At 61.3% G+C, this 100,888-nt stretch carries 93 protein-coding genes and 1 pseudogene; 37 read left to right on the forward strand and 57 right to left on the reverse strand.

Translation table 11 applies throughout. From position 1 onward, the window contains the following. Positions 1 to 446: 446 nt before the first annotated feature. From ACM5SV_RS20995 to ACM5SV_RS21005, 3 genes are all read left to right on the forward strand, one after another. Positions 447 to 1,340 carry a LysR family transcriptional regulator gene (locus ACM5SV_RS20995; RefSeq protein ID WP_222014792.1) on the forward strand — a complete coding sequence of 298 codons (894 nt, stop codon included), beginning with the start codon at positions 447 to 449 and terminating at the stop codon, positions 1,338 to 1,340. Positions 1,341 to 1,478: 138 nt separating this feature from the next. Continuing rightward, entirely contained in the window at positions 1,479 to 2,120 is a 642-nt protein-coding gene (locus ACM5SV_RS21000; protein ID WP_012759016.1) for a DUF1007 family protein, read from the forward strand. After that, entirely contained in the window at positions 2,114 to 3,190 is a 1,077-nt protein-coding gene (locus ACM5SV_RS21005) for a nickel/cobalt transporter (RefSeq protein WP_017995206.1), read from the forward strand. The genes ACM5SV_RS21000 and ACM5SV_RS21005 overlap by 7 nt, the downstream gene beginning before the upstream one ends. A 2-nt stretch (positions 3,191 to 3,192) precedes the next feature. Here ACM5SV_RS21005 and ACM5SV_RS21010 read toward each other — a convergent pair whose 3' ends face one another. The 4 genes from ACM5SV_RS21010 to ACM5SV_RS21025 form a co-directional block, all read right to left on the reverse strand. After that, positions 3,193 to 3,399: a hypothetical protein gene (locus tag ACM5SV_RS21010; RefSeq protein WP_012759018.1), complete on the reverse strand. Its 207-nt coding sequence runs from the start codon at positions 3,397 to 3,399 to the stop codon at positions 3,193 to 3,195. Continuing rightward, positions 3,396 to 4,091 carry a GNAT family N-acetyltransferase gene (locus ACM5SV_RS21015; protein WP_012759019.1) on the reverse strand — a complete coding sequence of 232 codons (696 nt, stop codon included), beginning with the start codon at positions 4,089 to 4,091 and terminating at the stop codon, positions 3,396 to 3,398. Before ACM5SV_RS21015 ends, ACM5SV_RS21010 begins: the two co-directional genes overlap by 4 nt. Before the next feature lie 145 nt (positions 4,092 to 4,236). Further along, positions 4,237 to 4,956: a tellurite resistance TerB family protein gene (locus ACM5SV_RS21020; RefSeq protein WP_113546983.1), complete on the reverse strand. Its 720-nt coding sequence runs from the start codon at positions 4,954 to 4,956 to the stop codon at positions 4,237 to 4,239. Positions 4,957 to 5,065: 109 nt separating this feature from the next. After that, positions 5,066 to 5,704, reverse strand: a complete 639-nt coding sequence (locus tag ACM5SV_RS21025; protein WP_012759021.1) for a 2-dehydro-3-deoxy-phosphogluconate aldolase — start codon at positions 5,702 to 5,704, stop codon at positions 5,066 to 5,068. Between the two features lie 154 nt (positions 5,705 to 5,858). Here ACM5SV_RS21025 and ACM5SV_RS21030 point away from each other — a divergent pair, with 154 nt between their 5' ends. The 3 genes from ACM5SV_RS21030 to ACM5SV_RS21040 all read left to right on the forward strand — a co-directional run bounded on the left by ACM5SV_RS21030 (position 5,859) and on the right by ACM5SV_RS21040 (position 8,224). Beyond that, positions 5,859 to 6,347: a CYTH domain-containing protein gene (locus ACM5SV_RS21030; protein WP_012759022.1), complete on the forward strand. Its 489-nt coding sequence runs from the start codon at positions 5,859 to 5,861 to the stop codon at positions 6,345 to 6,347. Further along, a complete protein-coding gene (locus ACM5SV_RS21035; protein ID WP_012759023.1) occupies positions 6,325 to 7,233 on the forward strand; it encodes a CHAD domain-containing protein in 909 nt (302 codons plus the stop codon). The genes ACM5SV_RS21030 and ACM5SV_RS21035 overlap by 23 nt, the downstream gene beginning before the upstream one ends. A 61-nt stretch (positions 7,234 to 7,294) precedes the next feature. Beyond that, on the forward strand, positions 7,295 to 8,224 hold the full coding sequence (locus ACM5SV_RS21040; RefSeq protein WP_222014794.1) for a rhodanese-related sulfurtransferase: 930 nt from the start codon (positions 7,295 to 7,297) through the stop codon (positions 8,222 to 8,224). 38 nt (positions 8,225 to 8,262) lie between these two features. Here ACM5SV_RS21040 and ACM5SV_RS21045 read toward each other — a convergent pair whose 3' ends face one another. Beyond that, positions 8,263 to 10,473, reverse strand: a complete 2,211-nt coding sequence (locus ACM5SV_RS21045; protein ID WP_113546980.1) for a putative bifunctional diguanylate cyclase/phosphodiesterase — start codon at positions 10,471 to 10,473, stop codon at positions 8,263 to 8,265. 208 nt (positions 10,474 to 10,681) lie between these two features. Further along, positions 10,682 to 12,055, reverse strand: coding sequence for a GH1 family beta-glucosidase (locus ACM5SV_RS21050; RefSeq protein ID WP_221974408.1), 1,374 nt, complete (start codon positions 12,053 to 12,055; stop codon positions 10,682 to 10,684). 238 nt (positions 12,056 to 12,293) lie between these two features. Between ACM5SV_RS21050 and ACM5SV_RS21055 the strand changes: the two genes are divergently transcribed. Beyond that, the gene (locus ACM5SV_RS21055) at positions 12,294 to 12,698 is read left to right on the forward strand and encodes a DoxX family protein (RefSeq protein WP_012759027.1); all 405 of its coding nucleotides are present in this window, start codon (positions 12,294 to 12,296) and stop codon (positions 12,696 to 12,698) included. Positions 12,699 to 12,875: 177 nt separating this feature from the next. Here ACM5SV_RS21055 and ACM5SV_RS21060 read toward each other — a convergent pair whose 3' ends face one another. The 5 genes from ACM5SV_RS21060 to ACM5SV_RS21080 all read right to left on the reverse strand — a co-directional run bounded on the left by ACM5SV_RS21060 (position 12,876) and on the right by ACM5SV_RS21080 (position 19,217). Beyond that, on the reverse strand, positions 12,876 to 14,063 hold the full coding sequence (locus tag ACM5SV_RS21060; protein ID WP_222014795.1) for a Gfo/Idh/MocA family protein: 1,188 nt from the start codon (positions 14,061 to 14,063) through the stop codon (positions 12,876 to 12,878). A gap of 224 nt (positions 14,064 to 14,287) precedes the next feature. Then, positions 14,288 to 15,340: a sugar phosphate isomerase/epimerase family protein gene (locus ACM5SV_RS21065; RefSeq protein ID WP_222014796.1), complete on the reverse strand. Its 1,053-nt coding sequence runs from the start codon at positions 15,338 to 15,340 to the stop codon at positions 14,288 to 14,290. Between the two features lie 251 nt (positions 15,341 to 15,591). Then, positions 15,592 to 16,539, reverse strand: coding sequence for a substrate-binding domain-containing protein (locus ACM5SV_RS21070; protein WP_018072728.1), 948 nt, complete (start codon positions 16,537 to 16,539; stop codon positions 15,592 to 15,594). Between the two features lie 68 nt (positions 16,540 to 16,607). Next, a complete protein-coding gene (locus tag ACM5SV_RS21075) occupies positions 16,608 to 17,612 on the reverse strand; it encodes an ABC transporter permease (protein WP_003552935.1) in 1,005 nt (334 codons plus the stop codon). Positions 17,613 to 17,690: 78 nt separating this feature from the next. Next, complete coding sequence (locus ACM5SV_RS21080; protein WP_222014797.1) at positions 17,691 to 19,217, reverse strand: sugar ABC transporter ATP-binding protein; 1,527 nt, start codon at positions 19,215 to 19,217, stop codon at positions 17,691 to 17,693. A 170-nt stretch (positions 19,218 to 19,387) separates the two neighbouring features. Between ACM5SV_RS21080 and ACM5SV_RS21085 the strand changes: the two genes are divergently transcribed. Continuing rightward, a complete protein-coding gene (locus ACM5SV_RS21085; protein ID WP_003543025.1) occupies positions 19,388 to 20,419 on the forward strand; it encodes a LacI family DNA-binding transcriptional regulator in 1,032 nt (343 codons plus the stop codon). Positions 20,420 to 20,607: 188 nt separating this feature from the next. Here ACM5SV_RS21085 and xylA read toward each other — a convergent pair whose 3' ends face one another. From xylA to ACM5SV_RS21110, 5 genes are all read right to left on the reverse strand, one after another. After that, the gene (xylA, locus tag ACM5SV_RS21090; protein WP_017995212.1) at positions 20,608 to 21,918 is read right to left on the reverse strand and encodes a xylose isomerase; all 1,311 of its coding nucleotides are present in this window, start codon (positions 21,916 to 21,918) and stop codon (positions 20,608 to 20,610) included. Between the two features lie 48 nt (positions 21,919 to 21,966). Next, the gene (gene xylB / locus ACM5SV_RS21095; protein ID WP_017995213.1) at positions 21,967 to 23,418 is read right to left on the reverse strand and encodes a xylulokinase; all 1,452 of its coding nucleotides are present in this window, start codon (positions 23,416 to 23,418) and stop codon (positions 21,967 to 21,969) included. A gap of 21 nt (positions 23,419 to 23,439) precedes the next feature. After that, positions 23,440 to 24,462: a LacI family DNA-binding transcriptional regulator gene (locus ACM5SV_RS21100; protein ID WP_032996465.1), complete on the reverse strand. Its 1,023-nt coding sequence runs from the start codon at positions 24,460 to 24,462 to the stop codon at positions 23,440 to 23,442. Between the two features lie 185 nt (positions 24,463 to 24,647). After that, on the reverse strand, positions 24,648 to 26,246 hold the full coding sequence (locus ACM5SV_RS21105) for a DHA2 family efflux MFS transporter permease subunit (RefSeq protein WP_012759035.1): 1,599 nt from the start codon (positions 26,244 to 26,246) through the stop codon (positions 24,648 to 24,650). A 27-nt stretch (positions 26,247 to 26,273) separates the two neighbouring features. Then, positions 26,274 to 27,488, reverse strand: a complete 1,215-nt coding sequence (locus tag ACM5SV_RS21110) for an HlyD family secretion protein (RefSeq protein ID WP_017995215.1) — start codon at positions 27,486 to 27,488, stop codon at positions 26,274 to 26,276. 151 nt (positions 27,489 to 27,639) lie between these two features. On the opposite strand from ACM5SV_RS21110, the gene ACM5SV_RS21115 reads away from it, so the two are divergent. The 5 genes from ACM5SV_RS21115 to lysS all read left to right on the forward strand — a co-directional run bounded on the left by ACM5SV_RS21115 (position 27,640) and on the right by lysS (position 33,562). Continuing rightward, the gene (locus ACM5SV_RS21115) at positions 27,640 to 28,320 is read left to right on the forward strand and encodes a TetR/AcrR family transcriptional regulator (protein WP_012759037.1); all 681 of its coding nucleotides are present in this window, start codon (positions 27,640 to 27,642) and stop codon (positions 28,318 to 28,320) included. A 207-nt stretch (positions 28,321 to 28,527) separates the two neighbouring features. Then, positions 28,528 to 29,367: an AraC family transcriptional regulator gene (locus ACM5SV_RS21120; RefSeq protein ID WP_017995216.1), complete on the forward strand. Its 840-nt coding sequence runs from the start codon at positions 28,528 to 28,530 to the stop codon at positions 29,365 to 29,367. Between the two features lie 215 nt (positions 29,368 to 29,582). Next, the gene (locus tag ACM5SV_RS21125; protein ID WP_018072717.1) at positions 29,583 to 30,332 is read left to right on the forward strand and encodes a TerC family protein; all 750 of its coding nucleotides are present in this window, start codon (positions 29,583 to 29,585) and stop codon (positions 30,330 to 30,332) included. A gap of 244 nt (positions 30,333 to 30,576) precedes the next feature. Beyond that, positions 30,577 to 32,043 carry a glutamate--tRNA ligase gene (gene gltX / locus ACM5SV_RS21130; protein ID WP_017995217.1) on the forward strand — a complete coding sequence of 489 codons (1,467 nt, stop codon included), beginning with the start codon at positions 30,577 to 30,579 and terminating at the stop codon, positions 32,041 to 32,043. 22 nt (positions 32,044 to 32,065) lie between these two features. Then, positions 32,066 to 33,562, forward strand: coding sequence for a lysine--tRNA ligase (gene lysS / locus ACM5SV_RS21135; RefSeq protein ID WP_017995218.1), 1,497 nt, complete (start codon positions 32,066 to 32,068; stop codon positions 33,560 to 33,562). A gap of 167 nt (positions 33,563 to 33,729) precedes the next feature. Here lysS and ACM5SV_RS21140 read toward each other — a convergent pair whose 3' ends face one another. Next, positions 33,730 to 34,482, reverse strand: coding sequence for an SDR family NAD(P)-dependent oxidoreductase (locus ACM5SV_RS21140; RefSeq protein ID WP_222014798.1), 753 nt, complete (start codon positions 34,480 to 34,482; stop codon positions 33,730 to 33,732). 132 nt (positions 34,483 to 34,614) lie between these two features. On the opposite strand from ACM5SV_RS21140, the gene ACM5SV_RS21145 reads away from it, so the two are divergent. Further along, a complete protein-coding gene (locus ACM5SV_RS21145; RefSeq protein WP_222014799.1) occupies positions 34,615 to 35,505 on the forward strand; it encodes an AraC family transcriptional regulator in 891 nt (296 codons plus the stop codon). Positions 35,506 to 35,517: 12 nt separating this feature from the next. Here the strand turns inward: ACM5SV_RS21145 and ACM5SV_RS21150 are convergent, their stop codons facing one another. Beyond that, positions 35,518 to 36,246, reverse strand: a complete 729-nt coding sequence (locus tag ACM5SV_RS21150; protein ID WP_017995221.1) for a hypothetical protein — start codon at positions 36,244 to 36,246, stop codon at positions 35,518 to 35,520. Positions 36,247 to 36,424: 178 nt separating this feature from the next. On the opposite strand from ACM5SV_RS21150, the gene ACM5SV_RS21155 reads away from it, so the two are divergent. The 7 genes from ACM5SV_RS21155 (at position 36,425) to ACM5SV_RS21185 (ending at position 43,334) form a co-directional block, all read left to right on the forward strand. Beyond that, positions 36,425 to 37,333 (forward strand): LysR substrate-binding domain-containing protein, encoded by a 909-nt coding sequence (locus ACM5SV_RS21155; RefSeq protein WP_222014800.1) that lies wholly within the window; start codon positions 36,425 to 36,427, stop codon positions 37,331 to 37,333. Between the two features lie 116 nt (positions 37,334 to 37,449). Further along, entirely contained in the window at positions 37,450 to 38,610 is a 1,161-nt protein-coding gene (locus ACM5SV_RS21160; protein ID WP_419425394.1) for an ABC transporter substrate-binding protein, read from the forward strand. A gap of 211 nt (positions 38,611 to 38,821) precedes the next feature. Beyond that, positions 38,822 to 39,808, forward strand: a complete 987-nt coding sequence (locus ACM5SV_RS21165; protein ID WP_222014803.1) for an ABC transporter ATP-binding protein — start codon at positions 38,822 to 38,824, stop codon at positions 39,806 to 39,808. Then, positions 39,805 to 40,767 carry an ABC transporter permease gene (locus ACM5SV_RS21170; protein ID WP_222014804.1) on the forward strand — a complete coding sequence of 321 codons (963 nt, stop codon included), beginning with the start codon at positions 39,805 to 39,807 and terminating at the stop codon, positions 40,765 to 40,767. Before ACM5SV_RS21165 ends, ACM5SV_RS21170 begins: the two co-directional genes overlap by 4 nt. Beyond that, positions 40,757 to 41,569 (forward strand): ABC transporter permease, encoded by an 813-nt coding sequence (locus tag ACM5SV_RS21175; RefSeq protein ID WP_221968794.1) that lies wholly within the window; start codon positions 40,757 to 40,759, stop codon positions 41,567 to 41,569. Before ACM5SV_RS21170 ends, ACM5SV_RS21175 begins: the two co-directional genes overlap by 11 nt. A 13-nt stretch (positions 41,570 to 41,582) precedes the next feature. Further along, complete coding sequence (locus ACM5SV_RS21180; protein WP_221968796.1) at positions 41,583 to 43,010, forward strand: gamma-aminobutyraldehyde dehydrogenase; 1,428 nt, start codon at positions 41,583 to 41,585, stop codon at positions 43,008 to 43,010. A 150-nt stretch (positions 43,011 to 43,160) separates the two neighbouring features. Beyond that, positions 43,161 to 43,334 carry a DUF1328 domain-containing protein gene (locus tag ACM5SV_RS21185; RefSeq protein ID WP_003552965.1) on the forward strand — a complete coding sequence of 58 codons (174 nt, stop codon included), beginning with the start codon at positions 43,161 to 43,163 and terminating at the stop codon, positions 43,332 to 43,334. A 76-nt stretch (positions 43,335 to 43,410) separates the two neighbouring features. On the opposite strand, the gene ACM5SV_RS21190 is transcribed toward ACM5SV_RS21185, so the two are convergent. The 8 genes from ACM5SV_RS21190 to tal all read right to left on the reverse strand — a co-directional run bounded on the left by ACM5SV_RS21190 (position 43,411) and on the right by tal (position 49,963). Beyond that, positions 43,411 to 44,070 (reverse strand): DUF3313 domain-containing protein, encoded by a 660-nt coding sequence (locus ACM5SV_RS21190; protein WP_032996720.1) that lies wholly within the window; start codon positions 44,068 to 44,070, stop codon positions 43,411 to 43,413. A 159-nt stretch (positions 44,071 to 44,229) separates the two neighbouring features. Continuing rightward, positions 44,230 to 45,606 carry a sensor histidine kinase gene (locus ACM5SV_RS21195; protein WP_222014805.1) on the reverse strand — a complete coding sequence of 459 codons (1,377 nt, stop codon included), beginning with the start codon at positions 45,604 to 45,606 and terminating at the stop codon, positions 44,230 to 44,232. Then, entirely contained in the window at positions 45,603 to 46,325 is a 723-nt protein-coding gene (locus tag ACM5SV_RS21200) for a response regulator (protein WP_222014806.1), read from the reverse strand. The genes ACM5SV_RS21195 and ACM5SV_RS21200 overlap by 4 nt, the downstream gene beginning before the upstream one ends. A 251-nt stretch (positions 46,326 to 46,576) precedes the next feature. Further along, on the reverse strand, positions 46,577 to 46,855 hold the full coding sequence (locus ACM5SV_RS21205) for a hypothetical protein (RefSeq protein ID WP_222014807.1): 279 nt from the start codon (positions 46,853 to 46,855) through the stop codon (positions 46,577 to 46,579). Positions 46,856 to 47,049: 194 nt separating this feature from the next. Beyond that, complete coding sequence (locus tag ACM5SV_RS21210; protein ID WP_222014808.1) at positions 47,050 to 47,541, reverse strand: hypothetical protein; 492 nt, start codon at positions 47,539 to 47,541, stop codon at positions 47,050 to 47,052. Positions 47,542 to 47,666: 125 nt separating this feature from the next. Next, positions 47,667 to 48,113 (reverse strand): DoxX family protein, encoded by a 447-nt coding sequence (locus tag ACM5SV_RS21215; RefSeq protein WP_017995234.1) that lies wholly within the window; start codon positions 48,111 to 48,113, stop codon positions 47,667 to 47,669. A 123-nt stretch (positions 48,114 to 48,236) separates the two neighbouring features. Then, complete coding sequence (locus ACM5SV_RS21220) at positions 48,237 to 48,905, reverse strand: DUF1345 domain-containing protein (RefSeq protein ID WP_221991258.1); 669 nt, start codon at positions 48,903 to 48,905, stop codon at positions 48,237 to 48,239. 92 nt (positions 48,906 to 48,997) lie between these two features. Continuing rightward, positions 48,998 to 49,963 (reverse strand): transaldolase, encoded by a 966-nt coding sequence (gene tal, locus ACM5SV_RS21225; RefSeq protein WP_003543075.1) that lies wholly within the window; start codon positions 49,961 to 49,963, stop codon positions 48,998 to 49,000. Positions 49,964 to 50,388: 425 nt separating this feature from the next. On the opposite strand from tal, the gene ACM5SV_RS21230 reads away from it, so the two are divergent. Together ACM5SV_RS21230 and ACM5SV_RS21235 are read left to right on the forward strand one after the other, a co-directional pair. Next, positions 50,389 to 51,366, forward strand: coding sequence for a sugar-binding transcriptional regulator (locus ACM5SV_RS21230; RefSeq protein WP_113548127.1), 978 nt, complete (start codon positions 50,389 to 50,391; stop codon positions 51,364 to 51,366). Between the two features lie 6 nt (positions 51,367 to 51,372). Next, entirely contained in the window at positions 51,373 to 51,888 is a 516-nt protein-coding gene (locus ACM5SV_RS21235) for a hypothetical protein (protein WP_012759060.1), read from the forward strand. Positions 51,889 to 51,902: 14 nt separating this feature from the next. On the opposite strand, the gene ACM5SV_RS21240 is transcribed toward ACM5SV_RS21235, so the two are convergent. Next, positions 51,903 to 52,775 carry a methylated-DNA--[protein]-cysteine S-methyltransferase gene (locus tag ACM5SV_RS21240; RefSeq protein ID WP_113548126.1) on the reverse strand — a complete coding sequence of 291 codons (873 nt, stop codon included), beginning with the start codon at positions 52,773 to 52,775 and terminating at the stop codon, positions 51,903 to 51,905. Between the two features lie 79 nt (positions 52,776 to 52,854). Then, entirely contained in the window at positions 52,855 to 53,352 is a 498-nt protein-coding gene (locus tag ACM5SV_RS21245; protein WP_113548125.1) for a DUF2244 domain-containing protein, read from the reverse strand. On the opposite strand from ACM5SV_RS21245, the gene nth reads away from it, so the two are divergent. Beyond that, the gene (gene nth / locus ACM5SV_RS21250; protein WP_020487035.1) at positions 53,351 to 54,157 is read left to right on the forward strand and encodes an endonuclease III; all 807 of its coding nucleotides are present in this window, start codon (positions 53,351 to 53,353) and stop codon (positions 54,155 to 54,157) included. The genes ACM5SV_RS21245 and nth overlap by 2 nt on opposite strands. On the opposite strand, the gene ACM5SV_RS21255 is transcribed toward nth, so the two are convergent. Then, positions 54,122 to 54,700 (reverse strand): TetR/AcrR family transcriptional regulator, encoded by a 579-nt coding sequence (locus ACM5SV_RS21255; protein ID WP_222014809.1) that lies wholly within the window; start codon positions 54,698 to 54,700, stop codon positions 54,122 to 54,124. The genes nth and ACM5SV_RS21255 overlap by 36 nt on opposite strands. Before the next feature lie 81 nt (positions 54,701 to 54,781). Here ACM5SV_RS21255 and ACM5SV_RS21260 point away from each other — a divergent pair, with 81 nt between their 5' ends. Continuing rightward, positions 54,782 to 55,207, forward strand: coding sequence for a VOC family protein (locus ACM5SV_RS21260; protein WP_011653606.1), 426 nt, complete (start codon positions 54,782 to 54,784; stop codon positions 55,205 to 55,207). Between the two features lie 3 nt (positions 55,208 to 55,210). On the opposite strand, the gene ACM5SV_RS21265 is transcribed toward ACM5SV_RS21260, so the two are convergent. Continuing rightward, the gene (locus ACM5SV_RS21265; protein ID WP_012759065.1) at positions 55,211 to 55,924 is read right to left on the reverse strand and encodes a sulfate transporter family protein; all 714 of its coding nucleotides are present in this window, start codon (positions 55,922 to 55,924) and stop codon (positions 55,211 to 55,213) included. A 234-nt stretch (positions 55,925 to 56,158) separates the two neighbouring features. On the opposite strand from ACM5SV_RS21265, the gene ACM5SV_RS21270 reads away from it, so the two are divergent. Then, entirely contained in the window at positions 56,159 to 57,013 is an 855-nt protein-coding gene (locus ACM5SV_RS21270) for a MurR/RpiR family transcriptional regulator (RefSeq protein ID WP_003543085.1), read from the forward strand. A gap of 51 nt (positions 57,014 to 57,064) precedes the next feature. Here ACM5SV_RS21270 and ACM5SV_RS21275 read toward each other — a convergent pair whose 3' ends face one another. The 9 genes from ACM5SV_RS21275 to ACM5SV_RS21315 form a co-directional block, all read right to left on the reverse strand. Beyond that, positions 57,065 to 58,648, reverse strand: a complete 1,584-nt coding sequence (locus tag ACM5SV_RS21275) for an FGGY-family carbohydrate kinase (protein ID WP_026157482.1) — start codon at positions 58,646 to 58,648, stop codon at positions 57,065 to 57,067. Next, a complete protein-coding gene (locus ACM5SV_RS21280; RefSeq protein WP_012759067.1) occupies positions 58,648 to 59,337 on the reverse strand; it encodes an HAD family hydrolase in 690 nt (229 codons plus the stop codon). The genes ACM5SV_RS21275 and ACM5SV_RS21280 overlap by 1 nt, the downstream gene beginning before the upstream one ends. Positions 59,338 to 59,433: 96 nt before the next feature. After that, the gene (locus tag ACM5SV_RS21285) at positions 59,434 to 60,915 is read right to left on the reverse strand and encodes a mannitol dehydrogenase family protein (protein WP_017995243.1); all 1,482 of its coding nucleotides are present in this window, start codon (positions 60,913 to 60,915) and stop codon (positions 59,434 to 59,436) included. Between the two features lie 85 nt (positions 60,916 to 61,000). Further along, positions 61,001 to 61,999, reverse strand: coding sequence for an ABC transporter ATP-binding protein (locus tag ACM5SV_RS21290; protein WP_012759069.1), 999 nt, complete (start codon positions 61,997 to 61,999; stop codon positions 61,001 to 61,003). Positions 62,000 to 62,017: 18 nt separating this feature from the next. Further along, on the reverse strand, positions 62,018 to 62,848 hold the full coding sequence (locus ACM5SV_RS21295; protein WP_012759070.1) for a carbohydrate ABC transporter permease: 831 nt from the start codon (positions 62,846 to 62,848) through the stop codon (positions 62,018 to 62,020). A 1-nt stretch (position 62,849) separates the two neighbouring features. Further along, positions 62,850 to 63,722 carry a carbohydrate ABC transporter permease gene (locus ACM5SV_RS21300; protein WP_020487036.1) on the reverse strand — a complete coding sequence of 291 codons (873 nt, stop codon included), beginning with the start codon at positions 63,720 to 63,722 and terminating at the stop codon, positions 62,850 to 62,852. Between the two features lie 139 nt (positions 63,723 to 63,861). After that, complete coding sequence (locus tag ACM5SV_RS21305; RefSeq protein WP_012759072.1) at positions 63,862 to 65,172, reverse strand: ABC transporter substrate-binding protein; 1,311 nt, start codon at positions 65,170 to 65,172, stop codon at positions 63,862 to 63,864. 146 nt (positions 65,173 to 65,318) lie between these two features. Beyond that, positions 65,319 to 66,272 carry a sugar-binding transcriptional regulator gene (locus tag ACM5SV_RS21310; protein WP_012759073.1) on the reverse strand — a complete coding sequence of 318 codons (954 nt, stop codon included), beginning with the start codon at positions 66,270 to 66,272 and terminating at the stop codon, positions 65,319 to 65,321. A gap of 147 nt (positions 66,273 to 66,419) precedes the next feature. After that, complete coding sequence (locus ACM5SV_RS21315) at positions 66,420 to 66,998, reverse strand: exopolysaccharide biosynthesis protein (RefSeq protein ID WP_017995245.1); 579 nt, start codon at positions 66,996 to 66,998, stop codon at positions 66,420 to 66,422. Positions 66,999 to 67,402: 404 nt separating this feature from the next. Here ACM5SV_RS21315 and ACM5SV_RS21320 point away from each other — a divergent pair, with 404 nt between their 5' ends. Further along, complete coding sequence (locus ACM5SV_RS21320) at positions 67,403 to 68,317, forward strand: ROK family protein (RefSeq protein ID WP_012759075.1); 915 nt, start codon at positions 67,403 to 67,405, stop codon at positions 68,315 to 68,317. Here the strand turns inward: ACM5SV_RS21320 and ACM5SV_RS21325 are convergent. From ACM5SV_RS21325 to ACM5SV_RS21370, 10 genes are all read right to left on the reverse strand, one after another. Then, entirely contained in the window at positions 68,314 to 70,224 is a 1,911-nt protein-coding gene (locus ACM5SV_RS21325; RefSeq protein ID WP_222014810.1) for a beta-N-acetylhexosaminidase, read from the reverse strand. The genes ACM5SV_RS21320 and ACM5SV_RS21325 overlap by 4 nt on opposite strands. 148 nt (positions 70,225 to 70,372) lie before the next feature. Next, a complete protein-coding gene (locus ACM5SV_RS21330; protein ID WP_222014811.1) occupies positions 70,373 to 73,519 on the reverse strand; it encodes an efflux RND transporter permease subunit in 3,147 nt (1,048 codons plus the stop codon). A gap of 27 nt (positions 73,520 to 73,546) precedes the next feature. Next, on the reverse strand, positions 73,547 to 74,686 hold the full coding sequence (locus ACM5SV_RS21335; RefSeq protein ID WP_222014814.1) for an efflux RND transporter periplasmic adaptor subunit: 1,140 nt from the start codon (positions 74,684 to 74,686) through the stop codon (positions 73,547 to 73,549). Between the two features lie 50 nt (positions 74,687 to 74,736). Further along, the gene (locus ACM5SV_RS21340) at positions 74,737 to 75,345 is read right to left on the reverse strand and encodes a TetR family transcriptional regulator (RefSeq protein WP_222014815.1); all 609 of its coding nucleotides are present in this window, start codon (positions 75,343 to 75,345) and stop codon (positions 74,737 to 74,739) included. 278 nt (positions 75,346 to 75,623) lie between these two features. After that, complete coding sequence (locus ACM5SV_RS21345; RefSeq protein ID WP_017967997.1) at positions 75,624 to 76,055, reverse strand: OsmC family protein; 432 nt, start codon at positions 76,053 to 76,055, stop codon at positions 75,624 to 75,626. Between the two features lie 207 nt (positions 76,056 to 76,262). Beyond that, the gene (locus ACM5SV_RS21350) at positions 76,263 to 77,042 is read right to left on the reverse strand and encodes an SDR family oxidoreductase (RefSeq protein ID WP_221968820.1); all 780 of its coding nucleotides are present in this window, start codon (positions 77,040 to 77,042) and stop codon (positions 76,263 to 76,265) included. Next, positions 77,043 to 77,933, reverse strand: coding sequence for an aldose 1-epimerase (locus ACM5SV_RS21355; protein ID WP_222014816.1), 891 nt, complete (start codon positions 77,931 to 77,933; stop codon positions 77,043 to 77,045). Beyond that, positions 77,930 to 78,880, reverse strand: coding sequence for an L-arabinose ABC transporter permease AraH (araH, locus tag ACM5SV_RS21360; protein ID WP_222014817.1), 951 nt, complete (start codon positions 78,878 to 78,880; stop codon positions 77,930 to 77,932). Before araH ends, ACM5SV_RS21355 begins: the two co-directional genes overlap by 4 nt. 17 nt (positions 78,881 to 78,897) lie before the next feature. After that, positions 78,898 to 80,403 carry an L-arabinose ABC transporter ATP-binding protein AraG gene (gene araG, locus ACM5SV_RS21365; protein WP_222014818.1) on the reverse strand — a complete coding sequence of 502 codons (1,506 nt, stop codon included), beginning with the start codon at positions 80,401 to 80,403 and terminating at the stop codon, positions 78,898 to 78,900. 70 nt (positions 80,404 to 80,473) lie between these two features. Then, positions 80,474 to 81,457, reverse strand: coding sequence for an arabinose ABC transporter substrate-binding protein (locus tag ACM5SV_RS21370; protein ID WP_222014819.1), 984 nt, complete (start codon positions 81,455 to 81,457; stop codon positions 80,474 to 80,476). A 213-nt stretch (positions 81,458 to 81,670) separates the two neighbouring features. On the opposite strand from ACM5SV_RS21370, the gene ACM5SV_RS21375 reads away from it, so the two are divergent. From ACM5SV_RS21375 to ACM5SV_RS21390, 4 genes are all read left to right on the forward strand, one after another. Further along, positions 81,671 to 82,426, forward strand: a complete 756-nt coding sequence (locus ACM5SV_RS21375; RefSeq protein WP_003543153.1) for a FadR/GntR family transcriptional regulator — start codon at positions 81,671 to 81,673, stop codon at positions 82,424 to 82,426. Between the two features lie 66 nt (positions 82,427 to 82,492). Further along, positions 82,493 to 83,641: a galactonate dehydratase gene (dgoD, locus tag ACM5SV_RS21380; protein WP_011653629.1), complete on the forward strand. Its 1,149-nt coding sequence runs from the start codon at positions 82,493 to 82,495 to the stop codon at positions 83,639 to 83,641. 153 nt (positions 83,642 to 83,794) lie between these two features. Beyond that, positions 83,795 to 84,196: a DoxX family protein gene (locus ACM5SV_RS21385; protein WP_222014820.1), complete on the forward strand. Its 402-nt coding sequence runs from the start codon at positions 83,795 to 83,797 to the stop codon at positions 84,194 to 84,196. A gap of 88 nt (positions 84,197 to 84,284) precedes the next feature. Next, on the forward strand, positions 84,285 to 85,064 hold the full coding sequence (locus tag ACM5SV_RS21390; RefSeq protein WP_222014824.1) for an SDR family oxidoreductase: 780 nt from the start codon (positions 84,285 to 84,287) through the stop codon (positions 85,062 to 85,064). A 17-nt stretch (positions 85,065 to 85,081) separates the two neighbouring features. Here the strand turns inward: ACM5SV_RS21390 and ACM5SV_RS21395 are convergent, their stop codons facing one another. Together ACM5SV_RS21395 and ACM5SV_RS21400 are read right to left on the reverse strand one after the other, a co-directional pair. Next, positions 85,082 to 86,299, reverse strand: a complete 1,218-nt coding sequence (locus ACM5SV_RS21395) for an adenylate/guanylate cyclase domain-containing protein (protein ID WP_012759087.1) — start codon at positions 86,297 to 86,299, stop codon at positions 85,082 to 85,084. Positions 86,300 to 86,365: 66 nt separating this feature from the next. Beyond that, positions 86,366 to 87,391 carry a LacI family DNA-binding transcriptional regulator gene (locus ACM5SV_RS21400; RefSeq protein WP_222014826.1) on the reverse strand — a complete coding sequence of 342 codons (1,026 nt, stop codon included), beginning with the start codon at positions 87,389 to 87,391 and terminating at the stop codon, positions 86,366 to 86,368. A 95-nt stretch (positions 87,392 to 87,486) separates the two neighbouring features. On the opposite strand from ACM5SV_RS21400, the gene ACM5SV_RS21405 reads away from it, so the two are divergent. From ACM5SV_RS21405 to ACM5SV_RS21415, 3 genes are all read left to right on the forward strand, one after another. Beyond that, a complete protein-coding gene (locus tag ACM5SV_RS21405; RefSeq protein ID WP_222014834.1) occupies positions 87,487 to 88,674 on the forward strand; it encodes a phytanoyl-CoA dioxygenase family protein in 1,188 nt (395 codons plus the stop codon). 92 nt (positions 88,675 to 88,766) lie between these two features. Further along, positions 88,767 to 89,588 (forward strand): SDR family oxidoreductase, encoded by an 822-nt coding sequence (locus ACM5SV_RS21410; RefSeq protein ID WP_222014835.1) that lies wholly within the window; start codon positions 88,767 to 88,769, stop codon positions 89,586 to 89,588. Between the two features lie 365 nt (positions 89,589 to 89,953). Next, positions 89,954 to 90,865, forward strand: coding sequence for an SMP-30/gluconolactonase/LRE family protein (locus ACM5SV_RS21415; protein ID WP_222014836.1), 912 nt, complete (start codon positions 89,954 to 89,956; stop codon positions 90,863 to 90,865). A gap of 1 nt (position 90,866) precedes the next feature. On the opposite strand, the gene ACM5SV_RS21420 is transcribed toward ACM5SV_RS21415, so the two are convergent. From ACM5SV_RS21420 to ACM5SV_RS21440, 5 genes are all read right to left on the reverse strand, one after another. After that, positions 90,867 to 91,616 carry a ThuA domain-containing protein gene (locus ACM5SV_RS21420; RefSeq protein ID WP_029871778.1) on the reverse strand — a complete coding sequence of 250 codons (750 nt, stop codon included), beginning with the start codon at positions 91,614 to 91,616 and terminating at the stop codon, positions 90,867 to 90,869. A gap of 18 nt (positions 91,617 to 91,634) precedes the next feature. Further along, positions 91,635 to 92,717, reverse strand: coding sequence for an ABC transporter ATP-binding protein (locus ACM5SV_RS21425; RefSeq protein WP_012759093.1), 1,083 nt, complete (start codon positions 92,715 to 92,717; stop codon positions 91,635 to 91,637). A gap of 19 nt (positions 92,718 to 92,736) precedes the next feature. Then, entirely contained in the window at positions 92,737 to 93,648 is a 912-nt protein-coding gene (locus ACM5SV_RS21430) for a carbohydrate ABC transporter permease (protein ID WP_012759094.1), read from the reverse strand. A 1-nt stretch (position 93,649) separates the two neighbouring features. Further along, the gene (locus ACM5SV_RS21435; protein WP_012759095.1) at positions 93,650 to 94,537 is read right to left on the reverse strand and encodes a carbohydrate ABC transporter permease; all 888 of its coding nucleotides are present in this window, start codon (positions 94,535 to 94,537) and stop codon (positions 93,650 to 93,652) included. A 106-nt stretch (positions 94,538 to 94,643) separates the two neighbouring features. Next, complete coding sequence (locus ACM5SV_RS21440; protein ID WP_012759096.1) at positions 94,644 to 95,936, reverse strand: ABC transporter substrate-binding protein; 1,293 nt, start codon at positions 95,934 to 95,936, stop codon at positions 94,644 to 94,646. A gap of 202 nt (positions 95,937 to 96,138) precedes the next feature. Between ACM5SV_RS21440 and ACM5SV_RS21445 the strand changes: the two genes are divergently transcribed. The 3 genes from ACM5SV_RS21445 to ACM5SV_RS21455 all read left to right on the forward strand — a co-directional run bounded on the left by ACM5SV_RS21445 (position 96,139) and on the right by ACM5SV_RS21455 (position 100,601). Then, entirely contained in the window at positions 96,139 to 97,146 is a 1,008-nt protein-coding gene (locus ACM5SV_RS21445) for a Gfo/Idh/MocA family protein (RefSeq protein ID WP_222014839.1), read from the forward strand. Between the two features lie 9 nt (positions 97,147 to 97,155). Beyond that, positions 97,156 to 98,154, forward strand: coding sequence for a LacI family DNA-binding transcriptional regulator (locus ACM5SV_RS21450; RefSeq protein ID WP_017995262.1), 999 nt, complete (start codon positions 97,156 to 97,158; stop codon positions 98,152 to 98,154). A gap of 203 nt (positions 98,155 to 98,357) precedes the next feature. After that, on the forward strand, positions 98,358 to 100,601 hold the full coding sequence (locus tag ACM5SV_RS21455; protein ID WP_018483625.1) for a glycoside hydrolase family 2 protein: 2,244 nt from the start codon (positions 98,358 to 98,360) through the stop codon (positions 100,599 to 100,601). A gap of 108 nt (positions 100,602 to 100,709) precedes the next feature. On the opposite strand, the pseudogene ACM5SV_RS21460 reads toward ACM5SV_RS21455, so the two are convergent. After that, positions 100,710 to 100,888, reverse strand: a pseudogene (locus tag ACM5SV_RS21460) (sugar ABC transporter ATP-binding protein); the annotation flags it as partial.

Raw genomic sequence — 100,888 nt, forward strand, 5'->3', positions numbered from 1 at the left:
CGGTGGAGACCCCGGAACCATAGCAAGCGCTCGATGCGCAGATCGTGAACCAACGCCGCGGTGCGGTGTAAGTTCGGCTTTGTCTGCCATGGATTGGAGGGAGAATCCCAACCGCACTTCCGGCAATGATGGTGTGCCTCTTCAGTAACCCCCGCTGATGGAAAGCAGGGAGAGAACAAAAAGGCCCGCACCGTCGTTGCTTCAGGCGTCCTCGCATTTTCCGGTTGGCCGGAATAGCGACTGGAGGGGTTAATTCCAGGTACCTTACCGATTTCCTCACCAATTCGAGGGTTCGGCGGACACCCATGGGCACGTGCGACTTTGGGCTGAGTGGGAAATAAGAATATTCGCCTTCATAATCAAGCGATTTTTTGATCTCGGGCTAAAAAAATAATTGAACAATAGGAAGCAATTTGTTCAATATTCCGAAACAGCTGAGGGGTGCCATGGATACGTTGACCCGCATACGCGCCTTCATCGATGTCGTCGAGGCCGAAGGCTTCTCCGCCGCGGCACGGCGCACCGGCCGCTCAAAGGCGCTGCTCTCTAAATATGTGCGTGAACTGGAGGATGAGATCGGCGCGCTGCTGCTCAACCGCACCACCCGGCAGTTCTCCATGACCGAAGCCGGCCACACCTATTACCGCACCGCCTCCGATATCCTGAAGGAGATCGACAACCTCGCCGATCTCGTGCGTGAGAACAATGCACAGCTCAAAGGACGGCTTCGCATTTCCGTGCCGCGCACCTTCGTCGATGCCGATGTCGGCCAGTCGCTGATCGATTTCGCCAAGGAGAACCCGGACCTTTCGCTGGAGATCGCCGCCGACGACCGGTTCGTCGACCTGATCGAAGAAGGTTTCGACGTGGCGATCCGCATCACCAAGCTCGAAGATTCCGGCATGATCGCCCGCAAGATCTCGGATTTCCGCATCCATATCTGCGCCACCCCTGAATTTCTCGAGCGTTATCCCGATCTCGATCACCCAACGGCCCTTTCCAGCGTCCCCTTCATCGTCGATACCAATGCGCGCACCCAGGCGAGCATCCGCTTCCACAAACCCGACAACACCTCGTTTGCCGTCGCCGTTTCCGGACCGATAGAGGTCAACAGCCCGCATGCGACATTGCGCGCGGCACTTGCCGGCATCGGCGTAGCCTTCATCCCGGATTTCATCGCCCGCAAGCCGATCGAGAGCGGCGAACTGGTGACCCTGTTCAACGATTACACCCCGACCGACCGCGGCATCTATGCCGTCTACCCGCACCGGCGCTACCTGCCGGCCAAGGTAAGGATCTTCGTCGATTACCTGCACAACTGGTTCAAGAAGCATCCGTAGGGCGGCGCACCTGCGGAGCGATGCGACATTCCGCCCCGCTTCAACGTGTGGCCCCACGAATCCGATACGGAGTCCGGTCCCAATTCCGTCCCAATTTCTGGCAAGAAGTCTGGGGCAGCGAACAGGGCAGCGGGATAGATGAAACATTCAACGATACTGATGGCCGCGCTTCTTTCGCTGGCGCCGGCCGCCGCCTTTGCCCATCCGCACATCTTCATCGAGGCCCGCCTCGAAGTCGTGGCCGGCAAGGACGGCAGTGTCGAGGAACTGCGCAATGTCTGGCGCTTCGACGAGGTCTTTTCCTCCTCCGTGGTCATGGATTTCGACAAGAACACCGACCTGAAGCTGGAACCGAACGAGCTGACCGACGTCGGCAACACGGTCAAGAAGTCTCTTGCTGACTACGACTACTACATGAACCTGACGATCAACGGGAAGAACATCACCGTCCAGAAGCCCGACATCATCCATGTCGACTACAAGGATGGCCAGCTGCTGATGTTCTTCGCGGTGAAGCCGGTGGAGAAGATGCCGCTGAAGGGCAGGCTCACCTTCGGCGTCTACGACCCGACGCTCTACACCTCGATCGATTTTCCCACCGACAACGAGCTGGCGATCGTCGGAGACGGCTTCAAGGCCTGCAAACATCAGGTGGTGCGGCCGGATGCCGACGAGGTGATCTCGCAAAACAAACAGTCGCTGACGGACGCCTTCTTCAACGATCCCACCGGCACCAACATGTCCAAACTCTTCGCCACCCGGCTGGAGGTCACATGCTGACGAAACGCCTTCCCCTCATCTTTTCCGCCGCCGTCCTCGCGCTGGTGACGGCGGCAAGCCTCGCCCATGCGCAATCGCCGCTCGGCATCGGCACGGCGGAACCAAGCTTCCAGCCGACCGGCGGGCCGTTTGCGCCGCTATTTCTCTACGTCAATTACGAGCAGCAGGCTTTCTATCGGGCGCTGACCGGCGCCTTGAAGGCGATGCGCCAAGACCCCTGGCAGCTGGCTTCGCTGATCGGCCTCTCCTTCGCCTATGGCGTCTTCCATGCCGCCGGCCCCGGACACGGCAAGGCGGTCATCTCCTCCTACATGATCGCCAACGAGGTCGAGCTGAAGCGCGGCGTGGTGATTTCCTTCATTTCTGCCTTCGTTCAGGGCGTGGTGGCGGTGGCGCTGGTCGGCGGCGCCTGGCTGGTGCTGCGCGGCACCGGCATTACGCTGACGGCGGCGACCCACGCAATGGAGATCGCAAGCTTCGTCATGGTCATCCTTTTCGGCGGCTGGCTGCTGTTCCGCAAACTGCGCTCGCTGGTGGGCAACATGCCGCGCCGCCGGCTGATGGCGACGCCTGCCGGTCCGGTCAGCATGATGCTCGACTGGAAGGACAATGCGGCCGAACGCCAAGCCTATGCCTTCAACGGCAAGGCGCAGCCTGTCGAAGCCGGCCATACCTTCGTTCCCGGCATGGTCTGCGAGACCTGCGGCAATGCCCATGTGCCCGATCCGGCCCTGCTCGGCGGCGACAGGTTCAGCGCCAGCGAGGCCTGGTCGGCGATCGTAGCCGTCGGTCTGCGCCCCTGTTCCGGCGCATTGCTGGTCATGACCTTCTCACTGCTGAACGGGCTCTATCTCGGCGGCGTGCTTTCGGTCGCCGCCATGTCGCTCGGCACGGCGATCACCGTTTCCCTGCTTGCCACACTTGCCGTTACTGCCAAGAGCGCGGCCGTCCGCCTCTCCGGACGCGGCTCGACCACCTCGATCTGGGTCGGCAACGCCATCGAAATCCTCGGCGCCGTGCTCGTCATGCTGATGGGCGCCCTGCTGCTCGGGGCCTCGCTGCAGGGATAAAATTATTTTCCCCGGCGGCGCTGGTAGCGCGCCCGCAGCCAGAAGACTGCGAAAAACGCCATGATCAGGCAGACGCCGACGACAATCGCCAGCGTCGGCGAGAAATTGCCGATCCACAGCACGATGGTCGGCAGGAAATAGATGACGAGGGCGGCGCTAAGCAGGATGATGCCGGCGGCGGTCGCCTGCGAGCGGCTTTCCGGGCTCACGCGAGTCTTTCCTTTTCAAGATCGGTGCGGATATCCTGCAGGCGGCGGATCTGGTTGCCCTCGGCGTCGAAATTCTCCGGCGAAAGCCAGGCTTCGAAGGCATCGTTGATCATCGGCCATTCGGCATCGATCATCGAGAACCAGGCGGTATCGCGGTTGCGATGCTTGGAGATCATGTGCTGGCGGAAGACCCCTTCGAAGCTGAAGCCGTAACGCGCAGCCGTCGTCTTGCTTGCCTCGTTATTATTGTCGCATTTCCATTCGTAGCGGCGGTAGCCGAGATCCTCGAAGACATGCTTGGCCATCAGGTAGTGCACCTCGGTCGACAGCGGCGACCGCTTCATCTCGGCCCCGTGCGCCACCCCGCCGATCTCGACGACGCCGTTTGCCGGGTCGGCGCGCATGTAATTCGCCATGCCGACAATCTTGCCGGTGGCGTTGTCGCGAAAGATGTGGGTAAGCCAGCCGGACTTGGTGTAGACGGTTTCCAGCCAGTTGGCGAAATCGTCGATACCGGAGAAATCGTCCTGGGCGAAATAGAGAAGCAGGGGATTGATGCCCATGCCGCCGAGCCCGTCCCACAGCGCCTCGAGATGTTCGGCGCGCCGATAGGGCTCTACGGTAACGAAACGGCCCTTCAGCGTGACCGGCTTCGGCGCCGGGCAGCCCTTGAAATTTGCAAGATCGCGCATGGTCACTCCCCTTTTCGGAAGAGTGGATAGGCCAGCCGCCCGACAAAGGCAACCGGCCTAAAGCGCGTCGCGCTTTAGGCCCTTATTTCCACGCATGTCGTTGTCGCAAAACCGCTGCACACTTTTGCGCGACATGCTTTAGATGTCACTGTGACAAGGTCACCTTGGCGGAGGACACCGTCGCCTCGATATGGTCGACCAGCTGGTCGGCAAGGCCGAGGCGGCCGGCAAGCAGATCGAGATAACCGCGCTCGGCGCGCGAATCCGGGTCGATGGTGAGCCGCGAGGCGGTGTAAAGCTCGACGCGTTGTTCTTCCGTCGTCGCGGCGGCAACGAGCGCATCGATATCCGTCGGCGAAGCGAGTTCATGCTCGATGAAGGCCGCGGCCTCGCCGCTGACATCGGCGGCCTTGACCTTATCCATGATGAGGGCGCGTTCGGCATCGTCGATGTGGCCGTCGGCCTTGGCGGCGGCGATCATCGCGCGGATCAGCACCAGCACGAATTCATTGCTGCCGGCGGGCGACGCTGGTCCGAAACCGGATTCGACGGGCGGCGGCAGGAGCACCGGATTATTGGCGGACGGTGCATCGGAAGGGGCAGCGGGCGCCTGCCCGGCCTGATAATTCTTGTAGGCCTGGTAGCCGAGGCCGGCAATCGCGGCAAGACCGCCGATCGCCAGTGCATTACCGGCAATACCACGACCGGTCTTGGTGCCGAGCAGCGCGGCGGCAATCGCGCCGGTCTTCATCGGATTATTCCTGGCCGTCTGCACGGCATCGCCCGCCCTGTCGCGGACCGAACCGCCGAGACCCGGCACCTGCGAACCCAAGAACTGGTCGAGAAGCTTTTTTGCGTCGAACATTCCTCGTCATCTCCCTGTTGAAGCTGGAGGGAACATAGGTTTGCGACGGCTGAAATACAAATATGGGGAGCGGGATTGAGCCGTCAGGCTCACCCGCCCCTGCCGAAACTCAGGCCTTCAATGCGGCAGCCTCTGCCGCGAGCCTGGTGATGCCAGCCCAGTCGCCGGCCGCGACCAGTTCCTTCGGCGCCACCCACGAACCGCCGACGCAGATGACGTTCGGCAGCGAGAGATAATCATTGGCGTTCTTCAGCGAGATGCCGCCGGTCGGGCAGAACAAGGTGCCAGCAAGTGGCGAGGACAGCGCCTTGAGATAAGCGGCGCCGCCGGCCTGCTCCGCCGGGAAGAATTTCAGCACCTGGTAGCCTTCCTCGCGCAGCGCCATGACTTCACTGGCGGTCGCGGCCCCCGGAAGCAGCGGCACGTCGGAATCGGCGGCGGCATCGAGCAGTTCCTGCGTCGTGCCCGGGCTGACGATGAACTTCGACCCAGCCTCGACGGCGGCTTCCCAATGGGCGACATTGAGGATCGTGCCGGCGCCGACTTCGGCTCCTTCGACCTCGGCGGCGACGGCGCGCACGGCCTCGAGTGCCGCCGGCGTGCGCATGGTGATCTCGATCGCCTTCAGGCCGCCCGCGACGAGCGCCCGGGCCAGCAGAACCGCCGATTTCGCATCGTCGACGATCAAGACCGGAACGACAGGCTGGAGTTTCAGGATGGAAAGGAGCTTCTCTGTTTTCTCGCCCATGGTCGCGCGACCTCCTTAAAACGATTGAATTCGGACCCCGAATAACGCCCTCGCGGAACCTTGTCGAGATAAAACCGGACCACATGCCGAGAAGGGTATGAAATGGGTGGAAATTGGGCTACCGTGCCGCAATCGTCACAAAAGGTTCACCGGTATGGCGAAAGAGATCGAGCGGAAGTTCCTTGTACGCAGCGATGGATGGCGTGCCGCTGTCGAGACGAAGTCCGTCCTCCGGCAGGGTTACATCGCCTCGATGGACGACCGTTCCGTGCGAGTGCGCATACTCGACGGCAGGAAGGCGAGACTGACGATCAAGATCGGCCGCAGCACCATCACCCGTGACGAATTCGAATACGACATCCCGATCGCCGATGCCGAAGAGCTGTTGCGCAACGCGATCGGCGTCGTCATCGAGAAAACGCGCTACCGCGTTCCGCATGAGGACTTCGTTTGGGAAGTCGACGTGTTTACCGGCGAGCATCGGGGACTGGTGATCGCCGAGGTGGAAATGACGTCGGAAACCGATGATCCCGCCCTGCCCACCTGGCTCGGACGCGAAGTGACCGGAGATTTCCGTTACTCTAACCAGGCCCTTGCCACAGAATACGGGCACGACAGGCATGGCCTATCGCATTCGGCCTGACGCCGATTTCACCGAGGCGTTCCGTAGCGTCGCGACCAAGCAGCTGGAACACGCCGTCACCATCCTCGATGAACGCCCGGATGGCGCGCATGAGGCGATCCATTCATTCCGCAAGAATCTGAAACGACTACGCTCGCTCTACCGTCTCGTGGCCCGCGACGTGCCGGATTTCCAGCGCCGCGAAAACGCAAGGCTGCGCGATGCCGCACGCTCGCTTTCGGCGATCCGCGACGCTGCCGCCCTTATCGGCACCGCCCAATATCTGCAGCATGCAGCCCGCGAGAACGAGGAGAGCGAGGCGCTCGGCCGCATCGTCACCATTCTCGAAGGGCGCCGTGACTGGATGGCGGAAGCCGAAAGCGGCCTGGAACAGCGGCTGGCGGAAACCTCCGGCGTTCTGAAGCAGGCGATCGCCGCCTTGGACGCCGTCTCCTTTGATGGCGGACACCGCAAGAATGCCCGCATGCTGGCAAAAAGCTGGCGCCGCACCGCACGGAAGGCCAAGGCGGCGCTTGCGGCCTGCCACGGCGGGGCATCGGCCGACGATTTCCACGATCTGCGCAAACGCACCTACGACTATCGGCTCTACCATGCCCTTCTGCGCGACGTCTGGCCGGGCGCGATGAAGGCCAAGCGCGATGCGGCCAAGGAACTCGTCGAGGATCTCGGCCACATTCACGATCTGACCGTACTCTCCGAACTGGTCGAGGCCGAACCACAGCTCTTCACCCGCAATGACGACCTGGCGCATCTGCTCGACATCATCATCTTCCGCCAGCAGGAGGACCGGCGGCAAGCGCTGATCAAAGCCGAAGCCGTCTTCGCCGATGATGCCGACGAGGAAGCCCAGCGCATCGAGCTTCTCTGGCTGATGGCCGGAAACTGAGAGAAGGCCGCCGCCGGCGAAGGCAATTGCGCGGCCCGCCGATTTTCTGTATTTCCGCCCCATGACCGACAGCCCGACACACACCAGCCCGTTCCTCGTGGCCGCACTCTATCATTTCGTTTCTGTGCCGCGCTTTGCCGACCTGCAGGCGCCGTTGCAGACGCTTTGCGAGGAGAACGGCGTCAAGGGAACGCTGCTTCTGGCGCATGAAGGCATCAACGGCACGATCGCTGGCCCGGATGCCGGCATTCACGCCGTGCTTGCCCTCCTGCGCGCCCAGCCGGAATTTTCGGGCCTCGAGCACAAGGAAAGCCACGCCTCGAAAATGCCCTTCCTGCGCATGAAGGTGAAGCTGAAGAAGGAAATCGTCACCATGGGCGTCGAAGATATCGACCCCAACAAGGTGGTCGGCACCTATGTGGCGGCCAAGGACTGGAACGCGCTGATTTCCGATCCCGATACGATCGTCATCGACACCCGCAATGACTACGAGACGGCAATCGGCACTTTTCGCGGCGCGCTCGACCCAAAGACCAAGACGTTCCGCGAATTTCCCGATTGGGTGCGCGCAAATCCCGGTCTGCACAACAAGCCGAAGGTCGCCATGTACTGCACCGGCGGCATACGCTGCGAGAAGGCCACCGCCTTCATGAAGGCTGAGGGCTTCGACGAGGTCTATCATCTGAAGGGCGGCATCCTGAAATATCTGGAGGAAGTGCCGCAGGAGGAGAGTCTCTGGGATGGCGCCTGCTTCGTCTTCGACGAGCGTGTATCCGTCGAGCACGGGCTGAAGCAAGGCGAACACCGGCTCTGCCACGCTTGCCGCAACCCGATCACCGCCGAGGAAATGACCTCGCCGCTCTACGAGGAAGGCGTTTCCTGCAGCCACTGCTACCACACCCGCACGGAAGAAGACCGGCTGCGTTACCGTCAGCGTCAGCACCAGATCGCGCTCGCAAGAAGGCGCGGCCAACGACATATCGGTAGCTGAGCCAGATTTCTGTGTGGATCAACTTTGCTTTCTGAAGATCAGGCTGCGTCGATGCGACGCCGGGCTGCCGGCTCCGCTTCACGTCGCTCGTGCAGCATCTCGGTGATAAGCTCTGATATCACGGGCTTGCCGAACAAATAGCCCTGCAGGCAGTCGCAGCCGAAGAGGCGCATGGCTATCGCCTGCTCCTCGGTCTCGATGCCTTCGGCCGTCACCGGAATGTCGAGCGAGCGGGCGAGCGCCACCGTCGCCTGCAGCATCTCGCGCTGGCGTTTGTCGTTGACGCCCATGACCAGCGAGCGGTCGATCTTGATGCGGTCGAAGCCGAACTGCCTGAGATAACCGATCGACGAGAAGCCGGAACCGAAATCGTCGAGCGCCACCTTGACCCCCAGCCCCTTCAGCCGTTCGATCGACTGGCGGGTGCGCTGCGGATTCTGAATCATGTAGCCTTCGGTGATCTCGAGCGTGATGCGGCCGGCCTCGATCTCCGTCTGTTTCAGTACGTAGCGCACATAGTCGGTAAAGGCAGGATTGCGGAACTGGCCGGGCGAGACGTTAACCGAGACGTTGAGTTCCGGCCATTGTTTGGCCGTCTCACAGGCCTTGCGCAGTACGAACAGACCGAGCGATTCGATGAGGCCGCTGGTCTCGGCGATCGGGATGAACAGCTCGGGCGAAACAGGGCCATGGCCCGGACGGTTCCAGCGCACCAGTGCTTCGACGCCGGTCATCGCATGCGTCGCCGCATCGATCAGCGGCTGGTAGGCGAGCGTCAGGTCGCCGCTTTCGATGGCGATCCGGAGATCGAGCTCCAGCGCGTTGCGCTGCTCTCGATCGGTGTCCATCGACGGATCGTAGAGGGTCATGCGCGCGCGGCCGGCTTCCTTCGCCTTGTACATGGCAAGGTCGGAACGGCGCACCAGCTCCTCACGCCCGATCGTCCCGGAAGGCGACATGGCAATGCCGATGCTTGCCCCGACGACAACGACACGGCGACCGATCTCCAGCGGCTCGACAAGAAAATCGAGAATCTGCTCGGCAAGCTGTAGTGCGGCGGCATTCTCACTGTCGGAGAGAAAGGCGATGGCAAATTCATCGCCGCCGATGCGGGCGAGAACGGCACCCTGCGGAATGAGCACAGCGAGCCCGGCCGCGACCGCACGGATCAACTGGTCGCCGGTGCCATGGCCATAGCTGTCATTGACTTCCTTGAAGCCATCGAGGTCGAGATAGAGGAGGAGCACGTTGCGCTTGGTCTGGCGTGCCTCGACGACAAAACGATCGACGGCCAGCCCGAGGCCATCACGATTGGAAAGCCCGCTCAGCCTGTCGCGCAGCGCCTCCTCGCGAGCGCTGTTTTCCTCCGCCTTCAGGCGGCGGCCGGCAAGCCAGCCGATGACCAGCAGCACGACGAAGAACAACCCGACGAGGCCGAGCGCCTGGATGACCATCGGCCGCACCTGTGCATAGCCGATATCGCCGGGTGAACGCGAGATCCAAACCAGCTTGCCGAGCGTTGCCCCCGTCGGATCGACGATCGGCACAAGATAGTCGGCCGCAAAACTCGGCGGCGCCAGCCTCAGCCCGCCGATGACATAGGTCTGGCCGAGAGCGGTCACCCTGTCGTCGTCAAGATGGCGGGCGAAAACGAGATAGCGCTGCTGGCCGGCGGGCACATCCAGCGCACCGGACTTTTTCCGCACCAATGCCACACCGACGGCGGCAATGCCCCGCTTGGTGGTGACGAAACCGATCGCCTGAGGACGATCGGCCGGGCCGGCCGCCTTTACCGTGTCGAAGAGGGTCCAGAGCGAAGGCGCGAAGAAATCTGTGAGCGGCTCCTCCATCGGTTTGCCGTCGCGATAGGCCATGATCGCCTTCTTCTCGCCATCGATGACGATCGCCATGTCGAACAGCGAGCTGTTGACCGACATCTCGCCGTAGTTGCTCACCGTCCAGGCCATACCGTCGGCTGCGTAGACGTTGACGGCAGCGTCATCCCAGGCGGCGTAATCGTCGAGCGTCGCACCAAGCTGATCCTCGAAGGTCTTCAACGCGCCGATCGTCGTTTCGCGCGAGCGCTCGTCATCGAGAACATTGGAATTTTCGGCCACGCGTTCAAGCGCCGTCAGCACCATGATGGTGACGACCGCGACGATGACTGCGAACGAGAAAAGCACGCCGGTGACGGTGATGTGACGGCTTATTCCCGATCCTTTGCTCTGCGACTTTCCGGCTGTCTGCATTACGACTCCCTGACCGTTGGACTTTGCCAGTCAAGGGTTCAAAAACGTTTAAGCAACCGCCTGTTGCAGGCCTCTCGCGATCTATTTTTCTGCCTGCCGCCGGTCGTCGCGAAAATGCTGGCAAGCAACGTCAGCTTGCCATGCCGGCCGGAAGTCCGCGCCCCCAGATGGCTCGCGATAAGCGTCAAGTGCCCGCGAGGCAGTTGCGCTAAACCGCCTTGTGATTGCCCTTCGGGAATTGCGCCGCGAGTTGGCGATACCACTTGCCGCTCTTCTTCACCGTGCGCAGCTGGGTTTCATAATCGACATGGACGAGACCGAAGCGCATACGGTAGCCTTCCGCCCATTCGAAATTGTCCATCAGGCTCCAGGCGAAATAGCCGCGTAGGGGATAGCCGTCCTTGATGAGGCCGGCAACGATTTCGAGGTGATCTCCGACATAGTCGAGGCGCATCGTATCGTCGACCTCGCCGTCGATGACATCGGTGTTGTCGCAGGCGCCGTTCTCGGTGATGTAGCATTCCGGCAGTTCGTAGCGGCGGTAGAGATCCTCGATCGAGAGCTTCAGGCCCGGCGCATAGATTTCCCAGCCGATATCGGTCTTGACGTCGCTAGCCGGCGGCGCCTCCACCGTCCAGGGGAAATCGCCTTTGCGTTCGGCATCGTCGGTGACGCGTTCGGGCTTATAATAGTTCAGGCCCCACCAATCGAGTTTCTGGCTGATGAGCTTCAGGTCGCCATCCTCGATGACAGGCATGCGGTCGCCGAGCGCCGCGACGAATTCCTTCGGATATTCACCCTTGAAGACGGGATCGAAGAAAGCGCCGTTGTGGAACTGATGCGCCCGCTCGCCGGCGGCAAGGTCGGCCGGGCTGTCGGAGCCGGGAATGATCGAGGCGGCATTGAGCACGAGGCCGACCGGCACATTGGGCGCTTCCGAGCGGATCGCCTCGACGCCGAGACCGTGGGCAAGGTTCATGTGATGCATGGCGTGAAGGGCGGCCTGCATGTTGCGCTCGCCCGGAGCATGGATGCCGTAGAGGTGGCTGAGCCAGATGATGCACCAGGGTTCGTTGAAGGTCGCGACCCGGTCGAGCCGATCGCCAAGGCGGTTCATCACCGTCTTGGCATAGCGCTGAAACGCATAGGCGGTCGAGCGCGCGGTCCACCCGCCCTCGCCGGCGAGCAACAGAGGCAGATCCCAGTGGTAGAGCGTCGCGAAGGTCTTGATACCGCGCGCCTTGCAGCCGTCGACCAGCCGGTCGTAGAAATCGAGGCCGGCCTCGTTCACCGGACCCGTGCCGTCCGGGATAATGCGCGGCCAGGCAATCGAGAACCGGTAGGCTTCGACACCCATCTCCTTGATGAGATCGAGGTCCTGTTCCAGGCGATTGTAGTGATCGCAGGCAACATCGCCGTTATCGCGATTATGGACGCGGCCAGGCATATTGCAGAAAGCATCCCAGATGGATGGCTTGCGGCCATCGGCTTTGCTGGCGCCTTCGATCTGGAAGGCAGCGGTGGCAACGCCGAAAATGAAGTCGCCGGGAAAGCGCTCCGCGAGTTTCTTCGGATCGATCATCTGGAAATCCTATCTCTCAGGTTGAGCCGTTTGCGCCGGATTTAGCCAAGCCTGAAGGCAAAGTACAGGCTGGCCCGAAGAAAAACTGCAACGTTGCAGGAGGAAAAACAGAACAGCTGCAGCGCCGCTCCCTCGCCGCGCTGCCGCCCTCATAACGGCAATGTCAGCAGTCGTGATTTGGCCGTTGAGACCGCGATCCTTACACGGGAAATGGCATCACAAATATGAAAGGGATCCAATGCTCTCTTCGGTCCATTCGCTGCAGCCTCATCTGCTGAGCCTGTTGCGCATTGTCTCGTCACTTGTACTTTTCAGCTATGGAACACAGAAGATCCTGCATTTTCCGGCTGCGGCAAGCGTGCCGCCCGCAGGCTCGCTGCCCTGGATTGCCGGCCTGCTCGAACTCACCTTCGGGTTCCTGGTGCTTGTCGGATTCCAGACCCGTATCGCCGCCTTCGTGCTCTCCGGCCTGATGGCCGTCGCCTATTTCATCGCACATGCATCGAAGGGCATCTACCCCGCCCAGAACGGCGGCGTCGCGGCGATCCTGTTCTGCTTCGTGTTTCTTTATCTGGTAGCGGCAGGTGCCGGACCGTTGAGCGTCGACAACCTGCTGAAGCGTGGCCGCACTGCTGCGGTCTGATCAAAATAAAACAAAACGCCGAGGCGACTCTACAGCGCCGCGCGTCTTTTCAGACGCGCAAAGGCGCTGTAGCGCTTAGAATTACTGCATAATTTTGTCCTTAAATCGATTCCGATTTAAGGAATTATGCAGTAGATCGCCTCGGCGTTTTTCATGGGGCAACCGAGATCGTTAAATTCAGAGCTTGATCCAGGCGCCGTTCCTCTTCGAAGACGCGACGCAGGCTTCGACGAAAGCCACACCCTTCACGCCGTCATCGACGGTGGGATAGACCACCGCCTTGTCGACGGCCTTGCCCTTCTTGCGGGCGTTAATCGCATGCGCGGCTGCCGTATAGATCGTCGCAAAGGCTTCGAGATAACCTTCCGGATGCCCTGATGGCACGCGCGTGACACGGCCGGCAGCCGCGCCTGAACCGGCGCCGCCCCGGGTGATCAGCCGCTTCGGCTCGCCGAAAGGCGTGTACCACAAGTAGTTCGGGTCCTTCTGGGTCCATTCCAGCCCGCCCTTGGTGCCGTAGACACGCACCATCAGGCCGTTTTCATGGCCGGGCGCCACCTGGCTGCACCAGAGCATGCCCTTGGCCGGCTTCTCCGAGCCCTTCGCCTTGAAGCGCAGCATGACATGCGCATTATCGTCCAGCCGGCGGCCGGGAACGAAACTGTCGAGATCGGCGGCGAGGCTGTCGAGCTCCAGGCCAGTGATGAAGGCGGCGAGATTATAGGCATGCGTGCCGATATCGCCGGTCGAGCCGCCGACGCCGGACTGCGCCGGATCGGTGCGCCAGGCAGCCTGTTTCTGGCCAGTTTGCTCGACCGCTTCCGTCAGCCAGTCCTGCGGATATTCGGCCTGGACGACGCGGATGTCGCCGAGTTCGCCATTCGCGATCATCTCGCGCGCCTGGCGGACCATCGGATAGCCGGTGTAATTATGCGTCAGCACGAAGAGTGCCCCGCTCTCGTCGGCGATCTTCTTCAGCTTCTTCGCATCGGCAAGGTTGGATGTCAGCGGCTTGTCGCAGATCACATGAATGCCGCGCTTCAGGAATTCCTTGGCTGCATCGTAGTGAACATGGTTCGGCGTGACGATCGCCACCGCCTCGATGCCATTCTTCAACTTCGCCTCGCGGATCGCCATCTCGCGATAGCTGGAATAGGTCCGCGACGGATCGAGGCCGAGGTCGCGGCCGGATGCGATCGCCTTTTCGGGCGAAGCCGACAGCGCGCCAGCGATGAGATCGTACTGATCGTCGATGCGTGCCGCGATACGGTGCACCGCGCCGATAAACGCGCCCGCGCCGCCGCCCACCATGCCGAGCCGGATGCGCGGCTCGCGTGTCTGTTCGGATGATGCTTCGATTGCCATTGATTCCTCCTCAATTTTTCTTCCCTTCTCCCCTGGGGGGTTCGAAGGACGGGTTGAGCCCCGTGGCTCAACCCCGGTCGATGGCCCGGAGGGTCGGATGAGGGGGCCTGGCGACTGATATTGCCTTTCGCTTGTCGCTCAAGGCATTCGTCGCTATCGCTCCTCATCCCCCTCATCTGCCCTGACGGGCATCTTCTCCCCGCTGGGGAGAAGGGAATAGAAACCTAGAGCCCCAACATCCGCCGGTTCGCCGCCTGGTCCGTGCCGCTGCCGGCGAAATCGTCGAAGGCTTTCTCGGTCACGCGAATAATATGGGCGGCAACGAATTCGGCGCCTTCGCGGGCGCCGTCCTCCGGATGCTTCAGCGCGCATTCCCATTCGACCACGGCCCAGCCGTCGAAATTATTCGCCGTCATCTTCGAGAACACCGCGCCGAAATCGACCTGGCCGTCGCCGAGCGAACGGAACCGGCCGGCGCGTTCGACCCAGCCCTGATAGCCACCGTAGACGCCTTGGCGCCCGGTTGGATTGAACTCAGCATCCTTGACGTGGAACATCTTGATGCGGTCTTTGTAGATGTCGATATTGTCGAGATAATCGAGGCACTGCAGGACGTAGTGCGAGGGATCGTAGAGCATGTTGGCGCGCGGATGGTTCTTCACCCGCTCCAGGAACATCTCGAAGGTGATGCCGTCATGGAGGTCTTCGCCCGGGTGGATCTCGTAGCAGACGTCAATACCGTTCTCGTCCGCATGGTTGAGGATCGGCGTCCAGCGGCGGGCGAGTTCGTCGAAGGCAGTTTCGACCAGACCGGCAGGACGCTGCGGCCAGGGATAGATGAAGGGCCAGGCAAGCGCGCCGGAGAAGGTCGCATGCGCCTTGAGTCCGAGGTTTTTGGATGCCGTCAGCGCCATCTTGACCTGCTCGACCGCCCATTCCTGGCGCGCCTTCGGATTGCCGCGCACCTCCGGTGCAGCAAACCCGTCGAAGGCTTCGTCATAGGCCGGGTGAACGGCGACGAGCTGTCCTTGCAGATGAGTGGAGAGTTCGGTGATCTCGATGCCGTTTTCACGCGCATTGCCGGCGAATTCGTCGCAATAATCCTTGGACGTGGCAGCCTTCTTCAGATCGATCAGTTGGCTGGCCCAGGTCGGCACCTGGACGCCCTTGTAACCGATGTCGGCCGCCCATTTGGTAATCGCGTCCCACGAGTTGAAAGGAGCAGTATCGCCCGCGAACTGGCCAAGGAAAAGGCCGGGGCCCTTGATCGTCTTCATGTCAGATTCCTCCCTGAATATCGACCGTAAACGTTTCTGAAGTGTTGTAGCACGCATTTTGGCGGGAGCAAGACGCCTCCTCGCCCTTGCCGTCGGATCTGGCGCGAGGCCAGATGCGGTATGGCTGCGACCTAATCATGACCGGCTTTGGTCGGCAAGAGGTACGTGCCGCATTTTCGCAGACACGCCCGAAGCAGGGCATAAAAAATGCGCCCATCCTCTCGAATGGGCGCATGTCTCCAGTCAATCGATCAGAACGGAGAATCCGGGAAGTAGAAGTCCTTGGCATTGTCCTTGGTGACGAGCGTCGCGTCGAGGATGTAGCTGCCGTGAACCGGAACCTGATCATAAAGTGCCGCCGCCGTCAGCTCCATCGCCGTGCCGACCATTGCCGGCGGATAGAGAACGTCGACCGGGATCAGCTTGTCGCCGTCCATGACCTTCTTGACCATGTCCTTGGAACCGGCGCCGGCAACGACATACTTGATGTCGGTGCGCTTGGCTTGCTCGATCGCCTGCAGAACGCCAACAGCCATGTCGTCGTCCTGGCACCATACGACGTCGATCTTCTGGTACTTGGTCAGGTAGTCCTGCATGACCTTGAAGGCATCGTCGCGGTTCCAGTTGCCGTACTGGCGGTCAAGAACCTTGACGTTCGAGCCGGCAATGCCCTTGTCGAAACCGTCCTGGCGCTGCTGGTCGATCGGGATCGGCAGACCGCGGATGATGACCACTTCGGCGTCCGGCGTGGTGTCCTTGATGTACTTGCCGGCGACTTCGCCGAGAGCCGGGTTGTTGCCGGCGACATACAGGTCGCGCACGGAATTGTCGTTGTTGCTCGGCGCGCGGTCGACGAGAGCGACGAACTTGCCCTTGCCCTTGACTTCCTTGATGGCGTTGACGAGCGGATCCGGATCCGACGGCAGGATGACGAGGGCGTCGATGCCCTGCGTATCGAGATCCTGCACGGCGTTGGCCTGGCTGGCGGCGTCCGGCGAGGTCTTGACGATGACGTTGAGACCGGGATGTTCGGCCATCAGCAGCTTGGCGACGCGTTCGGCATGGAACACCACGCCCGATGTCCAACCGTGGTCGGCGGCCGGAATGGACACGCCGATCGTGAATTTCTTGTCCTGGGCGTGAGCGGCGCCGGCGAACGTCACCGCCGCAACCGCCAGGCCCAACATCAATTTACGCATGCTATTTCCTCCCAATAACTTCAGGGACTTTTCCATACGGGACCGGACGCCCTGTAAGCCCGATCAAGTCATGATTTGCGCACCAGCGAGCGCTGGACGAACATGGCGATGATGATGATCGCACCCTGGATGGCGCCGATCAGATACTCGCTGATGAAATTCGAAAGCAGCATGATGTTGCCGACCAGTTCGAGAATGAAGGCGCCGCAGATCGTGCCCCAGACCCTGCCCGCGCCGCCTTTGAGGGCCGTGCCGCCGACGACGACGGCCGTGATCGCCTGCAACTCCCATAGGATGCCCGTCGTCGCCGACGTCGAGCCGAGACGGGGAACATAGAGCAGCACGGCAATGGCGACGCACAATCCCTGGATGACGAAGGCGATCGTCCGCACACGGTTGACCGCGATACCGGAATAGCGGGCGACATCGCTGTTTGATCCAACCGCAACAACGTGGCGCCCGTAGCGGGTGCGATAGAGGATGAAGGCCGCAACCGCCGTCACTGCCAGGATCACCACGATCGGCACGGGTATGCCGGCGACATTGCCGAAATAAGCAGGGCGATAGAGCGTCTGGATATCGGCTGAGCGAAGCGTGATCGCACCGCCCTGCGACAGCCAGGTCGTCAGGCCGCGATAGATGCCCATCGTGCCGAGCGTCGCAATGAAGGGCTCGATCCTGCCGACCGTCGTGATCAGGCCGTTCGCCAGGCCGCAAAGCGCGCCGGCGACGATCGTGAAGACGGCGGCGACCGTCAGCATCAAAGCCGGGTTTTCGATGGCGCCCGAATTCATCAGCAGGATCATCAGGCTGGCGACGAAGGCCACCATCGAGCCGACAGACAAGTCGAGATCGCCTGCTGATATCACGAAGGTCGCACCGACCGCGATGATGGCGATGAAAGCGCTGCGCGTCGCGACATTGGCAAGGTTGGTGATGCCGATGAAATTGGGATTGACCAAGGCTCCGACGATCAGCAGCAGCGCCAGGGCGACGAAGGGAGCGACCGCACGCAGGTCGACATCCCGCCAGGATCGGCGCCGGATTTCCCTGGTCTCCTCGTTGACACTCATTTCCAAAATCAACCTCCCGTCCCATATTTTCTGGGCATTTTATCTGTCGTCCTGATCGGCAAAGCCCTGCTTCAGCCTTCAGGCGGCCGCCTTCCTCTTGAGCCCGGCGGCGTAACGCATGATCTCCTGCTCGGAAATCTCGTCTCCCTCGAGCACGCCGACGATACGCCCTTCGCGCATCACCGCCACTCTGGTGCAGAGGCCGATGACCTCCGGCATCTCCGAGGACACGACGATGATGGACCGGCCGTCCCGGGCGAGGGCCGAGATGAAATGATAGATCTGCTGCTTGGTGCCGACATCGATGCCGCGCGTCGGCTCGTCGATGATGATGATCTGAGGTTCGGTCTCCATGACCTTGGCGAGCAGCAGCTTCTGCTGGTTCCCCCCCGACATCCGGCCGGCGACGATATTGCCGTCACGAACCCTGATATCGAAGCGGCGCTTGGCCTTTGCCATCGCGGCCGCCTCGCTGCCCGGGCTGAGATAGCCGTGACGAGCGTGCCTTCCGAGCGATTGCAGTGTCAGATTGGTCACCATGCCGGAGCGCAGCAGCAGGCCTTTCGACTTGCGGTCCTTGGTCATGTAGGCGAGCCCGCAGCGATTGGCGGCATGCACGTCGCCGGAGGGAACCGTTTCCCCCTTGATGACCACCTCGCCATCGAGACGGGTCCGCAACCCGGCGATCGCTTCCATCAGTTCGGTGCGGCCGGAGCCGATCATGCCGGAAAACCCGATGATCTCGCCCTTGCGCACCTCGAAGCTCGCGTCCTTCACATAACCCGTCGACACCGAAGCGACTCTGAGGACGACCTCCTCGTCGACATCAGGCTCGACCTTGGCGGGATAGAGGCTGGAGAGTTCGCGGCCGACCATCAGCTGAGCGATCGATTCCCCGTCCAGAACGGACGTCGGCGAAGTCTTGATCCACTGGCCGTCGCGCAGCACCGTGACACGATCGGTCAACTCCATCACCTCGTCGAGTTTGTGGGACACGAAGACGAAGCTGGTCCCCTGGTCGCGAAGCTTGCGAACCTGTTTGAACAGCATATTGGTCTCTTCCCGCGACAGCACCGCGGTCGGCTCGTCCATGAACACCACCCGCGCATCGCGGCTGATCGCCTTGGCGATTTCGACCATCTGCTTGTCGGCGATGGAAAGCGTGCTGATCAGCGCATTCTCATCGACATGCGAACCGAGCACGTCGAGAACCTTGCGTGTCTCCGACCGCATATATTTACGGTCGAGCATGCCGAAATGCGTGACTTCGCGCCCGAGGAAGAGGCTCTCCGTCACGGTCAGATGTTCTGCGAGGTTGAATTCCTGGTGAATGATGACGATGCCGAGCGCCTCGGCGTCGCCGTTGGGCGGCAGGACGACGGGCTTGCCATCAAGCAGGATTTCGCCGGAACTGGGCTGCTCGAAACCCGACAATACCTTGACAAGCGTGGATTTGCCGGCGCCGTTTTCACCCATCAGCGCATGGATTTCGCCGGCGCGGAGATCGAAGTTCACGCTGAAAAGGACCTGCACTCCACTGAAGGATTTGCATATGCGCCTGGCGGACAGCACCACGGGTGCGGTGTCGGCGGTCTCCACGGTCATCTGGTCCTCCCCAAAGCGGCTCTCCGTCCACTCAGAAGCCTTATGTAAACCTTTACATACATCGTGTAAAGGTTTACATCGTTGATTTACACAGATCAGTTGAAGCCTGCCTTTGACCTCTCGACAAGTCTGTGTAGTGTCGCGGCGAAGACAGCCCAAGGCAGAGCTCAGTGTCGAATTCCACGCCCGCAACCATCGAAGACGTCGCCCGGATCGCCGAGGTCTCTATCGCGACGGTTTCCCGGGCAATCCACATGCCGGAGAAGGTCGCCAACTCCACCCGCCTCAAGGTCAACCAGGCGATCGCCATCACCGGCTATACCACCAATGCCATGGCGCGCAGCCTGAGGCTCGGCCGCTCCAATATGATCCTTGTCGTGGCGCCCGATATTGGCGATCCCAATTTCTCCAATATTCTCGTCGGGCTGGAGAACGAAGCGCGCGCGCACGGCTACGGCATCCTGATTGGCCACACCCAGAACGATGCCCAGCGCGGCCTGGAATATCTGAAATTCTTCAATTCCAACCAGGCGGCTGGATTGATCCTCTTCACCGGCATCCTGCCCTTCGGGCATCAGACGATGACCGCGCGGCTGCCGCCGAGCGTCGGCGTTTTCGAGCCCGTCTTCAACGGCGGCATTCCCTATGTCGGCGTCGACGATACCGAAGGCGCTCGGAAAGCGGTGGACCTGCTGCTGGCTGAAGGGCATCGCAAGATCGCCTTCATCGGCGATTCACGCACCCGGCTTGCCTATACGAGACGCCGCATGGGTTACGATGCCGGTCTCGATGCCGCAGGCATCCCGCCCGACACCAGGATCGTGCTGGAAGGTGACGGCACGATCGAAAGCGGGCGGCATGCGGTCGAACAGCTTTTCATGCGCGACACGCTTCCAACCGCCTTCATGTGCGTCAACGACCAGACGGCGATCGGCGTCATGGTCGGGCTCGGCGCACGAGGTTATGATATTCCGCGGGATTTCTCGGTGACCGGTTTCGACGACGTGCCGCAGGCCGTCTTCATATCCCCACCGCTGACCACGATCCGCCAGCCGAGAACGGCGATCGGCAAGCAGGCGATGGCGCTGCTGCTGGAACTCCTGTCCGATGGCCGGCCGACCGAAACGGAAATCCTGCTGCGGCCGGATCTCGTGGTTCGAAACTCCGTCTCGGCGCCGTCGCGCAACTGGTCGAAACGTTGAACCCGTATCACTAAGCACTTAAGGCACATTTAGATCAGGATGATTTTAGGCCCGATCGGCCTAAAATCTGAATCCTGATCTAAATCAAAGAGTTAGAGCATGCTATCTTCCGAAAACCGCGCACACTTTTCGGCATCATGCTCTAGCCGGCAAATTCGCCGGCGACCAATGGCCGCCGGCGCGCTTTATCAAACGTAACGATTGACGACGTTCTCAAGCAATTCCTGCTTGCCCGACCTCGGCTGCGGGTTCACGTCGTGGCTCTCGACATAATGGGTGATCTCACCCAGCGAATACTCGCCGCGGAAGAGTTTCTGCGCCTCGGCGGATTCCCAGCCAGCATAACGATCGGCGAGCGGCTGCGACAGAGCCTTGTCCTCGATCATCTTGGCAGCGGCCTTCAGGCCGCGGGCGCAGCAATCCATGCCGCCGATATGGCCGATCAGCAGATCCGCCGGGTCGAGAGACTGACGGCGAAGCTTCGAGTCGAAGTTGGTGCCGCCGGTCTTGAAGCCGCCGCCTGCCAGAACATGGTAGTAGGCGAGCGCCATTTCGGGAACATTGTTCGGGAACTGATCGGTATCCCAGCCGGACTGGTAGTCGTTGCGGTTCATGTCGATCGAGCCGAAGATGCCGAGCGCATTGGCAAGCGCCAGCTCGTGCTCGAAGGAGTGGCCGGCAAGGATCGCGTGGCCCTGCTCGATATTGAGCTTCACCTCGTTTTCAAGGCCGTGCCTTTTGAGGAAGCCATAGACGGTTGCGACGTCGTAGTCATACTGATGCTTGGTTGGCTCCTGCGGCTTCGGCTCGATCAGGATCGTGCCCTTGTAGCCGATCTTGTGCTTGTATTCGACGACGAGGTTGAGGAAGCGGCCGAGCTGGTCGAGCTCGCGGCCGATATCGGTGTTGAGCAGCGTCTCGTAACCTTCGCGCCCGCCCCACAGCACGTAGTTTTCGCCGCCGAGCTTCTGCGTGGCATCGATGCAGGTCTTTACCGTCGCGGCTGCAAAAGCGAAGACGTCAGGATCCGGATTGGTCGCAGCGCCCGACATATAGCGGCGGTGGGAGAAGAGGTTCGCCGTGCCCCAGAGCAGCTTGGTGCCGGTTGCGGCCTGCTTCTCGGCGAAATAATCGACGATCTCGTTGAGGTTTTTAGTGTTCTCGGCAAAACTCTTGCCTTCCGGACGCACGTCGGCGTCATGGAAGCAATAGTAGGGCGAGCCGAGCAGCGAGAAGAATTCGAAGGCGACGTCGGCCTTGAGCTTGGCGGCCTTCATCGTGTCCTCGAACCAGGGACGCAGGAAGGTCTGCCCGCCGAAGGGATCGCCGCCCGGCCAGGTGAAGGTGTGCCAATAGGCCACCGCAAAGCGCAGATGGTCTTCCATGCGCTTGCCCATGACGATCTCGTCCGGCTGGTAATGGCGGAAGGCCAGCGGATTGGTGCTGTCGGGGCCTTCGTATTTTACTTTCTGGATATCGCCGAAAAATCCGGTGCTCATGTTGGTTCTCCTTGGGTTCGTATCTTTTCGAAGTTCTGAATTGTTGGCCTACGCCAGCGACTTGATCGCCGGGTAGAGCGCACGGTAGCGCTTGTAAGCATCCTCATAAGCGTCGCTTAGCGCCGCTACAGGCTCGATCGTGCCTGCCGTCACCGGCGGCGTGCAGACGGAGACCGGATCGACGCCCGTTGCTGCGATCAGGCCGAGGCGGGCTGCCCCGAAGGCCGCGCCGAAATCGCCGTCAGCCGGCAGGTCGACCGGAACGTCAAGCGCAGTCGCGATCGACGCCAGCCAGTAACGCGAGCGCGAACCGCCGCCGATTGCCGTGACCCGGGATATGCCGGTGCCGGCCGAACGCAGCGCTTCGAGATTGTCGCGAATGGCGAAGGCGACACCTTCGAGCACCGCCTGGGTGAGAACGACACGGCTGCTTTCGTGTTCGAGGCCGATGAAGGCGCCGCGGATGACGGCATCATTGTGCGGCGTGCGCTCGCCGGAGAGATAGGGCAGGAAGGTGACGCCGGTGGGAGCCTTCAGCGTCTCCCCGAGTTCGCCGGTGAGATCTGCGGCCGACTTCCCAGTCACACCAGAATGCCAGTTCAGTGCATCGGTGGCCGACAGGATGACGCCCATCTGGTGCCAGGTGTTCGGCAGTGCATGGCAGAAGGCATGAACGGCGCTTTCCGGCTTCGGCAAATAGGAAGCGTTGGCAGCAAAAAGCACGCCTGATGTGCCGAGCGAGACGAAGGCGGCGCCATCGCTGACCGTGCCCATGCCGCAGGCCGAGGCCGCATTGTCGCCGGCACCGCCGGCCACGACGACATCGCCTGATATGCCCCATTGCGCCGCCAGTTCGGACCGCAGCTTGCCGGCCTGCTCGGTGCCTTCGACAAGCGCCGGCATCTGCTCCTCGGAAAGCTTGGTGGCGGCGAGCAGTTCGGAGGACCAGGCGCGTTTGCCGGTGTCGAGCCAGGAGGTGCCGGCCGAATCCGACATTTCCGAGATATATTCGCCAGTCAGCCAAAGACGCAGATAGTCCTTCGGCAAGAGCACCTTGGCGATCTTGGCGAAGACATCGGGCTCATGCTTCTCGATCCAGGCGAGCTTCGGCGCCGTAAAGCCGGGGAAGACGATGTTGCCGGTGAGCGCGCGAAAGCGCGGATCGGCATCGAGTGCGGCGGCCTCGACGTAGCTGCGCGTGTCGTTCCAGAGGATGCAGGGGCGCAGCACCTTATCAGTGGCATCGATGAGCGTTGCGCCATGCATCTGGCCGGAAAGGCCGATGCCCTTGACCGCCGCCAACTCCTTCGGATGTTTTGCCTTGAGGCCGGCGACAGCCTCTTCCGTGGCGCGCACCCAGTGGGCCGGCTCCTGCTCCGACCAGCCGGAATGCGGACGCGAGACGTCGAGCGAACCATTGGCCGAGCCGACGATCTTCTGATCACCGTCGATCAGCATCGCCTTGACGCCGGAGGTTCCGAGATCGAGACCCAGATACATGTGGTATTTCTCCCTTTGCCGTTACGGCAGATTGTCTTTCAGGAATATGTCGAGGCGGATGCGCTCCTGCGCTTCGATGACGGCAAGCCCGTCCGCCTTGGCTTTCAGCACGCGGATCGCGCTACGCACCTCATGGCCGGCATCCTGATTGAGGATCGCATCGATCGTATTGTCGATCAGTGCTGCGCGCGTATGGGCGGTCAGTTCGTGGGCAATCACGGTCAGTACGCGATCGACGGCCTTCTCCTTCAACGCCCGGATCAGGCCGCGATTGCCGGCGCCAAGGCTGTAGACGCCGATGATGCCGGCATTCCCGAGCGCGTCGGCAACGAGCCTATGGGCGACCTCGGGATCGTCGCGGCCTTCGAGAACCGGAAGGATCGCAAGATCGGGAAATTCCTCGGCCATGACAGCGGTGAAGCCCTCCAGCCGCTCGCGATGGTCGCGCACCAGCATAGAGCCGGCGAGCACGGCGATTTCGCCCTTTCGCGGCCCAAGGAATCGTCCGAGCAGGCGCGCGGCCGTGCGGCCGGCTGCGATATTGTCGACGCCGGCATAGTGATGGCGCAGCGACCCCGTGAGATCGGAAACCAGGGTGACGATGGGAAACCGCTCGCGCACCAGCCTGTCGACGGCGGCGCGCACGTCAGGCGCATCGGTCGCAACCAGCGCAATGCCGCAGGGCTTTTCCCGGGAAAGCCCTTCAAGCACGGCGACGAGGGCGGCGGGATCGAAGGCCGGCACCTCGATGGTGCGGATATCGGTACGCTCGGCCGACGAGCGGAGGATCGCCTGACGGATCTCGGCATTGAGCCCGTGCATGAAGGAATTATCGCTGGCCGGAAGGATGAAGACCAGCGGATAGGTGCGCCCCTTGGCAAGATTGGCGGCGGCGACGTCTCTGACATAACCGAGCTCGCGGATCGCGGTCTCGACCTTTTCCCGCGTGACGTGGCGCACACCGGGCCGCTGGTTGAGAACCCGGTCGACAGTCGCGAGACTGACACCGGCGGCAGCGGCGATATCGTGAACGGTTGGCCTCATCATTCCTCCTGACGAGACCATTAGCGCCAATTTTGATGTACGTAAATCAAAAAATCTGACAGGCCGGTTTCCACGTCGGTTTTCCGACCCGGCCCACAGTCATCCGCCTGATGCCACAGCGGCCGGAAGACGGCAACAAAAAGGCCCTCCGAAGAGGGCCTTTTCAAGGGGCGGCAGGCCGGAGGTCAGTGGCCGCCACCGCCTCCCCCGCCTTGCGGCGCGGGTTTCTTGATCATGGCGACACCGAGGATCATCGCGAGGAAAAGCGCGGTCAGGATCAGGAACACGTCGCTGAAGGAAAGGATGATCGCCTGTTTGGTGGCAAGCCCGACCATCTGCTTGATCGCAACCGAGGCGCCATCCATGCCATAGGTGTTGAAATTGGCGGCCATGTTGTTCATCTGGTCGATCGCCGCCGGGTTGCCCCAATCCATATTCTCCCGCAGCCGCTCATAATGCACGTCCTGCCGGTTGGTGAGCACGGTATTGATGACGGCAAGGCCGACGGCGCCGCCGAGGTTTCGGGTCAGGTTAAACAGGCCGGACGCGCCGCGGATGCGCGAGGGCGGCATCGTGCCGAGCGCGATGTTGTTGATCGGCACCATGCACATCATCAGCCCGAAGCCGCGCAGGATCTGCGGGATGAAGAGTTCGTAGAAATCCCAATCCGCCGTCAGATGCATCATGATGAAGGTGCCGGCGGCGAAGCTGACGAAGCCGATCACCATCATCAACCGCAGGTCCATCTTGGTCGACAGCCGCCCAGCGATCGGCGCGGTGAAGAACATCGCCAGCCCGGAGACGAACATCGTCTCGCCGATCATCAATGAATCATAGCCGCGGATGCGCCCGAGATAAACAGGATAGATATAGGTGAGGCCATAGAGGCCGATGCCCATGACGAAGGAAAACACCGAGCCGAAGGAGAAATTCCGGTTCGAAAAGGCCTTGAGGTCGACGACCGGGAAATCCACCGTGAAGGCGCGATAGAAAAAGACGATGGCCGCAACGCCGGAGGCAACCGCTGCGATGGCGATCGAGCTGTCGTTGAACCAGTCGTTCGAATTGCCCTCTTCGAGCACATATTCCAGCGCGCCGAGGAAGACGCCCATCGAGATCAGACCCCACCAGTCGAACTTCTTGAAGAGCGACAGTTCCGGCTTGTCGAAATCGATGAAGTTCCAGGTGACGATGGTGACGATGATACCGGGAACGATGTTGACGAGGAACAGCCAGTGCCAGGAAAAGGCATGGCTGAGATAACCGCCGACGGTCGGGCCGATGGTCGGCGCCAGCGTCGCGATTAGGCCGATGATCGGCGAGACGATGCTGCGCTTCGACGGCGGGAAGATGGTGAAGGCGGCCGCGAAGACCGACGGAATCATGCCGCCACCGATGAAGCCCTGGATGACGCGGTAAACGATCATCTGATCGATATTGGTGGCCGTCGCCGCCAGCGCGCTCGCCATGGTGAAGCCGGCAGCCGAGATTGCGAAGAGATAACGCGTCGAGATGATGCGCGCCAACGTGCCCGAAAGTGGGATCATGATCACTTCGGCGATCAGATAGGCCGTCTGCACCCAGCCGACCTCGTCGCTGCCTGCCGAAAGGCCGGCCTGGATTTCGGCAAGAGAAGCCGAGACGATCTGGATGTCGAGGATCGACATGAACATGCCGAGCACCATCGCGAAGAAGGCGATAAGCTTCTTCGGATCCATGCGTTCGTCGGCATGGGCGGGTGCCGCCGGAATCGTCCCCGCTGTTGCTGTCGCGCTCCCGGCCATCAGACCACCTCCGCCTTTCCTGAAGGCTTACTTGCTCGGCGCCGTACGGGTGTCGACGTCGACGACGACGCTCAGGCCCGCGCGCAGCCGCCCGCTGTCGAGCGCTTCCTGCGGCAGCGCGATGCGCACAGGCACGCGCTGGATCACCTTGGTGAAATTGCCCGTGGCGTTTTCCGGCGGCAGCATCGAAAAGACCGAGCCGGAAGCCGGTGAGATCGATTCGACGGTGCCCACGATCGGATGATCGCTATAGGCATCGACCTGGACGTTGACCTTCGAGCCCGGCACCAGATGCTGGATCTGCGTTTCCTTGAAATTGGCGTCGATGTAGAGCTGGCGCACCGGAACGAGTGCCATCAGGCGCTGGCCGGGAGAGACGAGGTCGCCTTCCTGGACGGAGCGGTTGCCGACAATGCCGTCATAAGGCGCCTTGAGCACGGTGAAGGAAAGGTCGCGGACGGCCTTGTCGCGCGAGATCTCAAGCGAACGGACCGAGCCTTCGGCTTCCTTGCGCTGGGCCTGGAGAATGGTGATGTTGGCCTGTGCAGCGGTGATGTTGGCATCGCCGCCGGCAAGATTGGCCTTGGCCTGGTCGAGGGCGATATTGGCGTTGTCGAGATCGGCGGCGGTGCCGACCGACTTCGCCTGAAGGTCGCTCTGGCGCTTCTGAGTAATCTCGGCACCACGAACGGCCGCTTCGAGTGCCACCTTCTGCGCCTGCGCCTGCACCAGGCTCGCATTCGCGCCTTCGATCTGCGCGTCGATACGCTGCAGCGAAAGCTGTTCGGTGACGATCTGGGCCTGGGCCAAATCGAGGGCGTTCTGATAGTCGCCGTTATCAAGCGTGGCAAGCACGTCGCCCGCTTTGACTTCCTGGTTGGCGACAACGTTCACCTTCGCGACGTAGCCCGTGACCTTCGGCGAAATCGTTGCGATATCGCCTTCGATATAGGCGTCGTCGGTCGACACCATGAAGCGGCCGTTCGTCCACCATTCGTAACCATACCAGCCGCCGCCTGCGAGAAGGGCGAGCACGACGATCGGCAGCACCGGGCTGCGGCGCTTCTTCGCAGCCGCGGGTGCGGCGACCGAAGCCGGCGCCGACTGCGCGGGGGCAGACGGCACTTCGCGGGCTTCCGCCATCGGAGCCTCTGCAACGGTCGCGACCTCGGCCTGTGCCTCTTCGGTCCCGGCGTTTTCGCTGACGATCCGCGCGACGTTGCTCTTCTGGTTGCTCGACATGGCCACTTTACCGATCTTGGAGTAAATAATCGAACTGAACGGTTCGGTTCAGTTGACTTAAACCTGTTTTATCGTCATATCAAGATGTATAGAACCAATCGGTTCGATTTCTTTAAAGAAAATGCGAAACCGTCAACACGGTTAAGAGGACATGACGCTGAAACCCGACCACGCCGCCGTATTCAGTCCTCCCGCTGCCGGAGGCCGATTTGCCGCAGGCGAAGATCCGGCCAAGCGCCAGCAGATTCTCGCCGGCGCCAAGCGTGTCTTCATGAAGATGGGTTTCGACGCCGCCAGCATGAACGACGTGACGCGTGAGGCCGGCGTCTCCAAGGGAACGCTCTACGTCTATTTCACCAACAAGGAAGAGCTGTTTTCGGCGATGATCGAGACCGAGCGCGCCGCCTTCGTGGCGGCCGTGCGCACGGCGCTTGCCGAACATGACGATCCCGAAGCCGGCCTGTACGAATTCGGGATAAGCTTCGTCACCCATATGACCGATGAAAAGGTCATCAGCGCGATGCGCACCGTTCTCGGCGTTCGCGACCGCATGCCGGTGCTCTGTCAACGCTTCTTCAAGGGTCCGGAAAACCTGCGCACTATCATGCGCGACTTCCTGGAACGCCACATCGCCGAAGGCAGGTTTGAGATCGACGACATCGATCTGGCCGCCGGCCAGTTCCTCGATCTCGCCAGCGGTAGTTTCTTCAAGCTCCGCCTGTTCGGAAGCATGGAAGAGCCGCCGTCTCGCGATGAAATTGAGCGCGTCATCCGCGGCGCGATCCGGGTCTTCATGGCCGCCTACGGCGCGCGCCGGCACGAGACCGCCTGACCACACCCTTGACCGCGGCGCTGCATCGGCCAAAATCCCGCAATAGCGATCAAATCCGGCTGCCGACTTTTCTTTAAGGAAGAGTCGCAACACTGCATAATTCCTTAAATCGGAATCGATTTAAGGATAAAATTATGCAGCACTTCAAAGTGTTACAGCGTCCTTTGCGCGTCTGGAAAAGACGCGCGGCGCTGTAGGAGAATAAGGATGAGCGCCGTCGGACGGGCGATCTGGTTCATCGAGAGCCATTTCGAAAGCGATATATCGCTGGAAGAGATATCGGAAGCAGCCGGATTGTCGCGCTACCACCTGTCACGCGTCTTCGGGCTCATCACCGGCCACTCGATCAGCAGTTATATAAGAGGGCGGCGCCTCAGCCGTGCCGTGCCGGCGTTGGTCGGCAGCTCATCCACCATTCTCGAGGTTGCGCTTTGCGCGGGCTACGGCTCGCACGAGGCCTTCACCCGTGCCTTCCGCGACCAGTTCGGCATGACGCCGGATGCGGTGCGCAGACAGGGGCACGCCCGTAACCTTGTCTTGTTGGAGCCGATCAGAATGGACCCCGCCCACCTCAACGACCTCGAACCGCCCCGCTTCGAAACCCTCCAACCGATGCTGTTTGCCGGCCTGCAGGAGATCTACCCCCATGGCGGCAATGCCGCCATCCCCTCTCTCTGGCAGAAATTCAATGCCCATTTCGGACATATCTCCGGCCAGAAAGGCAGCGTCGCCTACGGCATCTGTACGCATATCGACGGCGAAGCGGAGAAATTCCGCTATATGGCCGCGGTCGAGATCTCCGATGCCGGCGATCTGCCGGCGGATTTTGCAACGCTCAAGCTTCCAGGCCAGCGCTACGTCGTCTTTGCTCATCGCGGCCACGTCTCCGGCATCCCGGCGACCATGAACCGGATATTTGGCGCATGGTGGCCGACCTCGGGCCTGGAGCACGGCGAGACACCCGACATGTTCGAACGCTACGACGAGCGCTTCGACCCCTATACCGGCATAGGCGTCACCGAAATCTGGTTGCCGATCAGAGCATGATGCCGAAAAGTGCGAGCGGTTTTCGGACGACATCCTGCTCTACCTCTTTAATTGAGAGCAGGATTCAAATTTAAGGCCGACCGGGCCTTAAATCCTGTTCTAGGGAATAAAAGTCACATCGGTTTCGTATACCCCCTTGCGGCGCTTGCCTGGCAGGCCGGCGACATTACATTGCGAGCGTCATTACTTATGTGACGCAAGAGGGATATATGCTGATGCAGGAAATCATGACGCTCATTCAGGATCCGGCCGCCTGGGTGGCGCTCATCACGCTGGTGGTGATGGAAGTCGTTCTCGGGATCGACAACCTGATCTTCATTTCCATTCTCACCAACAAACTGCCGCCCGAGCACCGGGAGAAGGCCCGCAAGATCGGCATCGGTCTTGCGCTCGTCATGCGTCTCGCCCTGCTCGGCACCATCGCCTGGATCGTACAGCTGACCGAACCGCTGTTTGAAGCCTTCGGCCACGGTTTCTCCTGGAAGGATCTGATCCTGATTGCCGGCGGTCTGTTCCTCGTCTGGAAGGCCACCAAGGAAATCCACCACAGCGTCGATCCGGAAGATCACGGCGAGGACTTCATCGCAAGTTCGGCCACGACAGGCTTTGCATCGGCCATCGGCCAGATCCTGCTGCTCGACCTCGTCTTCTCCGTCGACAGCATCATCACCGCCGTCGGTATGACGCCGCATCTGCCGATCATGGTGGTCGCCGTCGTCGCCGCCGTCACCGTCATGCTTGTTGCCGCGACCCCGCTTGCCAACTTCATCGAGAGGAACCCGACGATCGTCATGCTGGCGCTCGCCTTCCTGCTGATGATCGGCACGACGCTGATCGCCGAAGGCATGGGCTTCCATGTGCCGAAGGGCTACGTCTACGCCGCCATGGCCTTCTCGGCGCTGGTCGAGGTGCTGAACATGTTCGCGCGCAACGCCCGCAAGCGAAAACGCGACGCCGCGCATTGAGGCTTGGGCAGGAGGGCGCGGCGGAACCGGCGCGCCCTCACGCATTGCCATCAGGCCGTTCCTGGCGTGTTTTTCTTGACGCGCCCGGTTGAATATGGCCTAAGGCCAGCCGAACGGACGATCGGCGGATAGTGCGGGCGTATGCCCTTTTCCGGCCGGTTTGCCGATGAAGCTATCTGCATCCTTCCGGCCGTACGTCGCTTTCCCATGAAAGCCGTCCGGCATTCATTGACGGGCACACACAATGACAGTTTCCGGGACAGCTACCGGCGTCCGCGTCCGCATCGCTCCCTCGCCGACCGGCGAGCCGCATGTCGGCACCGCTTACATCGCTCTTTTCAACTACCTTTTCGCCAAGAAGCATGGCGGCGAGTTCATCCTGCGCATCGAGGATACCGATGCGACACGCTCGACCCCGGAATTCGAAACGAAGGTGTTGGACGCCCTGAAATGGTGCGGGCTGGAATGGAAGGAAGGCCCTGATATCGGCGGCCCCTACGGCCCCTATCGCCAGTCCGACCGCAAGGAAATGTACCAGCCTTACGGGCAGGAATTGCTGGACAAAGGCCATGCCTTCCGCTGTTTCTGCACACCCGCGCGGCTGGAGCAGATGCGCGAAACCCAGCGCGCCGCCGGCAAGCCACCAAAATATGACGGCCTCTGCCTGAATCTTGCCGCCGAGGAAGTCACCTCGCGCATGGCCGCCGGCGAGACGACCGTCATCCGCATGAAGATTCCGGCCGAAGGCTCATGCGACTTCACGGACGGCGTCTACGGCGATGTCTCCATTCCGTGGGATTCGGTCGACATGCAGGTGCTCGTCAAGGCCGATGGCATGCCGACCTATCACATGGCCAACGTCATCGACGACCATCTGATGAAGATCACCCATGTGGCACGCGGCGAGGAATGGCTGGCTTCGGTGCCGAAGCACATCCTGCTTTATCGCTATTTCGACTGGGATCAGCCGGTCTTCATGCATCTGTCGCTAATGCGCAATGCCGACAAGTCGAAGCTGTCGAAGCGCAAGAACCCGACCTCGATCTCGTATTACTCCGCGCTCGGCTATATCCCGGAAGCGCTGATGAACTTCCTCGGCCTGTTCTTCATCCAGATCGCCGAGGGCGAAGAGCTCCTTGGTATGGACGAGCTCTCCGAGAAGTTCGACCCGGCAAACCTCTCCAAGGCCGGTGCGATCTTCGACATTCAGAAGCTCGACTGGCTGAACGGCCGCTGGATCCGCGAGAAGCTCTCCGAGGAGGAATTCCAGGCGCGTGTGCTGACTTGGGCGATGGAAAACGACCGCCTGAAGGAAGGTCTGCGCCTGTCGCAGACACGCATTTCCAAGCTCGGTGAGTTGCCCGATCTTGCCGGCTTCCTGCTGAAGTCCGATCTCGGCCTGCAGCCTTCCGACTTCGCCAAGATCAAGTCGCCGCCGGAAGAGATCCTGGAGATCCTCAACACCGTTCAGCCGGATCTCGAAAAGATCTTGGAATGGAATGTCGAGACGATCGAGGCGGAGCTGCGCGCGATCGCCGACCGCATGGGCAAGAAGCTGAAGGTCGTGGTCTCGCCGCTCTTCGTCGCCGTGTCCGGCTCGTCGCGCTCGCTGCCGCTCTTCGATTCCATGGCGATCCTCGGCCGGTCCGTTGTGCGTCAGCGCCTGAAGCTCGCCTCGCAGGCGGTCGCCGCCCTCGTCGGCTCGAAGTAAGAACAGTCAGAGGATTTCGACAATGGCTGACAACAAGACCGAAAACACCCTTTCCTCCGACGCGACGGAAGTGCGCGCCCAGAAGCTGAAGCTGCTGCGCGAGCAGATCGGCGAGGTCTATCCGGCGCATTTCCACCGCACGATGACCAATGCCGAGCTCATCGCGAAATATGAGAACCTGGAACCTGACGTCGAGACACAGGATGTCGTCACCGTCGCCGGCCGCGTCTACTCGTCGCGCAACTCCGGCATGTTCATGGACATCCACGATGCCGGCGGCAAGACCCAGATTTTCAGTCACAAGGACACGACCCCGGAAGAAGCCCGCGCCCTGCTGCCGATGATCGACATCGGCGACATCATCGGCGTCACCGGCATCGTGCGCCGCACCAAGCGCGGCGAGCTGACGATCAACGCGCAGACAATCACCATGCTGACGAAGTCGCTGCTGCCGATGCCGGAAAAGTGGCACGGCCTCTCCGACATCGAGTTGCGCTATCGCAAGCGCCATCTCGACATCATGACCAACGAGGATTCGAAGCTCCGCTTCCAGCAGCGCTCGAAGATCCTCTCCGGCATCCGCCGCTTCATGGAAAATGACGGCTTCATGGAAGTCGAGACGCCGATGCTGCATTCGGTCTATGGCGGCGCCACCGCCGAGCCGTTCAAGACGCATCACAACACGCTGAAGCTTGACATGTACCTGCGCATCGCGCCGGAACTGTTCCTCAAGCGCACGCTGGTCTCGGGGCTGACCGACAAGGTCTTCGAGATCAACCGGAACTTCCGTAACGAAGGCGTCTCCACCCGGCACAATCCCGAATTCACCATGATGGAGTGTTACTGGGCCTATGCCGACTACGAGGACATCATGGACCTCGTCGAGCGGCTGTTCGAGAGCTTAGCACTCTCCATTCATGGCGCGACAGAATTCCCCTTCGGCGACAAGACCATGTCCTTCAAGGGTCCGTTCAAGCGCGTGCCGATGCCCGACGCCGTCAAGGAAGCGACCGGCATCGACTTCCTCGCCATCAAGACCGATGAAGAGGCGCGCATTGCCGCCAAGGCTGTCGGCTTCGCGGTCGAGAAGGATTGGACCTGGGGCGAATGCCTCGCCTTCATCTTCGAAGAAAAGGTTGAATCCACCCTGATCCAGCCGTCGCATGTCACGCATTTCCCGAAGGACATCTCGCCCTTCGCCAAGGAAGTACCGGGCGAGCCGCGCCTGGTCGAGCGCTTCGAGACCTATTGCAACGCCTGGGAACTCGGCAACGCCTTCTCGGAACTCAACGATCCCGAAGAGCAGCGCCGCCGTATGGTCGAGCAGCTCGAACAGGCGCATGCCCGCGGCGAAAAGGAAAAGCAGCTGGACGAGGAATTCCTCGACGCCATCGACCAGGGCATGCCGCCGGCAGGCGGCCTTGGCATCGGCGTCGACCGTCTCATCATGCTTCTGACCAATGCGCCGTCGATCCGCGACGTCATCCTCTTCCCGGCCCGCCGCAGCAAAGCCGACTGAGAACCACATTCTTTAAAGTGAAAAAACGGAGCGCCCAAAAGGACGCTCCGTTTTGTTTTAAGCAGACTGGTGGAGACCCAGCCGATGGACCAAGACACAGTGGTTTGGTCGATCACGGAATGACGTTATTTCGATGGCTTGTGTCATGATCGCGCTCGTCACTACACTCAGATCATGTAGCCGCCGGCGACCTCGATTGTCTGCGCATTGATCCATGCGCCGTCGTCGGACGCGAGCATGGCGATGACGCGGCCGACATCCTCGGCTTCGCCGATACGGCCGAGAGCCGTCTGTGAGGCAAGCAACGCGGCAAACTCCGGGTTCTTGTCCAGCGCAGCGTCGGCGAGATTGGTACGGATAGGACCGGGCGAGATGGCATTGGCGCGGATCCTGCGATCGCCGAACTCCTTCGCCTGATAGCGGGTCAACGTCTCAAGTCCGGACTTGAGGGCTGCATAGGGCGCAACGCCTGCTGTTGCGACGCGAACGGAAGCGCTCGTTACATTGAGGATCACGCCGCCATCGACCATTAGCGGCAGCAAAGCCTGCGTCAGGAAGAACGGCCCTTTCAGGTGGACATTCATCAGAGCGTCGAACTGGCCCGTCGTCACCGTCTCCATGAGATTGAACATGCCGAAACCGGCATTGTTGACGAGGCAATCGAACGTATTCCGGCCCCAATAAGTGGAAAGCAGCCGTTTCACCTCCGCCACGAAGGCCGGAAAGCTGTCGGCATCCCCGACATCGAGGGCAAGCGCAACGGCCTGACCACCGTCTGCCTTGATCGCGGCGATGACGTCATCCGCACCTGGCTTGTGGCTGTTATAGGTGAGGATGACACCCATGCCGCGCCTTGCGCATTCCTGCGCTGCCGATTGACCAATGCCACGGCTGCCGCCGGTAATGATTGCGATTTTCATTTCTGTCTCCTTTGCTTCGATGGCCGGAAGCTATGGGAAACAGCCGGCCTGCACTCCGCCGGAAACTGCCTCGTTCTTGCCTATTCCTGCTTTTACCTTGCGCCGTGACACTTGCTGGGTCAGGATTTCACCATGCAAACAATGCTCGAAGAGATGCGCCGCTTGACGGCCCACGCTGAAAACCGCCCGACGGAAACCGGCATCCCCGGCATCCTGATGGTCAAGGGGGAGATCCCCGAACACAAGCTCGGCGCCGTGTATGAGCCGATGGTCAACCTGATCCTCGATGGCAGCAAGACGCTGACGATCGCCGGGCAGGACTATTATTACGATCCAGCGAGCTACTTCGTGATATCGATCGATGTGCCGGCGACGGGCATGGTGCAGCAGGCAGGTCCCGACCGGCCCTATATCGGCGTCAGCCTATCGCTCGATCCGGCAAAGGTCGCAGTGCTTCTCCTGGATCTTCCGCCGCAATCCTATCAGGAGGGACAAAGCGGCGGCTATTCCGTCTGTCGCATGACGCCGGAACTTCTGGGTGCCTGGCTGCGGATGCTGCAACTCATGGAGCGCCCGCAGGATATCCCTGCCCTTGCCCCGGCCTACGAACGCGAAATCCTCTATCGCGTGCTGCAGGGGCCGCAGGGCTGGATGCTACGCGATATCGCAGCACCCGATAGCGCCCTGTCGCGGATACGGCTCGCCATCCGCTGGGTTCGCGAGCACTATGCCGAAGCGGTCGAGGTCGAAAAACTTGCCGCCCTCACCTCCATGAGCGTCTCGGCTTTTCATCGCCATTTCAAGTCTGTGACCGCGATGAGCCCGATCCAGTTCCAGAAGCGTATCCGCCTGCTGCAGGCCCGCCAGCTTCTGATTTCCCAATCCGGAAATGCATCCTCGGTCGCCTATTCCGTGGGCTACGAAAGCGCTTCGCAATTCACCAGGGAATATGCACGCTTCTTCGGCCAGCCACCGGCGCGCGACGCCTCGCTGATAAGGGGAAATATCAGGCCTGCCGCCTGATGCTTTTTGGGTTTAGTGCCCGCTCTTGGCCGGCGGTTCTTCTGCGGGAGCGGCTTCTGCTGGAGTGGCAGCATCCTTGGCAGCCTGCTCCTGAGCAGACGGTTCCTTGGTCTCCGGCGCTGCGCCGTGTCCGCCGGCGGCTGCCTTGCCCTCACTCTTTGTGGAAGCAACCGCGACTGGGTCGACGCAATCCTCGGGATCCTTGAAAGCGGCGCTGATCATGGCGATCTCGTCGAACGGCATCTCTATCCGCTCGCCGAAGAACAGCCCGTTTTCACTGGCCTTGCCGTCGTAGTAGCGCGCTGTATAAGACTTGTCGTCGAGTCCCGGAACGGTCTTGTCGGGATGCGGGATATAGACGACATCAGCGCCGATCGCCCGGCCGCGAATATCGGCGCGCAGTGTCGGTCCGTTTTCGTCAAGCACCACCACCTGGACCAGATCCGGCTTCTGCGCGGCATAAACGGCCTGAGCGACACGAAGCGCGGTCTTGACGCGCGTCATCCCGTCGGTCGGTTCGGTCTTGATGTATTTGCGCACCCAGACGTGGTCCTGCTTCCTGATCGTCACCAGGTTAACGTCGCTGCATTCGAGCCCGTAGCCACCACCAGTTGCACCGATCAGCCTGTCCTTGCCGACATACACCGCCGCGCCGCCGGAAACGCCCATGAGAAGAGCGACTCCACCGATGATGATTGCCAATTTCCGGGAGGGCCGGAAGATGCGCAGTAAGGCCTTCACGCCAACTGCTCCGCCATCTGAAACTCCAACGCAGGACAAGTGCTGAGAACGCTAAAGAAATGACGTTTCCGAAAGTTTAAGTGGGCGTGTGAAGCCTGCGCCATTTTGAGAAAACACCAAAAAAGGTCCGCTTTCCGGGCCGCTTGCCACGGCCTGTTCCGCCATGCTCTAAACGCCCATGGCCTTCACGCTTCGCCAGGTTCAATATTTCGTCGCCGTCGCCGAACAGGGTTCGGTGACGCGCGCCGCACAGAATCTTTCGATCTCTCAATCCTCGGTGACGGAAGCGCTGAAGGAGCTCGAAACCGACCTCGGCGTCGCGCTCTTCGAGCGCCATCCGCGCGGCCTGACCATCACCCATAACGGCCACCAGTTCCTGCGTCACGCGACGAAGATCCTGGCCTCCGTCTCCGATGCGCGGACCAGCTTTTCCGGCCAGCAAAGCGCCCTCTCCGGCACGCTGAACATCGGCGTCACCTCACTTGTCGCCGGCTACGTGCTTTCCGACCTGCTGGCGCGATACAGGCGCGCCTGTCCAGGCATCGAGGTCAGCGCCACCGAGGACAATGGCGGTTATCTCGAACATCTCCTGGTCGGCGGCGAATTGGATGTCGCCGTCATGGTGATATCAAACCTGCGCGACCGCATGGCGCTGCAGGCGGAGATCCTGGAAACCTCGCCCTATCGACTATGGCTGCCGATGGGCCATCCGCTGGTTTCGGCCGACATCATCTCGGTCGCCGACATCGCCCGCGAACCGCTGATCATGCTGACGGTCGACGAAATCGAGGAGAACACCGGCAAGCTGCTCTCAGCCCTCGGCGCCCGCCCGCATGTCGCCTTCCGCACCCGCTCGGTGGAGGCTGTGCGCAGCTTGGTTGCAACGGGAGCCGGCGTGGCCCTGCTTCCCGATCTTGTCTACCGACCATGGTCGCTGGAAGGCGACCGCATCGAGAGCCGCGACGTCTCCGGATCGCTGCCGGTCGTCCAGGTCGGCATGGTCTGGCGCAAAGGCTCCAGCCTCCCGCAGGCGGCGCGCGATTTCGTCGGTATCGCCGAGAGCTTAAGATCCGGTCGCATCCGCTGATATCGGAATTTCCGATATCGCCTTTCTGATAAATGAATTTGCGAAAGCGGCTTTTTCGCGTCACCTTTTCATCCGGGAACAAACCGCCACGGAAGTGGCAAACCGGGAGACGGATGATGACGAATCTGTTGAAATCCTGCACGGCAGCGCTCGCCTGCGTGAGCTTCGCGACGCAGGTGATCGCCGCCGAACCGCTGAAGGCCTTGGGCAAGGGCGAAGGTGCGGTCAGCATCGTTGCCTGGGCCGGCTATATCGAACGCGGCGAAACCGACAAGAACTACGACTGGGTCACCGATTTCGAAAAGGAGACCGGCTGCAAGGTTTCCGTCAAGACCGCCGCCACCTCGGATGAAATGGTGTCGCTGATGAACGAAGGCGGCTTCGATCTCGTCACGGCATCGGGCGACGCCTCGCTCCGCCTTATTGCCGGCAAGCGTGTCCAGCCGATCAACACCGATCTGATCCCGAGCTTCAAGACCGTCGACGAGCGTCTGCAGAACGGACCGTGGTATACGGTCGGCGGCGTGCATTACGGCGTGCCCTATCTCTGGGGGCCGAACGTGCTGATGTACAATACCGATGCCTTCAAGGACAAGGCGCCGACCAGCTGGAACGTCGTCTTCGAGGAGCAGACACTGCCCGACGGCAAGTCCAACAAGGGCCGCGTCCAGGCCTATGACGGCGCTATCTACATCGCCGATGCCGCCATATATCTGATGGCCCATAAGCCGGATCTCGGCATCAAGGATCCCTACGAGCTGAACGAGGACCAGTACAAGGCCGCCCTCGACCTGTTGCGCGGCCAGCGCAAGCTCGTCTCCCGCTACTGGCACGATGCGATGATCCAGATCGACGATTTCAAGAACGAAGGTGTCGTCGCCTCCGGCTCCTGGCCTTTCCAGGTGAACCTGCTGCAGGCAGACAAGCAGAAGATCGCCTCCACCTTCCCGGATGAAGGCGTCACCGGCTGGGCCGACACCACCATGCTGCACGCCGACAGCGAACATCCGAACTGCGCCTATATGTGGATGGAACATTCGCTGAAGGCCAAGGTCCAGGGTGACGCCGCCGCCTGGTTCGGCGCTGTTCCCTCCGTTCCCACCGCCTGCAAGGGCAACGAACTGATGGGCGATGCCGGCTGCGCCACCAACGGCTTCGATCACTTCGACAAGATCAAGTTCTGGAAGACCCCGGTCGCCAAATGCACCACGCAGAGCGAATGCGTGCCGTACCATCGCTGGGTGTCGGATTATATCGGCGTGATCGGCGGGCGGTAAACCCGGCCCGTTCGTGGGGTAAAGACCCCCTCCCTCCCCACAAGGGGGGAGGGCTCTCTGAGTGGCATCGCCGAATCCTGCCGAAACACCAAGGTATTTGCAAAAGGGTACGGCAGGTTAAGCCCCTCCCCCTTGTGGGGAGGGGTTTGGGGCGGGGTCTTATAAACCAAGACCTCAGCCTCCCTAAAAGCAAAGAAGCCGGAGCCCCCAAATGACACCCGCCGTCCGTTTCCAGCAGGTATCGCGCCATTTCGGCCAGGTTCGCGCCGTCGACGGCGTCGATCTCGAGATCGCGCCGGGCGAGTTCTTCGCGATGCTCGGCCCCTCCGGCTCGGGCAAGACGACGTGCCTGCGATTGATAGCCGGCTTCGAACAGCCGACATCGGGCCATATCCAGATCTTCGGCGAGACGGCCGAGGGCGTTCCGCCCTATCGCCGCAACGTCAACACCGTGTTCCAGGACTACGCGCTGTTCCCGCATCTGAACATCCTCGACAATGTCGCCTATGGGCTGATGGTCAAGGGCGTCGGCAAGGCGGAACGGATGAAGGCTGCGGGCGACGCCCTCGAGCTCGTCAAGCTGCCGGGCTACGGCGCCCGCCGCCCCGGCCAGCTGTCCGGTGGCCAGCGCCAGCGCGTGGCACTCGCCCGCGCACTCGTCAACAAGCCGAAGGTGCTGCTGCTCGACGAGCCGCTCGGCGCACTGGACCTGAAGCTGCGCGAACAGATGCAGGAAGAGTTGAAGAGCCTGCAGCGCGCGCTCGGCATCACCTTCGTCTTCGTCACCCATGATCAGGGCGAGGCCCTGTCCATGGCCGACCGCGTCGCCGTCTTCAACGATGGCAACATCGTCCAGGAGGGCACACCGCAGGATATCTACCGCCGCCCGAAGAACCGCTTCGTCGCCGATTTCGTCGGCTCGTCGAACGTCATCGCGCCTGATCTCATGGCCTCGCTCGGCGGCGAAAGACGCTGGGCGAGCCTCCGCCCCGAAGCGATCCGGCTGGCAGGCGACGGCGTCGAGGCGCAGGTCGACAATGCGAGCTTTCTCGGCGCAGCCACGCGCCTTACCGTTGGCCTCAGCGGCGCGCGGCTGCATGTGATGCTGCCGGCGGGGGCTGATGTACCGGATATCGGCGCCGGCATCCACCTCGCCTGGCAGCCCGCCGATATCCACTACATGGATGACGCGGCATGACGGCGCTCGCCATCATCAACGGGCAAACATCGATCCTGCCAGGTCGCGGCGGCTTCTTCGGCCGCCTGTCGGATGCCTTCTGGCGACGCCCGAAGTTGCTGCTTTTCCTCATGCTGGCGCCGCCGCTGCTCTGGCTCGGCATCATCTATATCGGTTCGCTGCTCGCCCTGCTTCTGCAGAGTTTCTTCTCGATCGACGATTTTTCAGGCCTGGTGAATTACGAATTCACGCTTTCGACCTATGCGCAGCTTCTGAACCCGACGAATTTCGACATCATCATCCGCACTTTCGTCATGGCAGCGCTGGTGACCATCGCTTCCGCCTTGATCGCCTTCCCGATCGCCTACTACACAGCGCGTTATGCGCAAGGCAAATGGAAGGCGCTTTTCTATCTCGGCATCATGCTGCCGCTCTGGTCGAGCTATCTCGTCAAGATCTACGCCTGGAAGCTGATCCTCGCCAAGGAAGGCATCCTCACTTGGATCTTCGAGAAGCTGCATCTCTCCTGGCTGCTCGACGGCATCCTGAACCTGCCGGTCATCGGCGGCAATTCGCTCTCGGTGAGCTACCTCGGCACCTTCATCGTCTTCGTCTATATCTGGCTGCCTTATATGATCCTGCCGACACAGGCAGCCCTCGAGCGCGTGCCCGGCAACCTGATCGAAGCCTCGTCGGATCTCGGTGCCACGCCGCGCCAGACTTTCCGCACCGTACTGCTGCCGCTGGCATTGCCTGGCATCGTTGCCGGTTCGATCTTCACCTTCTCGCTGACATTGGGCGATTACATCATCCCGCAGATCATCGGTTCGTCCAGGCTCTTCATCGGCCAGGCGGTCTATACCCAGCAGGGAACGGCCGGCAATGTGCCGCTGGCGGCCGCCTTCTCCGTCGTGCCGATCGTCATCATGGCGCTCTATCTCTGGCTCGCCAAGAAACAGGGAGCCTTCGATGCGCTCTGACCAGAAGACATCACCGCTTCCACTGAAGATCGCCGCAGCCGGCGGGCTGCTTTTCCTGCATCTGCCGATCCTGTTGATCTTCGTCTATGCCTTCACGACGGAGGAGAAGAGCTATCAATGGCCGCCGCCCGGCCTGACGCTGCAATGGTTCGCCATCGCCTGGAACCGGCCTGATGTCTGGTCGGCCCTCGGGCTTTCCGTGCAGGTCGCCGTCATCGCCACGGCGATCGCGTTGGTGCTCGGCACGCTCTGCGCGGCAGCCGTCAGTCAGACGAAATTCTTCGGCCGCGAAGCGATCTCGCTGCTCGTCATCCTGCCGATTGCGCTTCCCGGCATCATCACCGGCATTGCGCTGCGCTCCGCTTTCAGCCTGTTCGACATCCCGTTTTCGGTCTGGACCATCGTGCTCGGCCACGCCACCTTCTGCGTCGTGGTCGTCTACAACAATGCGGTCGCTCGCTTCCGCCGCACCTCCGGCTCGCTGATCGAGGCCTCGATGGATCTCGGCGCCGACGGCTTCCAGACCTTCCGCCATGTCATCCTGCCGAATATCGGCACTGCCCTTCTCGCCGGCGGCATGCTCGCCTTCGCGCTTTCCTTCGACGAGGTCATCGTCACCACCTTCACCGGCGGCCAGCAATCGACCTTGCCGATCTGGATGCTCGAAGAGCTCATCCGCCCGCGCCAGCGTCCCGTCACCAATGTGGTCGCCATGGTCGTCGTGCTCGTCACCTTCCTGCCGATCCTGGCAGCCTACTACCTCACCCGTGACGGCGATCAGATCGCCGGCGCCGGCAAATAACAGGGAGAACATCATGGATATCCAAATGCTGATCGGTTCCCGCTTTGAAAAAGGCACGGAAACGGAAGAGCACATCCTGAACCCGAAGACGGGCGAGACGGTGCTGGATCTTGCCGAAGCCTCGCTTTCCCAGGTGGACGCAGCCGTCGACGCCGCCGAAAAGGCCTTCAAGAGCTGGTCGCAGACGACGCCCGGCGAGCGCTCCGGCTACCTGCTGAAGATCGCCGATGCGATCGAGAAGGATGCCGTCGGCTTCGCGACGCTGGAGGCGCTGAACTGTGGCAAACCGATCAATGCCGTGCTGAACGACGAAATCCCGGCGATCGTCGATTGTTATCGCTTCTTCGCGGGCGCCGTGCGCAACCTGCATGGACCGGCCGCCGGCGAATATCTCCCCGGCCATACCTCGATGATCCGCCGCGACCCGATCGGCATCGTCGGCTCGATCGCACCCTGGAACTATCCGCTGATGATGATGGCCTGGAAGCTGGCGCCGGCGATTGCCGGCGGCAACACCGTCGTCTTCAAGCCCTCGGAGCAGACGCCGCTGACGGCGCTGAAAATGGCGAAACTGCTTTCCGAAATCCTTCCCGAGGGCGTCGTCAACGTCATCCTCGGCCGCGGCGAAAGCGTCGGCAATGCGCTGATCAACCATCCGAAGATCGGCATGATCTCGATCACCGGCGATGTCGCGACCGGCAAGAAGGTATTGCAGGCCGCCGCCAAGACGGTCAAGCGCACCCATCTCGAACTCGGCGGCAAAGCCCCGGTCATCATCTTCGACGATGCCGATATCGACGCCGTCGTCGCGGGCATCCGCACCTTCGGCTATTACAATGCCGGCCAGGACTGCACTGCCGCCTGCCGCATCTATGCCGATGCCAAGGTTTACGACAATTTCGTCGCCGACCTCTCCTCAGCCGTCTCGAGCATCCGCTTCAACCAGGCCGACGATACCGAAAACGAGATCGGCCCGCTGATTTCCAAGCGTCAGCGCGACCGCGTCGAAAGCTTCGTCGCCCGTGCTTCCGAGCACAAGCACATGGAAATCACCGCCGGCGGCAAGGTCTCCGGCGACAAGGGCTTCTTCTTCACCCCGACCGTCATTGCTGGCGCCACGCAGGACGACGAGATCGTCCGCCGCGAGGTCTTCGGTCCGGTCGTGTCGGTCACCCGCTTTTCCGATGCCGAGGATGCCGTCGCCTGGGCGAATGACAGCGATTATGGCCTCGCCTCCTCCGTCTGGACCAAGGATATCGGCCGCGGCATGAAGACCGCTGCCCGACTGCAATATGGCTGCACCTGGATCAACACCCATTTCATGCTTGTCAATGAGATGCCGCATGGCGGCCTCAAGCAGTCCGGCTACGGCAAGGACATGTCGGTCTACGCGCTGGAAGACTACACCGCCGTACGCCACGTGATGATCAATCACGGCTGATCGCCGGGAAAGGCAAGGCTACGAAATTCAACGCAATGCCCATCGGTAGCACTGGGAGGGTGCTCCACACTGATCGCCATTCCATTCAAGCGACCTGGAACATTTTCCCGGTTGCTGCGTCTTTCCCAGGCAAACGCAAAGGATGATGTCATGCTGAAATGGGCTCTGATATTTTTCGTGATTTCGATCATCGCCGGCTTCTTCGGTTTCTCGGGTGTCTCCGCCGCTACCGCGACGATCGCCCGCGTTCTCTTCGGCATTGCGCTGGTGATCTTCCTGATCTTCCTTGTCCTTGCGCTGATGGCCGGCCAGGCCATCCTGTGAGCGGGCGCGGGGCCGCTGCGTCTTGCGCTTGCGGCCCTCGCCGTCTGTTGTCGCCACAACCCCTTTGCTCTTGATCCTATTTCAACTCGGCGAGCAGAGCGTCGGCACCTTTACGGACGCCCACCATGGAGGCATCCATCGCCGTAAAGCTTGCGCCGATATTCATCGCATTGGGATATTGCTTGGTGACATAGGAAGACAGGAGACGATTGCTCGATGCATCATAGATCTCCACGGCATAATTCACCGAGCCGGTCATCGAGCCTTCCCGGCCGCGAGCGGCCTGGACGGTGTTGTACAATCCGCCTGCAACGTCGATGCGCGTGACCGTTCCGAGGACCGCAGTCGTTGCCTTGGCGCCCGTCAGCGTCAGATGCAATCTGAGAGTTGCCGGAGCGACTGCGCTGACGACCGCAAAGCGCGTCTTCAATCTTTCGGTGAATTGAGTCTGCATGTAATTGGCCAGGAAGATCCTGTCTTTTTCCGGAAGCTTGCCAAACTGACTGTCAGGACCGTTATAGACGGTTACGGGATCGACGATGATCCGGTTGTACTGGCTCCAGTTGACTTTCGTCTGATAGCGATACGGCACGCGGCCGGTTTTATCCTCAGTGTTCGGCTGGAGCTGTGATGCCGAAGCAAGTCCGGAATAGACCGTGGGGTCAGGGGTCGTGCATGCGGCAACGCTCGAACAGGCGAGTATCAGTGCGGCGCCGACTTTCAAATTTTTTATCAATGACTTGGCTCCAGCTTTGGAAATGCCGAATGGCATCTGCTGGCAGCGGTTTTATGGAATTCGAATGTTGCTGTGTTTGCTATGATATGCGGAAATGTTCGTGAGCCGTGTTCGCTCCGAAGCAGCGCGACGCGTGATGACGCGACGGCCGGGCAATAGTCATTGTGATGAAGGGATCGGCGGCGCGCCTTCGGGCTGGATCGCCTGAGGGGCGGGAAGATCGATCACGACGACCAGGCCGGTTGGCTCCCTGTCCAGCAACGACAATTGTCCATTGTGCGCTTTGGTGACAATTCCTTTGGCGATCGGAAGGCCGAGCCCAAGCCCGGAACCGCCCTGGGCACCGATCTGGCGGGATTTATCCACTTTGAAGAACGGCTCCAGAACTTTCGCCTTGGCCTCATCGGTCAAACCAGGGCCGTTGTCGCCCACCGATATTTTGATCCCGCCATCGTCGCTCTCTTGCAGATCGATTTCGACTTGCTTTGCATAACGAGACGCATTGTCGACCAGATTCGTGATTGCCCGAGTCAGGGCCTGAGGTTTGCAGACAAACGCCAGCCGCCGCGAACCGGTGAAGCTTACATCGACGCCCACGTCGGAGAAGTCTGTCGCAATCGTCTGCAGCAGGCTTGAGATATCGACCTTTCGATCAGTCTCCGCAGTGGACGCATCTTTGAAATAGGCCAGGCACTCGTCGATCATGAAACTCAAGGTGGCGATATCGGCCAGCATCAGGCTGCGAAGCTCGGGCTCGCCGGAACGCTCGGCACGCATCCGCAATCTCGTCAGAGGTGTCCTGAGATCATGGCCCACGCCGCTCAGCATTCTTGTTCGATCCTCCGCCATGCTCTGGATTCGATCGCTCATGACGTTCAGTGATTCCGCCAGGCTTCGAATCTCGGCTGTGCCGTCCGCTTCGAAAGGCTTTTCCCAACTGCCCTCCATGCTTACTCGTTTTGCGGCGGCGGCAAAGTGCCTCAGAGGTTCGGTGATGAGCCGACTGCTGAAATATGCAAGCAGCACCAATGGGATGACGATTTTCAGAAACCCGCTGGCGGCGGCTGGAACGAACCAGACGTAGCTGGGAAAAACCGGTAGCTGAAAGACAAGGGCACGCTTGTCGTCGATTCCGACGGTCAGGATATCAGGGTGCGATTGACCGATGACGAAGCGATGAAATGCCGCGAAAATATTATCGGCGAGCATTGCGTTGATACGCGCCACCAACTCGCTTGGAGATACCATCTGCTGTTGGCCGGCAAGCGGCCGATCCAGGGACAATTTTTCGACCCCAACACCGAGTGCCGCTGCTCTCTTGAGAACGGCGACTTCATCTTGCGCTGAACTTGCCTGGGAAAATTGCTCCGCGACCATTGCCGCTCTGGCAGCAAACAGGCCGTTTTGAAACCCGCGGTCATGACGGCCGTAGATATAAGGCTCCATGGCGGTCGCCACCACGGAAACGAGCACGACAAGCAAGGTCGCCAATATGAGGATCTGGCTTTGGATCGAAGCGCGCCGGAAATTTCTCAAGAGAGACGCTCTACCGTGGATGCGAAGAGATATCCCCCCAGCCGCACCGTCTTTATGAACGTCGGATCTTTCAGATTTGGTTCGATCTTTTGCCTGACCCGGCTGATATGGGCGTCGATGCTGCGCTCGACCGGCCCCGCCGATCCGGCATGTGTCATCGACAACAGCTGTTCGCGCGTCAAGACCTTGTTGGGATTGCAGCAGAAGGCCAGGAGGATATCGAACTCCGCGGTTGTCATGGAAACCTGCGCTCCATCCGCGTCGTGGAGCTGGCGGCTTTTGGGATCGATGCGCCATCCCGAGAACATCATCGGTCCAAGTGCTTCCTCCTGATGATGAGCATATGACGCTCTGCGGAGAATACTCTTGATCCGGGCCAACAGCTCGCGGGAGTTGAATGGTTTCGTGACATAGTCGTCGGCTCCGAGCTCCAGGCCGAGAATGCGGTCGATATCCTCCTGCAGCGCCGTCAGCATCAGGATTGGCACCGAGCACGCTGCACGAAGCCGTCTGCAGATGCTGAAGCCGTCCTCGCCCGGCAACATCGCATCGAGAACGATGAGATCGTATTGCTGTCGCGCCATCATTCGATCCATAGCCGCGCCGCTGTCCACCGACGAGGCCTCGAAGCCGCTGCTTCGAACAAGGTCCACCAGCATATCTGCGATTGCGGGATCGTCTTCGACGATGAGGATATGAACCTGATTGGGAGCTGCCATTTCTTATGCCATCGTCATTCGTTCTCTTGCCGGGAGATGTCTCCCGACGCGAAATTACCACGTTTCACCGTGTCTAGGTCAGGCGGCCTCGTCGACTGACAACCGCGGTGATTATCTCCCGGTCTTCAGATACCAAGCGATATCTGTCGCCGCGTCGACGCGGTCTCCGCCTTCAGGATATCAAGTGTCGTGCAATGCTATATTCGATAATGTTGAGATATGTTGCAGGATTTTCGACACGGGGTCCGGCGTCAAAACTGCCTTTCGAGATCGCCGCTGATTTCCACCTTGTCACCTAGGATGGCGCTGTCAATGATGACCGTGGCGATGAAACACATCCGGACGACCAGCAGGCAAAAGAACACCAGAGAGACGACCGCCGTCGTATAAAATTTCAACGCCGAGCGCTTCGGGAGCCCTGCGGTGAGCTTATCGAGAGCGCGTCTGGCGAGACGACCGATCGCCACCAGCAGGAACAATGCCGTGATGATATATCCGCTTGCCGATGCTGCACCGAGCAACTGAAACATGAGAAGACATCCGCACCACGTAAAAAGCTCCGGTCTCGGAATGACGTTTTCAAGCCGCCGAAACCCGGTAGAAATATGCTCATAGGAATCGTCCGGAACGAGGCGCAGCGTGGCCGGCCGGAGAGACGGGGCCGGGTCATCGGGATCTGAATCACGCGAAGACCGGTCCGTCGGCGACGGGAATTCGGTCACCTCTAATCGGCTCGTTCTGCGCTGGGCGCAGCGCGGCGGCTTAAAAGAAGGGATGTGGCGGCACGCCACCGGGATGCCTTCGCCGTGCCTGCAATCACCGTCTCGTTCGCAGCAGGGGCTCTCTGGACTGCAGCAATTCTGCCTGTCCTTGACTCGGTAAGGGCCGAGATCCTTCTCAGAAATGCATCGCTATCGAATTCCTTCGAGGAGTGAACCGCCTTCGTGGCCGGCTGGACGGCATGGAAAAACACCTCGAGATTGATGACCGGTATCGGCTTGATGTTTCGGACCATATCGATGTCCGCCCGCATCGTTACGGCCAGAAAATATCGATCCGAACGCAAGGCGTCGAAGAGCTCCGGTATTGAGGACACCGCCGTCGCGGCATATCCGTTCTCATTCAGCTTCGAGACGATATCGCAGGCAGCATCTTTTCCGAGAAAGACGAGAATTGGTTTTTGCTGGTTGCTTTGCGCGGAAGACATCACTGGCACACTCCTGACCTGTCGCCAAAAGTGTAGCCCGCATCGACGCTTCTATTTATTCGGTTTTATTTGGTTTTATTGCGCCCGCGAGCGCTCGAGAAATTCAGCCCAAGATGGCCGTCCTCGGTAAATATTTAGGACAACACCGCCTTGAGCCAGGGATGCATCCCGGCCCGCTTTCTCAGCAGCTTGTCGATCGATATCGATCCCGCACCCGAAGCCGCCAGCACGAACATGCCGCCGGCAATCGCCAGGTCCTTCTCGAAATGCAGCAGTTCGTTCTGGCTGGCAAAATTCGTGTGGAAGAGCAAGGCGGTCGCCAGGCAAAAGAGCGCCAATGCCGATGCGCCAAGCCGGCTGAAGAAGCCTGTCGCAACGGAAAGGCCGGCGCCGATCTGAAGGGCAATGGTGGCAAGCGCGACCGGCGCCGACAGCCCCAGTTTCGCGAAAATGTCGAAAGTCGCGGTGATATCTGCCGCGAGTGACCAAGCTTCGTGCAGGAAGATCAGCGACAGCAGAAGCCTGCCGAGAAGAAGAATGAGATCGGCCAGTCGGGGCCGGCTTGAGGCGCTTTCCATCACACCCTCCAATTTGAAGAGCAGGCGGTCCGCCCGCCCGCTCGTGCGCTCAGATCCTATGCTGCCGCTGGACCTGATGGCTCTTTACAGCTCCTCAGATCCTCGCAGCCACTCTGGCAAGATGCATTATAGCAGGCTAGCCCCGACGTTGATCGCAAGCGCCAGGATCGTCGTATTGAACAGGAACGACAGCACGGCATGCAGCAGCGTCAGCTTGCGCATGCTGGTCGAACTGACCGCGACATCCGCCGTCTGTGCGGCAACGCCGATGGTGAAGGAGAAATAGAGAAAATCCCAGTAGCCGGGCTCTTCGATCCCGTCCGGAAACTTCAGCCCACCCTCCTCGTCCGCCCCGCCATAGAAATAATGGGCATAGTGGATGGTGAAGAGTGTATGCAGGAAGATCCAGGAAATCAGGATCGTCAGAACCGCAACACCTGCCCGCGCCAGCGCGACGTCAGGTGCCGCCTCCTTGATCGAATGAAGCTCGAGGCCGATCCCGGCAATGCTGGCAAGGGCGGCACCGATCGACAGAGCCAAGAGGACGGTGTCGGAGAAATCGAGATCCTCCGAACGTTTCCGGATGCTTTCGACCGTCGCCCGCAGCATCTTGCGCCAGCTGAGCGCGACAAAAACGCCGGCGCTGACATTCCAGCCGAACAGGATATTGCCGGCGCTGACGTCGCGTGAGGTCAGCGCCAAGAAGACCACCAGTCCGGCAACAACGGCAAAGATGAAGCTCGCATGCTTGTAGGCAAATGCTGCAAGCGAATTTGCCCGTTCCTCATCCGCCATATCGGTCTCCGACAGCATATGCCCTTGATAACAGCATGAAAAAGGCGCGCCTGCCAGCCGGCAGCCGCGCCTCCGATTGTGGCCGAGCCTTATCAGGCGGCGGCGAGCTGCAGTTCCTTCTGCACCATGGTGCGCAGCGTTCCGAGATCCTTGGCGAAGGCGCGGATGCCTTCGGCGAGTTTTTCCGTCGCCATCGCGTCTTCGTTCATCATCCAGCGGAAGGTCTTCTCGTCGACGGAGACCTTCGGATCCGGCTTGCGGCTCTCCGGCGAGAGCTTGCGCTCCAGCTTGCCTTCATCCTTGGCGAGCTCGTCGAGCAGGTTCGGGCTGATGGTCAGGCGGTCGCAGCCGGCAAGGGCTTCGATTTCGCCGGCGCTGCGGAAGGAGGCGCCCATGACGATCGTCTTGATGTCGTTCGCCTTGTAGTAGTTGTAGATTTCACGGACGGAGATGACGCCCGGATCTTCCTCGGCAGTGTAGTCCTTGCCGGTCGACTTCTTGTACCAGTCGAGGATGCGGCCGACGAAGGGCGAGATCAGGAACACTTTGGCGTCGGCGCAAGCGATCGCCTGGGCCTTGCTGAAGAGAAGCGTCAGGTTGCAATCGATGCCTTCCTTCTGCAGCACTTCGGCGGCGCGGATGCCTTCCCAGGTGGAAGCGAGCTTGATGAGGATGCGGTCCTGGCCGATACCGCGATCCTTGTAGGCGGCGATGATGGCCCGCGCCTTGGCTAGCGAAGCCTCGGTATCGAAGGAAAGATCGGCGTCGACTTCGGTCGAGACGCGGCCCGGGACGAGTTTCACCAGGGCTGCACCGACGGAGATGGCGAGGCGATCGGCGACGGCGGAAGAAACGGCTTCGGGATTGCCGCCCTGCTTCTTGCCCCAGGCGACGGCTTCCTTGATGGCGTCGGCAAACATCGGCGTGCCGAGAGCCTTGAGCACGATGCTCGGGTTCGTCGTGCAATCGACCGGCTTCAGGCGGGCGACGGCTTCGATGTCGCCGGTATCGGCGACCACGGTGGTAATCTCGCGAAGTTGGTCAAGCTTGGATGTCATGGTCAATAATCCTTGTTGAACTTGGGCTGCGACCGGCGCGAGTTCCGCCGGGCAAAGGTGATCTACCGACAGGTTGTTTGCATGCTGCAGGCGAAAATGCGCGCATCCGTCACGGATGATTCATAAACGTGAAGGACAGTGGCCGTGTTCCGGCCGCGAACGAACGGCTGCTCGCACGCAAACGATACCGCTTGCGGCTGGAAGGCCGGTCGTGACTTTCGGCATGCCCGCACTATGTCCTCCTCGGACGGACAAGAACGACGTGTGTCACCCGGACTATCGCCATTCGCCTTGCGAAAAGTCAAGGACATTTGTGCATTTCAATTGACATAAGTGTCACACCCGTCATTATCCCCGGCAACAAAAGTGTCGCTAAGGCCTTCATCCCATGAGGGATCTAGGGCAGGAAATCGTGCGGAGGAGATGTGGTCAAGCTCAAACGCGGCACGCACACGGCCTATTCGGAGGCATCCTCGCTGCGGCTCAGGGCGGCATGGCTCTATTACAACGAGGGCCTGACCCAGAAGGACGTCGCCGAACAGCTCGGCATCAGCCGCACCACGGTGATCCGCCTGCTCGACGAGGCGATGAAACGCAGCGAAGTCCAGATCTGGATCAACGATTCGATTGGCGACTGCGTTGAACTTTCGGTGAAGCTGGAGCGTGCCTATGGCCTCGACGAGGCGATCGTCGTCCCTGCGCCGGTCAATGGCGACGTCAATTCGCTGGCGAGAAATGTCGGTCTGGCGCTTGGCCAGTTCCTCTCCGAAGCCATCCCCGACGACTATACCATCGGCGTCGGCTGGGGCCGCACCATGACCGCCTCGCTGTCGAGCTTCCGGCCGCCGCGCCGCGCCAATTGCAAGGTCGTCTCGCTGCTCGGCGGCATCGTTGCCGTGCATCAGACGAACCCGATTGATTACACATGGCGGCTGGCAAACCAGCTTGGCGCCGAATGCTACATGTTCCTGGCGCCGCTTCTCGTCGATTCCATCGAGACCAAACGTAATCTGATCGAGAAATGCGGGCTGGACACGATCTACCGCCTCGCCGAGAACCTCGATCTGGCGATCGTCAGCTGCGGCGATATCGGCCCGCATTCGACCTCGCTGTCGGAGGGCTGGATCTCGAAGGCCGAGCTGCAAGAGTTGATCGATGCCGGCTGCGTCTGTGACACGATGTTCAACTTCCTCGACAAGGACGGCAATTCGGTCGACCACTCGATCAATCAGCGCGTCATGTCCGTCGATCTCGACACGCTGAAGGAGGCAAAGCACATCGTGCTCTCCTCCGGTGGCGCCCATCGGGCCGTGGCGATCCGTGCGACGATCAAGCGCATCGGCTGCAACACGCTGATCACCGATGAAAGTGCTGCCCGGGCATTGCTGGAATTGGCGGAATAGAAACACATGCTCCCACTTGACAACAAGCGTTGGGGTGAGTTGAGCCATTGCTATGGCCCGGCAGCCGATACTCCGGCACTGCTGAGAGCATTGGACTTGCCGGCCGGACCGGACTTGTCTCCCGATGCGGAACCTTGGTTCAGCCTATGGTCAAGCCTCTGTCATCAAGGCGACGTCTACACTGCTTCATACGCGGCGGTCCCTCATATCGTCAGGATCGGGCTTGCGACGACGGCACCGATCGACTTCTCTTTCTACCAACTGCCGGCAAGCATCGAAATTGCCCGGATGACCGGGCGGGGACCGGAAATACCCGCTGATCTGGAAGAGGCCTACCACCACGCGATCACATCGATGACTGACTGCGTCAGCTTGCACCGCCATGAAACCTGGAGCAGATCGACGCTCCTCTCGGCAGGCGCAGCCCAAGCAGTCGCGAAAGGTCACATCGACATCGCCGAAGCCCTATTGAATCTGGACGACGACATTATCGCCCGGATCAACAATTTTGACTTCGACTAATTGCGGCAGGCCCCTCAGGCGTGCGCCGATTCCCAGCCGAGCATCGCCCGCTTGCGGGTGAGGCCCCAATGGTAGCCCGTCAGTGCGCCGTTCTTGCCGAGCGCCCGATGGCAGGGCACCACGAAGGAGATCGGGTTTGCCCCGACCGCCGCACCCACGGCGCGCTGCGCCGTCGGGCTGCCGATATCGTTGGCGATATCGGAATAGGTGACGGCCTTGCCGAACGGGATCTTCAGCAGGCTCTGCCAGACGCGTACCTGGAAGTCCGTGCCGATCAGCACGACACGCAGCGGCTGGTCCGAGGACCATTTGCCGGGCTCGAAGATCCGGGCGGCATAGGGGACCGTCGCCTGCAGGTCTTCGACATATTCGGCGTTCGGCCAGCGGCAGGTCATATCCTCGAGGCAGGCCCTCTCGTCGCCGGAATCGCTGAAGGCAAGGCCGGCAAGGCCGCGGTCGGTTACCATGATCAGCGCGATGCCGAAGGGGCAGATGTGGAAGCCATAGCGGATGGTGAGGCCGCCGCCCTTGGCCTTCCATTCGCCGGGCGACATCGCCTCATGGGTGACGAAAAGGTCGTGCAGGCGGCTCGGCCCGGAGAGGCCGACCTCGATCGAGGTCTCGAGCAGCGGCATGTCTTCTTTGCGCAGCAGCCGCTTGGCGTGGTCGAGCGTCACCGCCTGCAGGAAGCCCTTGGGCGAGAGCCCGGCCCAGCGGGTGAAGGTCTTCTGCAGCTGGGTCGGCGACTGGTTGAGCCGCGCCGCGATCGCCTCCAGCGAAGGCTGGTCGCGGTAATCCTCGGTGATCAGTTCGATCACCCGACGGACAATGTCATAATCAGGGCCGTCAGGCGTGATGTCTGTCTGCAGGTTGGCAATCATATTCATCGTCTTTCTCCTTGTAACCAGGAGATAGTCAATAGGCGGTGAGCAAACCACCCGATTCTTGCGCATCCGCCGGATAGGTTCAGATCCGCTGCTTGACCGTCGCCAGTGCTCCCTTGAAGGCTTTGGCGAAGCTTTCGCGATCGTCGGGATTGAGGAAGGAGCCGATATCCGTGCGCCGGCCCTCGCCGAAGATATGCATGGAAAGGATGCCGATCTCCTGGTGCCGGCGAACGAGGAAGCGTGCCCAGAACGGATTGAAATGATGCTCCACCATCCGTCCTGATGGCGCAAACTTGCGCACCGACACGTCCGTACGTGACACCGTCACCTGTTCGTGCGCTTTCCCGGAGCGGTAATTCAGCCAGAAAGCGCCGTAGAGAAGCAGGAAATCCAGTCCGAAGAAGAAGCCGATCGGCCAGGCCCCCGTCGCGATGAAGAGCGTGCCGTAAAGCAAGCAGACGGCACCGGATAGGGCAAGCAGCACCTTGAAGCCCCGGCGGCCGAGCGACCGGTGGGGAAAGAGCTCGGCAGCGAAAACAGGCTGCTCATTGAAGCTGTCGGCGTTGCTTTCCATCATGGCTGCTGAGTATAGAGTTTCCATGGCGAATCCGAAACTCAAATCCGTTACCAAGACGCCGCAGGGCACGAATGTGATTGCCCGCCGCAAACCGGCGGCAGCGGTGCGCACGGCCTATTCGCTGACCGAACGCGAGGAGATATTCCGCCGCTTCTCGGTGCAGCGGCCGGAACCGAGGGGCGAGCTCGAGCACACCAACCCCTTCACGCTCGTCGTTGCCGTCGCGCTTTCGGCGCAAGCGACCGATGTTGGCGTCAACAAGGCGACGCGCGCGCTCTTCAAGGTTGCCGATACGCCGGAAAAGATGCTCGATCTCGGCGAGGAGCGGCTGCGCGATTACATCAGGACGATCGGCCTCTACCGCAACAAGGCGAAAAACGTCATCGCGCTCTCGCAGATGCTGATCGACCAATTCGGCGGCAAGGTGCCGGAAACGCGCGACGAACTGGTGAGGTTGCCGGGCGTCGGCCGCAAGACCGCCAATGTCGTGCTTTCCATGGCCTTCGGCCAGGCGACGATGGCCGTCGACACACACATCTTCCGCATCGCCAATCGCACCAGGCTTGCCCCCGGCAAGACACCAGACGAGGTCGAGGCGCGGCTGATGAAGGTGATCCCGAGCCATTACCTCTATCACGCCCATCACTGGCTGATCCTGCACGGTCGCTATACCTGCAAGGCGCGCCGCCCCGAATGCGAGCGCTGTATCATCGCCGACCTCTGCAAATCGCCGGAGAAGAGTTGGGATGTGCCGGCGCCGCTGGTCGAGCTACCGCCGCAGGTGATCGGCGAGGCCGTCGAGTAGGACTGCGATCGCCTGCTCGTAATGCCGCCTTTCAGCGCCCGACTCGATCGCGATCGCCGCGCGATCGAAGGCCGCCGATAGCAGCGACGTCAGCGGTTCGAGCATGGCGCCGGCCTCTGGAAGCATCGCTGCAAGCCCTGCCCGCAGCGTCGCTTCCGCATTCTCTGCATCGATCGCCGCACTCGCCAGCGGGCCGAGAACGGCAGGTGCCTCGATCAGCAGCAGCTGCGTGCGCCCTTGCCCCATCATCGCATCGAAATAGGCCGAGGCACCGGCGATCAGCATGGCACGCGGCGCGTCGTAGGACGCCGAACACGCCTCGATCGCCGCGGTCACCGCTTTCGCCTCGCATTCGATAACCGCCCTAAAAAGCGCCTTCTTGTCTTCAAAATGATGGTAGAGCGCACCACGCGTCACTCCCGCCGCCGCGACGATCTCCGGCGTCGCGGTTTCGGCATAACCTTTCTCGACGAAGAGACGTCGACCGGCATCGATCAGTGCCTGTCTCGTCTGCTCCGTTCTCTCGCGATTGCTGCGGCCCATGCACACCTCTTTACATACAAACAGAATGTATATTAATAGACAAAAACATACAGATTGTATGTAAAAAAGGAGGAAAACGAGATGAAATCGACGAGCTATTATCCTGTCATGATGACCGACGACGTTGCCGGCACCGCCAGCTTCTATTGCACGCATTTCGGCTTCAAAGCTCTGTTCGAAAGCGACTGGTATGTTCACCTGCAATCGGCAGAGGAGGAGCATATCGCGCTTGCCATCCTTGACGGCAGCCACGAGACCATCCCGGCCATAGCCCGCGGCAGGGTGTCCGGCCTTCTCCTCAATTTCGAGGTCGGCGATGTCGATGCGATCTATGCAGCCTGCCGGAGCGCCGGCCTGCCAATTCTGAGAGAAATCCGCGACGAGGATTTCGGCCAGCGGCATTTCATCACCGCCGATCCGAACGGCGTGCTGATCGACATCATCAAGCCGATCCCGCCGAGCGCCGAATTCGCGGCGATGTACGACACCTCCGCCCTGCCCGCTTGAGTCTTAGGCACGCAAACCGGTGTCCTTAGCGGAAACCAACTTGTGCAGATGCACCATCATACCGGCGGCAAAAAGCGGCGTCAGAAGATTGACGATCGGGATCGCCAGGAAAAGGGCGATCATCAGCCCGCCGAGAAAGACGGTGGAGGCATGCTTGGCGCGGAAGAGCCGCGCCTCATCCGGCGAACGGAAGCGCATGGCGGCGAATTCGAAGAATTCCCGTCCGAGCAGATAGCCGTTCACCAGAAAGAACGCGACCAGATTGACGCCGGGTATGAACAGCAGCAGCAATGCCAGGATATTGCCGAGAATCACCACACCTAGAAACTTGATCGAGCTTACCATCGCCGGACCGAGCGGCATGGCGGTGCCCGGCGCGTCCTTGGGATAGTCGCGCTTTTCGATGACCTCGGCGACGTCGTCGAGAAACAGGCCGGCAATCAGCGCCGTCACCGGCGACAGCAGCAGCGCCAGCATGAGAGCAAGGCCGATTCCGGCAAAAATTGCGAAGATGAGAGCGAACCACCCCGCCCAATCCGGCATATCGGGAAAGAAGCTCGTGAGCCAGGGAAAGAGAAAGGCCATGAAGGCCCCGCGCAGCGCGAACCAGAGGCCGACAAGCACGAGAACCGTCAGGCCGAGCACCTTCCAGAAGACAGAGCGTGTTTCCGATGCGAACAGATTGGCGAGCGAAAGTCGAGCGGCGTCAAGAATCATGTCTCAGGCGTCTCCGGTTGCGCCGAAGATGTAGGGAAGATGCGGGCCACCGACAAGAGAGAATAAAATTGCATTCAGTAATAGAAAACTTGTCGAAAACCAAATACTAATATAATATTGTGGCATACATGAAATACGCACGGGCCTGAGAAGCAGCTTCCGAAATAGTTGCAAAGACAAGGGGTCGCAACAGCGCATCCACGGAACGCCTCTGAGGAAGATGGGGAGGCTGCCGTGGAAGACTTTGTGCAAAAACTCAGGCAATACGCAAAAACCGGCACACCCGCCGAGCGCCGTATCGCGAAATATTTCACCGAACATCTGAACGACCTGCCATTCGAGACGGCTGCGTCCGTTGCCGACAGGCTGGATCTCTCGCCGATGACCGTCGGGCGCTTCCTGCGCTCGCTCGGTTATCAGGGATTGGACAGCGTCAAGGTGGAGATTCGCGAGACCGTGACGACATCGCCGGCGCAATTACAGAGCGCCATGAGCGAGCTGCATGCCGACGCCGCGGAGGGCAAACCGCTGGCCGTGCTGGTTGCCGAACAGATCCAGGCCCTCCATCATATCTATCATCTGACGGCGCAGCCGCACTGGTCGGAAGCCGTCGGCTTGATCAGCACTGCCCGCGAAGTGTCGATCGCCACGCATGCGCGGCTCGCAAGCCTGGCCAATCATTTCTGCCAGCGGCTGACACAAGCCCGCGACGGCGTGCGCACGCTCGACGCCGCCGACAACCGTTTTGCGGAACTCTTCGCCCGGCTGGCGGTCGACGACGCACTGCTCGTCATCATCGATTGTCGCCGCTTCGCCAAGGCGCGGCTGCTTGCCAGAACGGCGCGGCGCTACGGCTATAAGGTCGTGCTGATTTCGCCGCAGCAAGCGGACTGGATGGCGGACCAGTCGAACGTCATGCTGCCTCTGCCGCCCGCTCGTGCACCCGATCTCGACAATCTTCCGCCGCTGATCGCGCTGCTCGATTGCCTGTCGGAATCCGTCATCCTCCAAGTCGGAGAAGAGGCGGCACTTCGCCGCCGCCGCATGATGGAGTTCGCGACCGTGCTCGGCGAGACGGCGAACCACTAATTTTAAAAGGATCATGCGCAGATTCAAAGTGATGGAGCGCCGCGCGGCGCTCTATTGCATCGTTTCCAATTCGGCGCGGTGCCGGTGCATGGCGAGAAGTCGGCGGTAGTCGCGGTCGTAGAGCGCCTGCTTCGCCTTGTCGGGAAGCCGTTCGTCAGCGCCCGGATACATCGCCTCGCCGGCCGCCGCCAGATCCTTGTACAGGCCGCAGGCGACGGATGCTGCGATCGCCGTGCCGAGCAGCACTGCCTCGTTCATCTTCGGCACCACGACCTTGCAGCCGGTCGCATCGCTATAAAGCTCCATCAGCACCGGGTTCTTCACATGCCCACCGGCGATATGCAGCGTATCGGTCATGTAACCGTATTGCTTCATCATTTCCAGAATATGGCGGATGCCGAGCGCAATGCCCACCGCAGAGCGCCAATAAAGCGCGCAGAGCCCGTCGAAGGACGTATCGAGCGTCAGTCCACTGACGACGCCGACCGCATGCGGATCGGCGAGCGGCGAGCGGTTGCCATGGAAATCCGGCAGCACGAAGATCCGCGCACCGAAGGCATCGCCCTCCTCGGCCCGCAATTCGGCGATCCGCGCGACGATCCTCTGATGCAGCGCCGCCGTCGGCTCGCCGCCGGCCGCATGCATGCGCACGATGTGGTCGAGCAGCGCGCCGGTCGCCGATTGCCCGGCCTCCACCAGCCAGGATTGCGGGAAGACAGCCTCGTAATAGGGACCCCACATGCCATGGCTCGGCTTGCGCTCCCGCGAGAAGGTAACGATGCAGCTCGATGTGCCGGCAATCAGCGCCAGCTGGTGCTCGCGTTTGACAGGATCAGCGGCATAGCCGCCGAGCGCGCCGAGTGCGCCGGCATAGGCGTCGATCATCCCGGCAGCGACACGGCAGTCCACAGTCAGCCCCAGCGCTTCTGCCGCTTCCTCAGTCAGCCGGCCGACGCTGTCTCCGACAGGCGTGGTCTCATCCGGCAGGTGGCCGCGCGCCTGAAGGTCCTCGAGGCCGATCCGCTCCAGGAAATCCTGCTGCCAGCCCTTTTCGAGATGGGCGAGATAGTTCCATTTCGCCGTCAGCGTGCAGCGCGAACGGGCGGCCGATCCGGTCGATTTCCACGTCATGAAATCGGCGAGATCGAAGAAGTAGCCGGCCTTTTCCCATGTGGCGGGCAGCTTTTTCTTCAGCCACATCAGCTTCGGCATTTCCATTTCCGGCGACATCACGTGGCCGGAATGTTCGAGCACCCTGTGCTCCGTCGCCGTGCAGAAATCGGCTTCCTTCAGCGCCCGGTGATCGAGCCAGACGATCGTGTCGAAACGCCGGTCGCCGCCTGTGGAAACGCTGAGCTGCCGGCCCTCGATGTCACGGACGACGAGCGAGCAGGTGGCGTCGAAGCCAATCGCTCCGACCGAGGCGGCGGCGATGCCGGATTGCTCCACCGCCCTGCGCACTGCCGTGCAGGCGGCCGACCAGATGTCTTCGGAATCATGCTCGGCATGGTTTTCGCGTGGCCGGTTCATCACGATCGGATGCTCGGCCTTGGCGAGCAGACGGCCGCGTACATCGAAGACGCCGGCGCGCGCGCTGCCCGTGCCGATATCCACCGCAACCACATGATCACGCATCAAGTCTTGGTCCCGTCCAGCTTATGGTTGCGGACAAGGTGTATCAAATCCGGCATGGCGTCAAACACCACATCAGGCGAAAGGCGGTCGAGTTCGGCACGATATCCGGTGAAATTGGCGTGTGATCCGCCGGTGAAGGCAAAGACCGTCATGCCTGCTGCCTTGGCGGCGGCAATGCCGGCCGGGCTGTCTTCGACGACAAGGCAATGAGCCGGCTCGACCTGCATTTCACGCGCCGCATGCAGGAAGAGATCGGGCGCCGGCTTGCCGCGCTTGACCATCGTTGCGCTGAAGATGTCGGGCAGCCTGTCGAGAAGCCCGGTCACCGACAGCGACAACCGGATTCGCTCCATCTGGCTGGAGGAGGCAACGCAGCAGCGAACGCCCAGCCTGTCGATCGCCGCGGCGATACCGTCGATCGGCTTCAGTTCCGTGCGAAAACGAGCGTAGAGTTCGATGCGGATACGCTCGAGGAATTCCTCGTCGGCATGGACGTTGAATTCGGTTTCCAGCGTATCGATGAGGGTCGACAGGCTGCGGCCGAGAAAACGCTCATAGGCCTGGTCCTCGGTGATCGAGACGCCGAGATCGTTCATTGCCCCGACGAGCACGCTGATCGAGATCGGCTCGCTGTCGACGAGTACGCCATCGCAATCGAAGATCACCAGCCGTGTTTCAGCATCAGCCATGCAAGACCCAACCTGAGTTCAATTCGGACGCGTTACCGTCCCGCTTCACTCGCAAGGCCGGATGAATGGCGGCAGTAGAGACCGCCACCGAATTTCTTACACTGCGAGCTTGCCGTCGAGATAGAGCTGCAGCGTCTCCCGCGTGCCCTTTTCCCACAGGGTTTTGAGAGCATGGGCAAAACGCTTGCGGAAAAGTTCGGATTTTGCCACTTCGCCGAAAATATCGTCGAAGACGAGGAAGGCCGATGGATCGTCCTTGGCTTTCAGCGCTGCCGCATGCAGGCGCTCTGCGCTCGCGTCGTTGAAGACGATATCCTTGCCGCTGTCGGTCTTGCCGGCGAAATAACGGCACCAGAGTGCCGAAACCAGCGCCAGACCGACGACGTCCCTGCCCTGACTCAAATTGTCGAGCGTCGACGGCAGGATGAATTTCGGTTGGCGGTTCGAGCCGTCCTGCGCCAGCCGCGGAATGGTGTCGGCAATCTTCGGATTGAGCAGGCGATGTTCGATCAGCGCGAAATAATCCGTCAGCGACGTGTTCGGCACCGGCGGCACGATCGGAATGATCTCGTCTTTCTCGAGTTTGGCGAGGAAGGCGCGGATCAGCGGGTCTTCCATGGAATCATGCACGAAGTGAATGTCCATCAGCGCCGCCGGATAGGCGATCGCGGCATGCCCGCCGTTGAGGATGCGGATCTTCATATGCTCGTAAGGCGTGACATCGGCAACGAAGGTGACGCCGACCTTTTCCAGCGCCGGCCGGCCGGCGGTGAACTTATCCTCGAGCACCCATTGCTTGAATTCCTCGCAATAAACCGGCCAACTGTCCTCGATCTGGAAATTGTCCCTGAGGAAATCGATCTCGCGCTGGCTGGTCGCCGGCGTGATTCGGTCGACCATGGCGTTCGGGAAGGCGACATTCGCCCGGATCCAGTCGGCAAAGGCAGGATCCGAAAGTGCCGCCGTGCCGACGACGGCATTGGCGGTGACGATGCCATTATGGGGAATGTTGTCGCAGGACATGACGGTGAAAGGTCCGATGCCCTTGTCCTTGCGCGCCTTCAGGCCGGCGACGATCAGGCCGAACACCGTCTTCGGCGCGTTGGGGTTCTCTCCGTCTGCGGCAATGGCCGGATGGGCCGGATTGAACGTGCCTGAGGCATCGATGAAATAACCGCCCTCGGTAATCGTCATCGAAACGATGCGGATTTCGGGATCGGCAAGCCTGGCGATGATCGCAGCGGCATCGCCGACCGGCAGGATGTCGATCATCGGTGCGGTGACGCGCGCCGCCGTCTTGTTGTTGTCCTGTTCGACCACCGTCGTCAGGAAATCCTGCGCCGCAAGCTTTTCGCGCATCGCCGCATCCGACGGCAGCACGCCGGCGCCGACGATCGCCCAGTCGTGATCCGTGCCCGCGTTGAAGAGATCGTCGAGATAGATCGCCTGATGGGCACGGTGGAAATTGCCGACGCCGAAGTGCACGATGCCGGCCTTCAGCGACGCCCTGTCATATCCAGGGATGGCAGCAGTGCGCGCCACATCCGAAAGCGTTGCCAGCGATAGTTTGCACGTCATGTTTCAGTCCTCTTGAAGGTCTTGCCGAGACGGCCGGGCGCCATCGTCCGGCTCGCATGCCTGCCCTCCGGCCCGGCCGGCTGCCTCAGATGGCAAGACCGCCTTCGTTGAATTTATGAATACGCGAACGGTCCGGCGTCAGGAAGACCGTATCGCCCGCTTTGGCGGCGAAATCGCCGCTGCCGCGCGCCGTCAGCATGCCGATGCCATCGGCATCGATATGCAGGAAAGTGTCGGAACCAAGATGTTCGGCGACCACGACCCTGCCCTTCCAGTCGCCGCTTTCCATCGACAGCAGCACATGTTCGGGCCGGACGCCGATGGTATGAGCATTGAGCGCGGCGGCGTTTTGGCCGGTGATGAAGTTCATCTTCGGCGATCCGATGAAGCCGGCGACGAAGAGGTTCAGGGGACGGCTGTAGAGTTCGAGCGGCGATCCGACCTGCTCGATATTGCCCCGGTTCAGGACGACGATCTTGTCGGCCATGGTCATCGCCTCGACCTGGTCGTGGGTGACGTAGACCATCGTCGTCTTCAGCTGCTGATGTAACTCGCTGATTTCGAGGCGCATGTTGACGCGTAGCGCCGCATCGAGGTTCGACAGCGGTTCGTCGAACAGGAAGGCCGAAGGTTGGCGCACGATGGCGCGGCCGATCGCCACGCGCTGGCGCTGGCCGCCCGACAGCTGGCGCGGCTTGCGCTCGAGATAGTCGGTGAGGTTAAGCACCCGGGCGGCATCGCTGACCTTGCGGTCGATCTCCGCCTTGTCGATGCCCGCCATCTTCAGCGGGAAAGCGATGTTGTTGCGCACGCTCATATGCGGATAAAGCGCATAGGACTGGAACACCATGGCAAGGCCGCGCTCGGACGGCGCCTTTTCGGTGGCGTCCCTGCCGTCGATGACGATCTTGCCGCCGGAGACGTCCTCGAGCCCGGCGATCAGCCTGAGCAGCGTGGACTTGCCGCAGCCCGACGGACCGACGAAGACGACGAACTCGCCGTCCTTGATGTCGAGATCGATCGAAGGGATGACCTTGGCTTCGCCGAAGACCTTGGAAACCTTCTGAAGGGTAATGCTGCCCATGTTTCTCTCCCTTTTATGTTATTTCACAGCGCCGAAGGTCAGGCCGCGGACGAGTTGTTTCTGACTGAACCAGCCAAGGATCAGGATCGGCGCGATCGCCATCGTCGATGCCGCCGAGAGCTTGGCGTAAAACAGACCCTCGGGGCTGGAATAGGAAGCGATGAAGGCCGTCAGCGGCGCCGCCTTCGAGGCGGTGAGATTGAGCGTCCAGAACGCCTCGTTCCAGGCAAGGATGATGTTCAAAAGCAGTGTCGAGGCAATGCCGGGCACGGCCATCGGCGTCAGCACGTAGACGATCTCCTTCATCAGCGACGCCCCATCCATACGCGCCGCCTCGAGGATCTCGCCGGGGATTTCCTTGAAGTAGGTGTAGAGCATCCAGACGATAATCGGCAGGTTGATCAGCGTCAGCACGATCACCAGGCCGGTGCGCGTGTCGAGTAGGCCAAAATTGCGGAACATCAGATAGATCGGGATCAGCGCGCCGACCGGCGGCATCATCTTGGTCGACAGCATCCACATCAGCACGTCCTTGGTCCGCTTGGTCGGCGAAAACGCCATCGCCCAGGCGGCCGGAATGGCGATGATCAGGCCGATCAGCGTCGAGCCGAAGGAGATGATCACCGAGTTCATGAAGTGGCTGAGATAGTTCGACCGGCTCTGCACCTCCGCGTAGTTCTCCGTCGTCCAGTGGAAGAACAGGAACTGCGGCGGCGAGGCGATGGCATCGGCTTCCGACTTGAAGCTGGTGAGAAACGTCCAGAGAATCGGGAAGAAGATCAGGATGCCGAGCGTCCAGGCGATCGCGGTGACGATGAGCTTGCGCTTGGTTGTGACTTTTCTGGCCATCTCAAGCCTCCAGATTCTTGCCGACGAGGCGCACGAGGAAGATCGCGACGATATTGGCGAGGATAACAGCCACGATACCACCGGCCGATGCCCCACCGATATCGAACTGCAGCAGCGCCTGGGCATAGACGAGATAGGTGAGGTTGGTGCTGTCGGTGCCCGGCCCGCCATTGGTGGTGACGAGGATTTCGGCAAAGACCGAAAGCAGGAAGATCGTCTGGATCAGGATCACCACGGTGATGGCGCGCGCCATGTGCGGAAGGATGATGTAGATGAACTTCGAGATCGGTCCGGCGCCGTCCATCTCGGAGGCTTCCTTCTGCTCCTCGTCGAGCGACTGCAGCGCCGTCAGCATGATGAGGGTGGCAAACGGCAGCCATTGCCAGGCGACGATCAGAATGACGGAAAACAGCGGCGCATTCGCCAGCCAGTCGATCGGCTGCAGGCCGAGCGCCTTGGCAAGATGCGCAAACAACCCGTTGACCGGGTTCATGAACATATTCTTCCAGACCAGTGCTGCCACCGTCGGCATGACGAAGAACGGTGCAATCACCAGGATGCGCACGATGCCCTGGCCGTACATCGGCTGGTCGAGCAGCAGCGCAAAGGCGATGCCGCCGATGACGGTGATCAGCAACACGCCGGCAACAAGCAGCAGCGTGTTGATCAGCGCGGCGAAGAAGGCCGGATCCGACAGGAAATATTCGTAGTTCAGGAAACCGACGAAGCTCTCCATGCCGGGGCTGAGCAGATTGTAGTTCAGCAGCGAGAAATAGATCGTCATCGCCAGCGGGACGATCATCCACGCAAAAAGCAGCAGCACGGAGGGCGCGATCATCAGGCGCGCGGAGGAGCGGGTGTGTAACGTTGCCATGGCAATCACCGATCTGGACTGAAGCGGGGAGCGGCCGCAAGGCAGCTTTGTCTGGAAAAAAGCGGCCGCCGATGCAGTTCGGGCAATCGGCGGCCCAGAGAGGCGGATTGTCAAGGATCCGCCTCTTGCTCAGGAGGTTTTATTTTATGTAGCCGGCCTTGGTCATTTCGCGAGTGGTCAGTTGCTGCGCTGCCTGCAGGGCCTGGTCGACCGAGAGCTGGCCGGCAAGAGCTGCGGAGAACTGCTGGCCCACCGCCGTGCCGATGCCCTGGAATTCCGGGATCGCCACGAACTGGACGCCGACATAGGGAACCGGCTTGACGGTCGGCTTGGTCGGATCGGCCGACTCGATCGAGTCGAGCGTCATCTTGGCGAACGAAGCCGCCTTCTGGTAGTCCGCATTCGCATAGAGCGATTTGCGGGTGCCCGGAGGTGCGTTCAGCCAACCTTCCTTCTCGGCGACGAGGTTGCTGTATTCCTTGCTGGTTGCCCAGGCAACGAACTTCTCAGCAGCTTCGGCCTTCTGGGTCCCTGCCGGGATGGCGAGGCTCCAGGCCCAGAGCCAGTTGCCGCGCTTGCCGAGGCCCTTGTCCGGGGCGAGCGCGAAGCCGACCTTGTCGGCGACCTGCGACTGCTTCGGATCGGCGACGAAGGAAGCGGCAACCGTTGCATCGATCCACATGCCGCACTTACCGGTCTGGAAGAGCGCCAGGTTCTCGTTGAAGCCGTTGGAGGAGGCGCCCGGAGGGCCGGCGTCCTTCATCAGCTTGACGTAGAAGTCGAGCGTGTCCTTCCATTCCGGCTGATCGAACTGCGGCTTCCACTTCTCGTCAAACCAGCGTGCGCCGAAGGAATTGGACATGGCCGTCAAGAAGGCCATGTTCTCGCCCCAGCCGGCCTTGCCGCGAAGGCAGATGCCGTAGATTTCCTTGTCCTTGTTGGTGATCTTGCGGGCAGCGTCGGCAACGAAGTCCCAGGTCGGCGCGTCGGGCATTTTCAGGCCGGCAGCTTCGAACAGGTCCTTACGGTACATGACCATCGAGCTTTCACCATAGAACGGCGAAGCATAGAGCTTGCCGTCCACAGTCAGGCCGCTGCGAATTGCCGGCAGCAAGTCGTCGACGTCGTAATTGGCGCCGAGATTGTCGAGCGGCAGCAACCAGTCCTGTTTTGCCCAGATCGGAACTTCATAGGTGCCGATCGTCAGAACGTCGTACTGGCCGCCCTTGGTCGCGATATCGGTCGTGACCTTCTGGCGCAGCACGTTTTCTTCCAGGGTTACCCATTCAAGGTCGATACCGGGGTTCTTCGCCTTGAAATCATCCGTCAGCTTCTGCATCCGGATCATGTCGCCGTTATTCACGGTCGCGATTGTCAGCGTTTCGGCCGAAGCCATACCGGCAAACGCCAGTGCTGAGCAGGCGCCCAGCAGAAAAGTTCTCAATGTCATAATCTTCCTCCCAGAAGATGGGGTGTGAGCATTCGCTTCGCTCATGGGCAATTACTCAATAAACAATAAGGAATGTCAATCGACAATCGTTGCTGCGGTGCCGAAGGCGATGGTCATCCTATTGATTTAACGAGAATATTTTTTGCTCAGCTCCTGAGCAAAAACTCAGCCGTCTCTTCGTCGGTGATCAGAGCGTTGATTTGATGGCCGACAACCGCAGCCCTGATCGCCTTGAACTTGCGCTTGCCCTTGGCCAGCCCAATGACCATCGACGCGTCGCGGGACGGGATCGGCGCCGACGCGACGCGCTCGTTGATCGGGTTGTCGATCAACCTGCCATCGACATCGAAGATCCAGCCGCAGATCTCGCCGACAGCACCCCCGCGCATCAGCTCCATCATCTCGTCCTTCTCGAGAAAACCGTCGACGCAGAGCGGCCCATCGATGCCGAGCTCGCCGATGCCGACGAAGGTGACATCGGCTTGCGCACTCATATTCAGCGTCGAGCGCACCAGCTGTTGGCCATGCAGCAGCTCCCGCTCCTCCGCCGAGGTGACGAGCACCGGCAGCGGCATCGGATAGTGCCGCGCCTTCACCGCATCGGCCATGCTGAAGATGACGTTGTAATAGGCCGCCGATCCGTCCGGGGCGATATTGCCGGTCAGCGAAACGATGCGGTGATTGGGACATTCGATCGCCGGAAGCTGGTCGACGGCCGCCTTCAGCGTGCGGCCGGTACCGATGGCGAGCACGATCGGCTCCGGCCGTTTCAGCCACCGCTCGATCTCGGCCGCGGCCGCCTCGGCGATACCGACCGTCGTCGACGACGATGCGGGATCGCTCGGCACCACTTCCACATGTTTCAACCCGAATTTCCGCCGCAGCTGACTGCCGAGCTCCAGGCAGGCGGCGATCGGATGATCGAGCCGCACCTTGATCAGGCGCTCGGCGACCGCCAGCGACACCAGCCGCTGCGCCGATTGCCGCGAGATGCCCATCGCAGCGGCGATTTCGTCCTGCGTGCGCCCGGCGACGTAATAGAGCCAGCCGGCACGCGCCGCATCGTCGAGCCGTGCAGGGGTCTCGGATCTTTTTACCATTTACTGCCTACCGCGCGAAGTGAGCCGGCGTGCCGCCGCCGAACGTGATCTGAGTCTGTATCGCCAGATCAAAACAAAATTCCGGCAAATGTCGAGCCTGTTGCAAAGTGGACCGCTAAATAACCGCCATCACTCCGGCAAACCCGCTCAGGCAAACCATTGCACGACGAGATAGATCGCCGCCTTCACGAGACCGTAAATCACCCCGCCGGCGACGACGAGCGACACGGCCGTCATCACGAAGCCGATGAGCGCGAAGAGCCCGTCACGGCCCAATATGCCGAAGGCGAAGACCGAGATCGTGACTGCCGGCAGGATGTTGCCGAGCGGGACCGGCAGCAGCAGCACGATCGACAGCAGCAGGCATGCCGCCCCGGCAAGATATTCCGCCGGCGGTTCGGCGAAGATCGCAAGCCGCGGTTTCAGCATGCGTTCGGCCCAGGCGAGCCAGCGATGGATGCGGCCGACAATGGTCTCGAAATCCTCCCGCCGCATCGAACGGTTGGCAATCACCTTCGGTAGCCAGGGTTTCAGCCCGAAGGTCAGTTGCGCTGCCAGGAAGACCAATGGCGCCCCGAGCACTGCCGAGGTGCCCGGCGGAGTGGGAAAGGCATTCGGCAGCGCGAAGATCAGCATCAACGCGCTGATCGCCCTGTCACCCATAGTATCGAACAGATCGCCTATCGAGATCCGTTCGCGGCTCTGGTCGGCGGCCATCTGCCGCAAAATGGATGAGAGGCGGCGGCCTTTGGGACGTGGTCTTCGGATGGTACTGTTTTCTCTCGTATCGATGGTCGTGGGTCCGGCAGTTGATAAAAGTGTAGGGCCGGATTCTGGCGATGCAATATGCCAATTGAATGACTTGTGGGGTTAGAAATTGCGGCCGCGATCGAAGCCGATGGGCTTGGGCTCACCGGATTTCTCCAACGTCTTGCCATGACGGAATGAAAGACGGAAAACCGTCGCGCCTATCCGATCTCCCCACCTGCGGGAGAGATGTCAAGCAGAACAGACGGGGTAGCACACGACACGACCCTAAAGCCGGCGACACCACCGCCGAATGAGCGCTTGAAATTCCCCGCCAACAATGCAAGCAGACGGTGGGAGACCAGAAAAACGGCAGAGTGGCAATGATCATTTCATTCGACATCGGCGGCACCGCTATCAAGGGCGGCATCGCCCACTCCGAGATAGACATCCTTCCCCTCGGCCGCCGCCCGACGCCCAAGGATGATTTTGCCGCGTTCGTCGAGACCCTGCGCGACATCATCGCCGAAACCGGCGAACAGCCGAGCCGCATCGCCCTCTCCATCGCCGGCGTCGTCGATCCCGATACGCAGCGCCTGATCTGCGCCAACATTCCCTGCATCCACCACCGTACGCTTGGCGCCGATCTCGAAGTCGAGCTCGGCCTGCCGGTGCTGATCGCCAACGACGCCGACTGTTTCGCGATGGCCGAAGCCGGTCTCGGCGCCGGCCGCGGCCACCGCATCGTCTTCGGCGCCATCCTCGGCACCGGCGTCGGCGGCGGCCTGGTTGCCGACGGGCGCCTCGTCAACGAGGCCGGCGGCTTTGCCGGCGAATGGGGTCATGGGCCGATCATCGCATCTGCGGCCGGCAATCCGCCCGTCGCCATTCCCGCCTATGCCTGCGGCTGCGGCCAGAGGGGCTGCGTCGACACCGTCGGCGGTGCCCGCGGCCTGGAGCGGCTGCACCAGACGCTGCACGATCTCGACCTTTCCAGCGAGGAGATCATCGCTCAGTGGGGGCGTGGGGAGGAAAAGGCGACAAGGACGATCGACGTCTATGTCGATCTCGTCGCCTCGCCCTTGGCGCTGACGATCAACATCACCGGCGCGACCATTGTGCCGGTCGGAGGCGGGCTTTCCAATGTCGAGCCGCTGCTTGCCGAGCTCGACCACGCCGTGCGCGCCCGCATCCTGCGCAAGTTCGATCGCCCGCTGGTGGTGCGCAGCGAATGCCGCATCGAACCCGGCCTGATCGGCGCAGCGCTTTTGGGGCTGAAGGCCGAGACGGCGGCTTAAAGCACCGGCCACATCCGCACGATCGCTGCGAACCGATCCCAGTCCTTGCGCGCAGAAGGCGTCCAAGCAGCCTCGGCGACCGCTGGGAGACGCGGGAAAACCAGCCGGTTGAAATAGGCACGCGAGAGGAAATTTTCAGTCCAGATGCAGGCCTGGATGCCGCGCATCTTCTCCTGCAGCGCCGCCGGCAGCTCGCCCTCGGCCTCGTAAGCGTAGGTGTGTTCCGGCAGGCTGAAGCCCGCCCAGCTCGCGCCGGGCTCGCCCCAGGCTTCCGCTTGCGCCATGTCGAGATAATAGGCCTGGCCCGGCGTCATCACCACGTCGTAGCCCTCCTGTGCCAGCTCGATGCCGACGGCGGGCTTTTCCCAGGCCATCAGCAGCGTGCCGTCGCGGTCGACGCCGCCGCCATGCGAAACCTCGTTCCAGCCGACGAGTTTCTTGCCGCGATCCGACAGCATGGCTTTGATACGTTTCAGGAAATAGGATTGCAGCTCGGCAGTGCCGGCAAGTTTCTCCCTCTCCATCAGCGTCTTGCAGAGCGGCGAGGAAAGCCAGGAGCCGTGCGCCACTTCGTCGCCGCCGATATGGAGATATTCGCCGGGAAACAGCGTCACCATCTCGTCGAACACCTTACCGAGAAATTCATAGGTGAATTCCACCGCCGGATTGAGGGCGTTGTTCGGATAACCCTGCACCGAGCGGTAACTATCCGGCGCCTCCTGGCCGTCGACGAGCTCGGGCAGCGAGAACAGCGTCGCCATGCTGTGGCCCGGAATATCGATTTCCGGCAGTACCTCGATATGCAGCGAGGCTGCATGCGCAACGATCCGCTTGGCCTCCTCCTGCGTGTAATGACCGGAGCGCGTTTGCGCCCCGTCGCCGAGCTGCGGCACGAGCACTTCATCCGGCCCGCGCCGGGCGCCGATCTCCGTCAGCGCGGGATAGGCCTTGATCTCCAGCCGCCACGCTTCGTCATCGGTCAGATGCCAGTGGAAGATGTTGAGCTTGTTCCAGGCGAGAATATCAATCAGCCGCACGACATCTGCCACCGGATAGAACTGCCTGGACACATCGAGATGGCAGCCACGCCAGTCATAACGCGGCTGGTCGGCGATCGTGCCGAAATTGGGGAATTTGAAGCGCTCGGGATCGGCGCGGGCGCCGTGCAGCAATTGCGCCAGGCTGATCAGCCCGTAATGCCGCCCAGCGGCATCCGCACTCGAAAGCACGATCTCATGCGCGGTAAAACGCAATTCATAAGCGAAGGCGGCGATCGACGATTCGGTGACGAAACGAATGCCTCGCCCACCTTCGACGGCGCTGAGGGAAAACGGCATATTGTCGGCCGGGTAGAGCCGCTGGTAGAGCTCCAGAACCAGCGAGAGCGCCTTGACCGCATCAGGGCGCGTCCGCTCGGCCGGATAAAGCACGACCGGCAGCTCTCCCGCCTTCAACCCGAGCGCCAGCGGCCAGGGCAGTAGCGAATAAGGTTCCTCGGCCCGGCCCGGCGGCAGAAGCGGCGGCGCCACGCCACCATCCCGGCCTTCGAGCATGAGATCGCCGAAACCAACAGGAACGTGGCGTCCGTCGCCAAGTGTCAGATAGGCCGACTTGACGCCGGCCGTGACATGTTTCGGCTCCCTGGTCAGTCCCTCGACAGTGAAGCGCCAGCGCCCACCGGGCGGCACGCTCAGGTCTTCGGGCGGCAGGAATTCATGGAAATGCGCGACCCGCCGCTTGAGGCTGCCGCCGTCGCAGACATGTTTGTCGGCAACCCGCGTCTCTGACGTATAGGCGAGCGAGAAGCCGGACAGCGGCTCGGTCGAAAGATTGAAAAGCATGAAGGTGAGGCGCCCGAAACTGCCCTCGATCGGGCTCCAGCTTGCTTCCAGATGGTAATCGGCCATGGTCGTGCTCTGCCTCGTCGCTGAGTGGCCGGGATCGCGGTTGGTATCCCGGCATGCTTTGGCAGCTTAGCTTTTTCGAGGCGGCAATGGAATCGGCGCACGAGGACCTGTAGCCAAGGAAAACGGCGCGGCTTTCGCCGCGCCGTCCTCACTCTGCTGCCAACGCCGGCGGATGTCTGTCATCCGCCTCTTCCTGGATGGCGTCGGCATGCTCGCCCGGCTCGTCCTTAGCCTTCGGCTCCCGGCCGAAGAAAAGAGCGTAACCGGCGGGCAGAACCAGAATGGTGAGCACGGTCGCAACCAGGATGCCGCCCATCATCGCGTAGGCGAGCGGACCCCAGAAAACACCGCGCGAGATCGGGATGAGAGCCAGAACGGCGGTCAGCGCCGTCAGCATTATCGGCCGGAAACGTCGCACGGCCGCGCCGACAATCGCCTCCTGCCGGTGCATGCCGGCCTTGATATCCTGGTCGATCTGATCGACCAGGATGATCGAATTGCGCATGATGATGCCGAGCAGCGCGATAACGCCGAGGATCGCCACGAAGCCGAAAGGCGCGCCGCTGATCAGCAATGCGGCCGCCGCACCGATGATCCCGAGCGGTCCGGTTGCGAGCACCAGCATCGCCTTGCCGAAATGCTGCAGTTGCACCATCAGCAGTACGATGATGACGGCGAGCATGATCGGCGCCTTGGCGGCGATCGACATCTGGCTTTCCGCCGCATCCTCGGCGCCGCCCTGGATTTCGACCTTGTAGCCGGCCGGCAGGCTGTCGCGCAGATCCTTCATGTCGGCATACATCTTCATCACCACGTCGTTCGGCTGCACATCGTCAGGCAGCGTGGCGCGCACGGTGATTGTCGGCAGCCTGTTGCGCCGCCATTCGATGCCCTGCTCCATGACGGGCACGACCTTGGCGACCTGCGAGACCGGTACGAAGCCGCCGAAATCCGTCGGCACATAGACCGAGTTGACCGCCGACAGCAGCGAGCGGCTGGCATCCGGCTCGCGGGCGACGATCGAAACCGTCTCCTCGCCATCGCGGAAATCGTCGAGCGCAGTCCCTGACATGGCGGTCTGCAACATCTGGCGGACACGCTGCGAGGTGACGCCGAGTGCCCGGGCGCGATCCTGGTCGATCACCAGCTTCATCGCCGGCACCTCTTCCAGCCAATCGTCATGGATGGCGCCGAGCTCCGGATTGGCCTGGAAGCGCGCCTTTACCTGATCGGCGATCTCCCTGACTTCCTGACGGTCGGGCCCCATCACGCGCATCTGCACCGGCCAGCCGGTCGGCGGACCAAGGAAGAGGCGGTCGACCTTGCCGCGAATATCGGGGAAGTCTTCCGCAAGGATCGTCCGCAGCTTGACGATCAGCCGCTCGCGCGCCGGTTCGTCATTGGCCATGACGAGCAGCTGGGCGAAGTTCGGATTGCGCAGCTGCTGGTCGAGCGGCAGGAAGAAGCGCGGCGCGCCTTCGCCGATATAGGTGGCGATAAACCGCTTGTCGGGATCATCCATCATCTTGGTTTCGAGTGCCTTTGCCTGCACCTCGACTTCCTTGATGCTGGTGCCCTCGGGCAGCCAGAGATCGACGAGGATTTCCGGCCGCGAGGATTGCGGGAAGAAATTCTGCGGAATGAACTGGAAGGCCCAGAGGCTGGTGACGAAGGTGCCGAGCGTCAGCAGCAGCACGATGACGCGGTGGCGCACCGCCCAGCCGACCGTGCCGCGCAGCCGGCGATAGAAGCCGGTGTCGAAGGCGTCGTGATGCTCGCCGGCGTGATGGCGCTGCTTGAGGATCATATAGCCGAGCCACGGCGTGAAGTAGACCGCGACGAACCACGAGGTGACAAGCGCGATGCCGACGACGTAGAACAGCGAGCGCACATATTCGCCGGCCGTCGAGGCGGCGAAGCCGACCGGAATGAAGCCGGCCGTGGTTATCAGCGTGCCCGTCAACATCGGGAAGGCAGTCGAGGAATAAGCGAAGCTTGCCGCGTCGATCTTGACGAGCCCCTCCTCCAGCTTTCGCTCCATCATCTCGACGACGATCATCGCATCGTCGACAAGCAGGCCGAGCGCGATGATCAGCGCGCCGAGTGAGATGCGCTGCAGATCGATGCCGAGTTCGTACATCAGCGCAAAGGTGGCAGCCAGCACCAGCGGAATGGCGATGGCGATGACGAGGCCCGATCGCCAGCCGATCGACACGAACGAGACGACGAGCACGATGATGAGAGCTTCGCCGAGCGCATGCATGAATTCGCTGACCGCATCCGTCACCACGTCGGGCTGGTTGGCGATCTGATCGACGGCGACGCCATAGGGCAGCGCCTCCTCGAAGCGCTGATAGGTCGCCTCCACGCCCTTGCCGACATCGGTCACATTGAAGCCCTTGGCCATCACGACGCCGACCTGAACGCTGTCGTGGCCGTTGAAACGGTACTTGCGCTGGTAGGGATCTTCGAGCCCGGAACTGACGGTGGCGATATCGCCGAGGCGCGTTACCTGGCCGCCGGCGCGAAGGCGCAGCTCGCGGATATCGGCCGCCTTCTTCACGTCGCCTTCGACCGATATGCGCACCGAGCGCAGGCCGGTATCGACCGAGCCTGCCGGATCGACATTGTTTTGGCCCTTGATGGCGTTCTGCAGATCGAGGATCGTCAGGCCGCGCTCGGAGAGCGCCTTGGACGAGACGTCGATATAGATCTTCTCAGGCTGGTCGCCGATGATGACGGCCTTTTCGACGCCCGGCGTCGTCAACAGCATGTCGCGCGCCTGGATCGCGAATTTCTTCAGTTCCGGATAGGAATAGCCGTCGCCGCTGATCGAATGCAGCGTGATGAAGGTGTCGCCGAACTCGTCGTTGAAATAGGGGCCGAGCAGGCCCTGCGGCAGCTCGTTGGAGATGTCGCCGACCTTCTTGCGCACCTGGTAGAAGGCATCCGCCACTTCTTGCGAATTCGTGTCGCCCTTGACCTGCAGGGTGATGATCGCACTGCCCGCCCGCGTATAGGACTTGACCCAGTCGATATGCGGCGTTTCCTGCAGCTTGCGCTCGATCTTGTTGACGACCTGGTCTTCCATTTCCTGGATGGAAGCACCTGGCCAGATCGCCTGAACGACCATGACGCGGAAGGTGAATTCGGGGTCCTCGCGCTGGCCCATGCGCATCAGGCCGAGCACGCCGGTGATGATGATTAGCCCGAAGAGGAAACGGGCGATGCTCGGATGTCCGATTGCCCAGCGCGACAGATTGAAGCGTCGCTTTTCGGTGGTGGTGGCGTCCATGGTCTTGTTCCCTATCCTATGGCGCGATCAGCGGACAGTCTGGTCCGTGGCGGCTAGGGCCGACTGCTGGTTCGGCACCTTCACCTTCAGGTTCTCGCTCATGAACTGCGTTCCGGCCGAAACGACGAGATCGCCGGTATCGAGGCCCTCGGTCACGTGCACACCGTCGCCGGTGAAATCGGCGACCTTGATGTCGCGGCCATGCACGGTCGCCGTATCGCGGTCGACGGTCCAGACCATCTGCTTGCCGTCCTTTTCAGCCAGGGCGCTGAGCGGGATCGAGACATAGCTGTTGCCGTTGCTAACATCGGCCTCTATCGTCGCCGTCATGCCGAGCAACACCTGCGGATCGTTCGGCAGGCTCACCCGAACCGCAAAGGTACGCGACTGCTGGTCGGCGCTGCCGGAAACCTCGCGCACCTTGCCGTCGAGCACCAGCCTGTCGTCAGCCCAGAAGCTGGCTTTGACTGTCTTGCCCGGCTTGAATTCGGCAATGTCGTTTTCCGGAACCGCAATCTGCACTTCCTTTTCGCCGTCGACGGCAACGGCAACGACGGGAGTGCCCGACGCAACGACCTGGCCGACATCGGCATTGATCGTCGTGACAATCCCGTTGTGGTCGGCCTTCAACTCCGCATAACTCACCTGGTTCTTCGCCTGATCGAGCGCCGAGACGGCGGCATCGCGGCTTGAAACGGCCTGATCGTAGCTGAGCGACGCTTGCTCGAGCTGGGATTTCGGCGAAACATTCTTGTCGAACAGCTGCTGATTGCGCTTGTTCACGAGATCGGCGGTTTCGACGCCTTTTTCAGCGGCGGCGAGATTGGCTTCCGCCGTCTTGACCGCCAGCTGGTAATCGGTGGAGTCCATCCGAGCGAGCACGTCGCCCGGCTTCACCTTGTCGCCGATATCGACGAGGCGTTCGGTGATCTTGCCGGCGACGCGAAATCCGAGGTTCATCTCCGTGCGCGCCTTGACCGAGCCCGAATAGTCGAGCTTGCGGGTGTCGCCGGCCTTGGCGATCTCGACGACCTTCACCGGCCGAATGACTTGCTTGACCTCAGCCTTCTCTTCCGAGCAGGCGGAAACGCCGATGCCGATGGCGCCGAAGAGCACGAGACTGGCGACGGACGGCATGCGATGGCTGAGGGTCTTGAGCGAAAACATCTTCCGCACTCCTGGATCGTTTCGGGGGTTCCGACGGCGGCTGCCGTCCATTATTTCTTCAGCGCCCTGATCACGTAGTCGATCAGTTCGTCGACGCTCGCGCGGTTGGTTTTGGCAAGACATTGCGCCACCATCTGCGGATGGCAGAGCGTGTTCGTCGCCGCGCCGAAGCAGCGCGAGGCAACGACCGGGTCCTGCTCGGCGAACTCGCCGGCTGCAATGCCTTCAGCAATGATTTCGGCAATGAGATCATGAATGCGATCGATGTGTTTTTCGATGACGTGCCAGTCGCGATCGATCGCGACAATGATCATCTCGTGCACCTTCATCTCGTCGAGCATCACATCCAGCGTCAACTGGTGCTGGGTCTCGACATAGCGGCGCAGCCGCTCGCTGGCGCTGATCGGCTGATGGCGGATGTCGTAAGCGATTTGATAGGCGGTGGCGAGCATGCGCCCGCAGAGCGCCTGGTGAATTTCGACCTTGGAGGCGAAGAAACGATAAATATTGGCCGGCGACATGCCGAGATCGCGGGCAATGTCGGCCACCGTCGTCTTGCTGTAGCCATAGTGCCGGAACAGTCGCTCGGCCGCATCGAGAATGCGGGTGACATTCTCCTGCCGCGTGATGTCGAGTGTATTTTCCGCGATGTCGTTCATAAGTTTCGGGACCTGAATTACGACTGACGATTTTCGAATTTCGTTAGTCGTAAAATATCAGACGTTACTTGTCAATATGCCGCGGCGCAGCACAAAGTGTCGCGGGACGAGCACGATCCGGCGGAAGCGACAACTCGAGAGATCGACGCAAGGGGAGAAGGGGCCCGCACGCGTCATGCCGACAGCCGATGACGTCGCAATAGGCGATCGAGAATGCGGGCCACAGATGGAGAGTGCCGCGGCGAGAGCGCGCGGCACATCGTCAATGGAGTGACATGTCAGACGATCTTGACGTCGAGTGTGATCGGAACCGATGCAAGCGCCTTGGAAACCGGGCAGCCGGCCTTTGCCTTGTTGGCGAGTTCGGTGAAGGTCGCCTCATCGGCACCGGGAATACGGCCGGAGAGCGAGAGATGGATGGCGGTGATGGCAAAGCCGCCCTCGACGCTTTCGAGCGTTACCTTGGCAGAGGTTTCCATATGCTCGGCGGTAAAGCCGGCTTCACCGAGGATCAACGACAGCGCCATGGTGAAGCAGCCGGCATGAGCGGCACCGATCAGTTCTTCCGGGTTGGTACCGGCAACGCCTTCGAAGCGGCTCGCAAAACCGTAGGGATAATCCTTCAGGGCGCCGCTCTGCGTCGAGATCAGGCCTTTTCCGTCCTTGAGGCCACCGGTCCAATGAGCCGAAGCCGTGCGATTGATCTGCATGCCGTCCTCCTGTTTTCGAGTGTGCTTTCAGAGCATGATGCCGAAAAGTGTGCGCGGTTTTCGGACAACATCATGCTCCAACTGTTTCCAGAAAGCGGCAGGGGCCGCTCCATGCCTGCGGGAGATCAGATAGCCTTCCCGATGGGCAATATAATGCTCTATCCCGAGAAGACGACAGGCTTGTAAAAATAGCAGGATCGAAGTCCTTCAGGCGGGATGCTGCAGCACACTGAGGCCGCCATCGATTGTCAGGCAGGTGGCATTGATGAACGGGCACTCGTCGGAAATCATGAACACGGCCGCCATGGCAATCTCCTCCGGCGTCGCGATGCGCCCGCCGGGATGCAGTTTCATCGTTTTGGCCTTTGCCGCCTCCGGATCAGGGAAGCCGTTCCAGTAATCGATCACCTTCTGAGTCGAGACATAGCCCGGCGCCAGCGCGTTGACGCGGATATTGCGGGCGGCATATTCGAGCCCCAAGGATTTCGTCATTCCGAGCAGGGCGTGTTTTGCCAGCGGATAGGGAAATGTATGCGGGATGATGGTGAAAGCGTGCGTCGAGGCGATGTTGAGGATAACGCCGCCGCCCTGTTCGATCAGGCCCGGCAGCACCGCCTTGCAGCAGTTCCATGCGCCCTTCAGATTGATGTCGAAGCAGCGGTTCCACTCCTCGTCCGTCGTCTCGAGCGGTTCGGCAAAGACATTCACCCCGGCATTGTTGACGAGCGCGTTCAGCTGTCCGATTTCTTCATTCGCCTGAGCGACCAATGTCGTGATCGTCCCGGCATCGGTAATATCGGCCGGCAGATAACCAAGCCGGCCACCACTGCTCTGGAGCTCTTTCGCCGCCCGCGCCAGCAGCGCCGCATCGCGATCAACGAGGAAGACGGCGGCATCCTCCCGCATGAAAGCCTTCGCCATCGCAAGCCCGATACCCTGCGCAGCACCTGTTATCAGGATGTTCTTGCCTTGCAGACGGCCGCCCATCTATCCCTCCTCCGACCGAACCGGCAGCGCCGACATCAGGATCGTCACCGTGCCGGCAAGCGCCTCCCCCGGCGCAAGCGGCGCGAGCCCACCGAAATCAGGCAGATGGTGGCCGTTCGGCAGATGGCTCATCGGTTCGAGGCAGAAGAAGTCGCTCCGGTTGACCGGCATATACAGCATGAAGCGATCGAGCGCACCGTCGGCTTCCAGCCCCGCCTGAATTCCAAGTTCCGGCCAGGCGATCGCAGCCCGCCCATTCCAACCCTCGAAGGCATTGTTCATCCATCTCTGCGGCAAAAGCTTTTCGGATCTGAAATCGAAATAGTCCGGCACAGAGCCAGGCATCTCCGGAAGATGGTCCGGCCGCTCGCTCCAATAGCGATCGGCCGCAATCGTCAGTCGCGTCTTTGGCGTGCGCGCGAAGAAGGGATGTTGACCGAGCCCGAAGGGAAGAGCGGTTTCGCCTCGGTTTTCCACGGAAAGCCTCAGCACCAGAGCATTGCCGGCGAGACGGATCTCCTGCCGGGTAAGATAGGCATAGGGTGAAACCCCGTCGGCGCTGCGGGAAAAGCAGAACTGCGCATACTCCGGGCTGGAGTCTTCAAGCTGCCAGAGGCTGAGCCAGCCGTCGCCGTGCCGATAGAGCGGATCGGAAGTATTCGGCTGGAAGGCATAGTCGCGTCCGGCAAAGGACATGATATTGCCTTCCACGCGGTTGCCGAACGGCACCATCGCGAAATTCGCCATCGCGCCCTCCGGCCCGCCGGCCGCCACGAGAAAGGGCACGCCTCGATAGGTCGCGGCGGTGACGGCGGCACCCCGAGGGCTGACCCGGACGGCGAGATCGCCGTGCCTCAGTTCGATGTCATCGCCGGTTTGTCCCTGGTTCATCCGCGCCGTCCCGCAGCCGAAGACCTCAAATTGTCGAGCAACACTGCGATCAGCAGGATCAGCCCGCGTACCACATACTGATAGAACGCCTGGATATTCAAGAGGTTCATGACGTTTTCGGCGATGCCCATAATCAGCACGCCGACAATGACGCCGCTCATCGCCGCCCGGCCGCCGGCCAGCGAAACACCGCCGAGAACGCAGGCCGAAATCACCGAAAGCTCAAGCCCTGTCGCTGCATTCGGCTGGCCGGAGGTGATGCGCGAGGCAAGCAGGACGCCGGCAATGCCGCAGACGAGACCCTGCAGGGCAAAGATCCAGATCCGCATATTGACGACATTGACGCCGGCAAGCCGCGAGGCCTCCGGATTGCCGCCGATCGCCAGGGTGTTCTTGCCGAAGACGGTGCGGTTGAGCACGAAACCGAAGAGGATGAAAAGGATCAGCATGATCCAGATCGGCGTCGGCACGGTGAGAAATCGCGACAGGGCAAGCTGGTAGAAGGCGGGATCGTTGATGCCGACGGCGCGGCCATCGGAAGCGATCAGCGCCAGCCCGCGCACGATCTGCATGGTCGCAAGCGTGGTGATCAGCGCATTGATGCGAAAGCGGGCAATGACGATACCATTGACGAAACCAACGATAGCGCCGCAAAGCAGGGCGGCGAGCAGCCCGACGGGAATGGAGCCCGTCGCATTCGAGACCATCACCGCGATCATGCCGGAGAAGGCGACGATCGATCCGACCGAAAGGTCGAAATCGCGCGACGCCAGGCAGAACATCATCGTGCAGGCAACGATGCCGATCGTGACGACCGATTGCAGCAGCCCCAGCATGTTTCGCTCGGTCAGGAAGTTCGGAACGAAGAGCGAGACGATCACGAAGGCGGCAGCAAAGATCACCACCAGCCCTTGTTCGCCGAGAAGGATTTTTTTCAACGAATTCATCGTCCGTATTCCTGGTTCTAAAGGGTGCCTGCGGCATTCTTGTCGGGAAGCGCTGCCGTCAGGATGCTGCGCTCGTCGAAATCCGGACGGGCGACGTTGGCCGCCACCCTGCCCTGGCACATCACCATGATGCGATCGGAGATGCCCATGACTTCGGGCAACTCGCTGGAGATCACCACGATCGCCATGCCGCCGGCCGCAAGCTCATAGAGAATTTCGTAGATTTCCGATTTCGCCCCGACATCGATGCCGCGCGTCGGCTCGTCGATGACCAGCACCTTGATCCCCTGCTCGGACAGCCAGCGGCCGAGAATGACCTTCTGCTGGTTGCCGCCCGATAGATTGATGATGTCCTGCTTGCGCGACGGTGTTCGCACCCGAAGCTTGGCGATGAACCGATCTGCCAGCGCCGCCTCTTGTCTCGGGCTCAGAATGCCGAAGGGCGAAAAGTGCCGGCGTGACGAGATCGCGATATTTTCTTCGATCGATCGGCCCTGGACGATGCCGTCGAACTTGCGGTCCTCGGGGCAAAGCACCATCCCGGCATTGATCGCTGCTTTCGGATTGTTCGGCGAAACGGCAACGCCGTCGATGGTCACCTGGCCCTGATGCCTGGCATCGGCGCCGTAAAGCAGCCGCGCCATCTCGCTACGGCCGGCGCCGATCAGGCCGAAGAAACCGAGGATTTCGCCCTGGCGGACGGAAAAGCTGATCGGATGGCGCAGCCTCGGCCCCGACAGGCCGTTGACCTCCAGCCGAATGCCGCCGAGCGGACGTTCGCGCCATCCCCAGACATTGCTGATCTCGCGTCCGACCATTTCCGAGATGATCTGCTCGCGCGTGGTTTCGGCGATCTGAGGATGGTGGGCGGCAAGCTTGCCGTCGCGCAGCACCGTCAGGCTGTCGCAAAGACGAAAGATCTCTTCGAGACGATGCGAGACGTAGAGAATGACCGTTCCCTGCGCCTTCAGCCTGTCGATGAGCGAAAACAGGATTTCGCTTTCACGCGAGGAAAGCGAGGAGGTCGGCTCGTCGAGCGCAATCACCCGCGCATCGAGCATGACGGCCTTGGCGATTTCGACCATCTGCCGCGCGCCGATCGAAAGCGAGGCGACCTTGGCCGACGGATCGACGTCGATGCCGGTCTCCTCGAGCTTCGACCGCACTGTCTCGATCAGCGTCTTCGAATGGATGACGCCGCCCTTGGCCGGAAAGCGTCCGAGCCAGAGATTTTCGGCGACGGTTAGCTCCGGAACGAGTTGCAGTTCCTGATGGATAACGATGACGCCGGCATGGAAGGCGCCGCGGACGGACCCGTATCTCTGCTCCTCGCCGTTGATGAGGATGTTGCCGCCATCGGCGGCCTGATCGCCGGACAGTACGCGGATCAACGTCGATTTACCGGCACCGTTCTCGCCCATCAGGCCGTGGACGGCGCCCTTCTCGACAGTGAAGGAAACGTTCGCCAGCGCCTGCACGCCGGGATAACCCTTGGAGATATTGTTGAATTCGAGGAAAGCCATCATCGCTCCGCCGAGAAGGACCCGGCGGCACGCTAGGCGGCCGCCGGACGATATCATCTTGGAAGGACGATCACTCGATGCCAAGATCCTTGCGGACCTTTTCATAATCGTCGCGCAGCGCTAGGGAACCAGAGGTCAGCGTCAGCTTTTCCGGCTCCTTGTCGTTGGCGATCCAGTCATACATGTTGAGCGCGGTCTCGTAGCCGTGGCGCTTCGGCGAGATGATGACGGTGCCGAAGAAGCCAGTCGCCGCCGGCTTCTTGAACTCGTTGATCGCCGATTCCGCGCCGCCGATGCCGACACCGATGACGTTGGCCGCCGGAATGCCGACCGATTCGGAAGCACGGACGGCGCCGAGGACGGCTTCGTCATTGAGGCCGAAGGCGACCCAGTATTTCACGTCGGCATGCTTGTTGAGAACGGTAGTTGCCGCGTTGAGCGCCGCTTCCGTATCCGTCTTCGCCTGTGGCGCATCATAGATGTTTTCAGCCGGGAAGCCGGCGGACTTCAGCACCGACATCGCGCCTTCGACGCGGTCGACGGCCGTCGGCAGCTGGTCATAGGAGACCCGCACGGCGCCGACATTCTTCATGTCCCAACCGCGCTTTTTGATTTCGTCGACGATCGCCTGGCCGACGGTCTCGCCGATCTTGGTGGCCGAAATGCCCATATGCGGCACCTCCTCCAGCGGCTTGCCGTCGGCGCTGACGAGGCGGTCGTCGACCGTCATCAGCTTCAGCTGGTTGGCTTCGGCCTTGGCGACGATGCCGGGGCCCAGTTTGACGTCGGGCGTGCAGATGATGAAGCCCTGCGCACCTTGAGCGCCGAGATTGTCGATCGCCGACTGGACCTTCTCACCATCTTCGGCGCCGATCTTGACGACGGTGAAGCCTTTTTCCTTGGCGGCCTGGTCGGCGAACTTCCATTCGTCCTGGAACCACGGCTCCTCAGGCTGCTTGACGATGAACCCTATCTTGACGTCCGCGGAAAATGCCGAGCCGGCTGCCAGAATGGCGAAAGTGCCAGCCAGAATGGCTGCTTTGAACAAGCGCATGTCTCTCTCCCTAAACTCTCAAAAACCGAGCAGCTGCCTCCCAGGCAACGTCCAATGAATTATGATAAATCATCATACCAGTCAATTGCCAATGTATGATGATTGGAATAATAGGATTATTGACGAGATGCCGGGAGGAAGCGTCGCAAAGCGGATCGAATTCGGATAATCAGGTTCGATTGCTTCGCACGCGAGACAGAGCGGAGAGGTGAGTTGGAAACAATCGAGCGACAGAGCGGGGCCGAAAGCCGCCGCATCGAGCGCCGCCCGCGCGTACGCCGCAACGTCACGGCGGCGATCGCTCAGGATATCTGTGCGGACCGCTATCCCGCGGGCTCACCGCTGCCCCGCGAGAACGATCTCTGCGAGCTCTACGGCGTCAGCCGCACCGTCATTCGCGAATCGCTGAAAGTGCTGGAATCCAAAGGCCTCGTCCGCGGTAAGCCACGCATCGGAACCACCGTTTGCGACAAGGACGATTGGAATATCCTGGACGCTGACGTGCTTGAATGGATGGGTCCCTATATCAAGGATTTCGACCTGCTCGGCTGCATTCTCGAGGCCCGCCGCACCATCGAGCCGGCAGCCGCCGAATATGCCGCCGAGCGCGCCAGCGCCCAGGAGATCGCCGATCTCGACAATGCCTGGCGGCAGATGCGCGACAGCGCTCGCGACCCGGAAAGCTTTACCGATGCCGACGTCATGTTCCACACGGTGCTGCTCACCGCCAGCCACAATCAGGTCTTCCGCCGCCTGTCGAGCGCCATTCACGCGGCACTGAAATATGCGCTGCATGCCTCCAATATCGGCGTCGAGAATCGCGAGGATGCGGTGCTCGTTCACGGCCAGCTGGTCGAGGCCCTGCGCATGCGCGACAAGGCGGGCGCCCGCGAATGCGCCAACCGCATGCTCGATCTTGCAGTGCGCGATCTTGCCGCCGCCGAAAAAGCGATCGGCAGAACGAAATGACCGATCACGACAAATCTGCGGACGCGCCGCCGATCGCAAACCCGGGAAGAGACTGAAAGAACAGCGATGAAGATCACCAAACTCACCACCTATATCGTTCCCCCGCGCTGGCTGTTTTTGAAGGTCGAGACCGATGAAGGCATCGTCGGCTGGGGCGAGCCGGTCGTCGAAGGCCGTGCGCTCACCGTTCAGGCCGCCGTCCATGAGCTGGAAGACTACCTGATCGGCAAGGATCCTTTCCTGATCGAAGACCACTGGACCGTGATGTATCGCGGCGGCTTCTATCGCGGCGGCGCCGTCCACATGAGCGCAATCTCGGGCATCGACCAGGCGCTGTGGGACATCAAGGGCAAGGCGCTCGGCCAGCCGATCCATTCCCTGCTCGGCGGCCAGCTCCGTGATCGCATCAAGGTCTATTCCTGGATCGGCGGCGACCGTCCCTCGGATGTCGCCAACAATGCCAAGGAAGTGGTGGCCCGCGGTTTCAAGGCGATCAAGCTCAATGGCTGCGAGGAAATGCAGATCGTCGACACCAACGAAAAGGTGGAGAAGGCGGTCGAGACCATCGCCGCTATCCGCGAGGCGATCGGCCCGCATATCGGCATCGGCGTCGATTTCCACGGCCGCGTCCACAAGCCGATGGCGAAGGTTCTCGCCAAGGAGCTCGATCCCTACAAGCTGATGTTCATCGAAGAGCCGGTGCTTTCCGAAAACAAGGAAGCGCTGCGCGATATCGTCAACCACACCTCGACGCCGATTGCGCTGGGTGAACGCCTCTTTTCGCGTTGGGACTTCAAGCAGGTTCTCTCCGACGGTTATGTCGACATCATCCAGCCGGATCTCTCCCATGCCGGCGGCATCACCGAATGCCGCAAGATCGCGGCGATGGCCGAAGCCTATGACGTGGCGCTGGCGCCGCATTGCCCACTGGGTCCGATCGCGCTTGCCGCCTGCCTGCAGGTCGATGCCGTCAGCTACAATGCCTTCATCCAGGAACAGAGCCTCGGCATCCACTACAACAAGGGCAACGACATCCTCGACTACATCTCCAACAAGGAGGTGTTCCAGTATGCCGATGGTTTCGTCTCGATCCCGCAGGGTCCGGGTCTCGGCATCGAGGTCGACGAGGCCTATGTCATCGAACGCGCCAAGGAGGGCCACCGCTGGCGCAACCCGATCTGGCGGCATGCCGACGGCAGCTTCGCCGAGTGGTGAAAGCGCATAACCCCGAAAATCGGAGCCGATTTTCGGAAAGGATTATGCGCAACTCAAAGTGATAGGGTCGCGCGAGCGGCCCTTTTTCATTCCCCGTGTAGGATATCGCGTGTCCCGTCCGTCATAGTGGAAGCTCAAAGAGGAGATTTCAGGATGGCCAGAGCAATCGCAATCATCGTCGCCCGCATCATCTTCAGCTTCGTCTTCTTCATGGCCGCCGGCTTCAAGTTCGCCGATATCGGCGCAACGGCGGGCTATATCACTGCCGCGGGCTTTCCGATGGCGACATTCCTTACCTGGATCGCCGCCTTCTTCGAGATCGCGCTGGCGCTCGCTTTAATATCAGGAGCCTTCTTCACCGAGGCCAGCCTGCTCGCAGCCATCTATGTGATCTTCCTCGCTTTCGCCTTCCACGGTCCGTCCCATTGGCAACAGAACCAGGCCGAGTTCGGCTTCTTCGTCGATCACTTTACCTTCCTCGCCGGTCTGCTCTTTGCCGCCGTCCACGGGCCGGAGAGATGGGCGCTGAGCCACACCCTCCTCAGGAGGCTCTAGCACCGCGCTCTAGCGACCTGCTCTCCTTCGGAACCAAGAGCCGTGCCGAACATTGGCCTACCGGCAAAACGGCAAGGAGATCCCGCCCATGGAGCTGAAGGGTAAGACCGCATTGGTAACAGGCGCCGGTTCGGGCATCGGCAAAGCGGCCGCGTTGCGGCTCGCTGCCGAGGGTGCAAGGGTCGCAGCATTGAGCCGCACCGCCGACGAGGTCGAAAAGACCTGCGCCGAGATCAAGGCCGCCGGCGGAGAGTCGATCGCGCTGACGGCAGATACCAGCGACGAAGCTCAAATGCGAAGCGTCGTCGCGAAGCTGACCGACACCTTCGGCGGCCTCGACATCGTTGTCGCCAATGCTGGGATCAACGGTGTCTGGGCGCCGATCGACGATCTGAAGCCGGATGAATGGGACAAGACCATCGCCGTCAATCTGCGCGGCACCTATCTCACCCTGCATCTGACGGTTCCGCATCTGAAGCGCCATGGCGGTTCGATCATCGTCGTCTCCTCGATCAACGGCACCCGCACCTTCACCACGCCCGGTGCCACCGCCTACACCGCAACCAAGGCCGGCCAGGTCGCCATGGTCCAGCAGCTCGCCCTCGAACTCGGCCGACACGGCATCCGCGTCAATGCCGTCTGCCCCGGCGAGATCGAGACCAATATCGGCGCCAATACCGACAGCCGCCACCGCGAGGAGACGGAGGTTCCGGTCATCTGGCCTGAGGGGGATATTCCGATTGCCGGCGGCAAGACAGGCAAGAGCGAAGATGTCGCCGAAACAATCCTTTTCCTCGCCTCCGAGCGCGCCCGACACATCACCGGTACGCCGATCTGGATCGACGGCGGCCAGGGCCTGTTGCGATAGCCCTTGCAGTCAGGAACTCAGCCGTTCAGCCGGGCACTGTCGAGGGTGTAGAGTTCCTGCGCGCGCTGCACGCCGCGCAACGCATAGCGTCCGACGCAGGCGAGTGCGGTACGCTGCTGCTCCGGTATCACCGCGGCGAAATCGGAGGAGATCAACAGGTTGAGATCGACGGAACGACACATCGAGGCGATCCGGCTGACCTCGTTGACGGCAGGTCCGATGACGGTGAAGTCCAACCGGTCCTGGCTCCCGATATTGCCGTAGAAGACATCGCCGATATGCAGGCCGATATAGACGTCGGTCGTCGCCCGGCCGTCGGCCGCACGCGCGGCATTCAGCGTGGTCAGCTTTTCCCGCAGCAACGATTCGGCACTCAGCGCCGCACGACATGTCTCCGCCGGCACCTCGCCCTTAAAGATGGCGAGCACACCGTCGCCGATCAGCTTCAGCACGTTGCCGCCGGACTCGTGGACCGCCGTGATCACCGCCTCGCTATAGTCGTTGAGCAGCGGGATGATCTCCTCCGGCGGCACGCTGTCGGAGATCTTGGTGTAGTTCAGCAGGTCGGAAAACCAGAGTGCCGCGGAAATCCGCTCTGATTTGCCGCGGCTGATCTTGCCTTCCATCACCTGGCGCGCGGCGTCCTCGCCGAGATAGACCTCGGCGATTGTGCGGGCGATACGCCCGAGCGCGATACATTTGATCGCCAGCCCCAACACCGGCACCAGCTTGCGCAGGATGGCGAGGTCGTGATCGGAAAAGCCCTCAGGATGTTTCGTCGCGAAATGCGAGAAGAAGCAATCCATCTCGCCGATCGTGCCGGCCTCGGAAAAACGATGCATCATCGCCACGAAATCCGTGTGACCGGCTTCAGCGATCGTATCGAGCATGGAGAAATCGATCGGATCGCCGAAGCCGAGACGCCGGCGTATCTCCCGCTCGTTGCGAGACCAAAGATGATAGAAGGCCGAACGCTGCCAGTTCGACGCCGCCTCCCCCGAGATTGTCGGACCATATTCGAACTCGGTCTGGATTTCCTCGATGCTGTCCCAGCGGAAGGCGCGGCCCTCATGCACCGGATGCAGCGTATCCATCAGCGCCAGACCGCGGTCGAGCGGTAGGCCGGCGTCCCGGCAAGCCGAGCAGAAACCGGTCATGAGTTCGGCTTCCGAAACGCCTTTCAGTCCCTGCTCCGTGATCCAGGCTGCAATCGTGCTGACGTCGCTGTAATCCATGCCCACTCACCTTCACTCGTGTCAAAGCTGTAGCCCGAATTCGGCATCGAAGGAAAGCCAATTGGCTCAATCGGCCGCGGGCATATTGTAGGGCGTGACGATTTCGACTGATGAAAGCGAGGGCGTAACCGCGCGCGGCAAGGCAGTCGCGCGGCTCATGATCGCCCGGAAGGCCGAACGCGCATCGGTTCTGAGATCATGATGCAGCACGAAGCCGATCCGACGCGCCGCAAGCAAGGCGCGATTATCCGCGTCGAGATCATGGGCGACGAAAACGCGGACGGGGCGTTTGGCCGCGTCGAAGGCCGCAAGCACCGCCCGGTTGCCGCCGCCGATCGAATAGACGGCGTTGATGGTGGGATCGGCGGCAAGCGCTGCCGCGGCAAGCGTTCCCGTCGCAGCATCGGTGCCGTGCCCCTCGCTGATTTCGGTAATGCCGATGTCGGGATAACGGGCGCGGATGACGCGGCGAAAGCCGATTTCGCGCTCCTCCTCGCCACGGAAGCGTCCGCTCGACAGGGTCACCAGCACCTTGCCGCCGCCAGCCCCGAGAAATTCGCCGATCAGATAGGCGGCGGTCTCTCCCGCTGCCCGGTTGTCGGCGCCGGCATAGGCGATGCGGGCCGAATTCGGCAGGTCGGTCACCAGCGTCACGACCGGAATGCCGGTCGCATCCGCCCGCGCGACGGCGGCAGCCACCTCGGTGACGTCAGGCGCCTTGAGTACGATGCCGTGCGTGCCACGCAGCCGGATGCGATCGAGAAGCTGCGCCAGCTCGGCCGGCTTCATCACCTCGGTAAAATGGAAGCGACAGCGGAAGACGCCCGGCAGAAAGGTCGCCATCTCCGCCTCGAAGGCGGCGCGTACCGCATCGCTGAAACGCTGCGGCGTCTCCATGACGATATCGATCGCCAGCGTGCGGCCGCTGCCTATTGCGCCGGCCTGCTGCTTCTCCAGCTCCGCGATCGCCGCCTTCACCCGCATCTCGGTCTGCCGGCGCACACCCGGTCTGCCGTTCAGCACCCGGTCGACGGTCGCGGTGCTGAGCCCTGCCTGGAAGGCAATATCCTTGACGAGAAAGAGGTGCGCCATGCGATCGGCCTGATGGTTTTTTGATGGATTTCTGATCTATATCACCTGGCATCGCGGCGTATAGTGCCTCCATTGGAAAGAGGGAGGAGCCCGCCATGAAAACCGACAACCAGCAGAAACTGCGCGCTGACCGCGTCTGGCTGAGCGAAGACGCCTGCGATCTCGATGAGTTACGCGCCCTTGCGGAAAAGACGACAGCACTTACCGACTACCCCTCGGCGTCCGCGGTCGAAAAAAACGTGCTGATCTATGACAGCCGCAAGGTGATGACGGCGGCCGCAACGCCAGAAGGCCGACGCGCCGTGTTGGCGGAAATCTGCGAGGCCTTCGGCGAGGGTCCTGGCGTCGTCGTGTTCAAGCGCGCTTACGAAGACACCGGCATCGTCGACCGCGCCAGCACGATCTTCGATGCGATCATCGAGGAACAGCACCGCACCTCGACCGGCGGTGGCGACCACTTCGCCAAACCCGGCGCTAACGACCGTATCTGGAATTCGCTGGAAAAACATTGCCTCGCCGATCCGGCAAATTTCGCCGAATATTACGCCAATGCCATCATCGCGCTGGCAAGCGAAGCCTGGCTCGGCCCGAGCTACCAGATGACGGCGCAGGTCAATCGCGTCAATCCGGGCGGCACGGCACAGTCGGCGCATCGCGACTATCATCTCGGCTTTCAGTCCTCAAAAGTGATCGAACAGTTCCCGGCACATGTGCATCGGCTTTCGCCGGTGCTGACATTGCAGGGTGCGGTTGCCCATTGCGATATGCCGCTCGAAAGCGGCCCGACGCTCTTCCTGCCGCACAGCCAGACCTATGTGCCGGGTTATCTCGCGCTCAAGCGGCAGGAGTTCCGGGATTATTTCGAGGCCAACCATGTCCAGCTGCCGCTCGAAAAAGGCGACCTCGTCTTCTTCAATCCCGCCCTCTTCCATGCCGCCGGCACCAACCGCTCGGCCGACATCAAGCGCGTCGCCAACCTCCTGCAGGTCTCCTCCGCCTTCGGCCGGGCAATGGAAACAGTTAATCGCGAGCGGATGAGCGCCAGGCTGTTTCCCGCCTTGAAGACCTTGCAGGGCAGGCTCTCGCCTGATGAGATCGCCAACGCCGTCGCCGCCTGCGCCGAGGGCTACTCCTTCCCGACCAACCTCGACCGCGACCCCCCGCTCGGCGGACTGGCGCCGAAGACACAGGCGCAGCTGATGCATGAGGCGCTGAAGGAAGGCTGGAACGATGAAGTCTTTACGGCAGCACTTGAAGAGCAGGCGCAGAAGAAGTTGAGCTGACGGGCAGCGGGAGCAAGCTGCCTATCCACACCGACGAAGGCCTTCCGCACCGGCGGGAGGCCATTCGTACGTCATCACAAAGGAGGAACCTCATGAGCACAGACCACGGCCGCCTCGACGGCAAGATCGCCATCGTCACCGGCGGCACACGAGGATTGGGTGCAACCATTGCCCGTCTCTTCGCCGAACGCGGCGCGGAAGGCATCGTCATCTGCGGCCGCAACGAAGCCAAGGGCAAGGCGAAGGCGGCGGAGATTTCGGCTGCGACCGGTGCCAGGATCGTCTACGTCAAAGCCGACCTCGCCAAGGTCGAGGATGCACAGAATGTCGTGCGCGCCTGTGACGAGACCTTCGGTCGTGTCGATGCGCTGGTCAATGCCGCCGCCATCACCGATCGCGGCACCATCCTCGACACCAGCCCGGAACTCTTCGACGCCATGTTCGCCGTCAATGTTCGCGCGCCGTTTTTCCTGATGCAGGAGGCGGTGAAGGTCATGCGCCGCGAAAAGATCGAGGGTACGATCGTCAATATCGGCTCGATGTCGGCCAAAGCCGGCCAGCCCTTCATCGCCGCCTATTGCGCCTCCAAGGGCGCGCTGGAAACGCTGACGAAGAACACCGCCTATGCGCTCCTGCGCAACCGCATCCGCGTCAATGGTCTGAACATCGGTTGGATGGCCTCTGAAGGCGAGGACCGCATTCAGCGCGAATATCACGATGCCCCGGCCGACTGGCTGGAGAAGGCGGCGGCAAGCCAGCCCTTCGGCCGCCTCGTCGATCCGCACGAGGTGGCGCGCGCCTGCGCTTACCTGTCGTCTTCCGAATCCGGCCTGATGACCGGCTCAGTCATCTGCTTCGACCAGTCGATCTGGGGCGCTTACGACGGCTCGCCGCATCCGGTCGCGGCCCTCTAGAGCCTTTCCTGGTCAGATTGCAGCATTCTGCCGGAGCAGGTTTTCGTCAGGGCAGAGGCGATTGGCGAAGGGCATACCTCTTGGTACGTCCGAGCCGATCGCCTCTGATCCTGGCGGAAAGATGCCCGGCCCTTCGGGTTGGCTGAAACGGGCCGGCTGATCGACCGGCCGGCTTGGCCGTAGAGCTTGGCTACGACGCGCGCCGGCCGGTCGATCATTCGACTCCGTTTGAGCCAACAGAATGCTTCAAGCTGACCAGGAAAGGCTATACGAAACCGGAGCCCGGCATTTCCATCGCCGGGCTCTGGCACCTCCAGCTTTTTGCCGCTAGGAAAAGAACGGCAGCATTCAGGGAGGAAACTGGCATGGGCGACAATCCGATTTATGAGATCCGCGACGAACGCTTCGGTGCAATGGTCATCGGCAGCGCCGGCCTCGAGGAGCTTTATTCCGGCTGCCGCTGGACGGAAGGCCCGGTCTGGTTTTCCGACCTGAACTGCCTTCTCTGGAGCGACATCCCGAATGAACGCATGATGCGCTGGACACCGGACGGTACGGTCTCTGTCTTCCGCTCGCCCTCCAACTACGTCAACGGCAATACCCGCGACCGGCAGGGCCGGCTGGTCTCCTGCGAACATGGCGGCCGCCGCGTCACCCGCACCGAGACGGACGGCACCATCACCGTTCTCGCCGACAGCTACCGGGGCAAGCGGCTGAACTCGCCGAACGACGTCGTCGTGCACTCCGACGGCGGGGTCTGGTTCACCGATCCGACCTACGGCATCCTGTCGGATTACGAGGGCCACAAGGCCGAGCCCGAGCAGCCGACGCGCAATGTCTATCGGATCGATCCGGCAAGCGGAGCGATCGACGCCGTCGTCGAGGATTTCATCCAGCCGAACGGCCTTGCCTTCTCGCCCGATGAGGCGAAGCTTTATGTTGCCGATTCCGGCTCCGCAAAACATGAAGTGCCGCGCCATATCCGCGTTTTCGACGTCATCGACGGCAGGGCGCTTGCCAACAGCCGCTATTTCTGCAGCCTCGATGTCGGCCATCCCGACGGTTTCCGTTTCGATGTAGTCGGCAATCTCTGGACGAGCGCCTCCGACGGCGTGCACTGCTTTTCGCCCGACGGAACCCTGCTCGGCAAGATCAGGGTACCGCAGACGGTGTCCAACCTCACCTTCGGCGGCCCCAAGAAAAACCGGCTCTTCATCACCGCGACGCGTTCGGTCTATTCGATCTATATCAAGACGACCGGCGCGCAATATCCATAGATCAGGCCTTCGCCTTGTCGGGGCGGCCGTGCAGCGGCTCGGCCCGGTGCCAGTTTTCCAGAATGCGGCCATCGGTGTGTTTCTGCCGCGCCCAGCGGATGCCGTTCGAGATCACCTTATGCACGGTCTTGTCGTGATAGATCGGGTAGGTCTCGTGGCCGGGGCTGAAAAAGAAGATGCGCCCGCGCCCGCGCTGGAAGGTACAGCCGCTGCGGAACACCTCGCCACCGGAATACCAGGATATGAACACAAGCTCGTCCGGCTGCGGAATATCGAAGGGCTCGCCATACATTTCCGAGGCATTGACCTCGAAATAGGGCGGCAGCCCCTCGGCGATCGGATGCGAGGGATTGACCACCCAGACGCGCTCCAGGTCGCCTTCCGGCGTCTCGCGCCAGGAAAGGTTGGCATTGGTCCCCATCAGCCGGCGGAAGAGCTTGGAATGATGGCCGGAATGCAGGACCAGCAGGCCCATGCCCTTCAGCACGCGCTGCTGCACGCGGTCGATCAGCCCGTCGCTGACCTCTTCATGCGCCATGTGCCCCCACCAGAGCAGCACGTCGGTATCATTGAGCACGGAATCCGGCAGCCCTTCATCCGGATCGTCTAGCGTACCGCGGCGAACCTCGAAATCGGGGTGGGCGATACCGGCAGCGATCGCTCCGTCGATACGATCAGGATAGATATCCTGAACTTCCTTGTGGACCTGCTCGTGGCGCCCTTCGTTCCAGATCGTGACCTTGATTGTCATGTCATTCCTCGATGTGTTTCAAGCGGTTGCCGAACGGATTACCCGGCCGGCGGAATCAAACAGATGGCAACCGGCGCGCTCGGCAGTCAGCGACACACGATCGCCCGGCCGCACCGCGATATCGCCTTCGGCGCGTACGACGATCGGCTGCTGCTGCGAACCGACTGTCAGATAGGTCTCCACGCCCAAACGCTCGACGATGACGACCTCGGCCGAAAAATCACCCTGCCCTTGGGGTGCGAGCTTCAGATGTTCCGGCCGAATGCCGAGCTTCGCCTCGCCCTGCTGCACGGCGCCATTGCCGTCTGAAAGGTCGATGGAAAGGCCGAGCGGGCTTTCCAGATGCACCTTGCCGCCATCCCGGCGCGTCGCCGTCATCGGCAGCACGTTCATCTTTGGCGAGCCGATGAAAGTTGCGACAAATTCGTTGTCCGGCTGATGGTAGAGATCCATCGGCGCGCCCTGTTGAGCGACGACGCCCTTGTTCAGCACGACGATGCGGTCCGCCATCGTCATCGCCTCCACCTGGTCGTGCGTGACGTAGACGACCGTCGCCTTCAGCTCGCGGTGCAGGCGTTGCAGCTCGGCGCGCATCTGCACGCGCAGCGCCGAATCGAGGTTCGACAGCGGTTCGTCGAACAGGATCAGCGCCGGTTTCTTGATGATGGCGCGGCCGATCGCCACGCGCTGGCGCTGGCCGCCGGAAAGGGCGGCCGGGCGGCGGTCGAGGTAGTCGGTGAGCTGCAGGATTTCGGCGACACCTTCCACCTGCCGGCGGATTTCCGCCTCCGGCACCTTCTTCAGGCTGAGCGAGAAGCCAATGTTTTCGGCAACGCTCATATGCGGATAGAGCGCATAGGACTGGAACACCATGGCAATGCCGCGCTTGTCGGGCGGCACGTCGTTGATGCGTTTGCCGTTGAGGATAAGGTCGCCGTCATCGATGCCTTCGAGGCCGGCGATCATCCGCAGCAGCGTGGACTTGCCGCAGCCGGAGGGGCCGACGAAAACCGCGAATTCTCCGTCTTCCACGGTAATGTCGACGCCCTTGATGACCTCGAGCGCGCCGTAGAATTTGCGAACGTTTCTGAGATTGATCATCTGTTTCTCTTTCTTGATCTCAGCCCTTCACGCCGCCCGAAAACGTCTGGACGAGGAAGCGCCGCGCAAAACCGAAGGCGACGACGGCGGGCAGCAGATAGATGAATGCCAGCGCGGTCAGCAGGCCGTAATCGATCTCGTTGATGCGCAGGAAGGCGCGGAAGAGACCGAGCGGCAGCGTCTGCAGCTCCGGCGACGACAGGAGGATCAGCGGCAGCAGGAAATCGCCCCAGGCCGACATGAAGGCGAAAAGCCCGGCCGCAGCCAGCCCCGGCAGCGCCAGCGGGATCAGCACCCGGCGGATGCGCTGGGTGAGTGTTGCCCCATCCATCAGCGCCGCCTCCTCGTAGTCCCTCGGCAGCCCATCGAAGAAGGTCTTCATGATCCAGAGCGCCAGCGGCAATTGCATTGTCGCAAGCACCAGGATCAGCCCGAGATACCCGTCGATGAAGCCGGTCCAGCGCATGATGTCACGCGTATAGCTGCCGAAGATCGGCCTGAGCACCGCCGCTTCCGCATTGTTCAACGTCAGCAGGAATTTATAGAGCGGCACGACCAGCGCCGTCGGCGGCAGCACCCGGATGAGCAGGATTGCGTAGAGGAAAGGCAGCTTCCACCAGGCCCGGGTGCGCGACAGCGCATAACCGCCGAGCCCCGAAAGCACCATGACGAGCAGCGTCGCGCTAGCGACCACGAAGAGCGAATTGAACAGCCACTTCGCCCCGTCTTCCTTGGTGAAGACCCTGATATAGTTGGCGAAGGTCCACTGCTCCGGCCAATGCAGGAAGAGCTGCGCATTGCCGTCGAGAGAGGCAAGCAGCACCCAGAAGAAAGGTACCGCGCAGAAGATCGAGATCAGCGACAGCGTCGCATAGGCGATGAGGTCGGACCGACCTTTGTTTGCAGTTTCGCTCGGGGAAACGACGGCCATGTCAGACCTCCACCTTCATGGCCCGGACATAGGCGATACCTAATATCAGTGAGATGACGAGCGCGACGACGGCGACCGCAGCACCATAGCCCAGCTGGAACGCCGTGAAGGACTGGTTGTAGATATAGATGCTGACGACCTCGGTCGCCCCGCCCGGCCCGCCGCGCGTCAGCGCATAGACGAGGCCGAAGACGGCGATGGTGGAGACGGCCGAAATCAGCATATAGAGCAGGATCGTCGGCATCATCAGCGGCAGGGTGATGCGTCGGAACATCTGCGACGGTGTCGCGCCGTCCATGCGGGCCGCCTCGTAGATCTCCGCTGGAATGGTGCTGAGGCCGGCCGTTAATAGGATCATCGCCGTTGCGATGCCGCGCCAGGTGTTGACGACGATGATCATCGACAGCGGGAAGACCTGCAGCCAGTCCGCCGGCGTGATGCCGAAGAAGCTGACGATGCGGCTGAGTGTGGCATTGTCGCCGCCCGCCAGCATCGAGATCCACATGAAACCGGCGACGACTTCAGGGGCCGCGTTCGGCAACAGGATGATCGACGAGAACACCCGCCGAAAGCGGATCGGCCGGCGCAGCGCAATTGCCGAGATCAGGCCGAGCACGAACTGGCCGATCACCGCCGAACCGATGACGAAGACGAAGGTGACGAACAGCGAATTCCAGAACTTCGCGTCGTTGAAGAGCCGCGTATAGTTCCTGAAACCGACGAAACGGGGCCGAAGGGCCGCAGCCCCGGTCAGCGCCTCATTGGTGAAGCTCAGATAGATCGAATAGAGGGCCGGATAGATGACGAAGGCCAGAAGCAGCACCAGCGAGGGCAGCAGGATCAGCAGCCATTGCCGCTCGGCGCGCTTTTCATGAGAGTTTCGGGCCATGGAAGCTCACAAACCTTATCGATGGAACCGGCTTATCGAATGAAAGCGGGAAGACGCGGGCGTTGGCGCCGCGTCCCCGTCGTGGCGGAAGAGAGGGTGCCGGAGCTTACTTGACCATGTCGTCGCCGAGCGTTTCCTTGACGTAGTCGACAAGGATCTTCTGGGCGCCGGCGGCATCGGTTTCCTTGCGCAGCAGCGCTTCGGTGGCCCGCGCGACCCCTTCCGAGACCGTACCGAAACCAGAGGCCTGCTTCAGGAACACGCCGTTCCCGGCCGCAGCATGGATCGGAACCAGTTCCGTCAGCTTCTGGAACTCGGCATTGTCAGCCGCATCCTTGCTGGCCGGGATGTTGCCGATGCGGGCGGCGTAGGAAACCTGCGTCTCGATCGAGCCGATCTCCATCAGCGCCTTGATTGCCAGTTCGGTATTGGCCGACTTGGAATTGACGGCCCACGGCGCAGCGAGATTGGCAAGCACATACTGGCCGCTGCTCTGGCCGGGAACCGTCCAGGTGCCGACCACCTTCGTCACGTCAGGGATCGGGTTCTTGCTTTCGCGACCCCAGTCGAAAATATAGCACCAGGAGCCGCAGGTAGTCGCGGCGAGCTTGCCTTCCGGGAACATCTGGTACTTCGGCACGACCCAGGGCTCGGGTCCGAGCAGCGGCTGCGTCGGCATCAGATCCTTGTCGATCAGTTCCTTGTAGACGTTGAAGACATCCTTGATGCCTTCGCCATTCAGATCGAGCTTGCCGTCGGCATCGACCAGCTGCGGCGTCTTGGAACCGACGAGCAGATGCTGGAAACCTTCGTCGAAGGCACCGCTTCCCCAGGAAACGCCGGCCGGAAAGAGTAGGCCGTAGGCGCCGGTCTTCTGCTTGATCTCGGCCGCGCGGTCGAGAAGTTCCTGCCAGGTCTTCGGCTGTTCGGTGGAGATGCCGGCTTTTTCGAGAACGTCCTTGCGGTAATAGATTTCCTGAATGCCGAGCATGAACGGCATCACATAGGTTTCACCATCCGGGCTGACGGCAAGCTCCTTGGCGACGTCATAGAGGTTGGCGTAGCCGTCCCAGGCCTTGAACTCCTTGGTAACAGGCGCGAGGTAACCGGCTTCCACCATGTCGGCGACCGCAGCCGTCGTCGGGATGGAGAACAGGTCGGGCGCGTTGCCGGCGCCGAGCTCGGTCAGGAGTTTCGTCAGGTAGTCCTTGTCGGGCGCCGGATATTCGATGACCTCGACGGTGACGCCATATTTCTTTTCGATCCGCTCGACCGTCGACTTCATCGCGTCGATGCCGGCCTGACCATGATTTGCAATTCGGATTGTTTCTGCCTGTGCCAGCGTCGAAACCGCGCTCAGCAGAATGGCGCATAGGCCGCCAAGAACCATTTTCTTCAACGGAAGTCCTCCCTTTTGTAGAGACACGGCGCCCTCCAGCACCGGTCGTGAAAATGTACACGCATTCCGAATGCTGACAAGACGGTTTTTGAAAAGATTCCATAGTTAGCTTTAATATACTGATATTACTTATTTATTTAGATATTGCCATCGTCATACAGTTTGTGTAATCGTGTGCACAATGTATTCAGGGAGGAATTTCATGTCTGAGAAATTGCGCCTCGGCGTCATCGGCGCTGGCTTGAAGGCGGCGGAATATGCCGAGAGCTGGGTCAAGATGCCGGAGATCGAATTCGCTGCTCTCGCCGACACCACGGCGGCGTCGCGCCAGCGCCTGATCGACGTCTGCCTCGCCGCCGGCGCACCAGAACCGAGGAGCTTCGAGGATTATCGCCAGATGCTCGCGGAATGCCGGGACGAACTCGACATCGTCTACGTCTCGACCCCGCATGCCTTCCATGCCGAGCAGGCAACTGCCGTCGCCGAGGCTGGCCTCGATCTCTTCCTGGAAAAGCCGATGGTGACGACGGTTGCTGAGGCCGAGAGGCTGATCGCCGCACAGAAAAATAGCGGCGTCACCATCGTCACCGCCTTCCAGGGCGGCCTGTCGCCGCTGGTGCTCGACACGCGCCGGCGGGCCCTCATCGGCGAATTCGGCGAGTTGATCGCCATATCGGGCATGATCTGGGAAAGCTGGTCGTCCAATTACGACGGCCATTGGAAGCAGCAGCCTGACATCTCCGGCGGCGGCTTCATGTTCGATACCGGCGCCCATATGATGAACACCGTCTGCCTGCTCGCCAATTCGGACTTCGACAGTGTGTCCGCCTATATGAACAACCACGGCAGACAGGTCGATATCACCACGGCCGTCTCCGCCCGGCTGAAGAACGGCGCGCTGGCGACATTGACGGCCGCCGGCGAAGGACCTCCGGGCTGCGCTTCCTACATCACCTTCTTCTATTCGAAGGCGATCGTGCGCATCGACGCCTGGGGTGGCTGGCGCGAGATCAGTATCGGGCGGACCGCCGAGCCGCGCGAGGAAGCCGAGATTCTCGGCAACCCGATGAAGAATTTCCTCGCCATTCGCGAGGGAAAGATGGAAAACTCCGGCTCCGTTGAAATGGGCCTCAGATTCGCTAGGCTATGGGATGCAATCAAGGAATCGGCAGCGGCCGACGGCGCTTCCGTCAGGATCGTCGCCCAATAGGCGCTGAAGATGAGCGGAATGAACAGACGGCGGATCACTTCGAAGGAACTGGCGAAACTCGCCGGCGTCTCTTCCGCCACCATTTCCCGCGCCTTCTCGCCGGATTCGCGCATCGGCAGCGCCACGCGCGACCGCATCCTCGCCGTCGCCCGTGAACATGGCTACCAGCCGAACGCGATCGCCCGCTCGCTGAACAACCAGCGCTCGCGGCTCGTCGCCCTCGTCGTCAATGCGATCGGCAACCCTTGCGAGGCTGAGGAGCAACAGCTTCTCGTCCACCGCCTGCAGGCCAGACAATTGCTGCCGATCATCCTCTGCTGCGCCGATCATTCCGACCGGCTGCAACTGATGCGCCTTGCATCCACCTATCAGGTCGATCACGTCGTCGTCTTCTCCGACATGGTGTCGATGCAAGATGCGGTCGACATCTTCCACACGACGAAGCCGATCATCGTCTCCTTCGAGCCGCTCGACAACGAAAACGTCTCCAGCATCCGCATCGACGGCGCTGAGGCGGCCGACGAGATCATCGATAAGATCGTCCGCGACGGCAAGAAGCGTTTTGCCTACCTTTCCGGCACCAATTCAAGCTGGATCGACAAGCTCCGGCGAAAATGGTTCGTCGATGCGCTAGCCAAGCGCGGACTTGCTTTCGAGGCACAGGCCTTCGGTGACTACTCCTATGATTCCGGCTTCAAGGAAGCCGTGCTCCTGCTGCACCGGGATAAGGTCGACGCCATCATCTGCGGCAACGACGTCATGGCGATCGGCGCACGCGATGCGGCCCGCCGGGTGCTCGGCAAGAACACCCCTGATGATATCGCCATCGTCGGCCAGGACGGCATCGCCATGGCTGCCTGGGATTGCAACGACCTGACCACACTGAGCCTGAATCACGTCGCCTTCATCGATGCCGTCGTCGAATTGATCGAACGGCATGACGCCGAGATCGAAGGCCCGCACAGCATCACGCTCACCTGCACCGCCCGCTGGGGCTCGACCGCCTGAAGCATGTTGCCTGGAAGTGCACAGCGGTTGCGGGGTGACGACATGCATGAAAAAAGCTAAAGCGCGTCGCATGAATCGAATTCGCTGTGACGTATTTTAGCGGCTCGCTCATCCATTGCGTCCAGGAGGAATACCGATGACCAGATTTTCACGCGCCGAGAGGCGCCGCAATGTCCCTGATGTCGTAACCTGGAGAGCCTGAAATGCGTTCCGTCGTTTCCTTCAACGAAGGCTGGAGTTTCCATGAGGGCTTCGGCCAGCGTTTGCTCGAAGCTTTCGATGCCGCCAAGTCGGTCAGCCTGCCGCATACCGCCGTCGAACTGCCCTTCAGCTATTTCGACGAGACCAGCTATCAGCGCGCCTTCACCTATCAGAAGGTGCTGCGCTGGCTGCCGGAATTCGAGGGCCGCGAGGTTTCGCTCGTCTTCGATGCCGCCATGGCCGACAGCGTCGTCTATCTGAACGGCGAAGAAATCATTGCCCATAAGGACGGATACACGCCCTTCGAGGCCCGCCTCACCGGCAAGCTCGTCAAGGGCGAGAACCTCGTCACCGTCAAGATCGACGGCAGCGAGAACCCTGACATTCCGCCTTTCGGCGGCCGCATCGATTATCTGACCTATGCCGGCATCTACCGCGATGTCTGGCTGAAGGTCACCGACCCGGTCTCGATCCGCAATCTCAAGATCGAAACCACTGACGTTCTTCGCCCGGAGAAATCGGCGACCATCCGCGTCGACATCGCCAATCCCGAGGGCCGCAGCTTCTCGGCGACCGTCACTGCCACGCTGAAACAGGCCGACGGCACGGTGGTCGCCACTGCCGCGACCGAAACGATTGGCAGCCGCACCACGCTCTCCTTTGGCGGCCTCACCGGCATCGCCCTCTGGGACATCACCGATCCCACGCTCTATGACGTCACCGTCGAGCTCAGGACCGAACACGGCTCCGACCGTATTTCCACCCGGTTCGGCTTCCGCACCGCCGAATTCACGCCGGAAGGGTTTCTACTCAACGGCAAGCCGCTGAAGCTGCGCGGCCTCAACCGTCACCAGGCCTTCCCCTATGTCGGTTATGCCGCCGGCCGCTCCGCCCAGGAGCGTGACGCCGACATCATGAAGACGGTGCTGAAGTGCAACATCGTCCGCACCTCGCATTATCCGCAGTCGAAATGGTTCCTCGACCGATGCGACGCAATCGGCCTACTGGTTTTCGAGGAGATCCCCGGCTGGCAGCATATCGGCGATGCCGACTGGCAACAGGAATCGATCGAAAACGTCCGCCGTATGATCGAGCGCGACTGGAACCATCCCTCGATCATCATCTGGGGCGTGCGCATCAACGAATCGCAGGATAGTCACGATTTCTACGCCGAGACCAATCGGTTGGCCCGCGAACTCGACAGCACCCGCCAGACCGGCGGCGTGCGTTATCTCACCGAGAGCGAGTTGCTCGAAGACGTCTACACGATGAACGACTTCATCCTCGGCAATGAAGAGCTGCCGGGCGCCAACCGCCCGCGCACAGCGCTACGCGCGCAGCAGGAAAATACCGGACTGTCGCACAAGGTGCCGTACCTCATCACCGAGTTCAACGGCCACATGCACCCGACGAAGATCTATGACCAGGAGCAGCGTCAGGCCGAGCATGTGCGCCGTCACCTGGAAGTGCTGAATGCCGCCTATGGCGATCCTGATATCTCCGGCGCCATCGGCTGGTGCATGTTCGATTACAACACCCACAAGGATTTCGGCTCCGGCGACCGCATCTGCTATCACGGCGTCATGGACATGTTCCGCGAGCCGAAATTCGCGGCCTATGCCTATATCAGCCAGTGCGACCCTTCCGAGGAGATCGTCATGAAGCCCGCGACCTTCTGGGCCCGCGGCGAACGCAATATCGGCGGCGTGCTGCCGCTGATCATCCTGACCAACTGCGACGAGGTGGAGCTGCAATATGGCGGGCTTTCAAAGCGCATCGGTCCGGATCGCGAGAACTACCCGCATCTGCCGCACCCGCCCGTCGTGCTCGACCATCGGCACTTTACCGCCGATGAGCTCGGCACCTGGGGTCTCGAATGGATCGACGGCACCTTCACCGGCTATATCGGCGGCGAGCCGGTGGCCAGCCTGACGCTGGCGGCCGATCCATTGCCGACGACCCTGGAAGTCGTTGCCGATAGCCCCACGTTGAAAGCCCGCGAACGCGACAGCACGCGCGTCGTCATCCGCGCCCTCGACCAGCGCGGCCAGCGCCTGCCTTTCATGAACGATAGCATTTCGCTGAAGGTGCACGGCCCGGCAAGGATCGTCGGCCCGACCAGCGTGCCACTGCAGGGCGGCACCGCCGGCTTCTGGTTGGAGGCCACGGGGTTCACGGGCGAGATCACCGTCGAAGCGGTTTCCACGCGGTTCGCGCCGGTGTCGCTCAGTGTGACAGCTGCCTAGCGCACAACCCCGAAAATCGAAATCGATTTTCGGAAAGGATTATGTGCAAACTCAAATTGTTAGAGCGTCCCTAGCGCGTCTTATAGACGCGCGGCGCTCTAATGACTGTTACGAAATCCTGAGCTGGCTCTCGGGATCGAAGAAGACGGCCTTGTCGAGGTTGAATGCGAGGCGGGTGTTTTGTCCTGGAGCGATGCCGGTATCGGCGCGCAGGCGGGCGACGACGGATTTACCGCCGAGCTTGGTGACGGCGAAGGTGTCGGAGCCGGCCGGTTCCACCACCTCGA

This window comes from Rhizobium sp. CRRU65, assembly GCF_048551595.1.
Lineage (GTDB): Bacteria > Pseudomonadota > Alphaproteobacteria > Rhizobiales > Rhizobiaceae > Rhizobium > Rhizobium leguminosarum_J.

Bases quoted from the DNA above. Each gene is read 5' to 3' on its own strand.
- ACM5SV_RS20995 (WP_222014792.1), top strand. From the start codon at position 447: ATGGATACGTTGACCCGCATACGCGCCTTCATCGATGTCGTCGAGGCC.
- ACM5SV_RS21000 (WP_012759016.1), top strand. From the start codon at position 1,479: ATGAAACATTCAACGATACTGATGGCCGCGCTTCTTTCGCTGGCGCCG.
- ACM5SV_RS21005 (WP_017995206.1), top strand. From the start codon at position 2,114: ATGCTGACGAAACGCCTTCCCCTCATCTTTTCCGCCGCCGTCCTCGCG.
- ACM5SV_RS21015 (WP_012759019.1), bottom strand. From the start codon at position 4,091: ATGCGCGATCTTGCAAATTTCAAGGGCTGCCCGGCGCCGAAGCCGGTC.
- ACM5SV_RS21020 (WP_113546983.1), bottom strand. From the start codon at position 4,956: ATGTTCGACGCAAAAAAGCTTCTCGACCAGTTCTTGGGTTCGCAGGTG.
- ACM5SV_RS21025 (WP_012759021.1), bottom strand. From the start codon at position 5,704: ATGGGCGAGAAAACAGAGAAGCTCCTTTCCATCCTGAAACTCCAGCCT.
- ACM5SV_RS21030 (WP_012759022.1), top strand. From the start codon at position 5,859: ATGGCGAAAGAGATCGAGCGGAAGTTCCTTGTACGCAGCGATGGATGG.
- ACM5SV_RS21035 (WP_012759023.1), top strand. From the start codon at position 6,325: ATGGCCTATCGCATTCGGCCTGACGCCGATTTCACCGAGGCGTTCCGT.
- ACM5SV_RS21040 (WP_222014794.1), top strand. From the start codon at position 7,295: ATGACCGACAGCCCGACACACACCAGCCCGTTCCTCGTGGCCGCACTC.
- ACM5SV_RS21045 (WP_113546980.1), bottom strand. From the start codon at position 10,473: ATGCAGACAGCCGGAAAGTCGCAGAGCAAAGGATCGGGAATAAGCCGT.
- ACM5SV_RS21050 (WP_221974408.1), bottom strand. From the start codon at position 12,055: ATGATCGATCCGAAGAAACTCGCGGAGCGCTTTCCCGGCGACTTCATT.
- ACM5SV_RS21055 (WP_012759027.1), top strand. From the start codon at position 12,294: ATGCTCTCTTCGGTCCATTCGCTGCAGCCTCATCTGCTGAGCCTGTTG.
- ACM5SV_RS21060 (WP_222014795.1), bottom strand. From the start codon at position 14,063: ATGGCAATCGAAGCATCATCCGAACAGACACGCGAGCCGCGCATCCGG.
- ACM5SV_RS21065 (WP_222014796.1), bottom strand. From the start codon at position 15,340: ATGAAGACGATCAAGGGCCCCGGCCTTTTCCTTGGCCAGTTCGCGGGC.
- ACM5SV_RS21070 (WP_018072728.1), bottom strand. From the start codon at position 16,539: ATGCGTAAATTGATGTTGGGCCTGGCGGTTGCGGCGGTGACGTTCGCC.
- ACM5SV_RS21075 (WP_003552935.1), bottom strand. From the start codon at position 17,612: ATGAGTGTCAACGAGGAGACCAGGGAAATCCGGCGCCGATCCTGGCGG.
- ACM5SV_RS21080 (WP_222014797.1), bottom strand. From the start codon at position 19,217: ATGACCGTGGAGACCGCCGACACCGCACCCGTGGTGCTGTCCGCCAGG.
- xylA (WP_017995212.1), bottom strand. From the start codon at position 21,918: ATGAGCACCGGATTTTTCGGCGATATCCAGAAAGTAAAATACGAAGGC.
- xylB (WP_017995213.1), bottom strand. From the start codon at position 23,418: ATGTATCTGGGTCTCGATCTCGGAACCTCCGGCGTCAAGGCGATGCTG.
- ACM5SV_RS21100 (WP_032996465.1), bottom strand. From the start codon at position 24,462: ATGAGGCCAACCGTTCACGATATCGCCGCTGCCGCCGGTGTCAGTCTC.
- ACM5SV_RS21105 (WP_012759035.1), bottom strand. From the start codon at position 26,246: ATGGCCGGGAGCGCGACAGCAACAGCGGGGACGATTCCGGCGGCACCC.
- ACM5SV_RS21110 (WP_017995215.1), bottom strand. From the start codon at position 27,488: ATGTCGAGCAACCAGAAGAGCAACGTCGCGCGGATCGTCAGCGAAAAC.
- ACM5SV_RS21115 (WP_012759037.1), top strand. From the start codon at position 27,640: ATGACGCTGAAACCCGACCACGCCGCCGTATTCAGTCCTCCCGCTGCC.
- ACM5SV_RS21120 (WP_017995216.1), top strand. From the start codon at position 28,528: ATGAGCGCCGTCGGACGGGCGATCTGGTTCATCGAGAGCCATTTCGAA.
- ACM5SV_RS21125 (WP_018072717.1), top strand. From the start codon at position 29,583: ATGCAGGAAATCATGACGCTCATTCAGGATCCGGCCGCCTGGGTGGCG.
- gltX (WP_017995217.1), top strand. From the start codon at position 30,577: ATGACAGTTTCCGGGACAGCTACCGGCGTCCGCGTCCGCATCGCTCCC.
- lysS (WP_017995218.1), top strand. From the start codon at position 32,066: ATGGCTGACAACAAGACCGAAAACACCCTTTCCTCCGACGCGACGGAA.
- ACM5SV_RS21140 (WP_222014798.1), bottom strand. From the start codon at position 34,482: ATGAAAATCGCAATCATTACCGGCGGCAGCCGTGGCATTGGTCAATCG.
- ACM5SV_RS21145 (WP_222014799.1), top strand. From the start codon at position 34,615: ATGCAAACAATGCTCGAAGAGATGCGCCGCTTGACGGCCCACGCTGAA.
- ACM5SV_RS21155 (WP_222014800.1), top strand. From the start codon at position 36,425: ATGGCCTTCACGCTTCGCCAGGTTCAATATTTCGTCGCCGTCGCCGAA.
- ACM5SV_RS21160 (WP_419425394.1), top strand. From the start codon at position 37,450: ATGACGAATCTGTTGAAATCCTGCACGGCAGCGCTCGCCTGCGTGAGC.
- ACM5SV_RS21165 (WP_222014803.1), top strand. From the start codon at position 38,822: ATGACACCCGCCGTCCGTTTCCAGCAGGTATCGCGCCATTTCGGCCAG.
- ACM5SV_RS21170 (WP_222014804.1), top strand. From the start codon at position 39,805: ATGACGGCGCTCGCCATCATCAACGGGCAAACATCGATCCTGCCAGGT.
- ACM5SV_RS21175 (WP_221968794.1), top strand. From the start codon at position 40,757: ATGCGCTCTGACCAGAAGACATCACCGCTTCCACTGAAGATCGCCGCA.
- ACM5SV_RS21180 (WP_221968796.1), top strand. From the start codon at position 41,583: ATGGATATCCAAATGCTGATCGGTTCCCGCTTTGAAAAAGGCACGGAA.
- ACM5SV_RS21185 (WP_003552965.1), top strand. From the start codon at position 43,161: ATGCTGAAATGGGCTCTGATATTTTTCGTGATTTCGATCATCGCCGGC.
- ACM5SV_RS21200 (WP_222014806.1), bottom strand. From the start codon at position 46,325: ATGGCAGCTCCCAATCAGGTTCATATCCTCATCGTCGAAGACGATCCC.
- ACM5SV_RS21205 (WP_222014807.1), bottom strand. From the start codon at position 46,855: ATGTTTCAGTTGCTCGGTGCAGCATCGGCAAGCGGATATATCATCACG.
- ACM5SV_RS21220 (WP_221991258.1), bottom strand. From the start codon at position 48,905: ATGGCGGATGAGGAACGGGCAAATTCGCTTGCAGCATTTGCCTACAAG.
- tal (WP_003543075.1), bottom strand. From the start codon at position 49,963: ATGACATCCAAGCTTGACCAACTTCGCGAGATTACCACCGTGGTCGCC.
- ACM5SV_RS21235 (WP_012759060.1), top strand. From the start codon at position 51,373: ATGCTCCCACTTGACAACAAGCGTTGGGGTGAGTTGAGCCATTGCTAT.
- ACM5SV_RS21240 (WP_113548126.1), bottom strand. From the start codon at position 52,775: ATGAATATGATTGCCAACCTGCAGACAGACATCACGCCTGACGGCCCT.
- nth (WP_020487035.1), top strand. From the start codon at position 53,351: ATGGCTGCTGAGTATAGAGTTTCCATGGCGAATCCGAAACTCAAATCC.
- ACM5SV_RS21245 (WP_113548125.1), bottom strand. From the start codon at position 53,352: ATGATGGAAAGCAACGCCGACAGCTTCAATGAGCAGCCTGTTTTCGCT.
- ACM5SV_RS21255 (WP_222014809.1), bottom strand. From the start codon at position 54,700: ATGGGCCGCAGCAATCGCGAGAGAACGGAGCAGACGAGACAGGCACTG.
- ACM5SV_RS21260 (WP_011653606.1), top strand. From the start codon at position 54,782: ATGAAATCGACGAGCTATTATCCTGTCATGATGACCGACGACGTTGCC.
- ACM5SV_RS21265 (WP_012759065.1), bottom strand. From the start codon at position 55,924: ATGATTCTTGACGCCGCTCGACTTTCGCTCGCCAATCTGTTCGCATCG.
- ACM5SV_RS21275 (WP_026157482.1), bottom strand. From the start codon at position 58,648: ATGCGTGATCATGTGGTTGCGGTGGATATCGGCACGGGCAGCGCGCGC.
- ACM5SV_RS21280 (WP_012759067.1), bottom strand. From the start codon at position 59,337: ATGGCTGATGCTGAAACACGGCTGGTGATCTTCGATTGCGATGGCGTA.
- ACM5SV_RS21285 (WP_017995243.1), bottom strand. From the start codon at position 60,915: ATGACGTGCAAACTATCGCTGGCAACGCTTTCGGATGTGGCGCGCACT.
- ACM5SV_RS21290 (WP_012759069.1), bottom strand. From the start codon at position 61,999: ATGGGCAGCATTACCCTTCAGAAGGTTTCCAAGGTCTTCGGCGAAGCC.
- ACM5SV_RS21295 (WP_012759070.1), bottom strand. From the start codon at position 62,848: ATGGCCAGAAAAGTCACAACCAAGCGCAAGCTCATCGTCACCGCGATC.
- ACM5SV_RS21300 (WP_020487036.1), bottom strand. From the start codon at position 63,722: ATGGCAACGTTACACACCCGCTCCTCCGCGCGCCTGATGATCGCGCCC.
- ACM5SV_RS21305 (WP_012759072.1), bottom strand. From the start codon at position 65,172: ATGACATTGAGAACTTTTCTGCTGGGCGCCTGCTCAGCACTGGCGTTT.
- ACM5SV_RS21310 (WP_012759073.1), bottom strand. From the start codon at position 66,272: ATGGTAAAAAGATCCGAGACCCCTGCACGGCTCGACGATGCGGCGCGT.
- ACM5SV_RS21320 (WP_012759075.1), top strand. From the start codon at position 67,403: ATGATCATTTCATTCGACATCGGCGGCACCGCTATCAAGGGCGGCATC.
- ACM5SV_RS21325 (WP_222014810.1), bottom strand. From the start codon at position 70,224: ATGGCCGATTACCATCTGGAAGCAAGCTGGAGCCCGATCGAGGGCAGT.
- ACM5SV_RS21330 (WP_222014811.1), bottom strand. From the start codon at position 73,519: ATGGACGCCACCACCACCGAAAAGCGACGCTTCAATCTGTCGCGCTGG.
- ACM5SV_RS21335 (WP_222014814.1), bottom strand. From the start codon at position 74,686: ATGTTTTCGCTCAAGACCCTCAGCCATCGCATGCCGTCCGTCGCCAGT.
- ACM5SV_RS21340 (WP_222014815.1), bottom strand. From the start codon at position 75,345: ATGAACGACATCGCGGAAAATACACTCGACATCACGCGGCAGGAGAAT.
- ACM5SV_RS21345 (WP_017967997.1), bottom strand. From the start codon at position 76,055: ATGCAGATCAATCGCACGGCTTCGGCTCATTGGACCGGTGGCCTCAAG.
- ACM5SV_RS21350 (WP_221968820.1), bottom strand. From the start codon at position 77,042: ATGGGCGGCCGTCTGCAAGGCAAGAACATCCTGATAACAGGTGCTGCG.
- ACM5SV_RS21355 (WP_222014816.1), bottom strand. From the start codon at position 77,933: ATGAACCAGGGACAAACCGGCGATGACATCGAACTGAGGCACGGCGAT.
- araH (WP_222014817.1), bottom strand. From the start codon at position 78,880: ATGAATTCGTTGAAAAAAATCCTTCTCGGCGAACAAGGGCTGGTGGTG.
- araG (WP_222014818.1), bottom strand. From the start codon at position 80,403: ATGGCTTTCCTCGAATTCAACAATATCTCCAAGGGTTATCCCGGCGTG.
- ACM5SV_RS21370 (WP_222014819.1), bottom strand. From the start codon at position 81,457: ATGCGCTTGTTCAAAGCAGCCATTCTGGCTGGCACTTTCGCCATTCTG.
- dgoD (WP_011653629.1), top strand. From the start codon at position 82,493: ATGAAGATCACCAAACTCACCACCTATATCGTTCCCCCGCGCTGGCTG.
- ACM5SV_RS21385 (WP_222014820.1), top strand. From the start codon at position 83,795: ATGGCCAGAGCAATCGCAATCATCGTCGCCCGCATCATCTTCAGCTTC.
- ACM5SV_RS21390 (WP_222014824.1), top strand. From the start codon at position 84,285: ATGGAGCTGAAGGGTAAGACCGCATTGGTAACAGGCGCCGGTTCGGGC.
- ACM5SV_RS21395 (WP_012759087.1), bottom strand. From the start codon at position 86,299: ATGGATTACAGCGACGTCAGCACGATTGCAGCCTGGATCACGGAGCAG.
- ACM5SV_RS21400 (WP_222014826.1), bottom strand. From the start codon at position 87,391: ATGGCGCACCTCTTTCTCGTCAAGGATATTGCCTTCCAGGCAGGGCTC.
- ACM5SV_RS21405 (WP_222014834.1), top strand. From the start codon at position 87,487: ATGAAAACCGACAACCAGCAGAAACTGCGCGCTGACCGCGTCTGGCTG.
- ACM5SV_RS21410 (WP_222014835.1), top strand. From the start codon at position 88,767: ATGAGCACAGACCACGGCCGCCTCGACGGCAAGATCGCCATCGTCACC.
- ACM5SV_RS21415 (WP_222014836.1), top strand. From the start codon at position 89,954: ATGGGCGACAATCCGATTTATGAGATCCGCGACGAACGCTTCGGTGCA.
- ACM5SV_RS21420 (WP_029871778.1), bottom strand. From the start codon at position 91,616: ATGACAATCAAGGTCACGATCTGGAACGAAGGGCGCCACGAGCAGGTC.
- ACM5SV_RS21425 (WP_012759093.1), bottom strand. From the start codon at position 92,717: ATGATCAATCTCAGAAACGTTCGCAAATTCTACGGCGCGCTCGAGGTC.
- ACM5SV_RS21430 (WP_012759094.1), bottom strand. From the start codon at position 93,648: ATGGCCGTCGTTTCCCCGAGCGAAACTGCAAACAAAGGTCGGTCCGAC.
- ACM5SV_RS21435 (WP_012759095.1), bottom strand. From the start codon at position 94,537: ATGGCCCGAAACTCTCATGAAAAGCGCGCCGAGCGGCAATGGCTGCTG.
- ACM5SV_RS21445 (WP_222014839.1), top strand. From the start codon at position 96,139: ATGTCTGAGAAATTGCGCCTCGGCGTCATCGGCGCTGGCTTGAAGGCG.
- ACM5SV_RS21450 (WP_017995262.1), top strand. From the start codon at position 97,156: ATGAGCGGAATGAACAGACGGCGGATCACTTCGAAGGAACTGGCGAAA.
- ACM5SV_RS21455 (WP_018483625.1), top strand. From the start codon at position 98,358: ATGCGTTCCGTCGTTTCCTTCAACGAAGGCTGGAGTTTCCATGAGGGC.